Annotated in this window: 88 protein-coding genes and 2 tRNA genes (2 of these 90 cut by a window edge); 41 read left to right on the top strand and 49 right to left on the bottom strand. The window is 40.2% G+C overall.

The genetic code is table 11. The annotated features are described in order from the left end of the window. A protein-coding gene (locus DVR12_RS00190; RefSeq protein WP_116973438.1) for a trypsin-like peptidase domain-containing protein crosses the window boundary here: on the bottom strand, positions 1-840 show its 5' portion. Its footprint begins 735 nt before the window's first position; only the first 840 of its 1575 coding nucleotides appear in the window; its start codon is at positions 838-840; its stop codon lies beyond the left edge, outside the window. A gap of 413 nt (positions 841-1253) precedes the next feature. Beyond that, on the bottom strand, positions 1254-2252 hold the full coding sequence (locus DVR12_RS00195) for an acyl-CoA reductase (protein ID WP_116973439.1): 999 nt from the start codon (positions 2250-2252) through the stop codon (positions 1254-1256). 95 nt (positions 2253-2347) lie between these two features. On the opposite strand from DVR12_RS00195, the gene DVR12_RS00200 reads away from it, so the two are divergent. The 4 genes from DVR12_RS00200 to DVR12_RS00215 all read left to right on the top strand — a co-directional run bounded on the left by DVR12_RS00200 (position 2348) and on the right by DVR12_RS00215 (position 5133). Beyond that, positions 2348-2695, top strand: a complete 348-nt coding sequence (locus DVR12_RS00200; RefSeq protein WP_116973440.1) for a 4Fe-4S dicluster domain-containing protein — start codon at positions 2348-2350, stop codon at positions 2693-2695. A 226-nt stretch (positions 2696-2921) separates the two neighbouring features. After that, positions 2922-3908: a D-alanine--D-alanine ligase gene (locus tag DVR12_RS00205; protein ID WP_116973441.1), complete on the top strand. Its 987-nt coding sequence runs from the start codon at positions 2922-2924 to the stop codon at positions 3906-3908. Between the two features lie 72 nt (positions 3909-3980). Beyond that, positions 3981-4799 (top strand): PASTA domain-containing protein, encoded by an 819-nt coding sequence (locus DVR12_RS00210; protein ID WP_116973442.1) that lies wholly within the window; start codon positions 3981-3983, stop codon positions 4797-4799. A gap of 28 nt (positions 4800-4827) precedes the next feature. Further along, positions 4828-5133 (top strand): rhodanese-like domain-containing protein, encoded by a 306-nt coding sequence (locus DVR12_RS00215; RefSeq protein ID WP_116973443.1) that lies wholly within the window; start codon positions 4828-4830, stop codon positions 5131-5133. 31 nt (positions 5134-5164) lie between these two features. Here DVR12_RS00215 and DVR12_RS00220 read toward each other — a convergent pair whose 3' ends face one another. Beyond that, positions 5165-5551: a RidA family protein gene (locus DVR12_RS00220; RefSeq protein WP_116973444.1), complete on the bottom strand. Its 387-nt coding sequence runs from the start codon at positions 5549-5551 to the stop codon at positions 5165-5167. 212 nt (positions 5552-5763) lie between these two features. Here DVR12_RS00220 and DVR12_RS00225 point away from each other — a divergent pair, with 212 nt between their 5' ends. The 3 genes from DVR12_RS00225 (at position 5764) to DVR12_RS00235 (ending at position 9139) form a co-directional block, all read left to right on the top strand. Next, the gene (locus DVR12_RS00225) at positions 5764-6519 is read left to right on the top strand and encodes a hypothetical protein (RefSeq protein ID WP_116973445.1); all 756 of its coding nucleotides are present in this window, start codon (positions 5764-5766) and stop codon (positions 6517-6519) included. Between the two features lie 179 nt (positions 6520-6698). Next, on the top strand, positions 6699-7934 hold the full coding sequence (locus DVR12_RS00230) for an erythromycin esterase family protein (RefSeq protein WP_116973446.1): 1236 nt from the start codon (positions 6699-6701) through the stop codon (positions 7932-7934). Positions 7935-7936: 2 nt separating this feature from the next. Continuing rightward, positions 7937-9139, top strand: a complete 1203-nt coding sequence (locus DVR12_RS00235; protein ID WP_116973447.1) for a TraB/GumN family protein — start codon at positions 7937-7939, stop codon at positions 9137-9139. 40 nt (positions 9140-9179) lie between these two features. Here the strand turns inward: DVR12_RS00235 and DVR12_RS00240 are convergent, their stop codons facing one another. From DVR12_RS00240 to DVR12_RS00260, 5 genes are read right to left on the bottom strand one after another with little or no spacing between them, the layout of a single operon-like run. Then, positions 9180-10388, bottom strand: a complete 1209-nt coding sequence (locus tag DVR12_RS00240; protein WP_116973448.1) for a hypothetical protein — start codon at positions 10386-10388, stop codon at positions 9180-9182. A gap of 10 nt (positions 10389-10398) precedes the next feature. Then, positions 10399-11295, bottom strand: a complete 897-nt coding sequence (locus DVR12_RS00245; protein WP_116973449.1) for a type 1 glutamine amidotransferase — start codon at positions 11293-11295, stop codon at positions 10399-10401. A gap of 39 nt (positions 11296-11334) precedes the next feature. Beyond that, complete coding sequence (locus tag DVR12_RS00250; RefSeq protein ID WP_116973450.1) at positions 11335-12435, bottom strand: carboxylate-amine ligase; 1101 nt, start codon at positions 12433-12435, stop codon at positions 11335-11337. Between the two features lie 55 nt (positions 12436-12490). After that, positions 12491-13492, bottom strand: a complete 1002-nt coding sequence (locus tag DVR12_RS00255) for an ATP-grasp domain-containing protein (RefSeq protein ID WP_116973451.1) — start codon at positions 13490-13492, stop codon at positions 12491-12493. Positions 13493-13497: 5 nt separating this feature from the next. Beyond that, complete coding sequence (locus DVR12_RS00260; RefSeq protein WP_116973452.1) at positions 13498-14205, bottom strand: esterase family protein; 708 nt, start codon at positions 14203-14205, stop codon at positions 13498-13500. Between the two features lie 426 nt (positions 14206-14631). On the opposite strand from DVR12_RS00260, the gene DVR12_RS00265 reads away from it, so the two are divergent. Then, positions 14632-15153 carry a hypothetical protein gene (locus tag DVR12_RS00265; RefSeq protein WP_116973453.1) on the top strand — a complete coding sequence of 174 codons (522 nt, stop codon included), beginning with the start codon at positions 14632-14634 and terminating at the stop codon, positions 15151-15153. 425 nt (positions 15154-15578) lie between these two features. Here DVR12_RS00265 and DVR12_RS00270 read toward each other — a convergent pair whose 3' ends face one another. After that, positions 15579-18818: a TonB-dependent receptor gene (locus tag DVR12_RS00270; RefSeq protein WP_158563166.1), complete on the bottom strand. Its 3240-nt coding sequence runs from the start codon at positions 18816-18818 to the stop codon at positions 15579-15581. Positions 18819-19227: 409 nt separating this feature from the next. On the opposite strand from DVR12_RS00270, the gene DVR12_RS00275 reads away from it, so the two are divergent. Then, the gene (locus DVR12_RS00275; RefSeq protein ID WP_116973455.1) at positions 19228-20433 is read left to right on the top strand and encodes a bifunctional 3,4-dihydroxy-2-butanone-4-phosphate synthase/GTP cyclohydrolase II; all 1206 of its coding nucleotides are present in this window, start codon (positions 19228-19230) and stop codon (positions 20431-20433) included. Between the two features lie 59 nt (positions 20434-20492). Here DVR12_RS00275 and DVR12_RS00280 read toward each other — a convergent pair whose 3' ends face one another. Further along, complete coding sequence (locus tag DVR12_RS00280) at positions 20493-25217, bottom strand: translocation/assembly module TamB domain-containing protein (RefSeq protein ID WP_116973456.1); 4725 nt, start codon at positions 25215-25217, stop codon at positions 20493-20495. An 821-nt stretch (positions 25218-26038) separates the two neighbouring features. Here DVR12_RS00280 and DVR12_RS00285 point away from each other — a divergent pair. From DVR12_RS00285 to DVR12_RS00300, 4 genes are read left to right on the top strand one after another with little or no spacing between them, the layout of a single operon-like run. Continuing rightward, entirely contained in the window at positions 26039-29194 is a 3156-nt protein-coding gene (locus DVR12_RS00285) for a SusC/RagA family TonB-linked outer membrane protein (RefSeq protein ID WP_116973457.1), read from the top strand. 17 nt (positions 29195-29211) lie between these two features. Next, positions 29212-30768, top strand: coding sequence for a RagB/SusD family nutrient uptake outer membrane protein (locus DVR12_RS00290; RefSeq protein WP_116973458.1), 1557 nt, complete (start codon positions 29212-29214; stop codon positions 30766-30768). 27 nt (positions 30769-30795) lie between these two features. Beyond that, entirely contained in the window at positions 30796-31464 is a 669-nt protein-coding gene (locus DVR12_RS00295) for a fasciclin domain-containing protein (RefSeq protein ID WP_116973459.1), read from the top strand. Positions 31465-31483: 19 nt separating this feature from the next. After that, positions 31484-32473, top strand: a complete 990-nt coding sequence (locus DVR12_RS00300) for a DUF5007 domain-containing protein (protein WP_116973460.1) — start codon at positions 31484-31486, stop codon at positions 32471-32473. Between the two features lie 264 nt (positions 32474-32737). Here DVR12_RS00300 and DVR12_RS00305 read toward each other — a convergent pair whose 3' ends face one another. The 5 genes from DVR12_RS00305 to ggt are packed head-to-tail and all read right to left on the bottom strand — an operon-like array spanning position 32738 to position 36970. Then, positions 32738-33214 carry an SMI1/KNR4 family protein gene (locus DVR12_RS00305; protein WP_116973461.1) on the bottom strand — a complete coding sequence of 159 codons (477 nt, stop codon included), beginning with the start codon at positions 33212-33214 and terminating at the stop codon, positions 32738-32740. 20 nt (positions 33215-33234) lie between these two features. Further along, positions 33235-34275, bottom strand: coding sequence for an aminotransferase class I/II-fold pyridoxal phosphate-dependent enzyme (locus tag DVR12_RS00310; protein WP_116973462.1), 1041 nt, complete (start codon positions 34273-34275; stop codon positions 33235-33237). 7 nt (positions 34276-34282) lie between these two features. Beyond that, positions 34283-34705 carry a hypothetical protein gene (locus DVR12_RS00315; RefSeq protein WP_116973463.1) on the bottom strand — a complete coding sequence of 141 codons (423 nt, stop codon included), beginning with the start codon at positions 34703-34705 and terminating at the stop codon, positions 34283-34285. 3 nt (positions 34706-34708) lie between these two features. Continuing rightward, complete coding sequence (locus DVR12_RS00320) at positions 34709-35239, bottom strand: DUF1572 family protein (RefSeq protein ID WP_116973464.1); 531 nt, start codon at positions 35237-35239, stop codon at positions 34709-34711. Positions 35240-35260: 21 nt separating this feature from the next. Continuing rightward, on the bottom strand, positions 35261-36970 hold the full coding sequence (gene ggt / locus DVR12_RS00325) for a gamma-glutamyltransferase (RefSeq protein WP_116973465.1): 1710 nt from the start codon (positions 36968-36970) through the stop codon (positions 35261-35263). 96 nt (positions 36971-37066) lie between these two features. On the opposite strand from ggt, the gene DVR12_RS00330 reads away from it, so the two are divergent. Then, positions 37067-39598 (top strand): M14 family metallopeptidase, encoded by a 2532-nt coding sequence (locus DVR12_RS00330; RefSeq protein WP_116973466.1) that lies wholly within the window; start codon positions 37067-37069, stop codon positions 39596-39598. A gap of 205 nt (positions 39599-39803) precedes the next feature. Here the strand turns inward: DVR12_RS00330 and DVR12_RS00335 are convergent, their stop codons facing one another. From DVR12_RS00335 to DVR12_RS00385, 11 genes are all read right to left on the bottom strand, one after another. After that, on the bottom strand, positions 39804-40409 hold the full coding sequence (locus tag DVR12_RS00335; RefSeq protein ID WP_116973467.1) for a redoxin domain-containing protein: 606 nt from the start codon (positions 40407-40409) through the stop codon (positions 39804-39806). A 185-nt stretch (positions 40410-40594) separates the two neighbouring features. Next, entirely contained in the window at positions 40595-41530 is a 936-nt protein-coding gene (locus DVR12_RS00340; RefSeq protein WP_158563167.1) for a YihY/virulence factor BrkB family protein, read from the bottom strand. A 20-nt stretch (positions 41531-41550) separates the two neighbouring features. After that, entirely contained in the window at positions 41551-42606 is a 1056-nt protein-coding gene (gene mltG / locus DVR12_RS00345) for an endolytic transglycosylase MltG (protein WP_116973469.1), read from the bottom strand. A gap of 111 nt (positions 42607-42717) precedes the next feature. Further along, complete coding sequence (gene secG / locus DVR12_RS00350; RefSeq protein WP_116973470.1) at positions 42718-43074, bottom strand: preprotein translocase subunit SecG; 357 nt, start codon at positions 43072-43074, stop codon at positions 42718-42720. Positions 43075-43080: 6 nt separating this feature from the next. Beyond that, the gene (locus tag DVR12_RS00355; protein ID WP_116973471.1) at positions 43081-44877 is read right to left on the bottom strand and encodes a hypothetical protein; all 1797 of its coding nucleotides are present in this window, start codon (positions 44875-44877) and stop codon (positions 43081-43083) included. 30 nt (positions 44878-44907) lie between these two features. Next, entirely contained in the window at positions 44908-45429 is a 522-nt protein-coding gene (gene lptE / locus DVR12_RS00360; RefSeq protein ID WP_116973472.1) for an LPS assembly lipoprotein LptE, read from the bottom strand. 12 nt (positions 45430-45441) lie between these two features. Beyond that, positions 45442-46680 (bottom strand): sigma-54 interaction domain-containing protein, encoded by a 1239-nt coding sequence (locus DVR12_RS00365; protein ID WP_116973473.1) that lies wholly within the window; start codon positions 46678-46680, stop codon positions 45442-45444. Positions 46681-46698: 18 nt separating this feature from the next. Further along, positions 46699-48111 (bottom strand): tRNA (N6-isopentenyl adenosine(37)-C2)-methylthiotransferase MiaB, encoded by a 1413-nt coding sequence (gene miaB / locus DVR12_RS00370; protein WP_116973474.1) that lies wholly within the window; start codon positions 48109-48111, stop codon positions 46699-46701. A gap of 73 nt (positions 48112-48184) precedes the next feature. Further along, a complete protein-coding gene (locus tag DVR12_RS00375; protein WP_116973475.1) occupies positions 48185-48688 on the bottom strand; it encodes a hypothetical protein in 504 nt (167 codons plus the stop codon). A gap of 60 nt (positions 48689-48748) precedes the next feature. Beyond that, complete coding sequence (locus DVR12_RS00380; protein WP_116973476.1) at positions 48749-49525, bottom strand: (Fe-S)-binding protein; 777 nt, start codon at positions 49523-49525, stop codon at positions 48749-48751. A 41-nt stretch (positions 49526-49566) separates the two neighbouring features. Next, complete coding sequence (locus DVR12_RS00385; RefSeq protein WP_116973477.1) at positions 49567-50883, bottom strand: (Fe-S)-binding protein; 1317 nt, start codon at positions 50881-50883, stop codon at positions 49567-49569. Positions 50884-51009: 126 nt separating this feature from the next. Between DVR12_RS00385 and DVR12_RS00390 the strand changes: the two genes are divergently transcribed. Further along, positions 51010-51507 (top strand): phosphoribosyltransferase family protein, encoded by a 498-nt coding sequence (locus tag DVR12_RS00390; RefSeq protein WP_116973478.1) that lies wholly within the window; start codon positions 51010-51012, stop codon positions 51505-51507. 2 nt (positions 51508-51509) lie between these two features. Here DVR12_RS00390 and DVR12_RS00395 read toward each other — a convergent pair whose 3' ends face one another. Beyond that, positions 51510-52448 (bottom strand): DUF2279 domain-containing protein, encoded by a 939-nt coding sequence (locus tag DVR12_RS00395; protein WP_116973479.1) that lies wholly within the window; start codon positions 52446-52448, stop codon positions 51510-51512. Positions 52449-52877: 429 nt separating this feature from the next. Next, positions 52878-54602, bottom strand: a complete 1725-nt coding sequence (locus DVR12_RS00405) for a phospho-sugar mutase (RefSeq protein WP_116973481.1) — start codon at positions 54600-54602, stop codon at positions 52878-52880. Between the two features lie 125 nt (positions 54603-54727). Between DVR12_RS00405 and DVR12_RS00410 the strand changes: the two genes are divergently transcribed. Next, positions 54728-55381: a protein-L-isoaspartate(D-aspartate) O-methyltransferase gene (locus tag DVR12_RS00410; protein WP_116973482.1), complete on the top strand. Its 654-nt coding sequence runs from the start codon at positions 54728-54730 to the stop codon at positions 55379-55381. Positions 55382-55580: 199 nt separating this feature from the next. Here the strand turns inward: DVR12_RS00410 and DVR12_RS00415 are convergent, their stop codons facing one another. The 5 genes from DVR12_RS00415 to DVR12_RS00435 all read right to left on the bottom strand — a co-directional run bounded on the left by DVR12_RS00415 (position 55581) and on the right by DVR12_RS00435 (position 62366). Continuing rightward, the gene (locus DVR12_RS00415; RefSeq protein ID WP_116973483.1) at positions 55581-58070 is read right to left on the bottom strand and encodes a TonB-dependent receptor; all 2490 of its coding nucleotides are present in this window, start codon (positions 58068-58070) and stop codon (positions 55581-55583) included. A gap of 172 nt (positions 58071-58242) precedes the next feature. Next, entirely contained in the window at positions 58243-60822 is a 2580-nt protein-coding gene (locus tag DVR12_RS00420) for an outer membrane beta-barrel family protein (protein WP_158563168.1), read from the bottom strand. Between the two features lie 170 nt (positions 60823-60992). Then, on the bottom strand, positions 60993-61547 hold the full coding sequence (locus tag DVR12_RS00425) for a DUF445 domain-containing protein (RefSeq protein WP_147323388.1): 555 nt from the start codon (positions 61545-61547) through the stop codon (positions 60993-60995). A gap of 58 nt (positions 61548-61605) precedes the next feature. Beyond that, positions 61606-62184, bottom strand: coding sequence for a ribonuclease H1 domain-containing protein (locus DVR12_RS00430; RefSeq protein WP_116973486.1), 579 nt, complete (start codon positions 62182-62184; stop codon positions 61606-61608). A 108-nt stretch (positions 62185-62292) separates the two neighbouring features. Continuing rightward, a tRNA-His gene (locus DVR12_RS00435) sits at positions 62293-62366 on the bottom strand. A gap of 648 nt (positions 62367-63014) precedes the next feature. Between DVR12_RS00435 and DVR12_RS00440 the strand changes: the two genes are divergently transcribed. From DVR12_RS00440 to DVR12_RS00460, 5 genes are all read left to right on the top strand, one after another. Beyond that, positions 63015-63605 (top strand): RNA polymerase sigma factor, encoded by a 591-nt coding sequence (locus DVR12_RS00440; RefSeq protein WP_116973487.1) that lies wholly within the window; start codon positions 63015-63017, stop codon positions 63603-63605. Positions 63606-63683: 78 nt separating this feature from the next. Next, entirely contained in the window at positions 63684-64820 is a 1137-nt protein-coding gene (locus DVR12_RS00445; protein ID WP_116973488.1) for a FecR family protein, read from the top strand. A 234-nt stretch (positions 64821-65054) separates the two neighbouring features. Beyond that, positions 65055-68654 carry a SusC/RagA family TonB-linked outer membrane protein gene (locus DVR12_RS00450; protein WP_158563169.1) on the top strand — a complete coding sequence of 1200 codons (3600 nt, stop codon included), beginning with the start codon at positions 65055-65057 and terminating at the stop codon, positions 68652-68654. An 18-nt stretch (positions 68655-68672) separates the two neighbouring features. Next, entirely contained in the window at positions 68673-70127 is a 1455-nt protein-coding gene (locus DVR12_RS00455) for a RagB/SusD family nutrient uptake outer membrane protein (protein ID WP_158563170.1), read from the top strand. Positions 70128-70146: 19 nt separating this feature from the next. Next, the gene (locus DVR12_RS00460; protein ID WP_116973491.1) at positions 70147-71664 is read left to right on the top strand and encodes a redoxin domain-containing protein; all 1518 of its coding nucleotides are present in this window, start codon (positions 70147-70149) and stop codon (positions 71662-71664) included. A 163-nt stretch (positions 71665-71827) separates the two neighbouring features. Here DVR12_RS00460 and DVR12_RS00465 read toward each other — a convergent pair. After that, positions 71828-71901, bottom strand: a tRNA-His gene (locus DVR12_RS00465). A 436-nt stretch (positions 71902-72337) separates the two neighbouring features. Here DVR12_RS00465 and DVR12_RS00470 point away from each other — a divergent pair. The 4 genes from DVR12_RS00470 to DVR12_RS00490 all read left to right on the top strand — a co-directional run bounded on the left by DVR12_RS00470 (position 72338) and on the right by DVR12_RS00490 (position 75337). Further along, positions 72338-73543, top strand: coding sequence for a hypothetical protein (locus DVR12_RS00470; protein WP_116973492.1), 1206 nt, complete (start codon positions 72338-72340; stop codon positions 73541-73543). Positions 73544-73955: 412 nt separating this feature from the next. After that, positions 73956-74381, top strand: a complete 426-nt coding sequence (locus tag DVR12_RS00480; protein ID WP_116973494.1) for a VOC family protein — start codon at positions 73956-73958, stop codon at positions 74379-74381. Between the two features lie 2 nt (positions 74382-74383). Then, positions 74384-74755 carry a YdeI/OmpD-associated family protein gene (locus DVR12_RS00485; RefSeq protein ID WP_116973495.1) on the top strand — a complete coding sequence of 124 codons (372 nt, stop codon included), beginning with the start codon at positions 74384-74386 and terminating at the stop codon, positions 74753-74755. Positions 74756-74794: 39 nt separating this feature from the next. Then, complete coding sequence (locus DVR12_RS00490) at positions 74795-75337, top strand: hypothetical protein (protein WP_116973496.1); 543 nt, start codon at positions 74795-74797, stop codon at positions 75335-75337. Here the strand turns inward: DVR12_RS00490 and DVR12_RS00495 are convergent. Then, the gene (locus DVR12_RS00495) at positions 75334-76404 is read right to left on the bottom strand and encodes a lipase family protein (protein ID WP_158563171.1); all 1071 of its coding nucleotides are present in this window, start codon (positions 76402-76404) and stop codon (positions 75334-75336) included. The two genes, DVR12_RS00490 and DVR12_RS00495, sit on opposite strands and share 4 nt — an antisense overlap. 134 nt (positions 76405-76538) lie before the next feature. Here DVR12_RS00495 and aspA point away from each other — a divergent pair, with 134 nt between their 5' ends. The 3 genes from aspA (at position 76539) to DVR12_RS00510 (ending at position 80634) form a co-directional block, all read left to right on the top strand. Next, positions 76539-77942, top strand: a complete 1404-nt coding sequence (gene aspA / locus DVR12_RS00500) for an aspartate ammonia-lyase (protein WP_116973498.1) — start codon at positions 76539-76541, stop codon at positions 77940-77942. Positions 77943-78070: 128 nt separating this feature from the next. After that, complete coding sequence (locus DVR12_RS00505; protein ID WP_116973499.1) at positions 78071-79414, top strand: anaerobic C4-dicarboxylate transporter family protein; 1344 nt, start codon at positions 78071-78073, stop codon at positions 79412-79414. A 47-nt stretch (positions 79415-79461) separates the two neighbouring features. Beyond that, positions 79462-80634, top strand: a complete 1173-nt coding sequence (locus DVR12_RS00510) for a porin (protein ID WP_116973500.1) — start codon at positions 79462-79464, stop codon at positions 80632-80634. A gap of 42 nt (positions 80635-80676) precedes the next feature. Here the strand turns inward: DVR12_RS00510 and DVR12_RS00515 are convergent, their stop codons facing one another. Continuing rightward, complete coding sequence (locus DVR12_RS00515; protein ID WP_116973501.1) at positions 80677-81270, bottom strand: RNA polymerase sigma-70 factor; 594 nt, start codon at positions 81268-81270, stop codon at positions 80677-80679. Positions 81271-81384: 114 nt separating this feature from the next. Here DVR12_RS00515 and DVR12_RS00520 point away from each other — a divergent pair, with 114 nt between their 5' ends. The 4 genes from DVR12_RS00520 to DVR12_RS00535 all read left to right on the top strand — a co-directional run bounded on the left by DVR12_RS00520 (position 81385) and on the right by DVR12_RS00535 (position 88741). Continuing rightward, the gene (locus DVR12_RS00520) at positions 81385-82524 is read left to right on the top strand and encodes a FecR family protein (protein WP_116973502.1); all 1140 of its coding nucleotides are present in this window, start codon (positions 81385-81387) and stop codon (positions 82522-82524) included. 76 nt (positions 82525-82600) lie between these two features. Further along, complete coding sequence (locus DVR12_RS00525) at positions 82601-85957, top strand: TonB-dependent receptor (protein WP_147323389.1); 3357 nt, start codon at positions 82601-82603, stop codon at positions 85955-85957. Positions 85958-85972: 15 nt separating this feature from the next. Beyond that, positions 85973-87760: a RagB/SusD family nutrient uptake outer membrane protein gene (locus DVR12_RS00530; RefSeq protein WP_116973504.1), complete on the top strand. Its 1788-nt coding sequence runs from the start codon at positions 85973-85975 to the stop codon at positions 87758-87760. 33 nt (positions 87761-87793) lie between these two features. After that, on the top strand, positions 87794-88741 hold the full coding sequence (locus DVR12_RS00535) for a discoidin domain-containing protein (protein ID WP_116973505.1): 948 nt from the start codon (positions 87794-87796) through the stop codon (positions 88739-88741). 73 nt (positions 88742-88814) lie between these two features. On the opposite strand, the gene DVR12_RS00540 is transcribed toward DVR12_RS00535, so the two are convergent. Then, positions 88815-91265: an MG2 domain-containing protein gene (locus tag DVR12_RS00540; protein WP_116973506.1), complete on the bottom strand. Its 2451-nt coding sequence runs from the start codon at positions 91263-91265 to the stop codon at positions 88815-88817. A gap of 121 nt (positions 91266-91386) precedes the next feature. Between DVR12_RS00540 and DVR12_RS00545 the strand changes: the two genes are divergently transcribed. Then, positions 91387-92625: a BaiN/RdsA family NAD(P)/FAD-dependent oxidoreductase gene (locus DVR12_RS00545; RefSeq protein ID WP_116973507.1), complete on the top strand. Its 1239-nt coding sequence runs from the start codon at positions 91387-91389 to the stop codon at positions 92623-92625. A 202-nt stretch (positions 92626-92827) separates the two neighbouring features. On the opposite strand, the gene DVR12_RS00550 is transcribed toward DVR12_RS00545, so the two are convergent. Both DVR12_RS00550 and folK read right to left on the bottom strand, forming a co-directional pair. Continuing rightward, positions 92828-93457, bottom strand: a complete 630-nt coding sequence (locus DVR12_RS00550) for a deoxynucleoside kinase (protein WP_116973508.1) — start codon at positions 93455-93457, stop codon at positions 92828-92830. A 57-nt stretch (positions 93458-93514) separates the two neighbouring features. After that, entirely contained in the window at positions 93515-94000 is a 486-nt protein-coding gene (gene folK, locus DVR12_RS00555; protein WP_116973509.1) for a 2-amino-4-hydroxy-6-hydroxymethyldihydropteridine diphosphokinase, read from the bottom strand. A gap of 86 nt (positions 94001-94086) precedes the next feature. Here folK and sppA point away from each other — a divergent pair, with 86 nt between their 5' ends. The 5 genes from sppA (at position 94087) to DVR12_RS00580 (ending at position 98900) form a co-directional block, all read left to right on the top strand. Further along, entirely contained in the window at positions 94087-95850 is a 1764-nt protein-coding gene (sppA, locus tag DVR12_RS00560) for a signal peptide peptidase SppA (RefSeq protein ID WP_116973510.1), read from the top strand. A 204-nt stretch (positions 95851-96054) separates the two neighbouring features. Continuing rightward, entirely contained in the window at positions 96055-97161 is a 1107-nt protein-coding gene (locus tag DVR12_RS00565) for an ABC transporter permease (protein WP_116973511.1), read from the top strand. A gap of 40 nt (positions 97162-97201) precedes the next feature. Next, a complete protein-coding gene (locus DVR12_RS00570; RefSeq protein WP_116973512.1) occupies positions 97202-97744 on the top strand; it encodes an SRPBCC family protein in 543 nt (180 codons plus the stop codon). Positions 97745-97763: 19 nt separating this feature from the next. Further along, positions 97764-98297, top strand: coding sequence for an SRPBCC family protein (locus DVR12_RS00575; protein ID WP_116973513.1), 534 nt, complete (start codon positions 97764-97766; stop codon positions 98295-98297). Between the two features lie 108 nt (positions 98298-98405). After that, positions 98406-98900 carry a DUF2911 domain-containing protein gene (locus tag DVR12_RS00580; RefSeq protein ID WP_116973514.1) on the top strand — a complete coding sequence of 165 codons (495 nt, stop codon included), beginning with the start codon at positions 98406-98408 and terminating at the stop codon, positions 98898-98900. Between the two features lie 167 nt (positions 98901-99067). On the opposite strand, the gene bioA is transcribed toward DVR12_RS00580, so the two are convergent. The 4 genes from bioA to DVR12_RS00600 all read right to left on the bottom strand — a co-directional run bounded on the left by bioA (position 99068) and on the right by DVR12_RS00600 (position 104417). Then, a complete protein-coding gene (bioA, locus tag DVR12_RS00585) occupies positions 99068-100348 on the bottom strand; it encodes an adenosylmethionine--8-amino-7-oxononanoate transaminase (protein ID WP_116973515.1) in 1281 nt (426 codons plus the stop codon). 42 nt (positions 100349-100390) lie between these two features. After that, positions 100391-102868, bottom strand: coding sequence for a hybrid sensor histidine kinase/response regulator (locus DVR12_RS00590; RefSeq protein WP_116973516.1), 2478 nt, complete (start codon positions 102866-102868; stop codon positions 100391-100393). Positions 102869-103169: 301 nt separating this feature from the next. Beyond that, complete coding sequence (locus DVR12_RS00595; protein WP_116973517.1) at positions 103170-103631, bottom strand: ester cyclase; 462 nt, start codon at positions 103629-103631, stop codon at positions 103170-103172. A 330-nt stretch (positions 103632-103961) separates the two neighbouring features. Beyond that, a complete protein-coding gene (locus DVR12_RS00600; RefSeq protein ID WP_199417006.1) occupies positions 103962-104417 on the bottom strand; it encodes a nuclear transport factor 2 family protein in 456 nt (151 codons plus the stop codon). A gap of 212 nt (positions 104418-104629) precedes the next feature. Between DVR12_RS00600 and DVR12_RS00605 the strand changes: the two genes are divergently transcribed. Next, positions 104630-105379 carry a M17 family peptidase N-terminal domain-containing protein gene (locus DVR12_RS00605; RefSeq protein ID WP_199417007.1) on the top strand — a complete coding sequence of 250 codons (750 nt, stop codon included), beginning with the start codon at positions 104630-104632 and terminating at the stop codon, positions 105377-105379. A gap of 90 nt (positions 105380-105469) precedes the next feature. Beyond that, the gene (locus DVR12_RS00610; RefSeq protein ID WP_199417008.1) at positions 105470-106021 is read left to right on the top strand and encodes a hypothetical protein; all 552 of its coding nucleotides are present in this window, start codon (positions 105470-105472) and stop codon (positions 106019-106021) included. 172 nt (positions 106022-106193) lie between these two features. Here DVR12_RS00610 and DVR12_RS00615 read toward each other — a convergent pair whose 3' ends face one another. The 4 genes from DVR12_RS00615 to DVR12_RS00630 are packed head-to-tail and all read right to left on the bottom strand — an operon-like array spanning position 106194 to position 112170. After that, positions 106194-108143 (bottom strand): LTA synthase family protein, encoded by a 1950-nt coding sequence (locus DVR12_RS00615; protein ID WP_116973518.1) that lies wholly within the window; start codon positions 108141-108143, stop codon positions 106194-106196. A gap of 32 nt (positions 108144-108175) precedes the next feature. Continuing rightward, positions 108176-110155, bottom strand: a complete 1980-nt coding sequence (locus tag DVR12_RS00620) for a TonB-dependent receptor plug domain-containing protein (RefSeq protein ID WP_116973519.1) — start codon at positions 110153-110155, stop codon at positions 108176-108178. Between the two features lie 56 nt (positions 110156-110211). After that, a complete protein-coding gene (locus tag DVR12_RS00625) occupies positions 110212-111480 on the bottom strand; it encodes a sensor histidine kinase (RefSeq protein WP_116973520.1) in 1269 nt (422 codons plus the stop codon). 18 nt (positions 111481-111498) lie between these two features. Then, entirely contained in the window at positions 111499-112170 is a 672-nt protein-coding gene (locus DVR12_RS00630) for a response regulator transcription factor (RefSeq protein ID WP_116973521.1), read from the bottom strand. Positions 112171-112359: 189 nt separating this feature from the next. On the opposite strand from DVR12_RS00630, the gene DVR12_RS00635 reads away from it, so the two are divergent. Further along, on the top strand, positions 112360-112752 hold the full coding sequence (locus DVR12_RS00635) for a hypothetical protein (protein WP_116973522.1): 393 nt from the start codon (positions 112360-112362) through the stop codon (positions 112750-112752). Positions 112753-112814: 62 nt separating this feature from the next. Here DVR12_RS00635 and DVR12_RS00640 read toward each other — a convergent pair whose 3' ends face one another. Both DVR12_RS00640 and DVR12_RS00645 read right to left on the bottom strand, forming a co-directional pair. Further along, positions 112815-114080: a glycoside hydrolase family 71/99-like protein gene (locus DVR12_RS00640; protein ID WP_116973523.1), complete on the bottom strand. Its 1266-nt coding sequence runs from the start codon at positions 114078-114080 to the stop codon at positions 112815-112817. 252 nt (positions 114081-114332) lie between these two features. Next, positions 114333-115343, bottom strand: the end of a protein-coding gene (locus tag DVR12_RS00645) for a ligand-binding sensor domain-containing protein (protein ID WP_116973524.1). 1875 nt of this gene lie beyond the right edge of the window; the window shows 1011 of its 2886 coding nt (coding positions 1876-2886); its start codon lies beyond the right edge, outside the window; the stop codon is at positions 114333-114335.

A 115343-nucleotide genomic window follows, 5' to 3' on the forward strand; every position in this document is an offset into this window, starting at 1 on the left:
AGGAGACGCAATTGCAGAGTTAATACCTACCAGCTCACCGGCAGTATTTACCAGCGCTCCACCACTATTTCCCTGGTTTACCGCCGCATCTGTTTGGATAAATGACTCAATCGCCGTATTTACCCGCCCATTGGATGCTTTGTTGATACCAATTGAACGTGACTTGGCACTAACAATACCTGCGGTAACTGTAGCGTCCAGATTTAAAGGATACCCAACAGCCAGTACCCATTGGCCTATATCCACATTGTCTGAATTACCATAAAGGAGGTATGGCATACCGGAAGCTTCAATCTTAATCACCGCCAGATCAGTACTTGGATCAGCACCAACCAGCTTTGCCTTGTAAACTTTATTTCCATTGCTTAGCCCTACACTGATTTCATCAGCATCTGCAACAACGTGATTATTGGTAACTATATAACCGTCGGAAGAAATCAATACACCCGAACCGGAAGCCATCTGGCCTGGTATATAATACCTGCGGCCATCACCACCTCCATTGAATTCATCTCCAAAAAAATCATCTCCAAATAAGTCCTGTAATATGCTACGTCTCTTTTGCATATTACCGCTATTTATCTGGCGGGGGTTGATCTTGGTTTTGATATGTACAACACCAGGAACTGCTGTCTTGGCTGCGGTAGTAAAATCCGATGGAGCCGCATTTACATTTCCTTCCGTGCCAGGCATATAACGGGCATAGTTTGCCGGAACACCCGATTCATTCTGTACAAAAATTGGTCGCCTTTGCTCGAAATACTTGCCATACACAAATATGGAGGCAGCGGCAGTTACAACGCTTATGGCTACGGTCGTAACAATTTGCTTGAATTTCATATTATAGTGTGTTTGCTTGTGACAATAAATTTATAGATAATTACGTCAGCATATCATCAATTTACATGCCTTCAATACAAATTTAACTGTGCCTGGTATCCAAAGGCAATAGGTTCTATTCACTTTAACACATTTTTAAATCAATCGTTAAATACAACTTAATGCTAATGTCAAATACTGGCAGTCTTTATGTCAATATAACAAGATAGTAGGACAATTTGTTAGTAGACGGGTATTGCTCGCAAAGGCGCAAAGACTAATATTAAGGTGCAAAAGGATTTTTTAAAGATTTTTAAGAATTGAGGCGAATATTTTTAAGGAGAATTATGATTTTCCCTTAAAAACATTCGCCTCAATCCTTATTTTCTTACTATTAAACTTTGCAACTCTGCGTGAAACAGCGAGCCTGCGAGCTATAGCTCCAGCAGAAAATGCATTGTATCTACCCCATCCGGGTAATCCAGTAATGAAGGTTGCTGTGCATAACCAAAGGGGGTAAACGATTTTCCAACCAGGCATTGTAAAGACTGGTCTCCGCTTAATTCCTGCTGTAAATGGGCCATATCTGCATAATAGCTGTAGTTTAGCACGCTTAATGGCGAAAACAAAGAAGTGGCTTCCTGTAACAGAATCAGACCATTACTGATATAATGAGCATTGTTTAATAATAACAATGCCAGGTTATAATCGTAATTGTTCTTGTATTTATGGTGATCCAGCAGGTAATTATATTTTTCCAGTGCAGTTAATAATGGCTGGAAATCATAATTGGCTGGTACATATACCTTAGTAACATTTCTGCACCCTAATCCAAAGTACAGCATTATGTCATCGGCCAGGGCCGACAACTCCTCCGGAGTCTCCTCTCCTGTAAGAATGGCCGCTGAAGTTCTGTTATGACGGATGATATGAGGATATTTTGCAAAATAATAGTGAAAATACCTGGCCGAATTGTTACTTCCGGTAGCTATATAGGCGTCACAACCCTTTAATGTCTCCATAATTTCGGTCTGACCGGCTACTTCAGGGTACCATTCAGTCATCTTTTCAATAATATGCCTCAGCAATATATCGTCCTTACTAGATAGCTTCATATTGATTTGGTGACCACTCACAAATCCACAAAGCCAATCCTGAAACCCTACCAATGGAATATTCCCCGCTGCTACAATGCCTACTTTCTTAGGCGTAACGGGGTGTTGCAATTTCGGATAGGTATCAATCCATTCCCTTAATGCTTTAGGGTCCAGAAAATAGCGGGAGATATTTTCCAGCGCCTGATCAATAAAAGACGGGATAAACCAGCCGTTTGCGCGGAAAGCTCTCTCTTTTACTGCTGCCAATTCAGGGCTGTTTTCCGTTAAATACTGGCCTAAACGTACCAGGGCGAGTTCTTTTTCTGCTAGATTCATGAAACTATTTAAATAATTGACCTAATTAAACCGGGAAAATTTTATTTTTGTTCCACAAAATTAATGGCTTACTACTTAATCAAAAAGTTTACTCTATGGCAATTAAGATAACAGACGAATGTATTAATTGTGGCGCCTGCGAACCAGAGTGCCCCAACAATGCGATATATGAGGGAGGTGTTGAATGGGCGATTGCCGATGGCACTTCGGTTAAAGGTGCTTACAGCCTGATGGATGGCAGTGTAATGGATGCCGACCAGCGTAATGCTCCTATTAGTGTTGAATCTTATTACATCGTTCCTAATAAATGTACTGAGTGCCAGGGTTTCCACGAAGAACCTCAATGCGCTGCCGTTTGCCCGGTAGATTGCTGCGTACCAGACGAAATGTACGAGGAAACCGTTGACGAACTGCTTGCTAAGAAAGCAAAACTGCACGTTTAATTTTTCTCGCAAAGAATTTTTCTCGCAGAGAAGCATAAGAAGCAAAGAAGCATAAGTTTTTTTTAATTTTTAAAGGAAAATCAATTTCTTTTATTATTAAAATTTCTTATGCTTCTTTGCTTCTTATGCGTCTCCGCCAGAAAAATATAAAAATCGTATGCTCCTCTGCTTTCTTTGCTCCTTTGCGAGAAACCGTTAACTTTAACCGCTTATTGTAAAAAATCTTATGAAGAAGAATATAGCTTTAGTAGCCGGCGGCTATTCCGGAGAATATGTGATCTCTGTTCAAAGCGCTGTTACCATAGAAAAGAATCTCGATAGTAATAAATACAACGTATATAAGATAGTAATCACTAAAGATAGCTGGAGCCATACTGGCAATGATGGCCAGGTAACCGAAGTTGATAAAAATGATTTTTCACTCACTTTAAATGGGCAAAAAGTAAAATTTGATGCCGTTTTTATCGGTATTCATGGTACCCCCGGCGAAGATGGCCGCCTGCAAGGCTACTTCGAAATGCTGGATATCCCTTATACCAGCTGTGGAATGGTTACTTCAGCCCTTACTTTCAATAAAGGTTATTGCAATAAAGTAGTAGCTACTCTGGATGTGGTAAACGTTTCTAAGTCTGTTCACATCTTCCGCGATCAGCCTTTCAATTCAACCGATATTTTTAATAAATTGAAACTGCCGGTTTTTGTTAAACCTGCCGAAGGTGGTAGCAGCATTGGCATGTCTAAAGTTAGTGCGGCTGAAGAACTGGAACCTGCTATTCAGAAAGCTTTTAAAGAAGATAGCCAGGTGCTGATCGAAGAGTTTATTAAAGGTAGGGAACTGACCATTGGAATCTTCAAAGCCGACGGTAAGGTAAATGTATTGCCAATTACTGAAATCGTTACCAGCAAGGAATTCTTCGATTATGAAGCCAAATATACCCCTGGTATCACCAACGAAATAACTCCTGCTCCTGTTTCAGATGCTATTACCAGCCAGGTACAGCAGGCTGCTACTGCAATCTATAACCAACTTAATTTTAAGGGAATAGCTCGTATCGACTTCATTTACGAAGAAGCAACCGGAAAATTATTTTTTCTTGAAGCTAATACGATGCCCGGACAATCAGAAAACAGTATCTTGCCTCAGCAGGTAAGGGCTTCTGGCAGAACCCTGCAAGAATTTTACGGCATTTTGCTCGATGAATGTATGAAATAGTTATTTTATGGACAGTTTCGGATAAATGGTCCGAAGATTGCCATAAAATATATCACACTTAATAATATTACTGTGTTCGACTTTATTACCAAACGCTCCTTTGGATTCAACTTACTGGTAGTGATTGTGCTTTTCTTTGCACTGGCACTATTATTTTTCTCTATGCTTGGAGTAATTACCAAACACGGGCAACAACTTACCGTTCCTAATGTAAAAGGCAAAAATGTGGTAGAAGCCATTGATCTGTTGGAAAAAGCCGGCTTCGAAGCCGATGTGCGTGATTCCATCTTTATCGATTCACTTCCTCCTTTAGCCGTTTATGCGCAAACTCCTGATAATGGAGCACAGGTGAAAGTTGGCAGAACTATTTACCTGACAGTAAATAAAACTGTAGCCCCAATGGTAAAAATGCCAGACCTGGAAGGATTTACCTTCCGTAGTGCTGAAATGATGCTCAAGAGCCTTAGATTGAATGTAGGAGATACCATCTATAAACCGGATTTTGCGGCTAATACGGTATTGCAACAACTCTTTAATGGTAAGAGAATCAAACCCGGCACCGAAATCCCTGAAGGTAGTAATATCACACTTATTATAAGTAGCGGAACCGGAAGCGTGGAAAACCCGGTACCTAACTTTATTGGACTTACCTATGCCGAAGCCAGAGAAGTACTGAGTGCCAGCAACCTCAATCCAGGTACCATCATCATCGATCCAAATGTAAAGGATACTGCTAACGCATATATTATTAAACAAGTACCTACCCGCAAAAATGAGATAGGTGACTATAATATGGTAAGAGCCGGCGAAACTGTCGACTTCTGGTTATCTGCAACCAAACCTGAAGTAGATAGTTCTAAACAGGCTTCACCAGATCAACAGGAAGAATAAATTTCACCAACAAATAATTCTAATCATCATGCAAAATATTACAGCAGAAGAGTTAAAGAAAAGAATTGACAGTGGGGAAGAGCTTTACATCCTTGATGTTAGAGAGCCTCATGAAAGAGCCGAATTTAACATCGGTGGTAAACATATTCCATTAGGGTTCATTCAACAAATGGAAGTGGATGAACTGGAAGAATGGAAAGAAAAAGAATTGATCGTATACTGCCGCAGCGGTAACCGTAGCGGGCAAGCTTGTATGTTGCTCGACTCAATGGGCTTTACCAATACCAAAAACCTGGTTGGCGGTATGCTGAAATGGACAGAATTATACAAATAAATGAAAAGGGCTGAATCACTTCGGCCCTTTTTTATTTATTTACAACTGCTGTTGCTTCAATTTCAACCAGATATCGCGGATCAATTAACTTGCTTACCTCAACCATAGTGGTAGCGGGCTTAATGGCTTTAAAAAATTCTCCATGTGCCCTGCCATATTCCTCCCATCTGCTAATATCTGTAACAAACATTCTTGTACGTACCACATCATGCAATGTAGCCCCTGCATTAATTAACGCAGCTTCAATTTTGGCAAGAATATATTTAGTTTGTTCATAGGCGTCTCCTTCTGCTACAACTTTATCATCTTCTGTTGCAACAGTGCCGGAGACTTCGATAATATCACCAATCCGCACAGCCCTGCTATAGCCCACTTTGCCTTCCCAAAGCGCGCCGGAGGAATAATTAGTACGTTTCATAAAGTTTTATTTTCTTATTAAGAGAGAGATCATAAAAATACAATATTATGTTACTATTTAAAACAACAATTCTCCTTGATATATATCACAAAAAATAATATTATTGTAATGGAATGCAATCTTCGTATGGCGTTCTTCGTTATGTTATTATTCGGTATTCCAAAAAGAATAAGCGAATCTGACATTTAGTTTATGCCGACTATTTTTTTGATATGAAAGTGAAGTATTTATCATTGTGTGTTTTGGTAGCAGCATCGTTCAATGCAACTGCGCAGATCAACTACAGAGAAACCGAGAAAAAGCCAACTTTAGTGCCTTACGACAGCAGTATCGCTTTTCAGCAATTAGGCCCTAATCTGGCCGAGCTAACGTTAATAGGTCAGCAAATTACCTTTCTGAAACTTAACCCGCTCAGAGCCGTTAAGAATAAGGAAGATACACTGATGGATAATCTGAAGGTAAAGGCTGTTATGGAAGTACCCTACAAAGGTGTGCTGAAAGGAGGACATCTTTATACTCCATATAAAGCTGTGGAGAATAAAACTTTTAAGATTGTTGATTATGAAAGAAAAACTGTGGCTGGTGGCCCGGTTGAACTTACTTTTACCTTGCTGGGTGATGATCGTAAAACATTGATCTACCAGATTACAGACGATCAGTTAATCAACACTCCGGTTATCATTAATGCAAACTATGAATGGTTAAAACGCCAGTATATCGGGCGTAAGCTGCAATTGAAAAACGGAGCTTTAATCACTGCCAATATCCTTGATGAAAATAAGGAAGTAGCATTGAAAGAAGATGATGTTATTACCTGCACAGATGTTGCAGTCATTTTAGCCGGTAAACAGAAATATGGGCAACCATTTCTGATCGTGAAAAGAAATGATCTCGAATTTGCAATAGGAATCGGATCTAAACAGGAATATCCTATTGGACCGAGACTTGTAGATTTTGAAGTACAATAAGATTTTAGATAAAACAGGAAGCCCGGAGTAAGTAATTACTTCGGGCTTTTTTTATTGTCTGAAATTTCCAAGTTGATTTTAGTTGTTTAATGCTACGATCCTTTTTCTTAACTTAAGAAACTTTGGTATGTGTAGCTGGCTTTAACCCTATGAGAATGCTCTTTATCAACTAACATTCTATGCGTCATAACTGCCCATACTCTATTAGCAAAATAACAGTAGCCATTGTTGTATCCTTCCTCATTTGTAGTTATTCCTTTGCACAGAGTAAAATAACTTATTCCGAAATAGGCACGCTTTCACTGGATTCTGGTACCACCTGGCTTCAGGGGATTTTTAATAATGCAATAAGTAACGATGTACAAATAGTGGGGCTGGGTGAGGTTAGCCATGGTGGTTATGAGCCTATAGCACTAAAAGCTAAGATGATACAATATCTTGTTCAGGAGAGGGGATACAGAAATATACTTTTCGAATTCTCTGATATGGAATCTATCCGACTGGTTCGTCGATATTTGTTCGATAACCATTTAAAGGAACTCGCAATCGCAGATTCGTTAGCAGGAAAAGTAGCTGGCATTAAGAACGCCGAGAGGGTTTTAGCGCAATTATTTCGTTGGTTGAAACAGTATAATCTGGATCATCCCAGTGACATGGTAAAGGTAACTGGAATGGATTTTAGTTATGATGCCGGATATCGGAATTTTTTTCTTTATAATTATATTATTCCATTTGACCCTATTAATGCTCAAAGATTGTTGTATCACTGGGGAAATGGAGAAATTCCTGATACATTCAGAATGGCCTCTATTAATGCCTGGTTCATTGATAATAAAAGTAAGCTTGAAAAATTGCTGAATATCGATGAATTAAAAGAATTACAATTTTATCTGCAAACTCAAATACATTCTATTGATTATGCAAAAATGAAGGCAGAAATAGAGGATTTAAATGTAATGAAATATCGGGATAGCATTTTAGCTAATAATGTAACTAAACTTTCTGATGATCAAAAGACCATAATATGGGCGCATAATGCTCATATTTCCACTACTGAGGGATTAATGGGGAGTTGTCTGAAGGAATTGTATAAATCCAGGTATTTTATTTTGCTTACAGATTTTTCAAGTGAAGCAGATGTTTTTGTTAATGAAAACGTGAAACCGGATGCAAAGATTATTCAACAACACTTTGTCGCAGGACGTACTACAATAGCCAATAATTTGTTGAAAAATTATGGCATTCCAGGTGGTATTTTCCTTAATCAAAATTTCCCCAGCCGGATGTTATTTGATGCGGTAAATGTAATTGATGCAAATGGTAAACATATGCTACTGGTTGAGGACCAACTTTTTGATGCTCTTGTGATATTTAAAAATATTAATCTCTTCCCTAAAGCGGCAAATGGCAGATAAGTATGAAACAAATTTTTTTAATAACCTTACTATTCACTTCGTTTCTAAATATAAATGCTCAGAACACAGAAAAAGTTACTGATGTACCACAGCGAGAGGATCTTAGTAATCTGGTAAGCAAGCTTGATAAGAAAATTCCGGAACAGGTAAAACTAGTAGGTATTGGCAACGTTTCTGTGATGGCGAAAGAATCTTCAGATTTAAGTATGGAAATTGCAAAATATCTGATTAGTGAGAAAAAGTTCAGAAATCTTGTTTTACTTGAAGAAGACTGGTTGCTGCGGCCACTTAATGAATACTTAACCAATAAAAATGCTTTTGATTCAACAACTGTAGATTCTCTTGTGAAAATTTCACTGGTAAACAGTACATCTTTTACTGAATCATTCAGCTCCTTTGCTATGTGGTTGAAAAAGTATAATCTCAAACATCCGGATGCCTTGGTTCAACTGTCTGGTGTCGTGCCTGATAACCTTATTCCACCTGCTTACTTTTTAGCTACTTATGTTATTCCGCTAGATAGAGAATATGGAGTTTCCCTCTCAAAAAAATGGGGAGTTTATACTTCGCATGATAATGAATTGGCATTTAATGAAATCAGTATCTGGTATCAGCAAATAAGTAATAATACAAGCAAGTTCAAAAAGTATAAACAACTACTGTTACAATGTGCTGAAGATATTGATCATAATAATATCATACGCAAAGGGGATACATTAAAAACGGCGATTGATAATAAAGCTGGTTCAATGGTAGAATTGCTCCTGAAAAAAGCAGAGAAACGTACAATTCTTTATGGTGAAAATGAGAATATAACAACAAGTCAATATGTTTTTAAAGGAGATACTATATCGTCGCTGGGCCGCCGTCTGTATGCGCAATTAAAAAACAAATACTTCACCTGCCTTACAGATTTTGCAGATTCTGCTAAGGTCAATATATTCGATAACCAGGCAGGTGAACTTAAATTGATAACAATTCCCGGAACGGTACAAACCAGTAAATTGTACAAAGAGAAGCCTGTTTTATTTTGGGAGGGTGACAGCATGGCAATGAAACACTACCAGCCATCTTCCATATTTCCAATAATGGATATTGAAAGAAGAATTATTCCTGATAATAAAATCCCTGTTGTTGATGCATTGTTTATAATTAACCACCTGACTCCCATCAGTTTTTTGAAAAGGCTTCGGAACTTATATTGACATCTGGAATTAGTATACCTTAAGGATTCAGTAGTATCTGTTAATAACCAGATTGTACTTCTTCAAAAAAACAACAACTACCACCTACCCAGGTATCTTTACTATTAAATCCTACCCCAATCATTTTACTTTTACTAATACGGGCCAGATTATGTACCAGCATTGGTCTTGCAGCCCCATCCTCCCAAACATAAATCATCCTTATTTCACATATAGCCGGCCCCGTTGGGGTTATTATCGCCGGTGCATATTGTACTTTTCGTTGCAGGATCCAGTTTTCGGGATTAGAAATCTGATCTATGTCGGCCTGGGTCACATCTATTAATACCCCTTGTCCGGCAAATGAGAAAAGAGGTTTTAGTACATAATTCTCCAGATCTGTTGGTAAAACAGGTATTTCGTGCAGGAACCAGCTTTTGGGCACATAATCGCTATGGATAAATGGCATCATATATTTACTGATCCTGTAAAACCAGTTTGGATGGGTAATCCATTCAACTTCTAATTCCTGAAACAGATCAACATGCTCGCCCAGCGTATCCGCCTGTTTTTGCAGATCATCAAAAATGATCCTGTTAAAAATGCGTTGTATAGGGGTTTTGACACCATTTCTGAGATAATATAATTTCTTTCCTTCAAGAATCAGTTCTGTAATACAAACAGTAGCTATGCCAAGCATTTTCTCAGTACGGTAAAAGTCGATTCTGGTTTTTTGCTCTTCCGGCTTTACTTCCAGCAGAATTACTTCTTCGGGAGGAAATTCTCCGATAATCACTTCTTTCAACAACTTGTAATAAGTGTAATCATCGAGCTCATTGAAATAGTTGCTGAAATTGGAAGGAATATCAAAATGTAATTTAAACTGCCGGGCCATTACTTCCTGGAATGCAAACATGGTAGGGAATCCCTGTAGTTCTATCAGCTGGGGAGCCAGAGTTCCATCTTCTTCCCGGGTTACTGCAAAATCGATTACAATAAAATGAGGATGATCGTTTTCGTTAGGAACTTTTAAGGAAGGCGGAATAGCATCTTGAGTTAAGGTCTTGAAATCAGGCCTCAACAACACATCTATGATCTCTTCACAGGCGGTCACTAATTTATTAGTCAGCGCTTTGGGAACAAATACCGGAGTTTCAGCAATCCTGAAAGCAGGGGCAATACCTGCGTCGTCGGCAACCCCTTCCAGGAAGGCTTTGTATTTCTCGGTTGTAAACTGTTGGTTATATGTGTTTCTGATAGCAGGGATCATACAAATGAAATTAAAAGAACGAGTGTTCTTCGTCGTTATGTGCTGTAACTTGTACTGAACGTTCGATGGCTGCCAAACGCTCTGATAAACTGCCATAGATGGCATAATCGAGGAAGGCGGTCAACAGTCGGTCGTGTGTCAGCATGATTTTATCGGGATCGGTAAGTTGACTAATCATGCTTTCATACTTTTCTAAGCTATGGCTATTGACTACCTGTTGTTTTTTCTCTTCCTGCAGTAGGTACATATGCATACCTGCAGCATCGGCTTCCGGGTGAAACTGAGTTCCTATAAAGTGCTCATTGAAGCGTATAGCCATTGTAGCTCTTTCCAGTGGCACATGCGGTCTCTCTTTTTCAATTGCCAGTACATCGCCACCCATAGCTTCAATTCTTTCGTGATTTAATTCAATCACCTGCCAGTTGCGACTATCAACAATATAAAAAGGATCGGGTAGGGCACTAAATACTTTTTCCTGCATGCCATCAAGAGTTTTGTGTACAGGAAATACACCAAAAGCAGGGGATTTTCTCTTACAAACATTCCCCAATTCAAAATATCTGCACATAATCTGGTAGGAGTGGCAAATAAAGAAAGCCGGTTTTTTATCGGGCTGTTGTTTATTCCATTCTATCAGGTTATTGATTAGTGTGAAGTAAGCATTTTCCCACTCGCTACCAGCACTGTCAACAGGGCTGCCAGGGCCACCGGTAGAGATATAGATATCATAGGAGAGATCCGGGATCTGGATTTGATTACGTACCTCAAATTCATCGAACTGTAAGTCCAGAGCGTGCATACTGGCGTATTTCGACAGTATTTCTCGTATGCAGCGCATCCCTTCATTGGGAACACCTTCGTACATATCTAGCACTGCTACTTTCCAGCGTGGTTTTATTGGATGCATAGTGCAAAATTACGAATTTCAGAATTGATGATCAGGAGTTTATATGCCTGCCAGGAATTGTTCGTTGATAAAGTCTGTTACCGCTACCAGATCATTGGTGTTGGCAAAGACTTCTAATTGCCTGTCGGCCCCTGTTCCACGCTCCAGCAGGGAGTGGGTCGACTCAATAACTTCACGGCTTCCGAGATCATCAACTACATCATCAATAAAATCGAGTAATTCCTGGATTAGAGCGCGGGTATTCACTTCCTTTTCCTTACCAAAATCGATGAGGTGGCCATCAATTCCGTAGCGGGAAGCTCTCCATTTGTTTTCATTGATCAGCGCTCTGTTGTAAATAATGAAATTCAGATTTTGCATGCGTAGTTTATAGATTTTTGCGCATACAGCCTGAAATAGTCCGGCTAGTACTATGGTATCATCTATTGTTAGCGGAACATCACAGATTCTGAATTCAACCGTATTGAAGAAAGGGTGTACTCTCAGATCCCACCAGACTTTCTTGGCGTTATCTATACAGTTTGTTTTGATTAGTAGTTTGATATAGTTATCGTATTCTTCAATGCTATTGAAGAAATCGGGGATACCCGTGCGGGGAAATTTATCAAAAACCTTAGTGCGGAACGATTTAAACCCGGTATTTCGTCCTTCCCAGAACGGGCTATTTGTACTTAATGCGAAAATGTGTGGCAGAAAATATCTAACGGAGTTGGCTATATGAATGGCCATTTCCCTGCTTTCCATGCCCACATGAACGTGAAGGCCAAAGATCAGGTTAGATCTGGCGGCATCCTGCATTTCATTAACGATTTCGAAATATCTGGGATTGTCGGTAATCAGCTGCATTTCCCAATGGCTGAAAGGGTGGGTTCCGGAAGCACCTATTACATAACCCAGGTCGCCGGCAATTTGGGCGATGGTATTTCGTAAAAATGCGACATCTTTACGGGCTTCATGAATATCGGCACAGATTTGAGTACCTACTTCTACTACAGCCTGATGGAATTCAGCTTTAACCTGATCGTTGATCACTTTGTGCGCTTGCTCCACAATTTTTTGCTCATGTGATTTCAGTTCCCGGGTTACTGGGTCCATCACCATGTACTCTTCTTCTATACCAAGCGTAAACGCCTTAAACATGTGAATAGGTTTTAGGAATTACGCTTTCGTAATTCGCTTTACAAATGTAACTTATTCATTTCGCTTTTTTAGGAGCTGATTTAGGCTTGCTTTTTTCTTTTTGGTCGGAGGAAATTGCTTTTTTGATTTTGGGTTTGATGAATTGCCCCCAGGTAAGATTGTCTTTCCCTTGTTTTTGGGCGATAGCCCGTTGAATGGCATATTGGGCACTGGTTTCAATAACCCATTCGAAATTGGCTTCTCCAATTTCAGGATCTGCGTGCGGGGCCGGATTATAACAGTCAATTACGTAAGGTGTACCGTCTCCCCGTACAGCAACTTCAACGGTATTAAAGTCATAACCCAGGTATTGTTGCAACGTTGTAGCTTGCTGTGTAATTGCTTTGAGTAGAGCCGGCTTAGGCTTGTAAGTGGCAGTATAATGTTGTCCGTGAGGCAAATTAGGGTTATATGGCAGTACCCTTACTTCCTTTTGCCCGATGCAAAAGCAGCGGTAATATTCCACAAAATCAATTTCCTCCTGCAGCATCATTACCTGTTTACCTGTGGTAGCGTGTAATTTGAAGAAATCTTCCTTATCAGGTACCTTATATACATCTTTTCCTCCGCCTCCATTGTAGGGCTTCATAAAGGCAGGGAATCCGATGTATTCAAAAATGGTGTTCCAGTCGAACGGATAAACCAGGTTGCGAAAGGATTGGTTGGTTGTATTTTCCGGTTCCTGGAAGGAAGGGAGCAGAGCCGTTCTTGGAACAGTAATATTAAGTTTATCGGCCAGGCTATAGTTGAAAAATTTATCGTCGGCACTCCACCAGAAGGGGTTATTTATAACGGCTGTGCCGGTGGCGGCTGCATTCTTCAGATACGACCTGTAAAATGGAACATCGTGAGAAATTCGATCTATAATTACAGCATAACCTGCATCTTCTCCTTGCAGTACTTTATCTATGGATACCGCTTCAGCAAAAATACCGGGAGGGTTAATTTTATTGACCCTGTCTATAAATGCCTGCGGAAATATGTTTTCCTGCCCAAACAGAATACCGATCTTTTTCATAAATCTTACTTGATAAGTGATAGATAGTGGGGGAGCATTTCCCTCCATATTGGCCAGTCATGACTGGCTTGCGGACGAATATCGAGCCAGTGAGCCATGTTTTTTCGGGTGAGTACCTGTGATAATTGTTCATTGGCCGATCTGCAAACATCACTATCTGCTACTCCCAGTACAATACCCATTCTCCATAGATCATTATGCTTGTTTTCCGGCATATAGTCAATTGGATTATGGAAGTAAATATTATCGTCGTAATGCCCGTCCAGGCGCCCTTTGATATCGAAAATTCCGCTTAAGCTAAGCAGGTAGGAAACCTTATCAGGATATCTGAAAGCAAAATTTGCAGCATGATACCCACCAAAGCTACATCCGGCGGCTACAATTCTGTCGTAGCCTGTTTCAGACTCCATTTTGGGCAATATTTCCTCCCTCAATAGTTTATCATAACAGGAATGGTTATAAGCACGTTGGGCTGGGTTTATATTCGTACAGTACCAGCTTTCAGCATCAATACTATCCGGGCAGTAAACTTTTATCCTGCCTTCTTCAATAAACCAGCGAATAGCTTCTATCAGGCCAAAATCCTTGCTTTCGTAGTAACGACCCATGGATGTAGGAAATAGTAACATTGGGAACCCCGAATCTCCATATACTAACATCTCAAATTCTTTTCCCAAATTTGGCGAATGCCATTTCAGATAGTTTTCGGTCATGGGATAGCGTTTGGATAAATTTAAAAAAAATATTTCAGGTAAATGATTAGAATGGAGACTCATTTTCCTTTCGTGCATTTATTGAAGGGGTTCTAATTACCGAATTCCCCGGTTCTGAATTATAGAAATTGTAGTTTTCATACTTCTGAATGAATGGCTGAAGAGGGTATGTTGGACGTAAAATTGTCCTTATTCTTATCATGAAATTAAAGTGCCATTATTTACTAAATTAGCTACCGTGTTTAATTCTAAAGATTCTGATGCTGATATAAGGGCTATTATAGCAGTATGGTTTTATCAAATGGGTATTTAGGACAACAGTTATTACGAATTCAATTTTGATTAACGTAATTGACTTTGTAAGTAATGAATTCCTATTAAAATATAAGAGATGGTTAAAGAATAATAATTCATTAAACATTCTAAATGAATAAAACAGGAACTAGTCTGCCACTCATAACCAATAGAAATTTTCGTTTGCTGACAATATTTAAATTGTGTGCGCTGCTATTGCTATGTATTTCATTCTATATGGCTTATAGAGGGCCAAGAATCGGCTTTTTAATATTGTTGCCTATCGTTTTTCTATTATGGAATGTTAACTACGTAATAAAGGAATATAGCATTATTGGTAATATTTATCTCCTACCAGATGAAATTGTGATAAGTCATACATCTGGCATAGAAACGAAGTATGTATTTAAGGACTTGAAGAATTTACAAGTATTTATTGGAGGAGTTAAAGGTGAATTGTATGGAGAAAAAGCTATTACAACGAAAACGGGAGTAGATAACTCCCTTATGTTTCAATATTTAGGTGAAAATAAAGAGATAAGATTTTTGCTGGAAGATCAACAGTTGTTTCAATTATCCCAGATTCTTCAATTATGGCAACAAAATGGGATTAAATTAAAGATTCACAATCAATCAAGGGAAATGTTGATTTAAAGCCATTATTAGAACAAAGGTTATTATTCATTGGGGTTGATGATTTCCTACAGAGGTAATTTTGCAAAAAAATCTGCATGCACTTACAAATTCCAATCTGGGTAAAATGTCTAGAGCCAATACTGGACTGCTTGTTTTTTATTTAGGTAAGAACAGTTATTTAGTATATGTATACGATAAAAATAAGATTCCAAATGAGTATAGAAAGGAAACACTAAAGACACACAAGAGCGTTAAACCCGGTTGGTATTATGGAGAAGATATATAGTCAAAGTAATCTGTTTATTATTATAGAGAACGAGGAAATATCATTTTCGATAGTCTGTTAAGAGTAGAGAAAATAATTTTTAAATGATTCGTCAAAATTAAAAAAGCTGCTCAAAATCACTTTTGAGCAGCTTTTTAGTTTTATAAGACTTCAGGAATTAGAAGCTATAGCGCAAGCCAAGCTGTCCTCTCCATCTTGAAGTGAAGTTATTGATATAGTAAGGTTTTTCATCGCCGAAACCATTGATCTCTCTTCTTCTGTCGTATTGGAACACAGGCTCACCATTATTAAATTTTCTAAAGGTAAGTGGAGTAGAGGCATTGTTGGAGATGAAATATGTTTGACCCCAGTCTTTGTTAAGCAGATTACCAACGTTCAGGATATCGAAGGTCAGTTCTACTTTGTGTTGTTTAAAGATAGGCAATACCTGAGCAACTTTGAAGTCGAAGATATTTTCGAATGGAGTACGGCTGGCATTTTTCTTAGCGTTTTCGCCACGATGTTTGCTCAGGTAGCTATCATTACCGATTAATCTTTCCAGGTCTTCGCGTTGCTGTGCTTCTGTACGGGAGTAGGTAACATTACCTGCTTTATCCTTTTGTACGATAGCTTCGAAAGACATATTGCTTAATTCTTTAGAAGTTGGAATATAAATCAGGTCGTTGTTTCCGTTGGTTGCGAAATCGTCACCAGTTGGATCAACAGAGTTGAAGTATACCCAAGAGTAAGGAACGCCAGACTGACCGTTGTAGAATAAGGATACAGTAGTGCGGAACTTATCGTCTTTACCGTATTTGAAAGTTTTGGAAGCTACTGCCAGTACGCGGCTACCCATTGAGTAGTTAGAACGGCCCATTTCCAGGTTATTCAATCCATTCACATTCGGACCAAAGCGCCAGTTGGAAGCAGCAGTTGATGAAGTACCATCGTTCAGAGAGTATGCATCACCGTAAGAGTAACCTACTTTGAAGAAGAAACCATTGTTGGTTACTTTAGTCAATTCTCCGGAGATGTTGTATGCATAACCTTGATTGGTATTTTTCAGCAACAGGATCTGATCACCCCAGTTTTTGTTTAGCTTGGTGAAGGTTGGTCTTTTCAATCCGCCACCTAAAGAAACGCTGTCACCGGTCGCAACAACATTCAGGTTTTCCCATACTGTATTGTTGAGGGTTTTGGTAAAGTTACCTTCAACAATGGCAGTCATACCCCAAGGCAATTTTCTTTCTACTGCCAGGTTGGTTTTGAACATCTGAGGGAACTTGAAGTTTTTGTCGGTCAGGTTAATGTTGGCCGGACGACCAGCAATGTTAGCACCAATTTCAGTCAGGTTACCAGCGCTCCATTGACCGTAGAAAGGATCATTCGGATCATATCTGAAGTTCAGACCATTAGGTACTGCAGTACCGTTAAGGCTGATATTGGTATAAACGTTACCGGTATTGCTATACTGGTTGGAAATCCATACGAAAGGTACGCGGCCGGTGAAGATACCAGCACCACCACGGATTTTGGTCATACCATCGTTGGTAACATCCCAGTTGAAACCAATACGAGGAGAAAACAGTAATCTTGATTTAGGCAAGGTAGCAGTAGAATAACCTGCGAATGCCGGATCTTTCGAGAATGCTACGTTGTCCGGAGGTGCAGTAGGGAATACTGGTAAGTCTACTCTTACGCCATAAGTCAGGGTAAAGTTTCTTCTTACGTTCCATTCGTCCTGAGCATATAATCCGATCTGAGCTGCTTTAAATCCAACGCCATCTCTCAGGCTTGAATCTGCAGTCATGTAGTTGATCTGATATTGTTTTGGACGCAGGTTTTGTAAAAATCCATTGATTGAATCATAAGTATATGATCCGAATGCTCCCTGGATGAAGGTATTTTTAATGTCGTAAAGTTCAGCGTTCGCACCAACTGTGATGGTGTGCTTACCTTTATACATGGTCAGATTATCAGTGAATGTCCAGATTTTCTGACTCAGAGAGTTGGCAGTAGAAGAGAAGTCACTTCCCAGGTTAATGGTACGACCGTTGTCGTTGATGGTAACCGTAGGGAAAGGCTGACCGAGGTAGCTTCTTCTGTCCTGAACATTATTATAACCGATTCTTAATTCGTTACTCAAAGCATTAGAGAAGTTAGAGTTCAACTCAATAACGCTGGAGTTACTTTTAGATGGGAAAGAATAATAGTTGTTGTAGAATGAAGCAGAAGTATTGGATCTGCTATAAATGATATCACTCGCATTCAGGTAATTGTGGCGAATGGTCAGCTTGTGAATGTTGTTGATATTCCAGTCGATACGTCCGAAGAGGGTAGTAGATGGTTTATCACGTTGCTGATCTGTATAGCTACCCAGATCTACATTATAAGTATTTTTAACGTGATCGTAGATCGATTTCAGTTCATCTACCGTTACGTTGGATGCACCTGTAGCCGGGTTGAAATCAATCGGGTTGTTTCTTTTAGATCTTTCTGCGTTTACGAAGAAGAACAATTTGTTCTTAATAATAGGACCGCCTAAAGAAGCTCCGAAGATTTTGTTGCTGAAAGAACCGTATTTGGAACGGGTGCTATCAGGAGCTTTACCAACTAATGCCTGGTCCTGGTAGTAGAGGTATGCCGATCCATGAAGTTCGTTAGTTCCGCTTTTAGTGATAGCGTTGATACCACCGCCGGTGAAACCACTTTGTTTTACATCATAAGGATTCAGCACAATTTGTAACTGATCAATAGTTTCGATTGAGATAGGATTAGCACCTGCCTGGCCACCATTGGTACCAGAAGCAGAAAGACCAAATACATCATTGGTCACAGCCCCATCCACGGCAAATTGGTTGTACTTGTTGCTCTGTCCACCAAAAGAAATACCTAATGGAGAACCGTCTTTTCCACTGGTAGAAACAGAGGCTTGCGGGCTCAGACGCACAAAATCCTGTACGCTTCTGTTTACAGATGGAAGGTTGTTCAACTGAGTACGGGAAATGTTTAAGGCCGTACCACCATTACCTTTTGTAGAGGCTTTGGTTCCGGTTACGCTGATCTCTTTCAGACTGGTAGAGCCTTCTGTTAACTTTACATTTAATTTTAACGGTTCACCCAAACGCAGGTAAATATCGTTAAATGCCTCAGTGCCAAAGCTGATAAAGGAAACTTCAACTTTGTAAGGTCCCCCTACGCGAACGTTAGGGATTGTAAATTCACCACCATTACGTGTTGTGGTTCCATAAATGGTTCCGGTTGGCGTGTGAGTGGCTTTTACAGTAGCCCCGATTAATGCTTGTCCCTTGGCATCGGTAACAACTCCGGTGATACTACTGGTGGTAACTTGCGCATAGGTCGTTACCATCACTGTTATTAACAATGATAATGTGATGAGTAATTTTTTCAGACTCATGGTTCCCGTTGTGATTTGATTTGACGCGGCAAAGGTCATTAAATTTTCTTGTTAAAAATTTAACGCTGAATTAACAAATTGTTAAGCAGACTGATTTCCCTCAAACTGCCTTTAAAATTTGCAAGCATTTTAGTGAAAATGTTTTTCTTGATAGGTTCATTCAGAATATTGGGAAATAATTAGGATTTCTCAAATCGCCAAATTATCTAATGAGTAGCCCTGAAAGTTAAATCAGCATTAGTCATTATCTTATTTATAAATGAAGAAATATATATGTTAAAATTTATTGCTATAATCATGGCAAATCCAATTCTGAGGCACTCTATATTCGTTTGTTGACTTTCTAATTTTTCCTGCTGGATATATCGTAACTTTGCGGCATTCAATATTACTGACCCGGAGGTATAATATGATTCTAGATAAAATTGAAGCCGCAATAGAAGATATAAGAAATGGTAAGCTCGTAATCGTAGTAGATGACGAAGACCGTGAAAATGAAGGCGATTTTGTAACCGCAGCCCGAAACGTAACACCTGAAATCATTAACTTCATGAGCACCCACGGCAGAGGATTAATCTGTGCCCCGCTCGTTGAAGAACGATGTGAAGAGTTAGGCCTCGAACTGATGGTTCGCGATAATACAGCCTTACACCAAACACCTTTTACCATCTCTGTAGATTTACTTGGCCACGGTTGCACAACCGGTATTTCTGCTCACGATAGAGCCAAAACAATTCAGGCCTTAATAGATCCTAATACCAAACCCGAGCATCTCGGAAAACCAGGACATATTTTCCCGCTCAAAGCAAAAACAGGCGGCGTACTGCGCCGTTCAGGTCATACCGAAGCAACAATCGACCTGGCCAGATTAGCCGGATTCGAACCTGCTGGTGTACTAGTGGAAATTATGAACGAAGATGGTTCCATGGCCAGATTACCTCAATTACGAGAAATCGCCGATAAATTCGACCTGAAACTCATCTCAATCAAAGACCTTATCGAATATTTACTGAGCACCGAAACACTCATCGAAGAAGGTGTGAAAGTTCAAATGCCTACCAAATACGGAAACTTCGAACTGATTGCATTTAAACAACTCAATTCAGGAGAAATCCACATGGCATTAAAAAAAGGTAACTGGGAAAAAGATGAACCTGTTCTGGTAAGAGTACACTCTTCCTGTGTAACCGGTGATATCCTCCATTCCCTGCGTTGCGATTGTGGCGAACAACTTCACGCTGCCATGCAAATGGTAGAAAAGGAAGGGAAAGGCCTTATCTTATACATGAACCAGGAAGGCAGAGGTATTGGTTTGATGAATAAGTTAAAAGCATATAAATTACAGGAAGAAGGATTGGATACCGTTGAAGCAAACCTGGAATTAGGCTTTAAAATGGACGAGAGAGATTATGGTGTAGGCGCTCAGATTTTACGCCACCTCAATATCTCCAAACTTCGCCTTATTACCAATAATCCTCGCAAACGAGCCGGATTAAACGGATACGGCCTCGAAATTGTAGAAAATGTGCCTATCGAAATTCATCCTAATCCACATAACGAAAACTATCTCAAAACTAAAAGAGATAAGTTAGGACACGAAATTCTGAAAGGATAATATAATTAATCTATTAAACCGTGAATGTAGAGATTGCAGGCTTGTCTTGCAATCTCTTTTTAATTAGACTGAGTTGTCTCAACTACCTGCTTATTGTCGGAAGAATCTTGTCTGGGCGCTACTTTTGGAACGGTATCGAGCACAGGAACTCTTCTTCTCCTTGCCCCAAATAATTCATTGAATTTATTGTATTCCCGTATATACGAAATACCTATACCCGATTTAGTACGGTTTGCCAGGTTATAAACATCATAGTCCGTTTTGCTGAATGCATTAATACGGAACCTGCCATCCGGAGTTAGTAGATACTCAATTCTGAAGTCACCCGCAAAACGATTGGCATTAGCTGAAGTAGCAGATTTGCCCCAATCATAATCTCCCCCCGCGTACAATCTGAAACGATTATTAAATAAGTTACTGGTAATACCAGCACTCACCTGGTTACGGTCGTATGATGAGTTTTCCAGCGTACCTCCAACGTTATAGGCTCTGTAGTTTACATTCACCCCAATTCCGCTTCCTTTCAATAATACACCTGTGATATTATTTAAGATAGCCTGTGCCTGAGCCGATAATGCCTGCCCCACACTATTTTTACCTGTAATACCCACGTTGGCCGCTGCCGACGCAGTGGCATCATCAGGTAAAAACTGATTAGAGAACAACAATCCCCAAACCTGGAATAATGCCTTATTCTGATCTGTATTTATCTCCTTCAGGTGAGCTGCAACTCCACTTTCGTAAGCCAGACTCCCAACATCAGGAAGTTCAATAGAATAGGTAATATCCGGCTTCATCAAAGCCCCACGCAGATTTATCAATACATCTACTCTTTCGGTTCTTGTAGCGAGTTTGTCTTTATCTGTACCTGCAGTTCCCTGCACCGCCAGGTTATATAAACTTACTTTAGGGAGTGAATACTTGGCCATAATATTCACCCTGGCTTCTGAAGGATCGCCGTTCCAGGTGATCGAACTGTTTTTCTCTATGTCAAACTTCCAGCTGGTAAGTCGCTGGAAGGTGAAGTTATACGACCCATTATTGATTTCGTAGTTACCAAACATAGTGAAATCGCCTTCCGTATTAACAGTAATCTGGAGGTTTCCAGTTCCATTGGCACTGATTATATCGCCGGTGGTTGCATCCAGAATTACATCTATCTGCGCATCCGGATTGGCAGCAATGTCGAGCTTCACGGTTAGTTTGGTATTGTCTTTTTTCTTCTTCTTCTCAACGATTTCAGTTCCGTAGGTTTTGAAATTGATGTAGTCATATTTCCCGATATCCTTACTGTCCGACATCGGCAGATAGAAATGTGTGCCTTTAATAGGCTTGGCAATAATATGCATCTGCATATCATTGATTGGACCGCTGAAATATACTTTACCGTCTGCCAGCACATCTCCATAGAAGAGATCGTTATCATTTGCTGTTGTATTCAAAAACAGGAACCCACGACCCGTAACATCAAAGTCGAAATTCATATCGTTGAAATGGTCATGACTGATATAACCGTTGGCGTTTCCTTTGGTATTGTATTTATCTATGAGTACAAAGTTTCCAAATTCAATCAGGTTATCATCTATATTGATGTTCAGTTTGGGTATTCTATAGTGAGTGCCCAGATAATCTACCGTAACACCAACTGTATCCAGGGTAAGGTTACCTCTTACGGATGGCTGAATGGTGGTGCCTCCAACTTTCACATTACCGGTAACGCTACCACTAAGATTAGATACATAACCAGCCAGGTATTTATTCAGTAAACTGATGGAAGTATTATTTAGTTTGATGGTACCATTGATCTCGTTGTTATGTGATGATAATCCAACGGTTCCCTGAGCCAGAAAGCTTTTACCCTGATTATCGGATTGTACGTTAATTGCTGCTTCTCCGGTAACATGGTTATAGCGGCCATCTACATTTACTATTCCGATAGAGTCGTTATCTATCCTCAATTCCCGGGTCCGCAGGGCTGCATTAATATCCAGGTTACTGGTCGGATCGGTGATATTGATGGTTCCATCAGTGATCCCTTCAATTCGGGTGGTGATTAACTGAGCGGGAATAACATCAGACAGGTTGATATTTTTTAGTGTAACCAGGAATTTAGATTCATCGGGATTAAACTCGTTGGTTTCAACGGTTATTTGCTGATCATTTCTGGTTACCCTGAAATTCTTAACAGTCAGAAAATGTTTGCTCCAATAAATCTCATTGCCGGGAGTTACGTTCCACTGACGTTCATTCACTGTAAAGGCACTATTCAGGAAGTTGATTTTTACTCCTTCCGGTACAGTTATTACACGGGCAAAAAATCCATCCAGCGAGGAAGTATCTTCTGATGAGAAATCTACCTTTACAAAAGAAGTATCATGGCTGGAACTGGCAATAATGATTGGATTTTCAAACAGCATATTTTTGCCTGAAAGAACCTTGCCAACGCTGGTACTGATATTTACCTTGTTGAAATTTCCATCACCTCTAACCTGCAGATCCTGTACCCTATAGCCTTCATAGCCGGCATCTGGAATATTGATATTGAGCAGCAGATTACCATTTCCAATAGTATTTAATGCCCCGCTGATCGTTGATTCGTTGAAGCCGGTGAACTGGTGAGTAATGCCCTTCAAAACCTTATTTACATCTCCAAAATGAAAAGCATAAGTAAAGTTTTGATTGATGACTTTATTATCTGGTGCTTTGAAGTAGCTTGGGTAATACTTATTAAGTAATAACTGGAATGCATCCGGTAATTGGAGGAAGCTATATTCTCCTTTCACGGCACCTGAAATTTCACTACCGGCCAGTTGTAATATTTTCTGATTATCTACGAAATGAGAAGCTACATTGAGGGAATCAAATTCCAGGCGGCGATTATCCTTAAATATGGAAACTTCGTACATTCTGGCTGTTCCGTCGAAGTTATCGATGTTGCTACCGGCAAAGTTCAGGTCCAGTTTCGCCTGAAAGGTTACCGAATCCTGTGTCAGGTGTAAGGCACGAAGGTCGCTTTTATCGATGGTCGATTTAAAATCAAATAGTGGGAGTTCCTGATTAAAGTCGATTGTTCCGGCAAAGTTCATAACCAGGTTCGGGTCATCGGCGGTCAGAGAGCCATTAAAAAGCTTTCTGGCCATGGTTGCATTCGTTTTGATATGCTGATAGTTATACCCGAATAAGGCGATTTCCTGAATATCTGCGTCTACATTCGCTTTCAGCGTTTTAAAGTTGAACCCTGCACCATCTACTTTTGCCGACATGGTAATGGTAGACAGATTCTCATTGTCGAAAAGTGTTCCTATGTTGAAGTTATTGGTGGTTAAACTTCCCGAATACACAGGTACATCTTTATTGGTTTTAAAGTTAAGATCGGAAGTGAGATTGCCGAGGTTGGTCTGAAATTGTCCGTATGCTACAAAGTCATTGATGAACCCGGTATAGCTTCCTTTAAAGCGAATGTTCGACAATTTGTCTATTCTCACGGTGCTTACTATCTCTTTCACTACCGGCATGATTTGCATTACATCCTGTCCGGTGGTTACCAGTTCATCGGCGTGGAAATCGATATAGGTTTCCTCAATTTCCGGTAGTCCGCGCATTTCAAGGCTTCCTTTGAGTTTGGTCGTATTTCCGGCTTCCAGGGAAATATCGGCAGCTTTAAGGTTGCTTACCGGGCCTCTGGCATGGCCAGAAACTGTGATTTCCTTTTTCCAGGAAGAGAGTGGTGGCGCAAAGTAGGCAATGTCGTCAGACGATACCTTGGTATTTTTGAAATGTGCCCGCATGATAACATCATCGATATAGTTATTCATATCGCTGATGTCGTTGTATTCCATGGTATAATAATCACCGATCCTGCTTCTGTTGGTTTGGAGATCGAGTTGGGAAAACTCCATTTCCACCGGCGACATTTTAAAACGGCTTGTAAGTTTCTTCACTTCAAAGCCACTACGTTCTTTGGTGCTTAGTGTAAGATCTCCAATGATACTATCCTTTATCAGGCTGGTATTGGTAAGAGACAGATTGATTTCATTAAAGCGGATATGATGCGGTGCAAAATAGCCAGGTTCGATGGGTGAAGTATCGTCTGGATTATCGACTCCGAAAATACCATCTTTAATATTGATCTCTTTTACAAGCAGGCGCCAGTTATCGTTGTTCCATCGAAGGGTGGAATCGTTATAGGTATAGCTTTTCTCCTTGGGCCTGCGGTGGCGCAAAGGAGAGGAGGCATAATCGGAGATGATAAATTTTGGTCCGGTTACGGTTAACTCCTGTATATCGATATTATGTTTTTTAAGATCCAGGTTTTTGGCATCCAGGAAGAGCTTTTTGGTATAAACACGCATGTCTTCTCCGACCCAGGCATCTACCTGATTGAACTGAACATTGTTGAAGTTCAACTTTTTCAGGTCTAACGACAATCCCTGCGAAGAAGAAGAGGATTTTGGTTTCGTAACAGTATCGGGAGCTGAACTAAAAGCATCTATCAGGAAATCGTAATTCCAGGTAGAATCTTTACTGGTACGGGTTAGGTTGATTTGGGCATCATCCAGTCCTACGTATTTTATGATAGGTTTGTCCTGAAAAAAGAACCAGTCAGTTATTCGTACCTGTAAGTTTCCGGCATAGAGAAGGGTATCTCCTTTCAGATCTTTTACAAGAGTACCTTTTAGCTGCATGCTATTGAAAAGCCGAATATTTACATGGTCGATTGAAACTTCTGTTTTGAGTTGGGCAGACAAACGGCTGGTAACCTCGCGTACGAGGAAATTTTGCACCGCAGGAATGTTTACCAGTATTCCGAGAAGAATGACAAGGCCCAACAAGCACAGTACCAGAATAGTCAGTATTTTTCGTACTTTTTTCAGGCCCTATGAATTTATGGGGCAAAAATAATTAATAGTTATCACCTTCTGGCGAGTATGCCGATAAATATGGGATTTTTCTCGTTGAGATACGGAAATCCAACGTTTTTGTTTCGTACGTGTTTATACGTGAGAAACTGAATTTGTGTTTCTCATAATAGTGTCTGGTCTACGCTTTATACTGATGTTATTTTAAAATAATTTAATAGTATTTTGACTTATTATTAATTATTATTTTGTTATTTTGATTTAATGAGTTAATTTTCAATCCATTAACAAAGATCAACCAAAATAAAACCTTGTCATATAATTGTCAGATGTTGTAAATGAGGTTATTAAGAAAACCTTAACATTTATAATTTTCGCTTTAGAACAATGAAGTAATATTTAGTGAATAGCAAAATTCGAAGTCACTTGTCACTTGTGTCGACCTTCAAATTTTATTAACTATTAAATCGAGTTTTTTATCAGTGAACAAATTGCAACCTGTATTCCCATAGGTACGAATAATCGGATTGGGAGAAAGGTTCGAATCAATCAACATTTTCAATCTATTTCAGACTACTTATCAGTGAACAATTCACAGAAGTCGGTTTCTGTAAGGTGATCGTTTAACCTGAAGGGTTAATTAATCAACCAAATATTTAATCTATGCTAAAAATCAGTGAACAATTTCAGGCCAGCGCCTGAAGATCCAATTTTTAATATTCCCATATATTTTTAAACCAGAATCTATGCACAAAAAGTTGCTACTATTAGTGCTAATGGGATTTCTATGCCTACAGGTATGGGCCCAGGAGCGAAAGATCTCAGGAGTGATCACCGACGACAAGGGAGTGGAGCTTCCCGGAGTTTCGGTAAAGGAAGTAGGAACCAGTAATGGAACCATTTCAACCCCGGAGGGTAAATTTACACTTACTCTTAAAGGAACCTCAGAAAAGCTATCTGTATCTTTCATCGGATTTGAGACACAAACCATTTCACTTACCACTGGCAATACATATAAAATTGTAATGAAGCCAGATCAGAAAAGCCTGAAAGACGTAGTAATCATCGGTTATCAGGAAGTGAAACGTAAAACGGTGACCGCAGCGGTTTCCAGCGTAAAAGGAAAAGAAATCGAAAACCTCCCGTCTCCAAGCTTCGACCAGTTATTACAAGGCCGGGCAGCCGGATTGGCCGTTCAGAACTTCACCGGAGAACCGGGTGTTCGCGGATCATTTGTAGTAAGAGGTAATACAAGTTTAAGCCGTACTTCCAGCAATATCCGCACTCTTAGCTCTCCATTATTCGTAATCGATGATATTCCGATTTCATCAGATGATGCCGCAGCTTTCGATAATACTGGTACCAACTATATTGCCGGATTAAACCCTAACGATATTGAATCTGTAGACATCCTGAAAGACGCTTCTGCTGCGGCTATCTACGGCTCAAGAGGTGCAAACGGGGTGGTGATCGTAAAAACCAAACGCGGTAAAACCGGTAAACCACAAATCAATTTCTCTACATACGCCGGACTGGTAGAAAAACCAAAGTTCGAAACAGTTTATGGTGGTGCCGAAGAAAGACGTTTTAAAATGGACTACCTCCAGAAAAAACTGACTTTCGACCAACTGGAAACTAAAATTCCTATCCTCCTTACAGATAGCCTGAACCCTGCATTGAACGGGAATATGGACTGGCAAGACCTCTTCTTCAGAAATGGTATGCTGCAGAACTATGATCTTTCGGTATCAGGAGCTAATGAGTCTATTAACTATCGCATTAGTGGTAACTATTATGATGAAGATGGAACCGTCAGAGGTACTGGTTACAAGCGTTATACCGCCTCCGCTGCAGTCGGAATGAAAATGTCGGAGAAAGTTAATGTTAATTCATTGTTCCGTTTAAGCCGTGGCGACAGAAGCCGCGGTCGTGGTGTTTTCCCTGGTGAAGATATTATTCCGCTGAAAAATGGCCAATATCTTTCATCTTTATTCAACCTGCGCGACATTGAACTGGCAAACATGGTGGGTAACTATCCTGGCAGCAGAGATAAAAACCTGAACGATGATATCACTGCCAGTATTACTTTAAACTATGATCTCACCCCAAAAATCCGTTTTTCATCAACCGGGTCAATTCAGTCGTCTGTTAATAGCCGCGATATCTTCAGACCGGGAGCCTTAGATCCTTTAGGTGTGGCCTATATGCAAAGCAGCAGATCGAGGTACGAAAATCTGAACCTGGATAATACCCTGACTTACAATACAAGTGTTGCAAATAAAGATCATCACATCAATGTACTGTTAGGGAATACCATTAATAATGTAAAGAATGAGTATACCGGTATTGGTAGCGGTTCTTTGGGTAACGATAATCTCAAGGTTGTGCAAGGTTACGATACCCGTTTCTTACTGTACAAAGATAAATATGGTAACCTGGTTTCAGGGTCCGACTATCAGTCGGCCGGCATGTTATCATTCTTTTCCCGTGTAAACTACGACTATAAAGAAAAGTATCTGTTATCATTTGCTTACAGAGCGGATGCTTCTTCCCGTTTTGGTCGTGATAGCAGATGGGGTTATTTCCCATCGGCATCAGCCGGTTGGAATATTTCCGATGAGCCGTTCATGGAGCCATTGAAAAAATGGGTAGATATGCTGAAGATCCGTGGTAGCTTTGGTATTACAGGTAGCTTACCATCAGGATATTATCTGCCTTATAATACCTACAATACTAACCAGGGTACTTATGGTGGTTCTAACGGTGTAACCTATAATGGCGTTAATCCGATCACTCCAAACTTCAGCGATGGTGTGGCACAAAATGGCCTGACCTGGGAACAAGCCAAACAATCTAATATTGGTATCGATGCAACTTTCCTCAATGGAAGAGTAAGTGTAATATTCGATGCATTTAACAGAGGAACATCCAGAAAATTATTTGATATCCTTCTACCGGCTACTACTGGTTATGATAAAGTAAATACCAATGCGATTGATATCCGTAATACCGGCCTCGAATTTAATATTCAGGGTAGAGTATTTTCCCCTCAAAGCAAATTCCAGTGGAACCCTGGTTTAATCCTGTCTTTTGTTAAGAACCAGATAGTATCATTACCTGATGGTGGTCGCGATATCATCGTGAATGATGAAAATCTTGGCATGTCCTATATTCTTAGCAAAGGCCGCTCTATCAACGAGTTCTATATGATGAAGAGCCTCGGAGTATACTCAACTTCAAAAGATATTCCATTCAACCCATACACTGGCGAGAAGTTGACTTACTGGAATGGTAACCACACTGTTCAGGCAGGTGATTTTATTTGGGTAGATCAGAATGGTGACTATGATGTTTGGGATTGGAATGATAAAATAAGTGCAGGTAACCCTAATCCTTTCTGTACCGGAAGTTTGAGCAACAACTTTACTTATGGCAGATGGAGCTTACAGGTGTATATGACCTTTACCTTAGGTCGTGATATCTATAACAAGTATATGTCTGACAGGTTAGTTGGTTTGGCTACCAACTATGCAAATATTGCGGCAATAGATCCAAAGAGTATTAATACCTGGGAAAAAGAAGGAGATCAGGCTAAATATTCCGAGTTGATCCCTTATGGTAAAGGATACTATTATCAATTCCTTCCTTTCTCTTCTGCCTTTATCGAAAATGGTTCATGGGCAAGAATCAAATACCTGAATCTTGCTTACTCAATGGGTCCTAAATTCCTGGAGCGCACCAAATTAAACAAAGTTCAATTCTACGGAGTAATAGATAACCTGGCAATGTTCCAGCGTTCATCAGTACCGGATGCAGAAGCCGTAGATGAAAGAGGCACATTTAACGGTGCTGGCTATCCGCTGCCTAAGAAATTTACATTGGGAGTAAACATTGGGTTTTAATTTTTAAAGAAGTAATTATGACTTTGTCTAAGAATATATTAATAGCAGGACTGGCATTATTATTATTCGTGCCATTTACTGCCTGTAAGAAATTGCTGGATCAGACACCGATCAATTCACCATATGCAGAAGTATTCTGGAAAAATCAACAGGATGCCGAGCAGGGTGCGGCCGGAGCATACGCTTTAGTAAGAAAAGCGTTGACCTCCAATACTGAGTATAATCAATATATGTCGCACTTTGCCTATGGCTCATTAGCGGCTTTTGAATTCCAGGACTATGATCAGTATGATGTAGCCTCTCTGGTAAAAGGTGGCGATGGCTTTAACTCTGCTGATTTTATTGGTTCCTACCTTCAGCCGTATCACGATTGGAGCCCTTACTATAAAATTGTAGCTCAGACTAATATCATGCTGGAATTCATTCCTAAGATTCCGGATGGTCAGTTTACTACCAATGCTTCCACCACCCGTAACAGATATCTTGGCGAAGCACGGTTTCTGCGGGCCTTCGCCTATTTTTATATGCTTCGCTTATGGGGTGATGTGCCTTTGGTATTGAGCTATGATCCAGATCCTGCACATGCTACCAATCTGCCAAGAACAAATGAAAAAGTAGTATTGGATAGTGTAATCACTGATTTGCAAAAAGCTGTTACATTATTGCCATGGGATCTTGGTAGTGCTAATGACAAAGCTGTAAGGGCTACTAAGGGAGCGGCTTACGGATTATTGGCCCATGCTTATATGTGGAGGAATTTCCTGAATAAAGGTGCAAACAGAGCTGATCTTACCAATGCCATTGCTGCAATTGATGCTGTAGAACAAAGTGGTAAATATATGTTGCTGGCGGCATCAGAATATCATAAAGTATTTCATGGTAAATCTGCTGAAGGGGTATTCGAAATCAATATGCAGGCACAGTACGGCGAACATCAGGTAGCGAAGGGTTTTTATTATAATATCCTGAAACGCCCATTCCTGGAGAAAGACAAGAAGCTAGACGCTCCGAATCTGGATTTAATCTCTACTATTTATGATGATGAGGATGATCTTAGATTGAAGTATTTCTTCTATAATCTCGATGCAAGCGAACAGTTTGATGTAACCATTTGCAAATTTGCAGGTTCCAATGGCGAAAATGTATATCACGGACAGGAAAATATCATGGGTTCTGTTGATGCTAATATCATCATTATGCGTTATGCCGATCTATTACTGTTGCGTGCTGAAGCCTATGCCGATCTGGGTAATACTGGTGCAGCAATAAAAGATATGAACACTGTAAGAGCGCGTTCCAATGCCTATGCACTTGAGGAAGCAGACTATGGAGATCAATATGATCTGCAGGCAGAAGTACTGTTAGAGCGTAGTCGAGAACTTTATGCTGAAGGACAAAGATGGTATGACCTGGTTCGTACCGGTTTCCTGACAGAGGATTGGGCTAATGGATGGCTCACTTTCCCTCAGTCGAGATACGAGGAAGAAGGATGGAAATGGCCAGTGGCCCGTTCTTTATTCCAGACTAATAATGTGCTTACACAAAACAAGTTCTGGTTAGGGAAAGTAAGATAATATCTAGGAACGCTTAAAATTATTGTTATGCATCAACTTAAGAAAATTTTCATACAAACAGGATGGATAGGGTTATTGGCAGTTGTGCTTTTTACCTCATGCAGAAAAGATAATCACTTTATTGGCGGCAGTATTTCCGATCCACATACCGATCTGACAACTTACGATTATCTCAAGGCAAACCCTTTGTTCGATACATTAATCATCCTGATTGATAAAGCTGGATTGAAGGAAACGTTAAACAGCAACATCACATTTGTAGCACCAACCGACTACAGTATTGCACGTTTCCTGAAACTCCGTACTACTGCATTGCAAAAGCAGAAGAACGACGAGAATATTAAGTATACGATCGATAGCCTGAAAGTACCTGAGTTAAGAGATAGCCTGATGGCATATATGTTTGATACCAAAATTGAGCGTGCAAATCTTTCTCTCGAACCAATGGTGTTTAAGAACAAAGTGAAGGAAGAATTTGGATTTAAATTGGTATGGTTAGTAGATGATGATCTGAAAATCTCCTATGCAGTAACGAATATGTCTAAAATCATTAATGGTGTAGATCCTGTGCCTTTGCCAACCGACTATCCGGATGCAGACAGAGATAAGGACTATCTGCTGCAAACAACAGGTATTCTTACTAAAACCGGTGTTTTACACGTACTAAGTAATTCACATACCTTTTATTGGAAGTAACAATCAAAATTAATCAAGTATGTCATCAACATATAACTGGAAAAAAATTTTAGGTATAACTGCTCTGGCAGGAGTGATCTTAGGAGGATGTAAAAAACTGGATGAAGGTTTTTTAAGTGAAGGATTGTATGTACCGGATGCTCCGCTCACGGTTCAACGTGGTTTGGCATTTCAGAAAACTGAAGCCATTCTGCTCGATGGTTCTACCAGACCTATCACTTTTGAATTGCTCGATATTCGCAGAGCCGATAATAAAAAACATGCAGATGAGTTCTTTAAGGAATATCCTGTGTATGTATACACGGCTGCAATTGATCCTGCTATCGATACTACCATCGAACAGGTAAATAAGAAAAGAGCACTTCAGAAGCTAAAACCATTCACATTTCTGTCTAGCGGCCAATGGGTGTTTAATGCTGCCACAGATAGTTTGCCTCTTGATGTTACCTATGAGTATGATATCAAAGTAACAAATGTTGCAGGCACGAAGATCTATAAGAACATCGCTACACTTACAACTGTAGATCCACCATTGGTAACAGAACAAACCACTGGTTGTAACTTCTTCCCTGATGATGGTTCTGCTACTGTGGGTATGGGTTCTATGTCTATGAGTGTTACCAGGATTAAGGAAAGTGGTGCCACTGTAATTCTGAAAATCACAGATAAAGATGGTAAGCCTTTCAATCCTAAAACCGGTGAAATCATCAAACGGGGCGACCGGCCAACTTTCGAAAGTTACGCTCGTTTCCATCCTGTAGAATATACTGATACAACGATGGTATGTAATTTCGAAATTGCACCATTCCCAATTGCAAAGTATTCTGCTGGAGGTACAAACTTCAATTACCTGATCTATTATCGTATTCCTTCAGATTTCGCAACTGTAGACAAATCACTTACTACAAAAATCGGAAGTGTAAATCCTTTGTTTGCTTTCAGATTAATGAAAGCAGGAACCTACCTGGTTGAGATTAGGTTGCCGAAAACCACGAGAGTGATAAAATAGACTGAATAATGTGTTGTAAAGAGAGGATGTATCGAAAGTAATTCTCAGATTACTTTTGATATATCCTCTTCTTTATTTAAATACGTTTTATTGAAAGATTAAGATGAATCGAAATTAAAAAATGCCGCTATTTCATAACTTTCAAAGAAGTAAGTGAATGCCAAAATTAATACCTAACCTGAGGTTTGGGAATAACAGTTGGAGTGAATTGTAATAAATCGGTGTTGGATTGCAATATTTGGGGTGTTTTTTATGTTATGCTCTTTATTGATAATTATACAGAATTGCTGAATCCTGCAAGTAATAATCTATAAACTCTGCCAATGAATCAGTAATGACCTTAAATTTTTCTTTATATGGGATAATTCCTATTTCATAGGTTCCATCAGAATCATTAAGCTTTACTCCATACCACCAACATTTTTGCATATAATCAGCAAAAATCAGAATCTTGCTAAATGAACTGCTGTGTTCTGTTAACATAAATTCATTCTCCGCAGAAATCCAATAATTTAATGGATAGAATAGAAAGCCTTCACTATCAGTATAATTTGGAAAATGAGACTCCATCCCATTAATCCTTAAGTAAAATTCTTTAAAATCATGTGGTAGTTGAATATCCCTGTATTTTTCAAAATCCAGAAGTCTCTGTGGATTTAATTGATTAATAGGAATATTCTGATTATTCCAATGCCTGATCATTTTTTCAATATTCTCTATCAAACTATTTGATGGCGTCATTTTTCATAGTTAAATATGCATTACAAACAGCTGCTAAGTCCTTTCATCAAAAAGGTAATATCTTCCTGTGTATGGATTGCTGAAACTACCACTCTGTTGACCGGCAAACTATCAGGAAACGGATAAGGAAAACTCGAAATAATAATATTCTTTTTCTGCAAAGATGCCGCTAGTCCACCTACCGGAGGTAGTATAAATATGGGTAGTGCAAATGGGTTATGAATCCCGTGATCATTTACCAGATGTAAGAGGTAAGCAATATTCTGTTGCAATATTCTGCGTTGTTCCGAAAACAGGTCTTTCGCTTGTAGCCATGCATATGCATTAGCAGGAGGTAGGGAAGTACTGCCCGAAAAAATAGGCAACTTCCTGATGGCAGTAATTGCTTTTTCTGAACCTGTTATCATGCCTCCTTCAGTACTATAGGCTTTAGCCAGCGAAGCAGTAATCAGATAGGTTACAACGTCTGACTGTGGAAGAAAATAAATGCTTCCTTGTCCTTCCGGCCCTATTATTCCAATGCCATGCGAATCATCAACCAATACAAGTACTTTCTTTTTCAGCTCCTGTAACCATTTGAAGCTATGTATAACTCCGGAGATCGGAGACACGGTATCCGCAACTATAGCAAATGTATTATCAGGGTGGGAATTGACTTGTTGTATTGTATCAGCGACCCATTCCTCTCTTGATACCGTGGGTAAAGCAGGGTTATTGACCCATAGTGAAGGATGGGTTTCCGGTGCGTAGATCAGTTGTCCGCATTTACTCGCATACAAAGCTGCTGCCTGGGAAGAAAGATAACCTGAAGAAAAAACAGCTGCAGCCTCCTGATTCAATAGTTTTGCAATAACGGTTTCAAGCTCCTCATATAAACTGAGTCGCAGATTCGCTACCCGGCTTGAGGGGAATACAGCGCCAAACTTCTCAATTCCCTCATAGAGCAGAGATTTATATGCTGGAAGCTGATGTAATCCCAAATAGGCAAATCCGGAGAAAAATAAGCAGGTTTTTTCTGCAATTTTTACTGTTCTTCCTGGTGTAAAATCGGTATACTGCATGCCACTCTTACTCTTTTTTAGTACATAAAATAAACTGAAAATCGGTGGACGTTACTTGCATATCAAAGTAATCGTCTGTCAGTTTCGTAATCGTCACCAGGTTTTCTACACGTCTGTCGCCATTTTTGGCTGTAACAGAAATCATAGCACCGTTGCTTAGAATAGAATACTTACCAGTATCTGATTTGCCGGCAATAGTAGCTATGAAAACATTATTATCCAGAAATTGATAATAGGCATCTTTATAATAGGTTCTTTTCAGGTCTTCTGCCTGAATATATTGAGTATTACTGATTGGTGACTCCGGTGGAATTTTTACGTCATACACTCTCCATTTCTTATTCATCAATAGCTCATTGGCCTGTTTTGTTTTACAGGCTATTAAAGAGCCTGCAAGTGTAATAACTGTTAAGACTAAACGTAATTGCATGAATTATTTATTACCCATTTTAGATTGATTAAATTTATCAGAGTCACCTTTCGGGATAGAAAGACTTTCCCATGCATCGCCCATCACCATTTTTCCGATATAAACGATTTGACCTACATGATAAGGTACATGCGCTAACTGCCGGTTAATTGCATCAACAACAGAATGCGGCTCATTACGGATGTAGACAGTCTTTTCGAGGTCCTCAGGTGTTAAACTACCAATAGCTTGCAGCATACATTCCCAACCTTCATTCCATAGCGTTAGCAACTCGTGAGCAGAGGCAGCATGTTCTATAAACTCCTGATCTCTGCTTCGGCCGGGCTTTTCACCATCGGAAGTAAGAAAGTCTGTCCACCTCGATAACATATTACCATGTAAATGCTGAATAATGATGGCAATACTATTGGGTGCACCTTCTGGTTGCCAATGGAGTTGTTCATCATTCAACCTTAAAAGGGTAGTAGTTCCCAATAAACGGTGAATTTCAAGCCGTTGTAAAACACTTTTCAGATAAGTTTGACCTAAAGACATATCAATCAGTTTTAAAAATCACTAATAACCGGCGGCGCTATCGTCGCCTCGTTTATCTCCTGCTGCTTCCAGGGTATTGGTAGATGGAATGCGTTTGATAATTTCCGTACGTCCGATATAACCCCGTTTGGTTACCTTATATCCCATTGCCTGTAATGCCTGTATAGTACTATCCGGAAAATCCTTTTCAACCATCACTTCATCAGGAAGCCATTGATGATGAAATTTAGGTTTATTAATAGCATCCTCCGGTGATAATCCAAACTCCAGGGTATTCATTAATGTTTGAAATACTGAAGTAATGATGGTAGAACCTCCCGGAGTTCCAAGAGAGTAAATCACCTGGTCTTTATTCAATACCAGAGTAGGAGTCATAGAGCTCAGCATACGCTTTTGCGGAGCAATCGCATTAGCCTCATTACCTACTAGTCCGTACATATTAGGAACTCCTGGTTTTACACTAAAATCGTCCATTTCATTATTCAATAAAAAGCCGGATCCACCTACCACCGTTCTGCTCCCGAAATGCCCGTTAAGTGTAGTAGTAACAGCAATGGCATTCCCGGCATCGTCAATAACGCTTAAATGTGTTGTTTCTTCACTTTCAGGCATCACACCAGCTTTTGTAAGTTCGCTTGTTCCGGCTTTGCCTGGAACAAAATCTTTCATTCGTTGAGCCAGATAAGCCTTATTGGTCAGCTTTTCGGCAGAAACCTTTACAAAGTCTGGATCTCCCAAAAAAGATGCCCTGTCGGCATACGCCCTTCTCTCTGCTTCAATCATTAGTTGCACAGCCTCCGGCGAATGGAACCCCCATTTGGCAATAGGATAATTTTCTACCATTCCCATTAGCTGTTGTAAACAGATTCCTCCGCTTGAAGGCAGAGGCATTGTTACAATGCTATATTGTTTATAGTTAAAGACTACAGCCTTTCTTTCTTTAGCCTTATAGTTTTTAAGATCTTCCAGGGTGATGATACCATTACCGCGTTTCATTTCGGCAACAATATTGGCGGCCGTTTTTCCCTGGTAAAATCCTGCTGCCCCTTTATCACGTATCAGCTCAAGGGTCCGGGCCAGTTCGGGTTGCACCAGGGTATCTCCGGCTTTCCATTTATCGGCTTTTACAAAGGCAGTAGGTTGGGTATTGAGTTGTATGAATTGTTCTCTGGCTTCGTTTAAGCCATTTGCTTCAGCTTCTGTAATAACGAAGCCCCTGGCAGCCAATTGAATAGCGGGTGCAATGAGCTTTTTAAACGGAAGTCTGGCATATTTCATGGAGGCAAAAAGTCCGGCTACGGTACCAGGAACTCCGGCAGCCAGCTGGCCATCCAGGCTCAATTTGGTAATAGCATTACCTGCCGAATCGAGGTACATATTCCTGCTAGCCTTTGCAGGCGCCTTTTCCCGGTAATCGATAGCTATATTTTTAGCACCTTTTTGATTGGAGAGATGTCCTACCAGAAAGCCTCCTCCTCCAAGATTACCAGCACCGGGATATACTACTGCAAGTGCCAATTGGGTGGCTATGGCTGCATCTACGGCATTCCCACCTTCCTGCAGTATAATTGCCCCTACTTCACTGGCTAAAGGATGAGCAGAAACAACGGCACCGTGAGGAACACGAATATTTTTTTCTATAGCATAATGATATGGGTCCAGCTGTCTTGGTTGGGCATAGGCTGAATACATAATGCACATTGCTATGCTTAGTATAGTCAGAAAACGCATGTGTGTTGTGTTTGGATCGAAATTAAATTAAAATCTTATCAATCCCCAATTAACAAAACAATTCCTATCTTACATTATATATAAGAAACGCTTTTTATGCGCAGATACATTACTTTGGTTATTGCTTTACTGAGCTCCCTTAACCTATTTGCTCAGGTGCCAACTCCGGATCAGTTTCTCGGATATCCTTTAGGAACACAATTTACCCCACATTACAGAGTGGTCGAATATTTTAAACTGGTAGCAGCCAATGCTAAAAACGTAAAGGTTGAACAATATGGAAGCACTTATGAAGGTCGGCCGCTAATCACGGCTACCGTAGCTTCAGCTGAAAATTTCGCCAGATTGGATGAGATACGCAAACACAGTGTGGATATGTCTAACGCCGGCGGCAATCCTGGCAGTACTCAGCCCGTTATCGTTTGGCTGAGCTATAATGTTCATGGCAATGAAGCTGTTTCTACTGAAGCAGCGATGAAAACATTATATGAGCTGGTAAATAACGGTAATGCGCAAACGCAACAGTGGCTTAAAAATACTGTTGTGGTGCTCGACCCATGTTTAAATCCCGACGGCCGCGAAAGGTATGTCAACTTCTACAACACTACCCGTAGCCTGAAGTCTAATGTTTATCGCTATTCCAGAGAACATAATGAACCCTGGCCTGGAGGAAGAGCCAATCACTATTACTTTGATCTCAACCGCGACTGGGCATGGCAAACACAAAAAGAATCTCAGCAACGGGTTGCAAAATATAACGAATGGATGCCACAGGTGCATGTCGATTTCCATGAACAGGAAATTGAAGCTCCTTATTACTTTGCACCGGCAGCAGAACCTTATCATGATGCTGTAACTCCATGGCAGCGCGAACTTCAGATCCTGATCGGAAAAAACAATGCAAAGTATTTCGATCAGCAAGGCTGGTTATACTTTACCAGAGAACGTTTCGATTTATTCTATCCCAGCTATGGAGATACCTACCCAATGTATAATGGGGCATTAGGTATGACCTTTGAACAGGGCGGCAGCGGCCGTGCCGGAGTGGCTGTGCTAAAAAAGGATGGCGATACTCTTACCCTGATCGATAGAATTGCTCACCATTATACCACTGGTATTTCAACTATTGAAGTTGCCTCCCAGCAAGCAGGTAAGATCATTAATGAATATGCCAGGTATTTCGAACTGGCTAAAAAAGAACCGCCAGGAGCTTACAAAGCTTATGTAGTAAAAGCTAATGGAAATACTGAGAAACTTGGAGCACTGGCCTCTTTGCTAAAAAAGAACCAGATTGCATTTGGCTATGGAGCTAATGTAGGTACTGCAAATGGGTTTAACTATTTCACCGGTAAAACCGAGAATTTCCAGATCGATAAGGAAGATATTGTAATCAATGCCTACCAGGCCCATTCCAATATGCTGAGGGTATTATTTGAACCCACAACCCGTTTAACCGATTCCGTTACCTACGATATCACTGCATGGGCTATGCCATATGTATACGGATTAACTTCCTATGCATTGAAGCAACCGATCACTCCGGCCGCTGATGCACCTGCTCTGCGTAACAATACACCACTGTCGGCCACTCAACCGTATGCTTATCTCGCAAAATGGAATAGTGTTAGAGACGTTAAGTTTTTGGCGGCTTTACTGCAACAGGATATTAAAGTACGCTTCACTGAAACTCCGTTTAGCACTGGCGGAAAGGATTTTCCTGCAGGAACACTGATCATTACACGTTCAGGCAATACCAAGAAGGGCGCAGGATTTGATCAGCTGATCACCGGATTAGGTAATCAGTTTAATATCACGTTAGATGCTGTACCAAGTGGGTTTGTAGATAAAGGAACTGATTTTGGTTCTGATAAAGTTCGTTTTATTAAGAAACCAAATATAGTACTGGTAGTTGGAGATAAAGCTTCCTCTCTGGGAATCGGAGAAATCTGGCATTTCTTCGAGCAGCAGCTGGATTATCCTATTTCTATGGTGAATGAGCGTAACCTGAATAATGTGAACTGGGATTTAACCGATGTAGTAATCCTGGCAGATGGAGATTATGATTTCCTGGAAGATAAAGCAAAAAATGAAAAGCTGAAAAATTGGGTGAAAGGTGGAGGAAAGCTGATTGCCATCGAAGATGCTGTATTACAACTGGCAGGAGAGGAGTGGGGTTTTAAAGAAAAGAAAGCAGCCGAAGCAGAGAAAGATGGTAAGGAGAAGAAAGACAGCAAACCATCTTATGATGCGATAAAACCATATAGCAACAGAGAGCGTGAAAGTGTTAAAGAGTATATTCCCGGAGCAATTTTTAAAGTGCAGATGGATAATACCCATCCATTAGCTTTTGGATATTCTGATACTTATTATACACTGAAACTAAACAGCCATCTATACGACTTCATTGAAAGCGATGGCTGGAACGTAGGTGTATTGAAGAGAGATAATTACCTGAGCGGATTTGTAGGATCAAATACACGTGAACAGTTGAAAGACGGAGTATTGTTTGGTGTTAAAGAAGTAGGAAGTGGAAACGTAGTGATCCTGGCAGATAATCCGCTGTTCCGTAGTTTCTGGGAGAATGGCAAATTGTTGTTCAGTAATGCCGTATTCCTGGTAGGACAATAGTAGCTCGCAGGCTCGCTTGTTGCTCGCAAAGAAGCAGAGATTAATATTAAGAGGCATAAGGATTAAAGCGACTTTTTTAAGAATTGCTGATAAGTTTCAATCATAAATAGAAACCTATCAGAAGCCTTTAATAGCATTCGCTTTAATCCTTATGCCTCTTAATATTAATCTCTGCTTCTTTGCGAGCAACAAGCGAGCCCGCGAGCTATAATCTTCTTCTGATATTACAACCTAAACTATTGGAAGAACTCACGGTAACAGGTTTACCAGCCAGCATTTCATTGATGGCATTCTGAAGTAAACGTACCTTTACTGTTTCAGCATTTCCCGGGCTATCATCAATTCCTCCTTTATAAGTTAGTTTCCCGTTTTTATCGAATAGAAAACATTCGGGCGTATGATTCGCATCAAAAGCATCGGCTAATGCTGCATTTTTATCCATCACATAGTAACAGCTGAATTGCATTTTTGCAGCTAATTCTTTCATTGCAGGCATCGATTCGCCTTCGCCTCTTGTTGCTTCATTTGAATTGATCATTACAACACCAATATTATTCTTTGATGCAGAAACGCATAATTGTTTAATTCGTTCCTGGTTACGAATCATATATGGACATTGATTTCCACCAAAAATAACAAGTAGCCCATTCTTGCCTTTAGCGGAGTTTAATGAGATTTCTTTTCCGGAGATATCTTGCCACGTAAGTTCAGCTTTAGGTATCTGAGCTCCAATTTCCAATGCTGCATCCGGATTAGGGAGATTAGCAGAAAGAAATAATGTACAGCAGGATAAATAAAAGGCCTTTATCATAACAGATAGTTTTCAGGTCCTGACTAAAATTAATTTATGCGACAGTAATATTTATTTTTTCGGGCCAGCAAATAATCTAGTAAGATATATACAAAAATAATAAAATAAAAATTTTTATAAAGTATTGTTTGTGTTTAAAGATAGTTGATTGATTTTGATGGAATAAGGAATTTAAGCTAAACAATTTAATCTTGTCTTGGATCTTTTAACGCTCTAATGCTGGCATTTATTTCGAATCCTACTAGTAATAAGAATGAATTAAAAAATATCCAAAGCATTAATACCAGAATCGTACCAATTGAGCCGTAGATTTTATTATAGTTCCCAAAATTGTTAACAAACCATGAAAAGCCGATGGTAACCAGGATCATTCCAATAGTAGCAATGGCAGCACCGGCAGTGATAAATTTCCATTTGCGGGTAGTAGCAGCGCCAATCCGGTATAAGAGGGCATTGGCAGAATAAAACATGATCACGATAAGTACCCAGCGTGCAACGTCTATGATGTTTCTAAGCCATTCGCTCCTGATGCCCACTATATTGAAGATCCAGCGTAAAGTGGCTCCCTGGGCAACAATCAGGGCAACAGTAACCAATAATAGCAATACAAGGATGGCGGTCAACTGCAAGGCGATTAATCGATTCTGCCACCATTTTCTTTTGCGAAAGCCAGCACCCTGAATTTTGGCGAAAGAGCGCAAAATTCCCATCACACCATTGGAGGAATAGAAATATCCCATTACAAAGGCAATCGACAATAATCCATTTCTATGTGTATACAGGAAATCGTGAATCATTCCACGCACAATCATGTAGGTGTTGTAATTGGGAGTAAGATCATGTGCCAGATCGTATAGGGTTGGCTCTATATTCTTTACAGGTACAAAAGGAACTAAAGTAAAGAGGAAGATAAAGAAAGGCGGAATCGCCAACAGGAAGTTAAAAGAAATAGCCCTTGCACGGTCGCCCAACCCCCGGTTTTTAACCTCCTGCCCGAAGTGCTTGAGAACATCATATAATGGCAAACCCTCAAATCCTGGCAGGAATAGGGATTTACTTCTTTCTACCAGTCTTCGGTAGGGTTTTGAGTTGAATATGATGTTCTCGGGTTTAAATGCCAAGGTGCTGTTATATATTTAAATTAGAATCCTCTTTTGTTTAATTCTGCCTGATATTTCCTCGCATTTTCGAGATGCTCTGCATAAGTAGCTGCAAAGGCATGATAACCAGAAAAATCGGCTCTGGCGCAAAAATACAGGTAATCTGTTTCCGGTGTATTCAAAACGGCATTTAAAGTTTTTTCGGAAGGAGTACAGATCGGTCCCGGCGGCAAACCTGAATAACGATAGGTATTATAAGGAGAATCAAATAGAGTATGACTTTCTCTGATTCTTTTTAGTCCGAAGTCCTGCAGTGCAAATTTAACGGTAGGATCGGCCTGTAAACGCATTCCTTTACGATAACGGTTTAGATATACACTGGCTATTAGTGGCTTCTCATCGTTTTTATTGGTTTCTTCTTCTACTATAGATGCCAGTATTGTTACATCGTTAATAGATAGTCCAAGATGCGCCGCCTGTTGTTTACGTTCGTCTGTCCAATAGGCATCCCTGGCTTTTTCTATTTTCTTGAAAGCCGCTTCAGCACCGGTATTCCAGTAAAACTCATAGGTATTAGGCAGCACAGCACACATTACGGTATTAGTATCCAGTCCAAATTGGCGCAGATAAACCGGGTCCTGCATCAGGGAGCGTAAAACGTTGGAATCTGCTTCCAGGTTGCTGCTTATTTTCTTTATAAAGTCCTCTTTTGTGCGAAGTTTGGTAATAACCAGATTAACAGGGGCCTGTTTACCCGCTCGGAGTAATTTAGCAAGCTCGAAACTGCTCATGCCGCTGTGAATTTTATATCTGCCGGCTTTTACATGAGTAGGATAATCCATCCGCTTGGCTACCCAATCGAAACTGGAGCGGCTGCGTATGATGCCCTGAGTTTCCAACCCTTCCAGTACATCTTTATAGGTGCTGTTTGTGCGGATATAGAAGTACTTATTATCTCCAAAAGCCTCGGTATTCGGTCCGAAGACGCGATAGGAAGTATAGACCAATATGCCTGCTAAAAGGCAGCAGACAATAACTATTGTTCTTTTAATCCAGGGATTGGAGGAACTAGCTTTTTTACTTTTTTTCTTTGCCATAGATCTATAGCGTAAAGTGGCATTTAATAAGGTTTTCCAATAAAACACTCTCCATTAAAAAAACCTCGCGTTTTCACGGCGAGGTTTTACTATAAATAAAAAAGATTTTTATTAATTCTTAGGAGTTTGCGGAGCAGGCTGGCCACCCGGAGCAGGCAGGTTTGCAGGAGGAGCTTGCGGAGCTTGTTGGCTACCAGCAGCTCTTTCAATTGCAGATGGAGCTAAAGTTTGAGTTTTACCACCTTTACCGATGAAAAACGGAGAAGTAAGGCTTAAAACAGCAATAATAGCAGCAAGTACCCAGGTACCTTTTTCCAATACGTCTGTAGTCTGACGCACCCCAATCACCTGATTACCAACACCACCGAGGTTACCGGATAAACCGCCACCTTTTGGGTTCTGAATCAGCACAAAGAAGCCTAACAACACACAGGCTAAAATGATCAGGATACCGAAAATTATTAACATAGATTACTATTTATTTTTGTCTGTTAGTGACTTTAATTCTAATATCTTTTGCGCAAAATAAGCGTTTTTGTCGGGATTAAGCAAACTTAATTTTTGATATATCTTAATGGCATTGTCATATTGCCGTTGTTTGACCCAAATTTCCGCAAGTGTTTCAGAAACAATATCGTTATTAAAGGTCAGGGAATTGACAGCCATTTTTTCTACGGTTTCAGAAATTTCTGGAACTTCATCTTCTTCGTAGATCTTATGTAACTGTTGCTGATACCAATCTTTGCTGCCTTTGGCTGCAAAATCCTCTTTCATCCGTCGCAGCCAGGAAGTGAAACTTCTCATTTCCGCAGCCCCCTGTGCATTCAGTTCATCTGCTTCTTCAGGATTTTTCAGGCGTTTATATGCAAAATAATCATCTGTATATAAAGGCTGGAAGGTAAGTTCTGTTTCTTCCGTTTCCGGCATAGCCAACGGGAAAATCTTAATACCACCCAAAGAAAATGGAGTTTCTTCATTTTTCGCAGCCTGATGTACTTCACTGTCCAGATCATTCAATGATTCTGTAACAGAACTGGTATCTTCCGGTGTTTCTTCTTTACCCACCCATGATGAAGCCAGAAAAACCGGTAATACTTCTGATGGCGGGGTAACTGTTATACTGATTTTTTCTTCCTGCTCACTTCTTGCTTCTTCTACATAGGCATCCAGTGCGTCATCAGAAACAGGAGAGAGCTTTTCAGCATCCTGAATAGTTTCTGTATGCAAAAGTGGTTCCGGATCAGCCATAGGTACAAATGCTTCTGGAAGTGCATCTACCGGAATCACGGCTTCTTCGAGACTTTGCTCGGTCACTAAAGGCTCCAGGTTGTCGGTAGTTGCTGATTCAGAAAGTATAGCTGAAGGAATTTCAGGTTCTGCAATGCTGGATTCCTCTGTGATTTTTGTATTTGCGATGGCTTCAGAAAAAAGAAACTCTTCAACGCTATGCGCTGCCGGTTCCTGTTTAGCAACTAAAAGTTCTTCTTCTATAACTGGCAGTTCATCGATAGTTGAGCTCACACTATGTTCGGAGATCAAATGCTCTTCATTGATTTCGGATGCAAGTTGTTCCGTATTGTTTGATGCGGGTACAGCTTCCAAATGATCAGCTACTGGTTCCTCTGTACTACTGGATTCGAAAACTGATTCCTCCACCTTGGTTTCAGCTACTGGTTCCTCTGTACTACTGGATTCAAAAACTGATTCCTGCACAAACTGCTCCGCCTTGGTTTCAGCTACTGGTTCCTCTGTAATATTGGATTCGAAAACTGACTCCTCCACAAACTGCTCTGCCTTGGTTTCAGCTACCGGTTCCTCTGTAATATTGGATTCAAAAACTGATTCCTCGGAGGCTGTATTAGAACCAAAGACATCTGGTTCCGGTAATGTATCAACCGGGATTGCAGTTCGCTCGGGCGATTGGGCTGCAATGGCGGGATCTAAAGGATATTCAGCAGATGCTTCAGTATTGTTATCAGTTGGCAAACTATCCTCCGGAATAATGGGAGCAACACGATCTTCTACTTGTTGCAGGATCTGTTCTTCCATAATCAGGTGATAAGCATAGTGAGGCTGATTGGTATATAATAGTGCTTGTTTGATGGCGCTGTGTTGCAGGTCGCCGGTTTGCTGATATACCTTTCTGGCCAGCAACAGCCGGGCTGCCGAAAAATAGGGGTATTCCTGGAGCAATTTTTCCATCTGGTTTTCATCAACTTGATGGAGGGAAGGTTGCAGGAATACGTGTGCGATAATCCGATTTGCCATCATAGATTGCTAATGTAGTAAAAAAAGGATTAATTACCAGTTAGCAAAAGCCCGGTTAAATATATCGTCGGTAATTCCCGGAATTAACGGATCATCTAATAATGTATTTTCTACGCTGTTAGGCATTCTGTTGGCGTTGAACTCGGCCGACCGGCTGAAAGATTGTGTCCAGCCTTTTTTATCACCAACCCGTTTAATGAAAACAACGTTTACGGTAACTGTCAACCTGGATTGTGTAGGCTTGTCAACGTCCGTTACGGCCGCATTACTGAATGAATATCCGGTAATCGTACCTCTGAACTCATAATCGGCTTTAGGCTCAGTTTCAGGAACCAAAACCAGCCTGGTTTGAGAGGTAACTTTATCTCTCAGTTTCTGCGTGATTTTCTGGCTCAGCGTTGGATTATTGATCGGTGCTTTGTTGATGATGAAGCGAACATTCACAGTTTTGGCATCGGGCTCAATACTTGCTCCGGTAGTGGAGTAGTGGACAGAACAGCCAGTCATTACAGCCATCAGGGCAAAAACGACAAATGTTTTTATATATTGAATCATTGATAAATTCGTTTATTCGGCAATGTTATATTCTTTCAGTTTGCGATAAAGGGTACGTTCGGAAATTCCCAAATCCAGCGCTGCATCTTTACGTTTCCCTTTATGTTTTTTCAGTGCTTTTACAATCAGTTCCTTTTCCTTGTCGGCAATCGACAATGTTTCCTCTACTTCTTCGTGATGATCTATTTTATTATCAGCTAAGATGATCGGTTGGGTAGAAGTTATAGCCGGGTTAGGTGTTACCATTTCCGGAGCTGTATTGTAGTTGTGCAGGATATGATTATCGGGATGAAAATCTGCTGAATGAGCGACATTCGGATTTTGCAAAATGTCGAAGAACATTTTTTTAACCTCTGTAACATCTTTCTTCATATCGAAGAACAGCTTATAGAGAATATCTCTTTCGCTGGCAAAGTCGCCCCCCTGTTGTTGAGCAGGGGCCGCTAACATTGGCAAACGGTTAACTTCCGGTTGTTCGGGTAAAAAGCGTCTCAGATCATTTGCCGTGATTAGCTTATCGGTTGCCAATACTGAAATTTGTTCGGCAATATTTTTAAGCTCACGGATATTTCCTCTCCATGGATAATTTACCAGGATATTTCTGGCTTCTTCATCGAGTTGGATGGAAGGAGTCTTATATTTTTCGGAAAAATCGACAGAGAATTTTCTGAACAGTAAAGGAATATCTTCCTTTCTGTCGCGCAGTGCCGGAACCCTGATTGGTACGGTATTCAGACGATAGTAGAGGTCTTCCCGGAATTTTCCCTGTTGGGTGCGTTCAAGGAGATCTCTGTTGGTTGCAGCAACCACTCTGACATCTGTTTTTTGTACTTTGGAAGAACCTACTCTGATATATTCACCGGTTTCTAAAACCCTTAACAGACGTGCCTGGGTTCCCATTGGCATTTCGCCGATTTCATCCAGGAAGATAGTACCTCCGTTTACGGTTTCGAAATAGCCTTTACGGCTATCAACTGCACCGGTAAAGGAACCTTTTTCATGCCCGAATAGTTCTGAATCGATCGTTCCTTCCGGAATAGCACCGCAGTTTACAGCTATAAAAGGATTATGCTTACGCGCACTTAACGCATGAATAATTTGTGAAAATACTTCTTTACCAACTCCACTTTCTCCATTGATCAACACAGTAAGATCTGTATTAGCCACTTGCACAGCCACTTGTAAAGCATAGTTCAGAGCAGGACTATTACCAATAATGCCAAACCTGTTTTTTATAGCCTGTATGTCCATAATCAAAATTTAAAAGTACTATTCAACTGCTTTTCCTAACAAGGTACCGGAAGTGCAGCTATCTACTTTTACCATTACATAATCTCCTTTCTTATAATGTTCTTTCGGAAAGATAATGGCTTTATTTTGATCGTTGCGGCCAAATAATTGATCAGCAGATCTTTTAGAAGGGCCTTCTACCAGTACTTTAAAGGTTTTGCCGACCTCTTTCTCCATACTTTCCTGAGAATGGCGGCGGTACAGTTCAACTATTTCAGCTAATCTTCTCTTCTTCACTTCCTCCGGAATATCATCCTGGTATCTTCTTGCTGCCAGGGTGCCGGGACGTTCGGAATAGAAATACATATAAGCAAGATCGTAATGTACATATTCCATCAAGCTAAGGGTATCCTGATGTTCTTCTTCAGTTTCGGTACAGAAGCCGGTTATAACATCAGTAGAAATACCACAGTCTGGCAGAATTTCACGAATACGATCCACTTTTTTAATATACCACTCACGGGTATATGTTCTGTTCATCAGTTGCAGTATACGAGTATTGCCACTTTGAACAGGTAAGTGAATATAATTACAGATGTTCTCATACTTTTTCATTACAAAAAGTACTTCATCTGTTATGTCTTTAGGATGGGAGGTACTGAAGCGTACTCTTAACATCGGATCAATCTGCGCTACCATTTCGAGCAACCTGGCAAAAGTGATTGTTTCACTGCCATTATCATTAACCCAGTGGTAGGAGTCAACATTCTGTCCGAGTAAGGTAACTTCCTTGTACCCGTTATTAAATAATTCTGCCGCTTCCCTGACAATAGAATGAGCATCTCTGCTTCTCTCACGGCCACGGGTAAACGGTACTACACAGAAGGTACACATATTATTACATCCCCGCATAATAGATACGAAGGAGGTAATACCGTTATTATCCAGTCTGACCGGACTAATATCCCCATATGTTTCCTCTCTGCTTAATAATACATTTACAGATTTCTGACCGGTTTCTGCTTCAGCAATAAGAGCTGGTAAACTTCTGTAAGCATCGGGGCCTACAACTATATCTACCAGTTTCTCTTCTTCCAGCAACTGGCCTTTCAATCTTTCTGCCATACAACCCAATACGCCAACCAGCATACCAGGTATATTCTTCTTATAGCGTTTGAATTCAGTAAGACGTTTACGCACGGTTTGTTCTGCCTTTTCGCGGATAGAACAGGTATTTACCAATATCAGGTTGGCTTCTTCCACATTGCGGGTTGGACCATAACCCTGCTCTCCCAGAATCGACGCTACTATTTCACTATCATTGAAATTCATAGCACAGCCATAACTTTCAATGTAAAATTTTCTATTATATGTTTGGGTGCTGGCCACCGCAGGAGCATAGGCTTCGCCCTGGCGACTTTCATCATGCACTTTAGTATCCAAATCTAGCATCCTGACAAAAATTTAGAAGGGCAAAAATAGGGAATAAAATTTTAAAAATGCCATATTGGCAGAAAGTTTAACCTTAAGCCCCAATGCCTAATTTGGTAGCAATCCAACTATCTTTCAACGGCTGCAACCATTTCGAATCCAACTCACCTTTTGTTAGCACAGTATTGTTAAGATACATCGTATTTTCATTGATATATCCCTTCTCTAATGCATAGGCAACCTGTGCCATAGGTAACAGCTGTACTTTATCGTTTACTATAAAGCCCAATAATAATCTGTCGAACAGGTTTACTTCATATTGTCGCTCCAGACTTTTAATAATCCTTACAGAACTATCTGTGCTACAGCCACTTACAGTAGTTTGAGATTCGTCGGCCAATAAAACAATTACCTGGTTCATCACCACAGCACCCCATCCTTTTACCGGATCTCCATGCGCATTCCATTGAGAGGTGAATTGCTCCAACTGTTCATTTATTTCTAAAACTTCACGTTCACTGAACGGTCTGTTACTCTGATATATCCAAACCCTTGACTCCGGAGAAAAACCGGCAGGGAATAAATTTTTAGTATCCATGGTACAAAGCTAAGCATTTATGAATGGTTATATAAGTTTACCATCCATAATGATTTTTGTTTATATATTTTGTGCGATCAACTCCGCAATATCCAACACCTTCACTTCATCTTCCTTCCCAACTTCTTTCACTCCATCTGTCAGCATAGTCATACAGAAAGGGCAATTCGAAGCAACGATCGAGGCCCCGGTTTCAACGGCTTCCTTACCACGTTCCACATTTATTCTGATATTGCCTTTTTCTTCTTCCTTAAACATCTGGGCACCACCGGCACCACAGCACAGTCCTTTACTACGGCAACGCTTCATTTCTACCAATTCTGCATCCAGTACTTCCAGTACTTTTCGTGGTGCTTCATAAATATTATTTGCTCTACCAAGATAACAGGAGTCGTGATACGTGATTTTCTTTCCTTTAAAGGCACCGCCTTCCTTCATTTTTATCTTTCCTTCATCTATTAACGATTGGAGGAAAGTAGTATGATGAATGACTTCATAATTACCACCAAGTGCCGGGTACTCATTTTTAAGAATATTAAAACAGTGAGGGCAGGCAGTAACAATTTTTTTGACACCATACATATTCAATAACTGAATATTATTTTGTGCCATCATTTGAAAAATAAACTCATTTCCCGCTCTTCTGGCCGGATCACCGGTGCAACTTTCTTCCTTTCCCAATATGGCAAACTGGATACCTACCTTTTCCAGAATGGTAGCAAATGCTCTGGTAATTTTTTGGGCACGCTGATCAAAGCTGCCAGAACAACCTACCCAGAACAATACTTCAGGTGTTTCTCCATTTGCGGCATATTCCGCCATTGTTTTAATCTGCATTCTCAAAATTTTAAATTATTTGCCATATATATTGCTTGCAATTAACTTTCTGTCCATTTATCACGATCGTCCATACTAAATTTCCAGGGTGCCATATTGTTCTCAATATTGCTGAACATATTGGTCCATTCGGCCGGGGCACTGGAAGCTTCCATCACCAGGTAACGACGTAACTGAAGAATGATATCCAATGGACTGATACTCACCGGGCATTCCTCAACACAGGCATTACAGGTGGTACAGGCTCGCAATTCTTCTTCTGTGATATAATCGTGCAATAACGATTTATTGTCATCCACAAACGTGCCCTTATTATCCTTGATGTTTTTACCCACTTCTGTAACACGGTCACGGGTATCCATCATAATCTTGCGGGGTGATAAGCGTTTACCCGTAATATTTGCAGGGCAGGCGGCACTACATCTGCCACATTCTGTACAGCTATAGGCATCCAGCAGATTTTTCCAGGTTAGATCGTTTACATCTTTCGCTCCGAATTTAGGCATGTTTTCGGCCGGTGGGGCTGCTGCTGCTAATTCTGGTTGTAGCATAAGCTGTACTTCATGCTGCACCGACGGCATGTTTTCCATCTCACCCTTAGGTAACAGACTTGCAAAGTAAGCATTTGGAAAAGCCAGAATAATATGCAGATGTTTTGAATAAGGCAGATAGTTAAGAAACGCCAGTATACCTGCAATATGTAACCACCAGCAGGTTCGCTCCAATCCCATTAAAGCTCCATCAGAAAAACCACTGAGCAATGGCGCAAACAATCCTGAAACCAGGAAATTACCGGTAGGCAGATAATGTGCTGCTCCCTTTGCCTGCAACGCCAGATCAGCAGTGTTCATGGTAAGAAAAAGCAACATTAAAGCTATCTCCGTAATCAGGATGTAATTGGCATCCGAACGTGGCCAACCATCCAGGTCCTTACTAATAAAACGCTTTAATTTCAGAATATTCCTTCTTATCAGGAAAATGGCACAACCCAGAATTACCAATGCTGCCAGCACCTCAAATGCACTGATAAACACTGCATATGAAACTCCCAGGAAAGGTAAAAACAGGCGATGGGTTCCTAAAACACCATCCAGAATTATTTCAAGGATTTCAAGATTGATAATCAGAAACCCGGCATAAACGAAAAAGTGTAATACTGCTACCAGTGGGTTCCGAAACATTTTCTTCTGTCCAAACGCCAGCAGCAACACATTTTTCCACCTTTCATTCGGATGATCGCTAATATCCTTATCTCTCCCCAATAAAATGTTCTTCCTGATTTGACGGGCGTTTAGTGTAAACAGATAGACTGCCACTCCAAACAGGATCACAAATAGTAATTCTTGTACAATATGCATTATCTCAGATTTGACACCCTAATTTATGCCTTTTTTAGCTTTCAGCCTTTAGCGACAAGCAGATAGGTACATTTTTTTTCTGTTATCTGAAATCGATCTAATACCTAAAGTCTTATTTTTGCAATTATGGAAAGCAGGAACATCATTTTAACCAAAGATATTATTCAGAAGAAACTGGAGCGGATCGCTTATGAGATTTATGAATTGAATAGCGATGGCACAGAAATTATTCTGGCCGGTATCTGGGATAGGGGAGTAATAATAGCACATAAAATTGCTGCTATCTTAGCTCAGATCTCTCCTTTAAAAACCCATATTATCGAATTGCGGTTAGATAAACAACATCCTAAAGAAGTTGTAGTATCCGAATCCATTGATTTCAATAATAAAGTAATAGTAGTGGTGGATGATGTGGCCAACTCGGGCCGCACCATGTTGTATGCTCTCAAACCTTTACTGGAATTCCTGCCAAAGAAAATTCAAACGGCCGTATTGGTCGACAGGCAACACAAGTCGTTTCCGCTGTCGGTCGATTTTGTTGGCTACTCCCTGGCAACAACCCTGCAGGATATGGTGCTGGTAGAAATGGATGGTGAGGAAATTATATCTGCCTATTTCGAATAATCTCAGAATGCAAGTGCATGTACTTTGACCTTCCCTTCTGAATTGAATTCCAATGCAGGAGCAGGTACCTTTACCATATTCAGCAGCTGAAATAATACTTTAACGCCTTTTTTCCGGGTTTTAATTTTGGTAAAATCGATGTCCGGCGATAGATAGAACTGTCTTACCCTTTTTATATGGGTATAATTTCTGGTGATGCCATGATCATCGGTCCAGATATTATTATCACCCCCGAGCATGCCTTTAGCTCCGTATCCGGCGGAAATATTCAGCCATTTGGGCCAGTTGCTTTGCGGGGCAAACGAGTGCAGGTTTACAGAAAGCCAGTAAGTTTGACCATTATAATCTTTTAGTGTTCTTTCCCAAAAAGAGGGGCCAAATAAGTTTTCTGCTTTTTCTTTTAACAAAGGATCGTCATACTTTTCGGGATGGGCCGAAAATTTTAATTGAATTCGCTGTTCATTCCAGATAAGTTCCTGGCTCACCATAAGAGCAGATCCGACAGCATTGGCACCCATATCGCCCCAGGAGAACCCCCATTCTGAGGAAAATCCATCAAGAATCTCAATAACCGACTGATATCCCAAGCCACTGAAGCCTCCAATCCAGATTTGCTGTTTACGCGATAATCCAGACCATTTCCATAATTCTCTGTTATACTTGCTTATTATATAGGCAGTAAAAATATGTCCGGCTTTATCCATTTGCAGCCATTCGTTCATATCATTAAAGAAGTGAAAGCTACTACGCGGATAACCTTTGTACCAGGCTGTATTAAGGGCGGCAAGACTGGTTCCATAAAGTGTAAGACTGGCACCACCCAGAATCCAGATATGGCCAGGTGAAACAGTATCAGGGATAGAAAAGAAAGGCTCTTTTTTCTGAGCTGTGCTTCTATAGCATAAAAGCGCCAGGGTTATTAGAAGCAGGTATTTTTTCATAGAAGATGGCGGTTGATATTGCTCGCCAGGGCGCAAAGGATAATATTAAGAAGCAAAGAGTTTTTTTAATTGAAGCAAATTTTAAGATGAATTTCAGAAAAAATTTTTCTAAAATGGAAATCTATCTGAAATCCTTATCACATTTGCTTCAATCCTTTTTTACTTAAAAATGGACATTGCCACTTAATATCAATCTTTGCGCCTCTGCGAGGAAAGCTATTTCAGCTGATATTGCTCGCCAGGGCGCAAAGGATAATATTAAGATGCAAAGAGTTTTTTTAATTGAAGCAAATTTTAAGATGAATTACAGAAAAATTTTTTCTAAAATGGAAATCTATCTGAAATCCTTATCACATTTGCTTCAATCCTTTTTTACTTAAAAATGGACATTGCAGCTTAATACCAATCTTTGCGCCTCTGCGAGAAAAGCTATTTCAGCTTCATATCTTCAATGATCCCGCTGATCTTTTTATCAAGTTCGGCGGTCACTTTATCGTAGTCATTAACACTTGCTAAAGGAGCATTAACGCTGAAATAAAATTTGATCTTAGGTTCTGTACCTGAAGGACGTGCAGATATTTTGCTGCCATCTTCCAACACAAATTGAAGCACATTGGATTTTGGAAGATCAAGTGCTTTAATATTACCGGTTTTCAGGTCTTTGATTTGTTGCAATTGATAATCGTAAATGGTAACCACTTGAGAACCATTGATGGTAGCGGGAGGATTTTCGCGATATCCGCGCATCATTTCTGCAATCTCTTCCGCACCTTTCATTCCTTTTTTAGTGATGGAAAGAAGGTCCTCTTTATAATAACCGTAACGAATGTAGATATCGATCAGTTGTTCGAACAGTGATCTGCCTTCATTTCTTGCAAATGCAGCCATTTCACAAATCATGGCAACTGCAGATACTGCGTCTTTATCCCTAACTTTATTACCAATCATATAGCCATATGATTCTTCACCCCCACAAATAAAGTTCTCTTGTGATTCCTTATTATGAATTAATTCAGCAATCCACTTAAAGCCTGTCAACACATTATAGCAGGTTGTATTGTTTTTGGCTGCAAATACATCAATCAGGTCGGAGGTTACTACTGTTTTAGCAATGAAATCGTTAGGTTTGGATAAGCCTTTGGCTTTCCGTTGCTCCACAACATAATTGAACAGCAATACACCCGTTTGATTTCCGTTGGGCAGGATCCAGTTTCCTTTCAGGTCTTTTATAGCAATTCCCACTCTGTCGGCATCCGGATCGGTACCTAATAGGATATCAGCATCCAGCTCTTTGGCTTTTTTCAGGCCAAGGCTCATGGCTTCAGACTCTTCCGGGTTTGGATAAACAACTGTAGGGAAGTTACCATCCGGAGTGGCTTGTTCTTCTACAATATTTACGTTCGTAAACCCAAACAACTGCAATACAGCAGGCACCTGGGTAATACCAGTACCATGAATAGGCGTGTATACAATCTTGAGATCGTGCTGTTTTTTATTGATTTCAGGATTTATAGATAAGTTAAAGACTTCCTTGCGGTAAGCTTCATCTATTTCCTGGCCTATAATCGTAATATTTGCTTCGCCGCCAGACCATTTCACATCATTAGGGGTAAGAATATTTTCTACCTCTCTGATCACATTGCTGTCATGAGGGGGAACTAACTGGGCTCCATCGTTCCAATATGCTTTATAACCGCTGTATTCCTTAGGATTATGGGAGGCTGTAAGTACAACACCACCATTGCATCCCAGGTATCTGATAGCAAAAGACAGCTCAGGTGTCGGACGCAGACTTTCAAATAAGAATACTTTTATTCCGTTGGCCGCAAATACGTTAGCTACTGTTTCGGCAAAGAAACGGGCATTGTTGCGGCTATCATGAGCTAGTGCTACTTTAATTTCTCCGGTGAAGGCTTTTTTGAGGTAATTGGCAAAACCCTGGGTAGCAATGCCTACAGTATACTTATTCATGCGATTGGTACCTACCCCCATTAATCCTCTAAGGCCACCGGTACCAAATTCGAGGTTACGGTAAAAGGCATCTGTCAGCTCATCGGGGTTAGTTTCCTGTAGCTTTTTTATCGCAGCAACGGTTTCAGCGTCGTAATTTCCGTTGAGCCATTGGTCTACTTTGTTCTGTATGTTTGTATCCATGGTTTAATTTTTGAGCATTAGAAATGCTGAAATGGAGTGTAAAGTAAAAATAAAAAAATGAATGAGTAAAATTGCACTCCTCAAAAATTCACTAAAAATCAGAGGTAATAGTTAATTTTGCGGCTATGAGGCGGTATGAAGATACTTATAAACAAAAAGGATTACGCAAACAGTTAGTAGATAGTATCCGGCAGAAAGGCATTACAGATGAAAATGTATTGGCAGCTATCGGTAATATTCCACGGCATTTCTTCCTGGATACGGCTTTTGAAAGTATTGCCTATGACGACCGGGCCTTCCCCATCGGTGAAGGACAAACGATTTCCCAGCCTTATACAGTGGCTTATCAAACCCAGCTGCTTGAAATAAAACCTTATGATAAGGTACTGGAAATTGGTACTGGCAGCGCTTATCAGGCATGCGTGCTGGCAGAGCTGAAGGCTAATGTGTTTACCATAGAAAGACAACGGAAGTTATTTGATCTGGTAAAAACTTTCCCCTTTAAATCACAATATCCGAATATTCGTTTCTTTTATGGAGATGGCTATGAAGGCCTGGCTACCTATGCTCCATTCGATAAAGTATTAGTTACTGCAGCTGCTCCGCAGATCCCTGAAAAATTGTTGCAGCAGTTAAAAGTAGGTGGTAAAATGGTCATCCCGGTTGGTGGTCAGGATGTTCAGCGGATGTTGAGAATCACTAAAGTCAGCGATACGGAAACAGAACAGGAGCTATTCGACAACTTCTCGTTCGTGCCTATGCTTGCCGGCAGGAAATAGCGAGCGTTGCTCGCTTTTGTTTCTCGCAAAGGGGCATAAGAAGCAAAGAAGCATAAGGATTGAAGCGAATGTTATTAAGAATTGCTGAAAAGTTTTTATTTAATAGAAACCTATCAGAAGTCCTTAAAAACATTCGCTTCAATCCTTATGCTTCTTTGCTTCTTATGCCCCTTTGCGAGAAACCAGCGAGCAACGCTCGCTACAATCTACCTTCCTTTGGCTTTTCTTTTTCCTTTTCATCTTCTTTATCCTTGTCTTTATCCTTATCTTCTTCTTCCTGAGGTTTCTTTTTCTTGAACATATTAGGGTCCATTTTCCCAAACCTGTATCGTACATTCAAACGTACAAATCTGGTAATCCTCTTTCTGTTATAATCCTGGATAAACGTCTCTGTTTCGTAGTGCGAGCTGAATTGCTGACTATTAAATAGATCTGCAACATTTACGGAAACAGATAAAGCCCTTTTCATAAACTCTTTACGAATTCCCATATCTACACCGTTCATTGCCTTAAAAGTTCCCTGCGGCTGAATACGTGGTGAACGTACATGCCCGCTTACCTCTATATTAAGATTAGCCGGTAACCTGAATTGAGTATTACCATTGATACCCCAACTTAAATTATCCCTGTTTACATAAATGCTTTTCAACTGGTTGTATTCCAGATTTAAATTGGCCCAGGCTTTCCACCATTTAAAGAAGTTTATACTATAGGATATATTTCCACCGGTGTTCATCTGGGAAGCAAGGTTGGCAGGCATGGTAGTAGTGATCCCCGATTTGGTATCCAACGTACTTAACCTGTCTATATTATCATTGGTGATGGAATAATAACTGCTTATGCTAAAATAATTCCGGCTCTTAGGATAATATTCTGAATAACTGATCTCAAATTTCTTCGAAAGGGCAGGCTGTAATTCGGGATTACCCATTCTAATGTTCTGTGGATCAGAATTATTGATGTATGGTAACAATTGATCAAAGTTTGGTCGGTCTATTCTCGTAGAGAAGTTGAATACCAGGCTTTGATTCTGATTTTTAGGTAAATTATATTTTAAAAACAGGCTGGGGAAAACATTAAAGAAACGATTATTTACAGAAGTATCGCTGGTAAATGAATATCCGTATAGATGCGACTGCTCTATTCTAACACCTACCTGATAGCCCAGGTTACCAATTGCATTGGCAAAATTGACATACCCCGACGATATCGCCTCTTTATAATTGTATTTATTGGATAATAAATTGCTGACTACATAATCCTGCATCCCCCAGTTATAAAGTTCTGCTATATAGTTATTATCAATTTTCCTGGAGGTTGTTTTTAGCCCTGCTTCCAATTTACCTTTTTTACCCATAGGGGAGGTATAATCAGATTGAATAATAAAGAACTTGTTACCATTATTCCCGGAATTTTGTTGCTTGTCGGCATTGGGAACAGTATCAATATTCATATACTTATTCTGTGTAAAATAGGAGCTCCCGTTACTATTATCGCTTATACTATAGGAAGAATAGGCGGTTAATTCGCGGTTGGGCTTTTTGAAAGTACGTTTGTAGTTTAAATTGGTATTGTAGTTCGACCATTTAAAGTTGCTACCATTCAATCTGTTTCCTTCTCTTATAGCATCTTTATCTGAATCTAAATATTCAAGATTGATATGGTCGTCATTTCCTCCGCTACCAAGGCCCATTCCCTGGGAGATAGTGAAAGTATTATGATCATCAAGATAATAATCAAAACCTAATCTCGCACCTTGATTTCTATTAATATTCTCGTTTTTACTGGATTGAGTGAAGTATTTAGTTTTGTTAGTATCACTAACCATATTTTCGCGATAACTAAGTCCGCTGCCTCTGGTTTGCTCATATCTTCCATTGTAGCCGCCGAAGAAATTATATCTGCGAATTCTGAGGCTGGCATTAATGCTTCCGCTACCTTCTCCTCTGGTGGCGCCACCTCCGTTTATCATCACATTATAGCCGATAGCTTTATCCTTTTTCAGTACGATGTTAATAATACCGCCACCTCCATTCGCATCAAATTTGGCAGACGGGTTATTGATGATTTCTACCTTGTCTATTGTTTCCGCAGGAAGCATTTGTAAAGCAGTTTTTACATCTCCAAACGGGGAAGGTTTCCCATCCACGAAGATGGTAACGCTCTTACCTCGTAGGGTAACGTTATCGTCTATATCCACATCTACACTTGGAATGTTTTTAAGGATATCGGTACCTGTTCCGCCTTCAGCGCTGAGTATGCTGGAAGCATCAAAAACCTGGCGATCTATTTGCATAGAGAAAGCAGGTTTTTCAGCTTTGATTTCAACGGTATTCAATACTTTGCCGGCAGCAACCATTCTTAGTATTCCTACATAAGTACTTTTACCTTCAGTGACACGAATGGCTTTTTGGAGCTTATCGTATCCCATAAAAGTAATACGGGTAACATATATACCCGGAGGTACTTTATCGAAAGAAAATGAGCCGGTGGGCGTAGTATATACACCTGTAACTACTGTGGAGTCTTCCTGTTTTAGCAATACAACTGAAGCGTATTCTATAGCTTTACCTGTAGCTTCGTCAACAACTTTTCCTGTTACCTTCAAAGGTGTGTTCGGGTGCGTTTGTGCATGAACGTTATACACAATAGCAAATAGCACAAACAGGAATGTGAGAGATTTTCGCATGCGTGGATCTTAGCAACTTTATTTTCGTGATACAACAACAGCGTAAAAGTAATAGCGTATGGTTTAAATATTAACTAATTATGATGAGTGGTAGGTAAAAAAACATGGCCGGCAGAGCATTTTAGCGCTTCTTGCCGGCCATTTGGTCTGCATTCACCTTCTTTATAAGAAATTAAAACCCTTGCATCTGATCTCCCATATTCATATCTGATCCCTGATCTTTTTTCTTTTTCTTGAACAGAGAAGCATCGAATTTTCCAAAGCGATAGCTAAAGTTCAACTTCACGATTCTTGACTCACGTTTACGAATATAGTCCTGCGAAAATGCGGTAGTGTATTGATTTAACTCGTACTGACGGGTATTGAAGATATCAGAAACACTCAGCGTAACCGATGCTGCTTTGTTTTTCAGGAAATCCTTACGCACTGCAACATCTACTGTACTGAATCCTTTAATAGTTCCCTGTGCTGAAGATGGTATCTGGTTGAAACCACCACCGCCGCCGCCTCGGCCACCACCACCATTACCGCCACTGGAAGGCAGTGCAATCGTTGGTGCCTGGTAAGTACCATTTACCTGGAAGGTAAAGTTAGCCGGGAGCTTCACTTCGGAATTGATTTTAGCAAACCAGCTGAATCCACTGTTGTTAATGTTCTGACCATTTGCATTTACCTTAAGGTCGGTCTGGTACAAGTTTACGTTGGAGGTAAGCGACCAGTTCTTAACAATTTGATTCTTTAAGGTAAACTCGGCTCCGTATGAGTTGCTCCTGTTGGCATTGATAAATTGCGTCAGCAAAGTATCTGCACCGATTGGAGTGCTGATCGTAGAGATCATGTTATTTGTATTCCTGAAATAAACACTACCCAGGAAATTGTTGGCGCCCCAGTTTTTTACATATGAGAGTTCAAAACTGTTGGTATATTCTGGCTTCAGATTAGGATTTCCTTCCCGCTGATTTTGTGGATCGCTATAATCGCGATAGGGTATTAACTGAAAGAAATTAGGTCTGTTTACTCTTCTCGAATAATTCAGTTGGAGTTCCTGATCATGTTTCAGCTTTTGAGACAGAAATAAGCTAGGGAAGAAGCCAGGAACGGCTTTAGTAGGTTTATATTTATTGCCTGCATTTTCACCGGCGTAAATATATTGTTCTACTCTTAATCCTCCCTGGTATCCGAAATTGCCGATGGAATTGGCAAAATTCGCATATCCGGCATATATTTCTTCATTATACTTATAATTATTGGACAGCACTGCATTGGGGATGAAGTTACCACTCAGGGTATCTTTATCCAGAACATCATAAATGCTGCTGTTTCTTCTGATAGTGGCTTTTGCACCCAGTTCAAGCTTCCCGTTTTTACCGATTGGATCAGTATAATCTGTTTGAACGGTTATAAAAGTGGTTTTACCATCAGTGGTGTTTTTTTGAAGCATAGATTGCCCAATCGGATCTCCGGCTGGCGATTGCAGTTGGGTGATATATTCACCGTTCCGGTTATTATTACTTCTGTTGTAGTTCAGATCAGCGCTCCATTCTTTATTTGGTTTAGCGTAGGTGTGTCTGAAATTCAATGCAGTTGTATAGTTGCGGAAACTCATCTTACTATTGTTGAGACGATCATTTTGCCCGGTGATCGATTTGTGGGAATCGTAAAATGTGCTTAGCAGATCTTCATTATTTCTGAAATCACCACCACCGATATTCTGCGTGAGTGATATAGTATTTCTATTGTCTAATGAATATTCGAATCCAATCCTGCCAAATTGAAATAGAGGTTTGCTATTTCCATCGCTTCGTTGGAAGAGATAATTTGTATCGGCTGCGGTACCACTATGGAAGTTGGTTCTATTGGTAGTGCCGTTAGACCAGTTTTGATTTGAATTGATATTATAGTTGGCGAAAACATTCCATTTTCCCTGGCGGATGGCGATATTACCACCACCATTGTATTTATTGTTGTTTCCAATACCTGCATTTACAGCACCATTGAACCCGGCTTTTTTATTTTTCTTCAGCACAATATTCAAAATACCGGACATTCCTTCGGCGTCGTATTTAGCACTTGGGTTAGTTACCAGCTCAATACTTTCAATAGCATCTGCCGGAATCTGGTCGAGGGTGAGGGTAGACGGTTTGCCATCTACAAAGATATTTGGAGAAGAGTTGCGCACAGTAACGTTTCCGTCGATGTCTACATTTACTGCCGGAACACTTTTAAGAACATCCTGTGCTGTTCCGCCAACACTGGTAAGGTTTCTGTCGACGTTAAACACTTTTTTATCAATTCCCATCGTAAAAGCACTTTTTTGGCCGGTTACTTCTACGCTTTGCAGTGTTTTGGTATTAGGTTGAAGTTTAATATTTCCCAAATCCTGTTCAAGAGCCTGGGGAGTGAGTGTAACTTTTTTGAAAACAGAAGTATAGCCCATAAAGTTAATTCTTACGAGCAATGGGCCGAAAGGAAGGTTCTCCAGACTGAAATCGCCATTTGGTTTGGTAAGCATACCTGTAACCACGGAAGAATCTCTTTGCTTTAGAATTGCAACAGATGCATATTCAATGGGTTTCCCGGTTTGAGCATCTAACAATTTACCAAATAAATGTCCTATTTGTGGCATGTTAGGACGGCCTTGTTGTCCTTGTGTTGCCTGCCGGTCCTGTTGGGGGCGGGGTGTCTGTGTTTGTGCATGAACATATGTTTGCAATAAGATCAAGCCTGCAAGCACTGCGTAGCGTTTTTTCATCCTCATAGTTTTTTACCCGGACTTTCTATTCCAATTATGACAAAGGTATCGGGGATGAGGTATGAATGGTTTGTGATTGTGATGAGTGGAATTATAGTCCGAATATTATTATAAATATGACCGGTAAGAGGTCTTAACAGTAGTTAACAATATGTTGTAATTAACAGTAATTAACAGTGTATCAGTGAGTATGCAACCAAATTGATGATACCAATGATTAATCCACCTACTGCTCCAAGCATTTCAAACTGCTTTAATTGGGGAGCCAGACTTTTTTGAAGTGAAGCTGATAATGTAGCAGGAGGGATGCTGTTGATTTTAGAAGTAATGATTTGCTGAATATTTAAATCCTGTTCTATATTATTCAGATATTGATTAATCAATACCGGAAATAATGTATCTAATTCGCTAACCAGATGTGATTTTATTTGAGAAACAATACTGTCGCCAATGAACATAGATAATACAGGCATGGCTTTAGGCAGTCTTTCTCTTAGAAAGCTATCGAGATGTTTATCTACCAGGGGGATCAGGTTTTGCATATTTTCCGGAGACGTAAGTTTAGACCTGATAGCGTCAAAGGAAATTTGTTTGCCTGCAAATTCACCGAGTTGGGAGGCAATAGCAGCCTGATTTTTTACAAGAGATTTCAGTGCAAATGAGACAGCCAGTTTATTAATCAGCCAGCCGATTAGGGCTGATACCAGGGGAAGAATGAAGATCATTGGATGAAAATTGCTTTTGCGCAAAAATAATGCATTGATAAACAAATCAGTACTAAAATTATTTTCTTCCAAAATCTGCAGGATTTTCTCCCCATTCCTGCGTGTTCCATTTCAAAATAGGATTCGTATAGGTGTGACTATTTAGAAGAGAAGTTGCCAGCTCCAATATTTTTAATAACTCTTCATTTTCTTTGGTAGGGGTTACATAAGAATTAGGCTGTTTGTCATTGACCCATTTCATTGCTGTTGTACTATCTGAATAGATTGGCAGGTTATTCAAGCCCTTTACTCTGCAATATTCCAGTGCCAGTACAATGGCAAGGAATTCTCCGATATTAACAGTTCCATCTTTAAATGGGCCCCGGTGAAAGATCTGAGATTTGTCGGCAGTCTTAACAGCTCTGAATTCCATGTCTTTGGTTTCGGTATTCCATGCTGCATCCACGCTGATGCTTTCAGCAATATACGGAATATGGGTTGGTGTATTTCCATTTACGAAAGCATCGTTAGCAGCAGCTAATGTGGGGTAAGCTTTGAATTTTCCATTTGGGAAGCCGGATATCTGAGCCTCGCATTCTTCCCAGGTATTAAATACTCCCGTTTTTCTTCCGTTCCATACTACATAGAATTTGGGCATGGCTTAAAGTTGAAGGGTTAATAATTACTGAATATAATAAAATTCAAGGAGTTCTGAGAAAGGTAGGGAAATAAAAAAGCCTGAAATTTTACATTCCAGGCTTAGTAGGGTGATTGAAGGGTTTCGAACCCTCGACCCTCAGAACCACAATCTGATGCTCTAACCAACTGAGCTACAACCACCGTTTATTCGTTTAAGGGAGTGCAAAGATAAGGGGAATCTTTTTGTTGTAAAAGTTTTTTTGAAGATTTTTTTTTTGAAAGCGGTTAGATTGATGATTGAGGTTTAACTTTTTAGTTAGTTTGATGGTTTCATTTATTACAGGGAGGGAAGGGAACCTCAGGCTATTAAGTTAAGAGGAATGGCTTCTGATTTTATTGTTTTTAAGTGAGATATGTATTTCCTTTACCGTAGGTTGGGCAGGGGTAAACCCTGCCCCTACAGGGTTTCAGCGAATTACAGTTATTCTATTGTAGAATTGTTTCTTTACAGAAATGAAATTATTGGATTGACGTTTAACATGAAATATATCTACCAGATGAAAATATAGTTTCGATGAAATCCTGTAGGGGCAGGGTTTACCCCTGCCCTGTCTACGGCAAATGAAACCAGTCCTTTAAATAGAATTCAATATTCAATCAACATTCTTCGTCTTAGCCTAATAGCATAGGGTTTCCTTCAGAAAATGAAGCATTCCAATCAGCTTACTCCAACCTAAAACAAATACTAATCCACAGCACGAATTATCCCCATCCTTTTTAAACACTCCTTTTTTTATTACTTTAGTCCTTCGACCAACCAACCATTTTTGAGTGTAGAGGCTGTTATGTATGGAACATTTAGTAAATGAAAAAGAATTACTTCGGCAATTGTCGGAGGGCCAGGAGTCTGCATTTCAGGAATTATTTTATCATTACTGGGATCAACTGCACCATGCTGCCGTAAGGTTAACCAAATCTACGGAGCTGGCCACTGATATTGCTCAGGAAACCTTTGCAAGGGTCTGGGCAAAGAGATCTCAAATGCAGCAGGTACAAAACTTTCCGGCTTTTTTATTTACTATTTCACGGAATCTTATTCATGATTCTCTCCGTAATAAGGTGTTTAGTGAAGATAATGCCAGTTACCTGGAGGATTATGCCGGCTACACGGAGGCTACTCCTCAATATCTCCTCGAGAATAAAGAACTGCAATATTTATTGGAAGAGGCAATTGAAAGCCTGCAACCTCAGCTGAAACAGGTTTTTACAATGGCCCGTTTACAAGGTATGCGTCATGAGGCTATAGCCCAGGCATTAAATATTACGCCTATGTCGTCTAAAGTTTATATGGTTCGTGCACTTGCTGCCCTGAGAAAATATATTCAGGAGCGTGGAGGACCTTTATTGTTCTGTCTTTCAGCTGCTTTTTTACGGGGATAAAAATTTTTTCAGATTTTATGTTCTCCTTTTTCCTGTTACTGCGTCATTGTATTGATAGAAGTTGAAATCTTAGCCACCATGAAGGAAAATGACTTCGAAGTTTTATTTCAGAAATACCTGGATGATAAGATCAGCCAACAGGAACTGCATGAATTGGAGGACCATCTGAAAAATAATTATCCTGCTGCTGAAATAGATAAGCTTTGGAGAAAAGCGCTAGAGGAACCTTATACTGGTATTCCCAGCAGCAACCAACAACTGGAGATAGCATATGCAAAGGTTAAACCTGCATTTAAGGTTGTCCGACACTCCAGGTATCAGCTGCTGAAATATGCAGCTGCTATTGCTGTATTAGCGGTTGCCGGCAGATATTTATATCAGTACAGGACCAACACCAGAGTGCCAACTCCGGTTGTTGCACAAAATGTTATTATGCCTGCGGCAGGTGCTGTTACGCTTACGCTGGCAGATGGATCTGTTGTAGAAGTAGATAGCCTGGGTAATCAAACTATCCTGCAAGGGGCTTCTGTTAATAAATCAGGGGATGAACTGGTATATAACTCAACATCCGGAGATGCCGGCAGTCTGAATATTTTGTCTACCCCCCGGGGCAGACAGTTTCAGGTAAAACTTGCTGATGGCACCCGGGTATGGCTGAATGCTGCGAGTTCTATCACTTATCCGACTGCTTTTACCGGAGCAACACGAAAGGTAAAAGTAATTGGAGAAGCTTATTTTGAAGTAGCTCAAAACCCGCAGCAACCGTTTGAAGTTACTGCCAACAGAGCTATCGTACAAGTATTGGGAACTAGTTTTAATATAAATGCTTATGACTCTGCTCAGATCAGCACCACCTTGCTGGAAGGAGCAATAAAAATTTCGGCAAATGACAAAAATATTAATCCGGTAATACTGAAACCCGGACAGGAATCCAGACTAACCACCAACATTACAGTCATCAATCAGGTAGATACTGATAGAACATTGGCCTGGAAAAAAGGGTATTTTAATTTCGAGGGTGCTTCATTGCACCAGGTTTTAGACGAGCTGCAACGATGGTATGATATTGAGGTTGTTTATGAAGAGAATGCAAAAAATATACGCTTTGGCGGAGCATTAAGCAGAAATAAAAGTCTGGACAACATCATTTCAGCATTAAAAGATTCTGAGGTACACTTCCGTCTGGAAGGCAGAAAGCTGATTGTATTGCCATAGGAGGCAACTAATTCATTTATTACTTACAGAACGCGATTCCGGCAGGTAGCCGGCAAAGATTTCTTTGCTCATAACTTACCTAAAACCAAAGGAGGATATCATGTTTAGTATTTAGCTTTTTATCAGATGTCGACTAAAAAAGGCCGTAGGTGTTTGCACCACCCCGGCCTATGAATGGTCGACTTTTTCTGACGCTTGAGATGTCAATTATTTATCAACCACACAATGCAATTTATGCAAAAATCTGCGATGTGGCGAGGGAAAGCTATGTCTGGCCGCTATGGGCTGGCACATAGAGTGAAATTCCGGAAGCCTTCAACCAAAACTTTGTTAGTCATGAAACTAACCGCTTCCTTTTTTCTGACCGCCGCTTTTATGAGTGCCCAGGCTATGGGTTACAGTCAGTCGATCAATTTTTCCGGCAACAATGTATCTATGAAAAGTATCTTTTCTGTAATTAAAAAACAGACTGGCTATGTCGTTTTTTATAATCAGGATTTACTGTCTGATACAAAACCAATTACTGTTTATGCCGAAAATCAACCTCTGAACGAATTTCTCAGTTCAGTGATGAAAGATCAACCTTTGAATTATCGTATTGATGGGAATGACATTATTTTCTCACGAAAAGTAACCATCCTTTTACCTGAAGCTATTGCGAGTACAGTTACCGGTAAAATTCTGGATGAACAGGGAAATCCGCTCCCCGGTGCTACTATCCGTGTTAAAGGTGGTGCTGGTTCAACTTCCACTAATGGAAATGGTGAATTTATCCTCCGCAATGCTCCTGCTGATGCAACCATCATTATCAGCTTTGTGGGATACAAACAACTGGAAGTAAAAACTGATGGCCGCCCGGTTTCTGTTCGCATGGAACCTATTGCCTCCTCTTTAGGTCAGGTAATGGTAACCGGTTACCAAACTATTTCCAGAGAAAGAGCTACCGGTGCATTTACTACTGTAAGCAATGATGTACTGAGCCGTCGTCCTACCTCTAATCTTTCCAGCGCCTTACAAGGATTAATTGCCGGAATGCAAACCAAGGAGAATGAAGATGGCAGCATGGATATGCTGATTCGTGGTAATACCTCCTTATATGGCGATCGCAGACCGCTGGTGGTGGTCGACGGTTTCCCAATTTCTTCCAGCAACTTTTCAGACATCAATCCAAACGATGTGGAATCTGTTACTGTACTGAAAGATGCTGCCGCCGCTTCTATCTGGGGCGCCAGATCTGCTAACGGGGTTATTGTAATCACTACCAAAAAGTCGAAAAGCGCAGGCAAATTACAGGTGGATGTCAATGCATTTACCCGTATCTCCAAAATGGCGGACCTGGATCAGCTGCTTATTACAGCCAATTCTGCCGATATGGTTGCCTATGAAAAACTGGCTTATAAAAACAATTGGGTATTCTATCCTTATGCCGGAGGTTTCGACGATGTAACTAATTCGCTTACCCTTGCACAGGAATTGTTATATGCAAATCGCGATGGACTGATCAGCGAAAAAGCGATGAACTCAGGGTTGGATAGCCTTAGCAAAATAAATAACCGCAAACAGATAAGAGATCTGTTGATGCAGCGTGGTATGCTCAATCAGTATAACGTTAGCATACGCGGAGGTGGTGAAAGGTCTAAGACTTATGCTTCCGTAATGTATGAAAACAATAAGGGCAACTTCATCAAAAATGGGTATGAAAGATATAATCTCAATCTCCAAAACGATTTTAAGCTAACTAAGTTTGCGGAGTTTACCCTGGGGGCTAATCTTCAATATAAAAAAACAGAAAGCAGCGGAGCTTCACTAAGTGAACTCTCCGATCTGTCGCCATATGAAACCCTGCTAAACCCTAATGGAACTTACAGCGTGAACCTGAATACTTACAACAGGGAACAGCTTAGTCTGATACCTTATGACAAGTTTCCATATAGCGATTGGTCCTATAACCTGCTTAGAGAAGTTCGTGGCAGAAAGCTGATGAATGAAAGTATGAACGCCAGAATACAGGCTGGACTGAAGCTTCGTTTGCTCAAAGGATTAACTTTCGATTCCCGTTTTCAATATGAGCGAAACAAATCCGACTATGCAGATTATTACGATGAATCTACCTTCTATGTACGTAGCCTGGTGAATTCAATGACCGAGTATAATACTACTACAGAAAAGGTTGGAAGATCGTTTATCCCTAAAGGTGGAATCCTGCGTCCAAGGACCATCAATAATAAACCGGTGAGCCGTAATGATCTGGAAAGCTTCCTGTTTCGTAATCAACTGAACTTCGATAAGACCATCAATCGCAAGCATGCAATCGCAGCAATCGCTGGTATGGAAATCTCGGAGTATACCACCAACATAGTTGGTAACCCATATGTTTATGGTTATTATTCAGATAAACTTCAGGCTACAGTGCCTCCTTATGGCTATGGCGGTTCTTTATCTCCATTAACAGATTTTACAGGATATCCTACTGTTATCTCTGGTGGTAATACCGTATTTCAATGGCAGAAAGATAAGTATGTGTCTTTCTATGGAAATGCTTCCTATACTTATAATTATAAATATTCTATTTCCGGAAGCGTTCGTAGTGATGCCTCCAACTTTATTACCGATAATCCAAAATTGCGTTGGTCTCCACTCTGGTCGGTAGGTGCTAAATGGAATGCGAAGGAAGAATCATTTTTATCAGATATAAAGAAGATAGATAGATTGGAACTTCGACTTACCTATGGTAAAAATGGTAATGTTGAAAGATCAACTTCTACTCAGGCATTACTATCTGTAGGTAACAGTATCAATGCCAGCACAGGAACCATCACAGCTACTGTTGCCAACAACGGTAATCCTAGCTTGCGCTGGGAAAAAACAACCACCACTAACCTGGGTATCGATTATGCCTTATTGGGAAATAAGCTTTTTGGATCTGTAGATGTCTATAATAAAGTAGGTGAAGGAATTATCGGTGAAATCGCCCTCCCCGCAGCTACCGGAACTAAAAGCCAGCGATTTAACAATGCTGGAATTGTAAACAGAGGTATTGAGGTTTCCTTCGGTACCAGTGTAGAAATACCTAATACGCCTATACGTTATACAACTACTATTAACTATGCTTATAACCGGAACCGGATTACCAGCCTGTATAATCCATTAAGCTATACCTATCAGATACTGAGTGGGGCATTTGTGGAAGGCCGGCCAGTGAATTCTATATACTCATTTACCTATATGGGAATGAAAGATGGTGTTCCACAGGTAGCAGGTCCGAAAGGAGTACCTTATTCTTTCAATGATGTTTCCCTTTACAATACATCACTGGGCTTGCCATATCTGAATTATGAAGGAACCAGCACACCACCTCATACGCTTGGTTGGGTAAATACAGTTCAGGTACAAAACTTTACCCTCACTGCTATTTTTGTTGGTAAAATGGGTGGTGTATACCGTAATCAGACCTTCGATTACGCGTCTACTATAGGATTTGGAAAAACTCTTGTAAACAGATGGGTAAAGGATGTATTGGATGGCGATCCAACGATTCCGGGATTTGCATTGCCTAATGAACCTAAGTTGTATCTGTGGGATAGATATTCTCCAAACTTAAGCTCACTGGTTGAAAGTTCTTCTTACATAGAATGTAAGGAACTGACACTGGAATATGCGCTTTCCCGCAAAATAGCTAAGTCGGCCCACCTGAATAACGCAAAAGCATTTATTCAAACCAGAGATCTGGGATTGATTTGGGCAGCCAATAAAAATGGCTATAACCCAGACTGGCTGCCAGGAACAAACAGACCAGTTCAATCATATACAATTGGTGTTAACCTTCAATTCTAAACTGAAATGATGATGAAGATGAAAAAAACAGTATGGATAATCGCCGGAGCGATGACACTGGTCAGTTGTAAAAAATACCTGGCAGAAGAGCCTAATAAAGAAGTAAGTATACAAACGGTATCTCAGCTGGAAGCTTTGGTAGATAATGCTCCGCTGTTTGCCTATGAGAATAACCAGACAGCTTGTTTTTCCAGTGATGATTATGAAATCACAAAGGAAGCATATAAGCTCAATCCGGGAGCATTTTCAGCAAATACACTTCAGTACTATGTTTTCAGTAAGGATGGAGTAGCTGATATGGCATCGGATGATTTCTGGACAGGTGAATATAAAAAGATCTTCACTGCAAATCTGATCCTGAAAAATATAGATAAGGTAAGTGGCGATGATGCTACCAGAGCAAGAGTAAAGGCAGATGCTTATTTTATCAGAGCTATGTCATATTGGGCAATGGCTAATTTTTATTGCGCTCCTTATTCGGCTAAAAACCTCAATGAATTAGGGTTACCGCTAAAGAAAACCATTGAGTATACCGAGTCGCTTAAACGCGCCACACTTAAAGAAACCTACGATTTTATCCTGTCCGACATTGCGGAGGCAGAAAAGGTTACTTATGAAGATGTAGATCCGAGAAGGGCATGGCGAGTTAGTAAAAAAGCTATAGCAGCATTCAAAAGCAGGTACTATCTGTTTATTGGCGATTACGCAAAGGCAGTTGAACAGGCCGACCTGGCGTTGGGCTCAAATAGTGTTAAGTTGGTAGATTTCAATACAATCAAAGCCGGGATAACAAGGAACTTCAGTAATCCGGCTGCTACTTTGCAATATTGTGAACTGTATACCTGGAATTCAACACTCTTTCTGTTTTGGCAGGAAATGTATTACAGCCGTTTTACCCAAAACAGATCCTGGTATGCGCCAAGTGCGGCTTTAATGAATAGCTACGATGCGGGTAATGATATGCGTTATAAATTGTTATTCATTCAGAATGGAGGACGCGAATTTTCTATTGTAACGCCAATGACTGCACGTTATATTCATTTCAATACCGGATATTACATTCCGGCAGGTTTTACCCGTGGTGAAGTGTTGCTTAATAAAGCGGAAGCATTGGCTCGTTTAGGTGATGTAGCCGGCGCTATGGAGGCTGCAAATCTTCTGCGTGTCAAGCGTATGAGTACTTATGTACCGCTTGCTGCTAATGGAAAGGATGAAGCTATACGCCAGGTACTGGCAGAAAGAAGACGTGAATTTCCTTTTTCTATGCGCTGGTACGACATCCGACGTCTAAGTGTGAATGACTATACAGGAGATGAGATCACAGTAACGAGAGACTTCTATAATGTTACAGCAACCGGTACAGATGTTAATACGCCAAAAACGTATACGCTCGACAGTAAGAGGATGCTTGTACCTATTAATACTGTTGAAATCAATTCAAGTAACGGACAAATTGCGCAAAACCCTTATTAACTAATTTCAATCCATTTTTATGAATAAAATCTTTTCAATAATAGTAGCCGGTAGCATTTTGCTTCCTGGCTATGTATTCAGTCAGAAAAAACACGATAAGCCACAGGTAAGCGCAGCAGAGCTGAAGAAGCTTGCAGCGGCAGTTCAGGCAAGTCCGGACAGTTTGAGCTTCCATGAAGAATATATTAAGGGAGGAGGCGCAGATAATCCGGCTGTAGTAGCACAATATCAGAAGTGGATGAAGATGTTCCCAAAGAACCCTCATGTACCTTTTGCTATCGCTAATGCCTATCTAGATGAGGAAAGCCCTAAAGCAAAGCCATATCTGGATAAAGTAGTAGCAATAGATCCTAAGTATGCGGAAGCCTGGGAAGGTTTATGGATAGATGCTCAACGCTGGGGACAGTTTACACAGGGAGTAGAATATCTGCGTCGTGCAACGGAAGCAGATCCTAAAAATGGCGGCTATGCTTTTTATTATGCAGAAAGTATGAGAGAGAGCGATCCGGCAAAACATGAAGCGATGATCCTGGATGTGGCAAAAAGATTCCCGGATAGTGAGCGTGGTGCGCAGGCTCTTTATTGGCTTGCAGCCAGAGGAAAAGGAAACGACTATAAAATTAAAATATTTGAATTACTGAAGAACAGCTACGATCCTGCTAAATTCAACTGGTCATCCAGTGGAATGAGCAGTTATTATCACCTGTTAATTAGTACTGATCCGGTTAAAGCAATGACACTGGCTGCTGACATGGCAACAAAAGGTTCCGATGATAATCAGAACTGGCTGAGAAATACAGCAAATGCCGCTTCATATGCACTGGCTAAAAGTCTGATTGCTGAAGGTAAAGGTGCGGCTGCGTTGGAGCAATTAAAAGGCGTAAATATGCCATGGTACACCAGTTCCAGAGAAGATGTTGTTTTATTAAAGACACAGGCATATGCGCTTACAAATAAAGCTGCGGCTTATGATAGCCTAAGGGTTCAATTCCAAAAAATTCCTGCTGTAAAATTATATGAAGGATTATTGGCTTACGGAAAAGAGCTAGGTAAAAGTGCAGACCAGGTAGCTAAGGATACCTGGCAGGTACTACAGGATTCTTCCAAACAGGCAACAGAATTTAGTCTGAGAAATTACTTCACAAACCAACCATCAGCAATAGCCGATTACAAAGGCAAAGTTGTTTTGTTGACCTACTGGTTCCCGGGTTGCGGGCCTTGCAGAGGTGAGTTCCCTCACTTCGAAAATGTAATCAGAAAGTTTAAAGGACAAGCTGTTGATTATGTAGGTATCAACATCGTTTCGGGGCAGAACGACTATGTGCTTCCTTTCCTGAAAGGAAGTGGTTATAGTTTTACTCCGCTCGAAGATGTGGAAGGCCGCAACAAGGGTAACCTCAATAACAGGGGAGCAGCGCCTGTAAATTTCCTGCTGGATCAGCAGGGCAGAATTATCTTTTCTAACTTCCGTATAGATGGAGGAAATGAAGATCTGCTTGAATTAATGATCAACCTGGTGCTGAAGCGTCAGGCATAGTAAGATGCTAACTTTCGCCAATCCTAAGCAAAATGGGGCTGTTCTCAATATTGAGCAGCCTCTTTTGCTTTTATAGAGTATAATTAATTATGAACAGTCGGCGCCGTGAAAAGGATGAATTCCGGGAATAAAAAAAGGACATCTCTCAAGAGATGTCCTTTAGGGTGATTGAAGGGTTTCGAACCCTCGACCCTCAGAACCACAATCTGATGCTCTAACCAACTGAGCTACAACCACCGTTTATTTGTTTAAGGGAGTGCAAAGATAAGGGAATCGGAATTTAAATTCCAAATACTTCTCAAAATTTTTTTTCAATAGGTTATACATTATGAATTTATTAGGATCGAAACGCCGGTAATTATTTTTAGAAATTCTTATATAATTATTGATTTTTATGCAATGAAATTTTTTAGATTGAATTACATGAGCGGTTGGAGCAGACCCAAAAAATAGTTATCTTTGCACACTTTCCCATTCCATTCCCAATTTACTAACTTATTGATTTTCAGACTGAATGTTGTGTAATAACATCGGTACAATGTTGGTATTTAAACATTGTGTGGGTGTTTAGACAGGAGATGTTAACCAGATTAGAAAAATTAACAAATTCCCTTTCGTTTTTATTTGATTGTTGATATATAGTGTTAAGAATTTTTTAATTGTATAATGTGTTATGGATCAGCTAAAACTGAAGTTACAGGAGTATTATCAGCGTTACCAACAAATGGATCAGCGGGTGAAGCCTGGAAAGGAGGAGCCTGGTTTTGAGGATGTGCTGGACATGGAGACTGATATTTTATCACAATTTGGGTTACCGACCTCAAGGCGTTTTGTACAGATCTTACATGATTTCGTGCATCATGCACACGTAAACGAACAGCTGCTGGATTACGTCAGTAAAAAACTGCGTACCGCTGCCCGTAAGTACTTGCTGTCACCGGTGATCTCTGACATCGATTTGTTGGAGAGTGCTAAGGAACAGAAAAGGAGCCCTTACGATGTGTTACCAGAGCTTGGATACCCCGTGCAGGACTATGCGCTTTTTCTCATTGGCGAATTATTCTATCGTCGCAATATGACAGCCAATGATGTGCTCGATGAGCTTAAGAAAATGCAGCACTTCGATAGCTGGAATGATCTGGCTTTACTGAGTAAAATGCATAACCACGCCACGCATGAACTCTACACCAAGTTGAAGAAACAGGAGTTACGGTTTGTGGATGATTTTATCCAGTACGTACATAAGCAAACAGCCTCCAGGCTTGTTAATAAACGTGCTACACCATTAGAAGAAGGATATACTCCCAACTATAAAACTATTACCAAGGTTCAGGTAGAAGATATCATCTTTGATGAAAATACTACCCCCAGCCTTTTTGGTAAAATTAAAAGTGGCAGAGGCTATGCCCGTATTACCATCAGCCTTGAGTTTTCTGAACTAAACCAGATCCTCATGAGCAGTGATGAGCTAGGTTTGGAAATCAGTAATCATATCAAGAAAAGATTGGCTACTCCAAATGTTGAAAAGCCAATGGTAATCGATATCCGCGCAGAATTCGGCGATGTACTTAAACTGGATAACTGTTATCTCGAAGTATATAAACCACAGCATAGAGAAGGTAAGAAATGGATAGAAGATAAAGACAACTTCTACTTCGTCGATAAAATCCTTTCCAAGAAAGAGTTCGAAAAAAGAACCAAAGATGCTGAAGTAAAACGTAAGATCCAGGAATGCCTGGAACTGATCGGTGGTTCATATGTATACTATCAAAGGTTACGTCGTTTAGGCATTACCGATGATGAAGCAAAACTTAGGGCCGGCTTACAGGATGAATTGCTCTTTAAACTTTCTTACTTCCTGAATAAAGTAAAAGAGTAAAACAATTCATCAAAATAATATTAAAGGGCCTGTCTCAAAAATCCTTGAGACAGGCCCTCTTTAATTAGGTGCTCCTGGTAAACCTATTCTTCCCCTCAAACCCTTTATTTACTTTTGATATATACCATTTCTATGGCAATTTTGCGTTTATGCCTTCTCAGGCTCTTCACAACTTTTGATAATCCACTTTTCCGGTGTAGCCATTCTTCGTTTATGCCTTCACAGACCTTTTGATGATCCTGTTGTCTTTCTTCGTTTATACCTCTCAATCCCCTGCCTCCAACCATCATACTATTAGCGCTTCGTATAGTCTTTCCAGCTACATCAAAATATTTATTAACCCTACTGACATAGGGTTGTCAAACCCCCGTTCTACATTTGTTTTATCATTAAACCTATATAAAACTATCCAATGGCACAAGCATCAGTATTACGGGGAATTGCAACTATTACATTTTATGCCGAAGATCACGCGGCCGCAAAGAAATGGTACTCCGAATTTCTAGGTATGGCTCCGTATTTCGACATGCCAGGCTATTTCGAATTCCGCCTGGGCGATTACCAGCACGAGTTGGGTATAATTGACAGCAAATACGCTCCCGCAGCCAGATCAACTGAACCAGGCGGTGCAGTCACTTACTGGCATGTAGATGACATCCAGGCAACTTTCGACAAACTGATAGCATTGGGTGCTAAGGAATTTGAACCTATTACTCAACGTGGCCAGGAAGGTAGCGGATTTGCTACCGCTGCTCTAACAGACCCTTTCAGCAATATCATAGGAATCATGACTAACCCACATTATCTGGAAATATTAAAACAAAAAGCAGCCTTATAGTTATGGAAACAATGGACGGAAGACAAGCTGTATACGCCACTTCAAGGGAAGAATGGCGGAAGTGGCTGGACGAAAACTCTCAAACGGAAGTTGGTGTATGGCTGATTCAATATCACAAAAAAAGTAAAGTACCCTGCATCTCCCTGATCGATGCCACTGAAGAAGCATTATGCTTCGGATGGATAGATAGTAAAGCCAAAAAAAGGAATGACGAAAGCTTCTATCTGACATTTACTCCACGTAAAGCCAAAAGCAAATGGAGCAAACCTAATATAGAAAGGGCAGAACGAATGATGGCAACAGGCCTGATGACAAAACATGGCCTGGAAAAGATTGAGCTGGCAAAACGTACAGGCATGTGGGTGGAGGAGTAAGTTTTTCACAAAAAATCTCCTTAAGTTTGAAGAAAAAAAATGGAAGAACTTTACTTAGGAGTTGGTTCACGTGTGCAACATGCACATTTCGGCCCCGGTGTTATTATCGCTGTTAAATATGCTCAATATCGTGTAACCTTTATGGATCATGGTATCAAAATGATTGATAAAACAGATCCTTTATTTGAAGTATTAGTAGCCGAAAATGTTACACCCGAAGTAGAAACCTCTTCTGAAATCGAAACTTCCATCCTCAAAATCTTACGCCTCTGGGGTGGTATCACAGAAGTCGTACCACTTGGCGACCGCTGGAAAAATGGCAATTTAGTACTTCAGCCGGGCGACAATACCCTAAAGGCTAAAGAACTACCGATTGAAACCTTCTTTCATAAAATCGTGATGTTGCGCGACCGGCTTAGGGTGCTGGAGCAAAACATCAATAGCCACAAAGGGCTGAGCGATGAAGATAAAATCAATCTGCAACAATATATTACCCGTATTTATGGCTCTCTGACCACCTTCAACGTGTTGTTTAAAGAGAAGGAACACTGGTTTATTGGTGAAAAAAGCAGCAACGACTAATTGGTGGATATTCCATAAATCTGCTCTAACTCCCAACGGTATGCCGTAAGGGAGTGATGAATGAAGATATTTTTCCCATCAAATGGGAACATCTTATTATAACCCTCTACAGGGTATAAAATAACTGGAACACCTGCCGGAGTATAACTATGGCTTTTTACAAAATCTGGTCTTTTATATTCCGGCAGTATCTTACGTACTCGCTTATAGGCAAGATTTCCCAATGTCCTTTGCATCCGCCTGGCAGCCCGTTTAGCAGGCCGGTCTAGTCTGCCATACATATAGCTTAATACACTTCGCACAGGAAGCTTCTGCTTTTTCAAAATCCCTTTTACATTTGAAAATGGGTTGATGGGTACAAAATCACTGGTGGTTTGTATTGAAAAAGGTGTTTCAGGAACCCAATCTGTTGAATTAACAACCCGCAGACCCCATCCACCCCTGGTAATAAAATCAAAATCATAGGCATATTGTAAATTTCCAGGTTTGGGAGCCGCACTCGCGTAAGTCTTAAAGGTGATATCTTTTGGTACCTGCTCATTGTAAGCCAGATAGGAACGCATCAGAAAACTGATGGCCCCTCCCTGGCTATGCCCAAAAATGATAAAATCGTGTATTCCTTGCTGGTAGTACTCATTTATTTTATTCACCATTCCTGGCCCCATTGCCGCTACGGCCAGCATCCATCCGGCATGCACAAATGCTGCACTATCTCTGGCTACCTGGTAGGGTACACGGGTACTATCATTTAACACTACCGTACCTTTTGCCGGAATCATCCCAGCATAGAAGTTCTCCAGCCAGGAAGTATTGGTTCCGTTGGTACCTCTGATAACTATTATGCCAGTATGCTGCTGATATACCCACAAATCCCAACGATTTAATAAGCCAACTTCGGGAGAGCGGTAAACTAACTGGTAATCGGGAGGGAGCTGGTTTTTTACCTTCGTCCACGGGGTATCTCCCATTCGTTCTGCCAGCTTTAACAGGGTACTATATTCATGCGGATCGAAATGGGGTTGCAGATGTTGTGCTGAAATAGTGCTGCTTCCTAATAACAAGAACAAGTAACAATGTACTAAAAACCTATACCTCATAGCCAGATGTAATTGCTTAATAATAAAAGTCTGAAATTAAAACAATTCAGTTCGTTTCATTGTTTTAAAAGCGTTTAACTTTCAAGCCTAAATTACTTTTAAATATGGCAAAGAGAATCGAGCATGATTTCCTGGGAGAAAAAGAAATACCACAGGACGTCTATTATGGTATTCAGACTTTACGTGCACTTGAAAACTTTCATATTACAGGTATACCTATGAGAGTGGAACCACTGTTCGTTCAGGGCTTGGGGTATGTGAAAAAAGGTGCTGCAATGGCTAACAGAGATTTGGGTGTTTTAGATAAAACCAAAGCTGAATATATCATTAAAGCATGTGACAGAGTAATTGCAGGTGAGTTTAATGATCAATTCCTGACAGATCTTATTCAGGGTGGTGCAGGAACTTCAATTAACATGAATGCCAATGAAGTGATTGCCAATGTAGCTCTTGAGATGATGGGAAAACAAAAAGGTCAGTACGAGTTTTGCCATCCCAATAACGATGTCAATTGCTCTCAATCTACTAATGATGCTTATCCTACAGCTTTCAGAATCTCTCTTATCAATAAGCTTACTATCTACTCTGATACCCTAAAAGATTTAGGAGAAGCTTTTGCAGCTAAAGGCAGAGAACTGAAGGATGTATTAAAAATGGGCCGTACTCAATTGCAGGATGCTGTACCAATGAGTATGGGAGATGAGTTTAATGCTTTTTATACCAATATACATGAAGAAATTGCCCGTGTTGAAGAAAGTAAAAAATTGATTTCCGAAATCAACATGGGTGCTACCGCTATTGGTACTGGTGTAAATGCTCCTGAAGGTTATGCCGAGTTAGTAACCAAATATCTCAAAGAAATTACAGGGCTTGATTTACTACTGGCAGGAGATCTAATTGAGGCAACTTATGATACCGGTGCTTATGTGCAGTTATCCGGTGTTCTGAAACGTACTGCTGTTAAGATTTCAAAAATATGTAATGATTTGAGATTACTATCGTCTGGCCCCCGTACAGGGTTAAACGAAATTAATCTGCCTCCAATGCAACCTGGATCTTCTATCATGCCAGGAAAGGTAAATCCGGTTATTCCTGAAGTGGTGAATCAAACTGCTTTCTACGTGATAGGAGCAGATTTAACAGTTACCATGGCTGCAGAAGCCGGACAGTTGCAACTAAACGTAATGGAGCCTGTAATTGCTTTTGCGCTCTTTACAGCAATTACATATATGAGCAATGCCTGCAAAACATTAAAGGATAAATGTGTGGTTGGAATTACTGCCAATGCAGATCGGACCAAAGACATGGTAATGCATAGCATTGGTATCGTTACTCAGCTGAATCCGATTATTGGGTATGAGAAGAGTGCAACTATTGCCAGGGAAGCATTGCAAACCGGAAAATCGGTTCACGATCTGGCTGTAAAAGAAAAGAAATGGGTTACCCAGGAAAAGTGGGATGAGGTATTTACGTTTGAAAATCTCATCAAACCTACATTCATTAAATAAATTCTTCAACGGGCAACCATTTGTGTTGCCCGTTTCTCCTGTTTATCGCCTACCAAAACAATCGCCTGTTATTAACAATCCCAAGTCACACAGGTTTTTATCAACGGTTTAAGTTATCCTCTTAATATATGATCTGGTTACAATTTGTAATTCTTTTAGGAGCTATCCTTGTTGGTGCTCAGATGAAAGGTATTGGGTTGGGAGTTATGGGTATGGTTGGTTTAGCAATCTATATCTTTTTATTTCGAATGCGGCCGGCAGAACCTCCTATCGATGTGATGCTGATTATTTTATCGGTAGTAACTACTGCGGCAGCATTACAGGCAGCCGGGGGGATGGACTATCTGGTACGACTGGCAGAAAAAATATTAAGGAGTAAGCCCAGTCTGATTGTTTTGCTGGGTCCGTTGGTGACATATATCTTTTCTTTATTTGCTGGTACTGCGCATATCACTTATTCTTTATTGCCAATTATTTCTGAAGTTTCCTTAAAGAAAAGGATCCGGCCGGAGAGAGCACTAAGTATTTCTGTGATTTCCTCTCATCTTGCCATTACTGCCAGCCCAATTTCAGCTGCAACGGCGGCATTGCTGACAATTGTGGGAGATAAGGGAATTTCATTGCTGGATATCCTTAAAGTTTGTATTCCTGCTACCGTAGTTGGTACATTGGCAGGTGTGCTGGTTTGTTGGAAGAAGGGAAAGGATTTGGATAAAGACCCGGTATTCCTCGAAAAAATGAAGGACCCGGAATTTGCTGCAAGTATTACAGCCGATGTAAAAGCCAGCGAAGAGCCTTTAAAACCCGGTGCTAAAACATCTGTAGTCTTCTTCGGGTTGGCGGTTTTATTGATTGTATTGGTTGGCGCCGTGCCAAGTATCTTACCCTCTTTTGGAGAAGGTTCCAGTAACTTGGCTGTAGATGCAGCAGGACGTATAAAAATGTCGGCAATTATTGAACTGGTAATGTTGGCTGCCGCTGCCGGTATTGTACTTTTTTGTAAAACCAGTACCACTGCCGTTGCTAAAGCCAGCTTATTTACGGCAGGTGCCCAGGCGGTAGTTTCTATTTTTGGAGTGGTGTGGATGAGCGCAACTTTCATGCAAACCAATACTGCTATAATTGAGCATTCATTGGGAGATATGGTACGTTCGGCACCATGGACATTTGCCATAGCATTATTCTTACTTAGCATTTTGTTATTTAGCCAGGCGGCAACAACAAAGGCATTAATGCCTTTAGGTGTCACATTAGGTATTATTCCTCCGCATTTAGTAGCAATGTTCCCTGCTTCCAATGGTGATTTTGTATTACCGGGCTATCCAACTTTGCTGGCGGCCATCAACTTCGACAGAACCGGTAGTACGCATATCGGAAAATTTCTGATTAACCACAGTTTTATGATTCCAGGTCTGGTAGGGGTAGGAGTATCTGTGGTGGTCGGGTTTCTATTGGCTGGCATCTTATTGTAAGCATATTATAGTATCAACCGAATATAAATATCCGAAATCTAACAGTTATGCGTATACGTAATTGGCTAATAGTCGTTTTAGTTCTGTTTAATTTATCAGCCGTAGCTCAACACAATCAATCTACTACCGATACCACACTATACACTCCATTAATTCCGGTTAATCGTCAGTCGTTACTGAATAATGTAGATGTCCTTGCCAATATGCGTGTAGGATTCAGGAATGAGTTTTTTGATGGTACCTACAAGGATTCCCGATTTGTTAATGAGCAGTTCAGGCTGGAAATAAAAGGTAAGGTTAGCGATAAACTTTATTTCAGATTCAGGGATAGGTACACCAGAAACCCCGAAACTCAATCGATCGATAACCTGAGCAGATCCACAGACCTGGCTTTTGTAAGATTCGATCCGAATGAACAGTGGAAAATCTATGTTGGTAAACTGTGCGCAGATTGGGGTGGATATGAGTTTGATGCAAATCCGATTGATATCTATGAGTATTCCGATATTATTGAGTACGCAGATAATTTCCTGACAGGTGCCGGAGTAGGTTATTTGCCAAACAAGAGCAATGAGTTCACTTTCCAGATTTTGAATAGTCGTACTAAAACATTTAGAGAGCTTTATGATACCATCCCTGGTATTACGGAGGCGAAATTTCCTTTTGCTGCCGTTTTAAGCTGGCGGGGTAATTTCTGGGAAGGTAAATTTCAGACAATCTGGTCATATAGCATTTTTAAAGATGCGACCCATCAGTATATGAACTACTTTGCTTTTGGTAATCAACTGCAATTGAAAAGGTTCAGGCTACAGTACGACTTTAAATTAAGCCTGGAGAACCTCGACAGAAAAATGCTGGTAACCAGCTGGATTCCGGGTCACGAAGCCGCGCAGGGTGTTGAGTATATGAGCCATTGGGTAAGTGCCGATCTTCAGATTAGCCGGATAGTGCACCTGGCATTTACAGGCATGGTGGATTTTGCCTACTGGAATGGGAATCCTGATCCCAGCCCTGATAAAACAAAAAAGCTAAGGACTGCCTGGGGGTATATTCCTGGAGTTGAAGTATATCCGCTTAAAAACGTAAACCTAAAGGTATTTGGAAATATGGTAGGTAGAGTTTACCGCTATTCCAAATATGCACAAACGGCTTTAGGGCAAGCAGATTATGATACTTACCGGTTTACTGTTGGTATTGTTACTCCGCTCTTAATACTATAAATTGAATTTTTATTTGGTTAGGAATGATTACAAGTGATTGTGTTACAAATGTGTTTCAGCATTTATTAATATTAAAAGTAAAATAACTACAGATCCGTTTTTGATATGTAATCTTAAATGCTTTAATGCCATGGTGAGCTGATTTTCTACAGTGCGTTTGGAAATGCCAAGCCTGATAGCAATTTCATCGTTGCTCATGTACTCAAACCGGCTAAGACGGAAGATTTCCTGACATCTTTTAGGTAATTGTAATAAGGTTGAATTTAGTTGCTGATACAATTCAGATTGTCTGATTTTTGTATCAGCTTCACTATAGCTCATGAACTCATTTCCTAATGTTTCATTAGCAACAGTAACGAAGGTTTGTTTGCTTTTTTGTCGGCTATAAATCTGATAACGTGTAGCTGTAAGCAAAAATGAGCGGAATGATGCTATCTCTAAAGTATGTCGTCGATTCCAGATGCTTAGAAAAATATCATGCACTATCTCCTGGCTTGCCTCCTTGTCTTTTAAATACTTGTATCCTGTTTTATATACACTCACCCAATATTTATCGAATAACCTGTTAAATGCATGCTGATCATCAGAACGGATAGCATTCCACAAATCTGTGTCAGTTAATTCAATGTGGAACATCTCAACTTAGTTTAATATCGCACGAAAAGATAAGCGTTAAAAACAAAAAAAAAAACTTCTGATTTTATGTGTGTGCCGGTCTTTTTTTTATACTTACTTAACAAAGATTGATTGATGACTAAAGAAGGGTTCCTGCAATTGTACAAAAAATACCTTGAGGGTCAATGTTCCCAGGAGGAAATGAAAGTGTTGTTTGAGTATCAGGATGAGATGCAGCTCGAAGATGAAGAGTGGAACGAGGTTCCTGGGGTTAAATGGTGGGTAAAGGAGAGGATCAGGAGGCGTCTGGACCTAGACCTTCAGTTTACCGGCGAGGCCAAATACAGGCACCTGTATTGGAAGAAATATGCCTGGCGGGCTGCCGCTGCTTGCGTTATAGTAATTATCAGTATTGGTACCCTGAATAAATATTATTCTAAACCGAAATCAATCGTCCATGCGTCTGCAAATACTCCTGTAAAGACAACCGGGGTGTCATTGACACTCGGTAATGGAAAAACAATTGCTTTATCGGCTGTGAACAACGAGGTAGTAACAAATACCTCAGGAGTTACAGCAAAGAAACTTTCAAATGCAGAGCTGGCTTACGCTCATGAAAAAGTAACCAGTCAGCAGCCCGCAGAAATCAATACACTCAAAACACCCACTGGGCTGCGATATTCAGTTACGCTGTCGGATGGTTCGAAGGTACATCTGAATGCCTCTTCTTCATTGCAATATCCGGTTTATTTTACTGGTAAGCAGCGAGAGGTGATACTAACAGGTGAAGCGTTTTTTGAAGTCAACGCATCCGCTGAATCGCCATTTATTGTTCATGTGAATAATCAAAAAATCCAGGCACTCGGTACCGGATTTAATATTAAAGCATATAATACCGAATCAAAAACAACGCTGATAAATGGTGCAGTAAATGTAGTAATTGCTAATACTTCCAGGTTACTAGCCATAGGAGAGCAGTTGCAATACAATAGCCAGACAAATAAGATCGCTTTACAGGAAGTAAACACGGAAACCGTACTGGCCTGGAAAAATGGCCTGTTTGCCTTTGATAGGGAACCTTTTGCCGATATAATGTTGGAAATAGGAAGATGGTATAATATGGAAGTCGTTTTTGCAGAAGGAGATAAATATAAAAAATTCACTGGTACCATTTTACGTTATGAAAAACTGGAAGATGTGCTTATCAGACTTGAAAAAACAGGAGCAATGAAATTTCAATTAGATAGTAAAAAAATAATTGTCAGCATTCCGTAAACATCAATCAAAATCTCTGAATTGATAATTGCCTGATCAGCAATTTGATATTTCATTTCACTTTAATTACGAAAAGATGAATAACTATCCACGTTCACGCGGGCGAAGGACAAGAATCCTCATGCCTGTAAGAGACCTATGCACTAAACTTTTGTTTATCGCTGTCTTTTTAGCCGTATCGTCAATCAGGCTGTATGCCCAAACCACGTTAATTACGCTAAATGTTAAAAATGAAAAGCTTGAAAGTGTATTATCTAAAATCAAATTACAAACAGGTTATAGCGCTATTTATGAAAATGAGTTGCTCGACCACACTGCTCCCATTACTTTACAAGTAACAAAGCAACCTCTGAAAGCGGTGCTGGACGAGTGTTTCAAAAATCAACCTTTACAATACAGCCTTATCGATAAATCTATTATAATCAGTAAAAAAGGTGCCTCTAAGTCTGGCCCCGACCCAATTATAATAAAAGGTAAGGTTATCGACAGTAAGGAACAGCCTTTGCCCGGTGTAACAATCAGAAGTAAAAAGAATAACGCCAATGTACTGTCGAAAGATGATGGTTCATTTTCGCTCTCTCTTAAAGAAGCAAATGATGTTATTATCTTCTCTTTTGTTGGGTTTATAACTCAGGAAATTACTGTCAATAATTCAACCACACTTAATATCGTGTTGGAAGACCAGGCCTCCAAGCTGGCAGATGTTGTTGTAGTTGCCTATGGGCAGCAGAAGAAAGTTACTACAATCGGTGCTCAGAGTAGCGTTAGAGCAGAAGATTTGAAACTTCCTGCTGCCAATTTAACTAATGCTATTGCCGGCAGGGTTGCCGGTATTATTGGGGTGCAAAGAAGTGGTGAACCTGGCTATGATAATGCTGAAATTTATATCAGGGGGATTTCTACTTTCACTAACAGCAGTCCTTTGGTGCTGGTAGATGGTATAGAAAGAGAATTTGCCAATGTAGACCCTGAAGATATCGCCAATTTCAGTGTATTGAAAGATGCTTCTGCCACTGCTGTATATGGCGTAAGAGGAGCAAATGGGGTGATCCTCATTCAAACTAAAACCGGTAAACCCGGTAAGCCAATGATCAATGCGCAATACGATCAGGGTTATACGCAGTTTACTAAAATACCCAAATTTGCAGACGGGGTAACCTATATGCAAATGGCTAATGAGGCATATAAAAATAGTAACCCCAACGACCCTCTGCCTAAGTATTCGGAAGATAGAATTAATAAAACGTCTACCGGCGAAGATCCGGATCTTTACCCAAATGTAGACTGGTTCGACGTACTGTTTAAAAAAGCTGGCCAGAATCGCAGAGCAAGAGTAAATGTGAATGGTGGTTCTGAAAATGCACAATACTATCTTTCTGTTGGATACTACGATGAGAAAGGAATGTATAAAACTGATGAACTGGCCAATTACAATAACCAGGTTAAATTTACCAGATATAACTTCACTTCCAATCTGGTATTGAAATTAACCAAGAGTACAAAAGTAGATTTTGGCGCTTCCGGATGGCTTAGCAATGGAAATTTTCCTGGTAATAGTGCTGGTTCTATCTGGGGCTCGGCATATGTGTTGCCTCCCATTCTTATTCCCCCGGTTTATTCAAATGGTCTGCACTCTCAGCTGAGAACAGGAGATATTTTTAATCCATATAACCTGCTTACTCAAAGTGGATTTTCAACAGAGTTCAGAAGTCAGCTATGGAGCAATATCCGCGTAACACAGGATTTAAGTTCTATCCTGAATGGACTCTCAATTACAGGAATGTTTTCATTTGATAACTACAATGAACATGATATCAGGAGGAATAAAACAGTTGATGGATATCTGGCTTCAGGCAGAGATAGTGATGGTAACCTGATTTTACAACAAACTTCAATTGGTAGCAATTATCTGGGTTATTCAAGGAATAATGGGGGCTCCAGGCAGTTCTACTCGGAAGCAGCTCTGAATTATAAACGCAGTTTCGGGAAACATGAGGTGTCGGGATTACTATTATATAACCAATCCGATCGCCAGGATGCTTTTGCCGGCGACTTTATTTCGTCTATTCCTTACCGTTATATGGGATTGGCAGGAAGAGCTACTTATGCTTACAATAACATTTATCTGGCTGAAGCAAATTTCGGATATAATGGTTCTGAAACGTTTGAACCTAAGAAGCGTTTTGGATTCTTCCCGTCTTTCGGTGTTGGTTATGTGCCATCAGAAGCCGCTTACTTCCAACCAATGCTGGATGCGATCCAGTTCCTGAAACTGAGATTTTCTTATGGCCTGGTTGGTAATGGAAATATTGGGGGAAGAAGATTTGCTTATATATCAACTGTTGGAGGAGGAAATGGTGGTTATAATTATGGTAGTAATGGGGTTGATAATAATATCGGAGGAACAGATATCGGTGATTATGCGGTTTCAGTAACCTGGGAAAAAGCCGCTAAATCCAATCTGGGAATTGAATTAAAAACATTTCACGACCAGGTTTCATTGGTCGTAGATTTCTTCAGGGAAATCCGCACAGGCATTTTCCGCCAGCGGGGCGATGTTCCTCAATATGAAGGTATAGGTAGCCTGCCATTTGCAAACCTTGGTGAAATTCATAATAAGGGAGTAGACGCTACACTGGAAATTAACAAACAGGTTGGAGAGGTTACTGTTGGTTTCAGAGGAAACTTTACCTGGAACAGGGCAATGATTATTAACGATGCCAATGCTCCATGGCCTTACCCATGGCAGCAGAGAATTGGACGGAAATTAGGGCAACGTTTCGGATACACGGCGCTGGGCCTGTATACTTCCAAAGAAGATGTGGCAAGCAGCCCTTATCAGACAGGTACCAACATGCCGGGAGATATTAAGTACAAAGATCTGAATGGGGATGGAAAGATAGATTCGTATGATCAGGGGCCAATCGGATACGGAAGCATCCCGGAAATCGTATACGGTTTCGGGCCAACATTCAACTGGAAAGGCTGGTCGCTGGCCGGTTGGTTCAAAGGTATCAGTAATGTAGACATTTCTTTGAACGGTGATGGATTACAACCATTTAGTCAGGGTGGTGAAAGAGGTAACCTGCTTTCTAAAATCACCGATCGCTGGACTCCCGATAACCCAAATCCTCATCCATTTTATCCAAGACTCACTTATGGCAACGACAATATGAACTATGCAAATAGTTCCTGGTGGGTGAAAAACGGAGCTTTTCTTCGCCTTCAGACTTTGCAGTTTGGATACACTTTCTCCAAACAGCCATGGTTAAAAAGAGCCGGCCTTTCAAATGTTTACCTCTATTTTATCGGCAATAACCTGGTTACAATTAGCGGATTTAAACTTTGGGATGTTGAATTGGGTGATGGACGTGGTTCCCAATATCCTCTTATCAAAACTTTTAACCTGGGTGCCAAGCTCTCTTTCAGATAGAATAAACCGTAAAAAATGAAAAGACAACTACTATATATAACACTACTGATTTGCTTCACAGGCTTGATTTCCAGTTGTAGCAAGTACCTTGATCAGGTGCCTAACGATCGTATTACTATCGAAGAAGTATTTAAAAAGAAAGCACCTTCGGAACAATATCTGGCTAATGTATACAGCTATGTAGACGATGAATCTGATCAGTGGAATAGCTTTCCATGGTTTGGAAATGCAGATGAAGGCGATGTAACATGGTCTAAATATGCTACCTATGATCTCAATATTGGCAATATGAGCGCAGGAAATGTGTTGTTCGACAAATGGGGATACTATTACAGGGGAATCCGCTCGGCAACCTATTTTATGGCGCATATTAATGAAAATGTAGAGATACGGAGCCTGAACGGACAACAACTAATAGATCAGTACCAGGCAGAAGCCAGATGTTTACGTGCTTATTATTATTTTCTCTTAATGCGACAATTCGGCCCGGTAGTATTGGTAGGAGATAAACCTACTGAACCTGATGCCCCGGCCAGTGCCATGCAATTGCCTCGCAGTTCTTTCGACGAATGTGTCAACTACGTGAGTAATGAGCTGGATGCTGTTGCTGCCGTTCTTCCCTTAGTTCCTGTTAGTAATGGTCAGCCAAGCGATCTGGAAGGTGGACGCATGACTAAAGGAATTGCACTGGCTATTAAAGCAAGGTTATTACTGTATGCAGCAAGTCCTCTTTATAATGGGAATACCGAGATGGCAGGCTTTAAAGACCTGGAAGGAAAGAACCTGATTTCACAAACCTTCGACAAGGAAAAGTGGAAACGTGCTGCAGATGCTGCGAAAGCAGTAATAGATATGAGACAATATACTTTATATAAAGACCCGGGAGGTGATGTGAAAAAATCATTACAGGGTATTTTCTCCCAAGGATGGAACAGTGAACAAATTTTTGTAAGAAAAAGCAATAACCTGCCAACCTGGGACGTGCATTGTATGCCCCGGCAGGCCGGAGGATGGTGTGGTCTGGCTCCCACCCAGGAGCAGGTAGATGCTTATTTCATGAAAGATGGTAAATCTATTCTTGAATCAGATTTATACTCTGAAAGTGGATTTACCACAGAGAACGGTGTGAAGGTTTTTAATATGTATCAGAACCGTGAACCACGTTTTTATACAGATATTACCTATAATAACTGTATGTATCAGGGCGGAAATATGCAATCGACAGTGCCGATTAACTTCTTTATTTCCGGCCCTAATGGAAAAAATGGTCATCCTACCGATTGGTCTAAAACCGGTTACCTGGTTCGCAAAAACGTATCTCCACAAACCAACGATGGTTCCGGGGGTAATGGTCGCAGGCAGAACAGACCCATTATTCTTTTCCGTTTAGGAGAAATTTATTTGGATTATGTAGAAGCCCTGAACGAGTATGAACCCGGAAATTCTGATATTCTTCTGTACCTGAATGCTATCCGCGAGCGCGCTGGTATTCCTATGTATGGTGCAGGTGCCAATGCTTTACCTATCCCGGTTTCTCAGATAGAAGTAAGAAAAAAAATCAGGGATGAACGTCGTGTAGAACTGGCTTTTGAATGTCACCGCTGGTTCGATATACGTCGCTGGAAAATTGCTGCTTCTGTAATGGGAAATGTACACGGAATGGATATTAACAAAGACAACGACGACTTTTATAAGAGAAGCATTGCAGCAATCCACTTATTTTCTTCTGCAAACTATTGGTTTCCTATCAGCCAGTATGAAATGGATAGAGGCAGAATAATCGTTCAGAATCCTGGCTGGTAATAGCCTTTTTTCAAGGTGTCAAAATTCAATATTATGTCAATCAACCAACTCTATATAATTTGTTTATTATTTACCTGTACAATCCTCAATGCCTGTAAGGATAAATATGAGCTGCCAGATCAGCCTTTATCTGCTTACAATAAGGTGTATATACCTCAGGGGGTGAATGGGATTAAGGCTTATACACTGAAAATAGCAGATACTGCCCAAACAATACTCTATTCCGCTAACTACGGAGGTGTAGAATATCCGGGTGCTGATATCCAGGTGAATTTTGCCGTCAATAATCAACTGGTAGATAGCATCAACAATATAAATAATACCAGCTATGCTGTAATGCCTGATGAAAGCTATGAGTTTGTTACATCTGCTGTTATTAAACAGGGTACACTGGGAACTGGAGCACTGGCCCTAAAAATAAAAACCAGCGGAGAAAATGCGCCTCAGATGCTTAAAGATTATCTGTTACCAATTGTGATCAGCAGTAGCTCCGGTGAAATAAACAAAGCATTGAGCGTTACTTTTTTTAAAATTACTATACAACCTGAAATGTACGATAGAACAAACTGGACGATTGCCGGATTTTCTTCTGAGGAAGCAAGTGGAGAAGGACCTAAGAATGGTAAGGCTATCTTTGTTCTCGACAATGATCCTTCTTCTTTCTGGCATACGCAATGGCTTGGTGCTAGTCCTGGCCCTCCACATTATTTGATTATTGATATGGGCGAAACTAAAACAATTCATGGATTGGCATTAACTCCTCGTCAATCCGATAACAGCGGTAAACCTGAAGAGTTGGCACTGGAAACGAGCATGGATAATGTTACATGGCAACAGGCCGGAGAATTTACCATGACCAACTCAAAAGATGAACAACTGAAAGTAATGAATTCGTATAACCAGGCCCGTTATTTCAAAGTGATAATTAAAAAAAGTTATAGTGCAACGTATACGCATCTGGCCGAATTAAAAGCCTTCTGATACAGTTTCTGAACAATGTAAAAAACAAAAAGGGTCTGGCAATCAGACCCTTCTGTTTTTGTATAAGTTACTATTAATACTCCTTCTCGAAACGACCTACATTTCCATTCTCTCCGATTCCTTCAACCACAACTCTGAATTTTTTAGTCATATCGTTATTGTAAAACTCTACTCTGGCAGTATGTGTAAGTGTATCTACCACTACATTCGGGTTCCAGTAAAGAGTTAAACGTTTATCAGGTAAAGAGTGTACTTCTTTTTTTACTGAATAGTCTGGTGAATAGAATTCTTTATAAATAGTATACCCGGCTTTTTTGTAGAGAGTAAAACCACGGATACTCGGATCATTTCTTACAACAGCATCATTACCGCGTTTGGTGTAGATAGCGATGGCTCCATTGGCTCCACCACCAAAACCACCCATAAACGGAGGACGGAAAACTTTTACAAAGGCTATATCCTGCATAGAAATAGTACTGATCATACTAACATCCGACTGCATCTCATTCAGATATAATGTTGGAGCCCCGCCTCTCCAGGAGAGAGATGGATTGTTATAGTCACCGGTAATTTGTAATCCGGCAACTTTAGATTGCAGATATTGGAATACGTTCAGCGCAGTTGGATTTTCACTTGTCAGATCAAAAGAATAACCATCGCCGGTGAACATACCGGTTGTATAGCGTTTTTCAGCGGTTTCCTGTGGTTTTGCCTTCTTTGCATTAACATTTACTTCCTGCAACATCACCGTTTTACTGTTGATTGCACGGTTTACCTTATTCAGGTCTGATGCTGTGGTCAGGAATTGTTTTAAAATGTTGTTATCAACAGGAGGTGGTAACTTTAATGGAGACGGGAGCTTAATCTGCGTTGGCCTTTCGAAGAAGTGATTTTCAATTTTTACATTGACATCTGTTTTTTTTCCGGTTTCATTTCCCTGATAATAAATAAGGGCAGTATCCATAAATATCATTTGTGGAATACTAAACTCACCTTTATCATCGAGTGGGGCCTGTGCAAATGAAGTAGTACTGTCTACCGGTATTTTAATCATGAAATCTATTCTTCCGTTCTGAAGCGGGCGGCCGTTGAGATAGGTAGCTTTACCTTTCAGCGACAAGCCTTGCTCAAATGGATATTTGATTTCAGGGAATTGGTTATTGGCGATTTTTTCCCAGCTAAACTTTCTCCAACCATTAGTCATCATCACTAAATCCAGCGCTTTTAATGTACTTGCAGAATCATTTCTGAAATACCAGGCCGGATTATATACGAATCCTTTGATGTCGGAAGTCAGTAACAGATTTGAAATAATATTATTGGCATTTTTCGTAACCGGTACAGCATCAGCATCTGTTACAGCGATGGAAATACTGGTTTGAATTGTATCAGGTAATCTGAATTCCAATGCATTTTTAGTTCTTGGTTCCTTATGTGTATCAGCATCCAGAACATCTATATCCAACAGATCATTTTTACGGATGAAAGCTAATCTTTCAGCAACCGGTAGACCGTTTTTAGCAAAAAGACTTACCTGTAAAATCCCTGATGGTAATACATCTGTTGGAATAAAGCCGCTGATTCTGCCTTCCCCTACGTTTAAAATGGCCTTGTAAACAAGTTGGTTTCCCATCTGTGCAATGATAGCCAGCTCATTAAAGGTAGAATCATCTGAATTTGCGGGAACTGCCTGGAAGAAAATACGGCTTCCTTTATTAAATACTTTCAAGGAAGCTCCTTTTGTAACAGGGGCAGGAAGCGCAAATGTTTGGGTTTGACCTTTGGCAGTTTTTACAGTTGCACGGAATATATCATCACTTCCATCCGGGGTGACATCGAAAGTTCCCATCCCATCGTGTAAAGTACTTATTACTGCATTGCTGTTTTTACCTTTTACGGTTCCTGATACTGCAATAGGGTATCCATTATTATCTATTGCCTTAAATGCAACAGTATTGGACTGACCGCTAATCAGGTTTCCACCTTCCGGAAAGAATTGTACTGCAAAGTCACTAACCACCAAACTATCTGAGGCTGCTTTCTTATTGGAGTCGAAAACTTCTATTGATCTGGTGAAAAAGAATTCAGGATCGAAATTCAGCATCCAGGAAGTGTAGGCTCTGATCTGATATTCTCCCGGCTTCTGCGTTTCTGGTAAATCAAAATATCCGGATGAAGTTCCGGCGCCTACTGCAAACAATTTTTTCTGAACGATGTTGTTGCTCTTATCCAGCAGTTCTACATATAAGTTGGTAGCCTGTAGGTCTGGAACTCCCTGAAGGGTAAGGTAGCCTTTGAACCAAATGGTTTCTCCGGCGGCATAGTAATCCTTATCCAGGTGGAGATAAACTTTTTCTGTTGGAAAACGGCTGTCGTACGTTTGTAATGCTTTGATCAATCTATCCGACCAGTCGGCTGGTTCAGGGAAAACAGCCAATGCGCTTGCTGCTCCAGTTAGCATAAGTACCGCAGGGATCATCCATTTTAACGAAAAATAACTTTTCTTCTTCCGGTTTGGTTGCATGCAATAGATTTTGTGCCAAAATAATGTGTGTAAATATATAAACTTCCCTAAAGTTTAATCGATAAGATTACGACAGGTTTGCTATTATTGCGTGGCCAAGATAAGTTTTAACAAGATTTTAATGAGCGTAGAACAAAAACAATTAGTAGTGGCGGGTGGGGGAGCAGCCGGATTTTTTTGTGCAGTAAATGCCGCCCGGATGGCTCCTGGCCTGAAAGTAATTCTACTGGAGAAAACAGGTAAACTGCTGTCTAAAGTCAAAGTCAGCGGAGGAGGAAGATGTAATGTAACCCACAATGCTCCGGATATAGCCTATATGTCAAAGCGTTATCCACGAGGACAACATTTCGTAAAAAAGGCTTTTTCCAGGTTTTTTGTTCCCGATACCTTGTCGTGGTACCGCGATCGGGGCGTGAAAATAAAGGCGGAAGAGGATGGGAGAATGTTTCCTGTTACCGATTCGTCTGAAACTATTATTCAATGTCTGCTTAAAGAAGCGGATGCTTACAATATAAGTATTCGTACTAATACCGAATTATTAGCTGTTACTCGCCAGACTTCGGGGAAATGGAAACTTAAGGTTTCGAACGGTGAGCTGGTGGCAGATTATTTATGTATCGCCGCCGGTGGTTATGCAATGAATGAGAAGTTCAACTGGCTGCGGGATACAGGGCATAATATTATTCCTCCGGCACCTTCCTTGTTTACATTTAATATGCCGGGTAACCCTATTACTCAGTTAATGGGGGTGGCAACAACTGCTCATATAAAGATAGCAGGTACCAAATTGCAGGAACAGGGTCCTCTGCTTATCACCCATTGGGGAATGAGCGGGCCGGCTATTCTGCGCCTTTCGGCATGGGGAGCCAGAGACCTTCAGGCAATTAACTATACTTTTAATGCTATTGTAAATTGGCTGCCAGAGTTCAATGAGAATACACTCAGAGAAACCTGGACTGAATACCGGCAGGAATTAGGCAAACAAAAAATATTTAATAAGAACCCCTTTGGGCTACCACAGCGATTATGGCAGTTTTTACTGCAGCAGGCAGGAATAAATGAAGAATTGAGATGGGCTGATTTAGCTGCAAAAGACCAGAATAAACTGATCAAATTACTGACAGTTATGGAGTTCCCGGTTAAGGGGAAAACGACCTTTAAAGAGGAATTTGTAACCTGTGGAGGGGTTTCACTCTCAGAAATTGACCCTGCTACCATGGAAAGTAAATTACAGAGTGATTTATACTTTGCAGGAGAGGTAATGGATGTGGATGGGATTACGGGAGGATTCAATTTCCAACACGCCTGGACCAGCGGATACGTGGCCGCTACAGCGATTGCCGGGAAGGCTAATTTATAGCTCGCAGGCTCGCTTTTTCTCGCAGAGGAGAAAAGATTAATATTAAGAAGGATAAGGATTATAGCGAATGTGTTTAAGGATTACTGGTAGGTTTCAAAAATGTTATAAACCACTCAGCAGCTCTTAAAAATATTCACTTTAATCCTTATCCTTCTTAATATTAATCTTTTCTCCTCTGCGAGAAACAAACGAGCAACGCTCGTTACAATTTCAAGTAATGAACACCTGGCGTATATTCTTCTTCCAATGCATTCAGGAGTTTCCGGAAATCGTCGGGGTTGTGCAGAAAATCAACACGGGTAGTATCTATAACCAACGTACGTACCGGGTGTTGTTTGATATATTGCATATAAGTATCATGTACGCTCAGTAAGTATTCATCCGGGATCTGTTGCTCGTATGAACGGTTGCGATGCTTAATATTTTCCTGGAGTTTGTTGATAGGCGCATTCAGATAAATCAATAATTCTGGTTGCACCAGTTGTGGATTAATTATATCGAAGAGTTTCTGATATAAGGCATATTCTTCGCTGGGAAGATTCACTTTCGCAAATAACAGGCTTTTGATGAAAAGATAATCAGAAATAATAACGTTACTAAACAGGTCGAGCGATTGAAGTACTTCCTTAAGTTGTTTATACCTTTCTGCCATGAAAAACAATTCCAGCGGAAAGGCATATTGTTGAGGGCGTTCGTAAAAGAGGGGTAAAAAAGGATTATCGGCAAATTCTTCCAGTATAAGCCTGGCCTGGAAATGCTCGGAAAGCATTGTGGCCAAAGTGGTTTTACCGGCGCCTATATTTCCTTCAACTGTTATAAATCTATATTTCATGAAAATCTTTTTAATTTTTTCGGGAGATGACCTTAGCGAATTAAGACCAGCTCCTTTCTATCCGTCGATTCGTTTAGCTGGTAAAGTATCTATGCATTCGGCAGCCAGTTCCCGGATCGGGAGCTTTATTACCGGGTGCACATAATCAGGAATGATTTCCAGCAATGGCACCAGTACGAAATTTCGTAAATGCATCCGGGGATGTGGAACCCTTAATTCGGGTAAGGAAATGATATCGTCATTAAAGAAGATAAGATCAATATCAATTACCCTGGCTCCCCATTTTTCCTGGCGAATACGACCGATTTCTCTTTCTATATCTAAAAGTGTATGCAGTAACGTTAGTGCGTCTAAAGACGTGTGTATCATAAGTGCCTGATTCAGGTAGTCTGGCTGATCTACCGATCCCCAGGGAGCAGTTTGATACAAGGCAGAAATTTTGAGCACCGGGCCTGCTTTTTGTGCTATTAGCTGCACTGCTTTTGAAAGGTTGGAAATCCGGTCTCCCAGATTGCCACCTATAAGTAATATTGCTGTATTCATGTAGATTTCAGGCCCCAAAAGTAGCCATATTCCTTATTTTTGAAAAAATGTATCTTTCCATTTCATTTTCATATTAACCAAACAGTATGCGTTTCTTTAAAATTTTCTTTGCTACCCTCCTTGCTTTGGTAACCTTTGTAGTACTGTTGATTATAGTACTATCCGTTATGGTAGGCAAAGCGTTATCCTCCGAAAAAGTTGTAATATCCCCTAATGGCGTGCTGGTATTGGAAACAGGCCAGGCCTATCGTGAACAACGACTCGTAAACCCCCTTGGCATACTGATGAAAGACGAACCTGGGGAAATTCCAGGGTTGTTTCAAACAGTAAGGCTTTTGGAAAATGCAGCAACAGACGATAATATTAAAGGGATTTACCTGAAAGTAAATGGCAACCCCAATGGCTTCGCAAGCACGGAAGAACTTCGTAAAGCCCTGCTGCGTTTCCGGGCCTCCGGCAAATTTGTGTATGCCTACGGAGAGGTAATGGATCAAAATGCCTATTACCTGGCTACCGCAGCTAATAAAGTGTATCTGAACCCTAAAGGGGGGATTGATTTTAATGGGTTTTCTTCTCAGCTGGTGTTTATAAAAGGAACACTTGATAAGCTGGAGATTAAACCTGAAATTTTCTACTGTGGAAAGTATAAAAGCGCAACAGAACCCCTAAGAGAAACGAAAATGACGGACGCTAACAGGGTTCAGACTACCGAATTCCTCGGTGAACTGTATGGAAACTACCTGCTGGGTATCAGCAAAACCAGGAATATTGATACGGCAACCCTGCATGGTTATGCGAATCAAAACCTGATTCAGGATGCTTCCGATGCCCTGAAGTATAAACTGGTAGATGCCCTGAAATATGATGATGAAATAACCGCTGAGCTTAAATCAAAAACCGGTACTAAAGACGGTTCAGATCTCAACCTGGTTACCATTGGTAAATACAATAATGCTACGGTCCTCGATAATGGGGATGCTACCAATAGCATAGCTATTATTTATGCACAGGGAGATATCGTAAGCGGCCGCGCTCCCGATAGAAATAAGGCTATCGCCAGTGAAGATTATATCAAGGAAATCCGTAAGGCCAGAGAAGATAAGAATGTAAAAGCTATTCTTTTCAGAGTAAACTCCGGTGGTGGTAGTGCCCTGGCTTCTGAAGTAATCTGGAGAGAATTAAGCCTGGCTAAAAAAGCAAAACCAGTAGTGGTTTCGATGGGCGATTATGCTGCCTCCGGTGGATATTATATCTCCTGCATGGCCGACAGCATCTTTGCAGAACCTAATACCTTAACCGGCTCTATTGGCGTATTCGGCATTATGTTTAATATGCAGGATTTCTTCAAAAATAAAGTAGGCGTAACATTCGACGGAGTTAAAACCGCTCAGTATGCCGATTTAGGATCTGTAGGCCGTCCATTAACAGATATTGAGAAGAGATTTGTGCAGAATGGAGTGGATAGCACCTATGCTACCTTTAAATCAAGAGTTGTAGCAGGAAGGAAGTTATCAGCAGAAATAGTTGATAGTATTGCACAAGGACGGGTTTGGAGCGGTATGGAAGCTAAAAGAATCGGATTGGTAGACAGAATCGGAGGAATTAATGATGCCCTGGAAAGTGCAGCGAAACTGGCCAAATTAACACAGTTTGGAATTAAAGAATACCCTGAAGTGAAAGAATCTCCGCTAACTTTGCTTGTCAAAAGCCTGAGTGGAGAAGAGGCTACTGAAAGGATGCTGAAAAAAGAACTGGGTACCAACTATGATTTATACAAGCAAATAAAAGAGGTTCAGGATATCCGAGGTGAAATTCAGGCCAGAATGCCGTTTAAATACAACATTCGATAGTTTTTCACTGTGAAACAGCCAGCATAAACAATTGGATGGCTGTGAGTTAAATACAACGATCATTAGTTTTTTATCTATAATCTAAGTAGCGGGATTTGTTAAAAGTTGCCTCAATGGGTCAACTTTTGGCAAATCCCGCTTTCGTAATTCGTAATTCGTCAATTTTTATAGTAGTTTTACCGCCGTTTTTAAATAGCAGATCAGATGAACGGAGCTAGATACAGTCAGCTTAGAGCAATGTTAGCCATTACAAAAGGCAGTTTAAGAGGGATTATGCGTAGCCCGTCTTCTATTGTATTCAGTTTGGGTTTTCCATTGGTTTTTATACTGGTTTTCGGGTTTATCGGAAATAGTAAGGTTTCCGTGAAGGTGGGAGTAGATAGAGCCACAGATATTAACAGCCCGCTTTATCAGGGCCTGGCCAAAACCGGGGCACTGAATCTGGTAACAGATGAACCTGCTAGTGAAATGGAAGACGATTTGAAAAAAGGCCGTCTGGTAGCCATTCTTCATATCCTGACACATAAAGATTCTGCCGACAGAATAGCTTACGACATCAACGTTCGCTCTTCCACTGCTTCTGATGCCAATAAAAAGTTAGTGCTTCAGTCAATTCTCAAGGAAGTGACCGAGTACCTCGATGATCAGTATTATCCACGCCCATCTGTAGCTACTATTAGCGAAACCGTTATTCCCGGGCGCTTATACAAGACTATCGACTTTATCCTGCCAGGCCAGCTGGGTTTTGCCCTGATGAGCTCGGCAGTATTCACCACGGCATTCCTCTTTTTTAATATGCGCCAGATGTTGGTGCTAAAACGTTTTTTTGCAACCCCAATCAGGAGAATATACATTGTATTGGGCGAAGCACTCGCCAGAATGCTCTTTCAATTACTTACTTCAGTTATAATCATAGCATTAGGTCATTTTGCCTTTGGTTTTACCCTGGTTCATGGTTTCTCCACTTTTGTAGAGATGCTGATCCTTTCGGTATTTGGACTACTGATCTTTATGGGTTTTGGCTTCATCGTAAGCAGCGTAGCCAAAAACGTAAGTATTATCCCTATGATTGCCAATATCTTCACATTACCACAGTTTCTGCTGGCCGGAACCCTTTGGCCGGTAGATTCGTTCCCAACCTGGTTACAACCGATATGTCGACTCATGCCCCTTACCTATCTGACAGATGCATTGAGAAAAGTAGCCTTTGAAGGATTGCATTTGTGGCAGGTTGGTTGGGAAGTTGCTGTATTAACTCTTTGGGGTATAGTAGTTTATACAGTTGCGGTTAAAGTATTCAAGTGGGAGTAGCGATGGATTTGTTAGCTTTGCAGTATGTAAATCCAATGAGATGCAAACCTTATTCATTATCCTGGGCGCATTAGTTGTATTAGTACTGGGGTTATTCATTTTCAGTATGTTCCTTTCCCCTTCAGTTAAGGTAGAAAGATCTGTTTTTGTTCCTGCGGAAGCATCCGTCATTTTTCCATTAATAAATATTGTTACCAACTGGGAGCTTTGGTCGCCCTGGCAGAAAATTGATCCTAATATCAAAATCACCTATGGCGAAAAAGAAAGCGGACCAGGAGCCAGCTATAGTTGGGAAAGCCAGAACAGGAATCTGGGCAATGGCCATATGACCATTGTGGAGTCGCGGCCCGATAATTTCATAGCTACACATACAGATTTCATGCGTTTTGGAGTAGCAAAAGGATTTTTCAGGCTGGAACCCATTACCGGAGGTACTGTACTTACCTGGGAAACGATTTGTGAAATGGGGTCAAATCCGGTTAGGAAACTTGCAGGGCTCATGATGGATAAATGGATAGGAGGGGATTTTGAAAAAGGGTTAGAAAACATAAAGAAACTGGCTGCCTCGAAATCCGAGAAGTAGCTCTATAAATCAGATTGTTATGCGTTTTTTGAAGCTGATACTATTCAGTATCCTTACTTTTGGAACTTTAATATTCCTTACTTCCTTATTATTTCCCTCTACCGCAGTGGTAGAGCGAACCGGAGTAATACATGCGCCTATTGATACAGTTTATGCGCATGTCAACGATCTGAAAGCCTGGGTACAATGGAATCCATGGGCCCGACCAGATACTACAGCTACTTTGGAATACTCTGATCCTGCTTATGGTGCCGGCGCATATTATACCTGGAAAGGAAAACAAAGTACCGGAAAAGTGACTATACTGGATAGTGAACCAGATAAGGGTGTTCATTACCTTATGGATATTGAAGGCTTAAAACCTGTGCATGGAGGAATTGAGCTGAAACATACTGCCGATGGTAAAGCCACTGCAATATTCTGGCATATGGAAATTAAACTGGGCTTGTTGCCATGGTGGAAGCTAAGAGGATTTGTGGCCGACAGAATTTATGGTCCGACCATGGACCAGGCCTTAAATCAACTTAGTGCCATCTGTGAAAACCGTCACTAATAATTATTTTACCATTGGTCAGATATTTAAAGTTTTTACCAGATTAATGGTTTAAATTGGTTTCACTCAAAACTTATATTTTTACTCATCCTGGAAAAAACAGATAAAATGAAACATTTCTTTTTGGCAACCTTCTTCTTAGCCTTCACCAGCTTTGTATTTGCTCAGGAAAAAGCTCCGAAAAGCCCACACCTCACCGTAGAGAATAATGGCGTTAAAATCGTATACGGCCAGCCTTCTAAAAGAGGTCGCGTAATTTATGGCGAATTAGTTCCCTATGGCCAGGTTTGGCGTACAGGAGCCGATCAGGCAACTGAAATCACCTTTAGCAAAGATGTTACATTTGGTGGTCAGAAAGTAAAAGCAGGAACCTATACTTTGTTTACTATTCCTGATCCTCAAACCTGGACAGTTATCCTGAATAGCAAATTAGGTCAATGGGGTGCTTATGACTACGAAAAAAATAAATCACAGGATGTATTGTCTGTTAAAATCAAAAGAGAAGCACTTTCTAAACCAGTTGAAAAGCTGACCTTCACTTTACCAGGTAATGCAGTTGTTTTTGAATGGGATGATACTAAACTTACCATTCCGGTAAAATAAATTATTGGGCTTTAGTAAGTTGTATGGGCAAGGGCTTTTCCTTGCCCATACGTTTTTAGGCTCGCAGGCTCGCATTGTTATCTCGCCAGGGCGCAAAGATTAATATTAAGAAACCAGGTCTATATTGGAATAATAGCTCTCAACTTCATCAGGTGCAATAATCAGGATTACGACACCAGTGTTAAGAACTCCTTGATCCCACCATAAATAGTAGCCAGCTGTTCGTTGGTAATGCAGTACGGAGGTAAAATATATAGTGTATTGCCTAACGGTCGGAGCATAATCCGTTTTTTCCTGAAAAAGGTATGTACCTGATCGGCCAACGAATTCGTATACCCATCTGCATTAGCGGTCACAATTTCAAAAGCAACGATAGTTCCCAATATTCTTGGTTTTTTTACTATTGGGAAATTCCGCAACTCTTCAATGAAGTTACTGTGCAGCGTATGAATACGTTTGCGGTTCTCTTCACATGCCGGGTCCAGAAACAGGTCGAGACTAGCCAGGGCTGCTGTACACGCAATTGGATTTGCAGTAAATGAATGCCCATGAAACAATGTCTTAAGCTTATCGTTGGAAAGAAAAGCATTGTAGATCTCATTCGTGGTAGTAGTAACACCCAAAGCCATAGTACCACCTGTAAGGCCTTTCGATAAACAGATCATATCTGGCGGAACTCCGATACTTTCCATTGCGAAATTGGTACCGGTTCTTCCAAAACCTGTCATTACCTCATCGGCAATCAGCAGAATTTCACGGGAAGTACACCACTTAAGTAACTGTGCAAACGTTTGGGCATCATACATAATCATCCCCCCGGAACCTTGCAGCAAGGGTTCGAAAATGAAGGCTGCAATACTTTCAGCCCCGATATCTTCTATTGATTGGATAAGAGAGGGTAAATTATCTGCGGTAGGTACATCCAAAAAGTGAACATCAAACAATAAATCATCAAAAACACGGGTAAAAACACTTCTGCCACTAACACTCATCGCTCCGAAGGTATCGCCATGATAGGCATTTTTAAAAGCCAGAATATTACGTTTAGCCTGCCCTTTATTATCCCAGTATTGCAGCGCCATTTTGAGGGCCACTTCCACTGCCGTAGATCCATTGTCTGAATAAAATACCTTACCCTGTTTACCTCCGATTAATTTTAAGAGTCGTTCTGCCAGAGAAACAGCAGGAGGGTGGGTATAACCTGCAAAAATGCAATGTTCCAGTTGCATAGCCTGCGCGGCTATCTGCTGAGCAATATAGGGATGTGCATGACCATGAATATTAACCCACCAGCTGGATGTTGCATCAATATATTCCTGATCCTGTTCGTCAAATAATAGTGCTCCTGCTCCTCTCACAATACCTATGGGTGCCGGTGCAGTCTGCATCTGTGTGTAAGGATGCCAAATTACTTCCAGGTCGCGCTTTGACAAATCATTGTTGTGCATTCTCGTTGGCATTTAGTGAATGCGCAATATACAGCAATTGTGTTATTCGACATTGCATTGTAACATGCGTAATAAATCTTCCGGGGCATATGGCTTTGGCAACATATTTTTTACGCCAAGCCCATTGAGTCGTTTCCTGACATCTGGCATGATATCGGCCGTTAATACAATAATAAAAGCAGTTGGTTGCCATTCCTTAATATGCGGAATGGTTTCATATCCGTTCATTTCAGGCATATGAAGGTCCAGAATAATGCCATCATACAGGTCTTCCTTCATTTTTTGCAAAGCTACTTTTCCATTGCAGGCAGAACTAATGATAGCTCCGGTAGCTTGTAACTGTAGCTCAAGAATGCGAATATTTATCGGATTGTCTTCAATGATCAGAATTTTTTTGTCCTGTAAACAGCCATTGTCGGATTGTTCATCATTTGAATGAATGATGCTGTTTTTCTTTGGAATTAAGAAACTAATATCAAATCTGAAAGTGGTGCCTTCATCTTTCTTACTTTCCAGTATAATATTGCTATTGTAAAGGTTGATCAGCTTTTTAGTGATGGCCAAACCAAGTCCTGTACCTCCGTGCAGCCTTGAGATGGCAGAATTTTCCTGTACAAAGGAATCAAATATCTTTTCCTGCATATCTTCAGAGATACCAATACCTGTATCTTTTACTTCAAAACTTAAAGCACAGTAATCGGGGTTAGTACAGGCTTCCTGTTGTACTTCAATGGAAACGTACCCTTTTTGTGTAAACTTAATTGCATTATTCAGCAAATTATTGATGATCTGTCCAAGGCGTACAGGATCACCGATTATATTTTCAGGTATTGTATCATCAAAAGAAGTATAAAGTTTAATTCCTTTAGATTTTGCCAACGGTTGATGATTACGTGTAATACCTTGCAACAGGGCTGTTGGATTGAAGGGAATATGTTCGAGTTCTATTTTACCAGCTTCCATTTTCGTAAAGTCAAGAATGTCATTAATTAAACCTAGCAGATGACGGGCACTGAATTGTAAGGTTTGAATTATTTCGCCCTGGGCATCGGAGGTGCCACCATTCAGAATGCCTGCAATACCAATGATGGCATTTAATGGAGTTCTGATCTCATGGCTCATTACAGAAAGAAACTCACTTCTGGATTGAGCAGCTTTTTGAGCATTATCTCTGGCGTTTACCAATTGGAGTTCAGCATCTTTCTTATCGGTAATATCCATTATGATTCCTCTGAAATGGGTAGCCATTCCTCGCTGATTGAGAATAGGTACTCCAATTGTACGTACCCAGGTTTGTTTTCCTTTTGCAGAAATATGTCTGAGTTCCAGATCGTAAGGCTCGTAATTGTAGAAGAGGTTCTCTCGTGCTGCTTCATAGACCGGACGATCTTCCGGGTGATAGAACCCAATTGCACTTTGAAGAGAGATAGAATAGTTCTGAGGTATTTCCCTCATTTTATAAATCTCTGCCGTCCAGAATAATTGCCCGGTGTTTACATTGAATTCCCATCCTCCCATTTTAGACATCTGCTGACAGATACTAAGTAGTTGATTACTTCTTTTAAGTTCGGTTTGGGTATGCTCATAATTTAGCTTTTGGCTTTCCTGAGTGGTAACATCCCGTATTAGCAAGAGCAGACGTTTGGAACTTGATTCGGTGTTTTCAAAAAGGCTCATTTTTATTCTGTACCACTTTTCAACTTCCTGACGGATATCCTTATATACATATTCCTGTCTGACTCCTGTTTTGAGTACCTCATCTGCCATCTGATCAAAGTAACTGGCATGTTCACCAAGGGTTTCATTTATTGTTTTTCCAATGAATTCTTCCCGTGGTTTGAATAACAAATGATCCTGCCGGCACCATACATGGGTGAAAATCTTTTGATCATTGATTTCCATTACAATATCGTCAAGTGTCAGCATCAATGAATTCCAATCTTCCTGCCATTTGGTATTCTGACTGATCAGTTGCGTTTGTTTTGATTGCTGGATTTGTTGAAAGTGTAATCTTCCGAGGAGCTTAAGTAATGGCTGAAGTAAATCGATAGTTCCCTGATTGTAGCCAGATATTCTGCCTGCCAGCCCAACTACTATCAAAACTTCATTTTGAAACAGAACTGGTATTCCTATATATGGGTATAAGGAGCTATCAATGCGCTCAATAACTTCACTTATTTGTGGTTGTTTGGTTTGAAGGGCAGTTTCCAGACAGGCATAAAATTCCTTATCGTTTTCTACTGAAATGTTGATATGCGATTGACGGGAGATTCTGTTATGATAATTGTTTACAGTGCCAATAAATCCATATCTGCTTTTGGTGAGCTTCATCAGGTTATTCAAAAGCTCATCAAAGCTATCTCGGTTGTTATCTTCCCAAAAATCTTCTGCCTGTATCAGATTAATGATACGTAATAATTCCTGTTGTTGCCATATTTGTTCCTGTGATTGGAGATTAATCTCTAACTCCTCTGTAAAAGTGCCACTTTTAGAGGAACTGGTTAAACGGGATGCCAGCATACTGATAATGGTTTTACTGGTTCGTAAATAAATAGCTGTTATAACTGTCTACAGGCAGACAGTAATTTTTTGATCTTTGTTATGTCTTGGCTAAAGAGGCAGGTTACGCAGGACGGGGGAATAAATTTAGGGATTTCTTGTAAAGCAAAAAATTTTTTTTGTGGGGCTGGCAATTTAATTATTCAATTACCATTGGTAACCGAATAATTACAGTCAAAAATAAAAACGGTTGCAGTTATTTTAAATGAGAAGTAGAATAAAAGGCCGGAATTTTTCCGACCTTTTATTAGTTGAGTTTTTCCTAGGCAGTTTTAATTAAGCCTAATTGAGTTAACGCTGTAACACCATCATCGAGGCCTATTTCTTCAACAATTTTACCATCCACAACTTTCAGTACAGTTGTTCCGGTAAAGTGCATTTTTCTTCCGGTTGATTCAGGAAGAGAACCTGCAAGGAAATCGCTAAAAGCAATGCCAGTGTGTGTACCGCCACCTTCCCATTGACCAACAACATAATCACCTTCGGCAATCAGGTCTGCTGTTCCCCAAAAATTTAGATTAGGAAATGCTGCACGGAAATCTGTCATGAATGCTTTGATATCGTCACGACCATTACGAGGCTCATGCAGTGAATATTTCAGGAGCATATCAGGTGCAGCAATTTCGTCTACAATTGAAAGGTCAACTGTTTCTCCCCAGAAGTGTGTAAACCAACGTACAACTACTTCTTTGTTCAGTTCTTCTTTTGTTTTTTGATTTTCCATTTTTTAAAATTTTAAACTTGTTTGATAATTCGAAATTAGCTAACCCCTATTTCATATGAAATCCGATTCTTGCGGTTTTGAATTAACTTATTTAAAAAAAATTATAGCAAGTTTCGGGTTGGTTATTTTTAAGTGGAGTTATTGTTTGATATAATGGAAAATAAAAAGGAAGAATTTGTTAGTAAAACGAAATGCTTGTGGACTTTGAATTGTGAGCTTAATGACTATACGTACTGTGGTTAGAAAGATTGATAGATTTATAAAATCCTGTAATTCTTTTTTTAGTTATTTAATTAATGAGAGTGTGTGCAAAATAACAACCATTTTATCTTAATCATTGGATGTGGCTAGTATAACGGCCAATGAATCCATGTAATCTTTCCAGTAGATTATCTTACGGTCTTTAATAGTTATGATGGAACAAAAACGGTTGTCGTAATTTTTGCCGGTAAATGGTACCAGACCGTGAACCTGGTATTCGAGTATGATGGTTTTTTCAGGATTTGCAGCTTTATAAATCTGTAAATGATCTGCCGAATGAAGCACATTACTATATCCACCAAACCAGTCCATATACGCCTTACGGCCTTCAATTTTATTGGTGAAGCCAGGAATGTTGTACATAAACTCAAATACTGCATTTTCTGCTACAGCATCCCAAAAATGTTCACCATCTACTTCTCCTTTTAAACCTTCCATTATTATATTGTAAAACGGTTCTGCATTTTTATTAAAAGCAGGATGATTTCTGTTAATTCCTTGTTGGGTATTCTTATTATTTTCCATATTGAAACATTTTCATAGTGATTGAAATTTATTAAGATGTGATATAACAACAAAAATACTTCATTTAGAAAAGTGACTACTTTAATTATTAATTGTATTCAAATAATAATTAAATTTATAATAGCTCAGATACCCCTTTTATGTGGAGTATTGACAGTTCGTTTTTGTATGATATGAGGATGAAAATATTATAAGCTATAATAGACTTTTATATGCATCACAAACCACATCTTCAGCAGATATTTGCTTCGCTTCTTTCTATGTTTTTATTATTGAGTATAAACTCCAGTATCAATGCTCAGCAAACCACAAAAGACAACACATCAAAATCTACACCTGAAGGTACAGCTCAATTGTGGGGAGTAATAGACGGACTATCTATTGAAGGATTGGTAGAAGGCCCCGCCACGGCAACAGTTCCCCTGCAAATAGCTTGTGTATTTGAATATACAGAAGGAGATATTTTTAATCCACCGGCATTACCAGCTGCAATAAACGGAATGGTGCATTTGGATAAAGCGCTAAACGGACAAATTACTGAACTACGGAAAAGTGGAAAATTTGCAGGACATTTTCTGGAAACTTTATTAATAGAACCACCGAAAGGAGCAATAAAAGCCCGACAGCTATTATTGATTGGATTGGGCGACAGAAATAAATTCAACGCTGATCTGATGATTTCGGTAGGGAGAGTCGCTTTCCGTGAAGCAGCCAGGCTTTCCGTGAAAAGTTTTGCTATCGCCAGCGATCTTAAAGATGCGGGCATTGATTCTCCAACAGCTCTGGTAGCGGCCAACATTACGAAGGGTATTATTGATGCACTACACACACAGCTTTACCTAAAAGATAAAAAACTGTACTCCGGAAGCCCTGTTGTTAAAGCAGTTCTTCTTGCGGGTCCGTCATTTTTTATTACTGCGGGAGTAGGCATTAAAGCAGCTATTGATTCATTTAAAAACTAACTGTAGATTTTAGTGATTAGATTAATATTCAAATGCTGATGGCTTTTGTTTAAAATTAGTAGGATTATATTAATTATTAATTTCAGTTTTATGGAAAAAGATGGAGCCACGGTAGTCATTTCACATCATATCAATGAAGGCAAACACCAGGAGTATGAAAATTGGTTGAATGAGATAGGTCCAACCGCCAGAAATTCGGTAGGGTATATCGACTGGCAAATCATTCGTCCGATTCCTGGTTTAAGCTATCTGTATACTGTCATCATACGATTTGATACAATAGATAATCTGAAACGCTGGATGAATTCGGCTGAGAGAAAACGCCTGATCGAGAAAGTTCGCCCTATCTTGAAAAAGGATGATAACTACTACATTAAAACCGGTCTGGATTTTTTGTTTAGCCCTGAAAATGATAAGGTAAAGGTTCCTGCACGTTGGAAGCAATTTCTTGCAACCTGGTCGGCAATCTATCCTTTGTCTACCATTGTACCTTTAATTGTAATACCGTTATTGAGAACTCTAAAAATACCTGCAATAAGATTTATTGATTCATTATTCATTTCCTGTGTTATCGTAGCACTAATGGTATACCTTGTTATGCCATACTATACCAGATGGATTAAAAAATGGCTCTATAAGTAGCTTCTTTCCAGGAATCAGGTAATAAAAAAAAGCGAATATCGTTAAGAATCATTTTTAGTTTCTTCTCATAAATCAAACTAAATATTGGTTCTTAAGAATATTCGCTTTTCCTTAAAAATCTTTAAAAAAATCCTTTGCGCCCTAATATTAATCTTTGCGCCTTTGCGAGAAACTATTGTTTCATGCCATCGTTCTTGTAGAGCGTATAGGCAGTTTGATAATTTGCAACACTGATTTTTAACAGAGAGCTATCCATTGGGGCAGGATGTTGTTCATTCTTCTGCGCATCCCAGGTATAACATTCTGCTTTTTGTTGTGGACTAAGGATAATAAATTTACCAGGAACCAGGTAACCTAATTTTTGATAGGTGCTTACCATTGCCCTTGGCTGATAATCGGCTGCCAGAACATTTTTACCAAATAACTTACTATCATAGCTCCAATGCAGCAGGTTTAGTAAGGTAGGATATAAATCTATCTGCGAGCACATCTTATCTACTTCCTGTGGTGCAGTGGAAGGCAAGTTGTATATCATACAAGGAATATGATATTTGCTGATTTCAATTTCATTTTTTCCTGCGCTACTGGCACAGTGATCAGCAACAAAAATAATGACTGTATTCTTAAACCAGGGTTTGGTTGCAGCCTTCTTTATGAATTCTCCAATAGCATAATCTGTATATTTTACAGCCCCTTCACGGCTACTACCGGAAGGAATATCAATTTTCTTTTCCGGATAAGTAAACGGACGGTGATTGGAGGTAGTCATCACAAAATCATAAAATGGTTTTCCATCAGCATATTTCTGATCGGCACTTTTTATGACTGCTTCATAGATATCTTCATCACAGATTCCCCAGGCATTTTCGAACTGTACCGCTTCGTCAGGAATATTTTTTCTTACAGTGGTTATGTGATCATCTACCAGGTTATGCCTTAAACGATCCATAATATCATAACCATTGTTGCCAAAATACTTATTCATATTATCGAAATAGCCATCGCCTCCATAGAAGAAAGTTGGCTCATAGCCAGCTCTTTTGAAAATATATCCGACTGTAAAAAGTGATTCATTTTTCTTTCTGCGAACAATACTTTGCCCTGGTGTAGGAGGTACTGCCAGGCTTAATGCCTCCATGCCCCTTACGGTGCGGGTGCCGGTAGCATACATATTGGTGAAGAAAACACTTTGTTTGGCTATACTGTCTAAAACCGGAGTAATGCGCTGGGTATTTCCGAAACGCTCCATAAAATCGGCACTGAAACTCTCAATTGTAACCATGATTACATTAGGAGCAATACGTGTAGCCGTGTCAGTTATTTGTCGGAGAAGACTGTTGTTATTTTGAGAAAAGGTACTATTAGCTTCGGTCAACTCACTACGCATCAGGCTAAAGGCAGCCTGCTCATTTTCCTGTAAATAGTATTTATCGTATGCCAGTTCATTATTCAGATATGCAGAAACAAAAGAGTAAACACCTGCTTTTGAAAGCTCCTGTGCATATCTGTTACTGCTTTTTTCGGCCCACATATTATTGATATAGAAAATATGCAGTACTGCAATGCCCAGCAAACAAACGGTTATCAATAACCTTGTACCGAAAGGAGTTTTGGATTGAAAGCTACTTCTGAAAAAGCCCAGGCGATTTAATCCCCAAACAAGTAAAGCTGTTACTATTATTACTCCGCCTATTAAGAGAGGTAGGGGATATGACTGGTTGATATTGGAAATTACCTCATAGGTATAAATCAAATAATCTACAGCTATAAAATCGAACCTGGCTGAGTATTCGCCCCAAAAGGTAAATTCCGCAAAGAACGAAAATACAAGAATCATGGTAGCCAGAAATACGGCAGTGTAAGTAAATACCTTGTTAAATACGGAATTGTTTAATCTTGCCGGTAGTATCAGGAGGTAAATAGAGTAGCCCAGTGTGAAAAACAGTGCTACTCCAATATCGTACACCAACCCTTTTAAATAGATTCCCGGAATATCTGAAATTGTTAATCCCGATTGTGGGTATGCCCATATCAACAGCGTAGTTCTAACGAGGAACGACAGAATCAGGAGCAAGGCACCGAACCCAAACAAAAGGGCATACCGGTTTTTTTTGGTTATCATCTAAATAAGTAAATTAGGTTGGCGAAGTTACGCTATAAATTAAACTTCACCGACAGATTAATAGTTCGTCCGTCAATTGGCCCCCAAAGTGGTACAAATTGAGGATTGGTAACAGTACCGGTATAAAGTGGGGTATGCTTACCCTGTCTTGCGTCAAACAGATTTTCCCCATTTAATACTACTGTTACATGCTCTCCGAATTTCCTGGAAATCATAGCTGCCCAAAACCAATAGGATGGAGTATGCTGGTTCTGATAATCATATTGATTTCCTACCCAGCTATTTTCTATCCCAAATCTCCATTTTTCTCCTATTTCATATGCTAATGTACCGGCAAACTTGTCCTGTGGTGCAAATGGAATATTGGTTTTGGCTTTATCCTGATAACGCGAAACAGTATGATTATAACCCAGATATAGCTCAATATGTTCATATCCTAATCGAATATAGGTATCGGTTCCAATACTATTCATTGCATATGGCATGTTGGAAAGCATAACTTTCTCAATATCAGTTGCTGATGGTACAGGCAATATTGGGTCTTTAATATGCGTATAGTATAATGCCTGGTTAAGGGTTACGGATACTTTGCCAAGAGAGGTACTATAGTTACCATCGAAATTGATGCCTGCACTTCTTTCTGATTTTACATCGGCACTTAGCGGAAGCAAATTTCTATAGCCGATAGTTTGAGTTTGTGTAGTGAAGATTGCGGGAGTTTTATAACCGGTACCACCGCTCAGGCGTAAAGAAAGATCATCGATCGGTTTATACATCAATGCCAGACGAGGTAATACATACCAGCCAAATACATTGTGGTAATCGGCTCTCAGTCCACCTTCTACCATTAATTGTGAATTGATGTGAAACCCATCCTGAACAAAAGCTCCAGTGGTATTATAGGTATAATTGTTCAGCATGGTACTGTCGCCGGTTGCACGACGGTATACTTCTCCTGTATTATTTAATCCTACCACCCAATCGTGGTTCCCGCTTTTTTTATTGTAACTGGCTTCTGCATAGGTGTTTTTCTGATTTCCTACCAATGCAAAGGTGCCCTGATCATTCTGTAAGTGAAAGAAGCTACCATTTCCTTTCAGGGTAAGGGTTCCATTTGCCAATTGTTTCCTGATAAACTGAAGTTCAATACTATGGCGTTCACTATTATTAACTTCTGTGTATTGATGTGTTTTATCGGAATGTCCGTCCAGTACTTCCATATCGCCCCCGGCTCTTTTTTCAATAGTACCTGAATAGCCGGCAATTAAAGTGGTTAATGGATTAAGATACCAGAAGAAGCGTGGATGGAGGAGGTATTGTCTAAGTATGGGTACATCACTAAAGCCGTCTTTATTAACATCAACAGGATTTTGGGTGGTCACTCCTGCAAAGAGTGTTAGTCCTGTTTTCCCATATTTCTGTGAATAAAAGGTATTGAAATTGGTTTCTTTTAAGGAACTTCTGTTTACTAAAATATCCAGGGCAGGCTTGTTACCAGGAGTTTTAGCAACAAAGTTTATTATTCCGGCTATCGCTCCTCCGCCATATAAGGTAGAAACAGAGCCTTTAATGATTTCAATTTGTTTAAGGTCGAGTGGGGGAATTGATAACACTCCAAAATTGCCGCTTAATCCTTCGTAAACAGCCATGCCATCTCTTAATAACTGCGTGTATTTTCCGTCTAGCCCCTGCATGCGAATGGCATTATTTCCATTTACTGCACTGGTGTTTTGTATATGGATGACCGATAGATCGCCCAGGAGGCTTATTACATTACCGGGCTTAATACCACTTTCTTCCTGCAACTCTTCAGTTCCCAATACTTCTACTTTCATAGGCAGGTCTTCTATCCGGCTATTATTACGTGTAGCAGAAACTACTACTTCGTGTAGTTCTTCGGTTTTTTGGGTGGTATCAGCTTTGATGGTGGTTGAATCTTTGACTGTTGGCTTGTTTTGACCGAATGCGATCCCTACGTTTGCCAGGCATACTAATATAAAAATACCTTTCATTTTGCATGAGTTGTTTTCAGATGCAAAGGAAAGCCCGGAATCTGGAGCAAATCTGTTTATACGGCAACGACTACCCGAAAATGATGTTTACCATCTTCGTACTTATAGTCAAGTTGTAAGTGGTAGGCATCTGCCATTTTTTTTACGATGGCGAGGCCTAAACCATTTGAGTTGGAGTAGGTATGTTGTTGCTTTTTAAAGCGTTGGAATAATTGATCTGAAGGGATTGCACCTAATTGACTTGTATTAACAATCTGCAGGGTCGTTGAAGTAAGTGTAATCTCAATTGTACCTTCTGGGTAATTATATTTAATAGCATTCCCCAGCAGGTTACTGATCAGAAGGTCGGCCAGTGCCGGATGCAGAGGCCAATGACTTTCGGGATCGAGCCAACTGTTAATCTGTAGCTCTTTTTCCTTGATGAGTTCTTCAAAGAGTAACAGGTATTTTTCAATAACTGGTTTTAGGGCCAGATGCTGTGCTACCGGATATTGCCTGTTTTCAATTTTAGCGAGGAGCAGCAGATTATGATTAAGTCTCGATAATCGCTGAAGCTCATCATAACTCAATAAGATGCTGTTTTGTTGTTCGGCGGTTAATGACTCGTCTTGCAACAAAAGTTCCAGCTTTCCTTGTGCAATTGCAAGAGGTGTTTGCATTTCATGTGCAGCATCTTCCGTCAGTTCTTTCATATTCAGATAATCCTGATGAATTCTGGAGGTCATACTGCTTAATGTGGCATTAAGTTGATTGAATTCATAGGTATTTGTTTGTTCAAAATTGACTTTTGTTAGTTTATTAAGTTGAAGTTGCTGGATGTTGGTTAAAGATTTATAGAAAGGTTTCCAGATTCTTTTGCTGATAAACCAATTGGAAATCAATACAAAAATTAATAGCCCACCAAATGCGAACAGCATTACATGAATAATATTATCCACCAGGTCGGCTTTTTCGATCTTTGATTTCCGTAAGACCAGTTCGTAATTTTGATTATTAATTCTGATTACCTGTGTCAGTTGTCTGAAAGGTGCATAATCATCTTCCGGCTCCTGATATATTTTGACATTTTTAAATTTAGGTTTCGATTGAACGGGGGCTGAGGTAGGGTGGATGTTGAATTCTGGTGTACTGATGCTGAATACAGGGTTATTTACGTAGGTAGTATCCAGGTAGCGAACCCATTGCATCTGATCGTTTAGCAGCTCTTCATCTGTTTCGTGGGCTATTTCCTTATTGAAACGATTATATAAATAGAATGCTCCTGCTCCAAAAACCGGAAGCATGATGAGTAGAAAGTATAAGGTTGTTTTTGTGAGTAGTTTCATCCCGATCAATAGAAAAGGTTAGCCAAAGCGGTATCCGGTACCATACACAGTATTGATATAATCTTCTCCACCTGCTTCCAGCATTTTTTTCCTGAGATTTTTTATATGTGTGTAAATAAAGTCGTACGATCCGGCTGTATCATATTCGTCGCCCCATAAATGGCTGGCTAAAGCCGATTTTGTTACAACCCGATGTTGATTTGCAATGAAATATAAAAGTAACTGATATTCTTTTCCTGTTAAGGTAAGACTTCTGTTATTGATTAATACAGTTTTAGAAGCTGGTTTGATGGTAATTTCATTGAAGTTGATAACAGGGTTACCATCAAAGTTCTTTCGTCTTAATATTGCATTAATCCTTGCATTCAGCTCGGATAAATGAAAAGGCTTGGTGAGATAGTCGTCAGCTCCCAGTTCCAGCCCTGTCAGCTTGTCTTCCAGGGCGTCTTTGGCGGAAATAATAATGATTCCGGCTTTGGATTCCTGGGATTTTAACTCTTTTACGATATCTAACCCGCTTCCTAATGGTAATCCAATATCAGCGACAATACAATCATAATCAAACTCGGAGACCTTTTCTATTGCCTGCCTGAAGTCTGCAGCATATTCGCAGATATAGCCCTGCCTTTGTAAATATTCCTGCATATTGGCTCTTAGAATTGGTTCATCTTCAATTATCAAGACTTTCATGCGCTAAAAATAATGATAATTTCTAAAGGAAATCTGTAGGACAGAAATATGGATTTCATTGTTAGGTATCCATATTATTGAATGGATATTTATGAAATGAAGAGCATTTATGTTGATTTTTTTATTCTCATCTTAAAACTGAGAAATTAAAAAAATCGTAAGTAGAATACAGACCTAATCAATCAATCTATGAACCTTTACTTCAAACTGGTAGCAGATGGGTTGTTTCTTAATAAGTTATCCCGCCAAACCGCGTCAATTTATGCGACAGATGAGGAAACGAAAGAGCTAATTGCTCTGATGGATAATATTCCAAATGCCAGGTCAGTTGCTTCTATGTGCAGGAAAATGAATAGAACAGGTGAACTGGAGAAACGATATAAAACGCAGGATCCCGCGGTGCGATGGTTAGAAATGGAACAATATATTCTAAACAGGGAAATCAGAAGGAGAGACAATCAACAGAAATTTATTTTTATGACAGTGCTGTTCCTCATTTTAGGATTCTTTTCCTACTATTATGGACTTCAGCTGCTTACAGCCAATAACAGGCATGTCATAAACACTTCTATTAAGCGTTAATTATACGCTTAAAATCCTGGCCTAATTTTCATCAGGCCAGGAGGTATTATTATTCTAGGTTATTATTTTCTTTCAGGCATCTTTATGCTAACTGGTTTCTCACTCCGCAACATTTTCGCAGCCTCACCGGTAAGCCATAAGTAATGATCAGAAGGTTTTCCATCGAGATTAATAAATGGTGTAGTACTGCTCACCGGAGGTGTATCCGTGGTTTTGAAAATAGCAGTAGCCTCATTTACTTCATCAAACATGGCTACATATAACATATTGGCACCTGCAGTTAAGAGTGTTGATATTTGTTGCCAGTAGAATCTACCTCCTTGTCTGGGGATCGATCCGGATGGTTTCACATCATCAGGGAACTCATATTTGCTCAGGTTATGCCAGCTAAAACCAGGAGTTACACACGGCACGTAATCTATGTTATGCTCCCTGCACCATTTTACATCATCGAGGTACATATCTCTGAATCTATCCATGTCATTGTGCAACAATGGTGAGTAACGTTGTACGGTCCATGGTAATACAATATCAGACTGAGTAATCAGGGTATGTAAATAAGGATCAGGTAAGCAATCGGCATTAAGTGTTCTCCAGGAAGTAGGTACTCCGATCATAATGGCGCAGTTACCGTAAACAGGATCATTTTTCAGGAAGTTGATCAGTTTTTCGAGCCCGATGTTTCTTATGTTATAGGGGCGGTCAGGAAATCCAACTCCCCAGATAGCTACTATTGGCTTGCCATTGTGGTGCAGATAGGTTTTTGCGCCTGCCTGATTAGTTACTTTCAATTGATCTACCAGGTATTTCCAATCTTCAATGATAGCAGAGCAATCTTCGTTCTTGCCTGCCAGTCCTGAAAGGTCATACATTACTGCAATGGCTCTTTTATACTTGGAAGCAGCAGCGAAGGCATTTTTCAGGATAATAGTAGAACTGCTGTCTCTACGCTTGGCCGCTCCGAAGAAACGTTGCATAAAAACGCCATCTACCCCATATTCCTGCATCCATTTAAAGTGGATGTCTACCGTACTTTTATCAAGAGAGCTAAAGAAACGGGCATTCTCGCCGTTTGCGTTCTTAAATGGAGTGGGATAAGTTTTCTCATATTCACTTACATCAGGCCACATATCAATCCCACTGCGGGTTTCATCGCCATAGGCAAATCTTCTGGCACCGGAACCATCTCCTTCTGCACGGAACCATCCCTGATAGCCAGCCATTACCAGGCCATGATACGATGGGTATTGGGTTTCTTTACTGTGCTTCAGCTGTGCCAGGGCAGGAACAGTCAACAGTATCAGGAAAGCAGATAAAATACGTCTCATATTATAACTCGTTGTTTGACAAAATCGCATAGGGTGTTGGCAAACCTTTTTCATAAACGGGAATTTTTTTTGAAAAAAGAGAATCCGGAGAACCGGATCCTCCATTTGGTTGCATTCACCTAGTTGTGTTTTCTTCTGGATTGTAGCTCCAGAATTTGCATGCAATTACGAGTCAATGCGCTAACAAGTGCGTTAACAAAGCATTAATGCGGGTAATTAATTGGATATTAATTAGTTTTTTCAGGTTTTTTCCTAAGATTCTACCACCTGGATAAGAAAATCATAGAGATTTACTGCTGTAGCCAATTGAAGTTTTTTACGCAAACGATACCGGCTGATCTCAACTCCTTTTACAGAAATATTCATTAATTGTGCTATTTCCTTGGAGCTAAGATTAAGTTTTAGGTATGCACAAAGTTTGAGGTCGGTAGTACTGAGAACTGGAAATTTCTTTTTCAGTGTACTAAGGAAATTGTGATGTACTTCATCGAAATGGGCTGCAAATTGTTCCCAATCAGTTCCTTTTTCTGCATCTTCGAGCAATCTGAATATAGGTTTAAAGTCAGTAGCCGTTTCTGACAACTCCTTTTTCTTCAATAAATAACTTAGTTCTTCTTTAATCCTTGAGATTAATTGGCCCCTGCTTACCATATGCATTGTAACGGTAGCCAATTCTTTATTTTTTAGATTGATCTCTGTAGCCAGTTTATCATTTTGTAAGGCAATTATTTCCTTTTCATTCCTGAATAGTTCCAGCTGGTGCTGATAATGCATTTGCTTCCTGGCTGTTTCATGCTGCTGCTCCAGGTTCTGAAGTCGTTTGCGATGCCAGTGTAACAGCTGGAAGATTCCCGTAGCTACGGCTGCTATATATAATAGGTAAGCCCAAACAGTTTTATACCAGGGTGGTAATATTATAAAGGTATAACTGATGGCTTCTGAAATATTTCCGGAAGTATTTTTCGCCCTAACTAAAAAATTATAGGTGCCGGAAGGGAGATTGGTAAAGTCTTTCTCCGTACGATCCGACCAATCAGACCATTCTTTATCCCAACCGGTCAACCGGCAGCTAAACAAAATGCTGTTGGGTTGCTGGTATGCACTGGCGGTAAATTCGAAGCGTAATGAGTTACAATCGGCCGGCAGGGTAGGTGCTACCGCCTGAGCTACCGGAATATAACCTCCAAATAAAACACTATCCCGAGGTGATAGTGCTGTAACTGCATTCAACATCACTCCCATTTGAGTGTTGGTTCTTACATA

Origin of the sequence: Chitinophaga silvatica (assembly GCF_003419895.1) — a bacterium.
Classification (GTDB): Bacteria; Bacteroidota; Bacteroidia; order Chitinophagales; family Chitinophagaceae; genus Chitinophaga; species Chitinophaga silvatica.

Coding starts and splice junctions, on each gene's coding strand:
- DVR12_RS00195 (WP_116973439.1), bottom strand. CDS start 2,252: ATGAATCTAGCAGAAAAAGAACTCGCCCTGGTACGTTTAGGCCAGTAT.
- DVR12_RS00200 (WP_116973440.1), top strand. CDS start 2,348: ATGGCAATTAAGATAACAGACGAATGTATTAATTGTGGCGCCTGCGAA.
- DVR12_RS00205 (WP_116973441.1), top strand. CDS start 2,922: ATGAAGAAGAATATAGCTTTAGTAGCCGGCGGCTATTCCGGAGAATAT.
- DVR12_RS00215 (WP_116973443.1), top strand. CDS start 4,828: ATGCAAAATATTACAGCAGAAGAGTTAAAGAAAAGAATTGACAGTGGG.
- DVR12_RS00220 (WP_116973444.1), bottom strand. CDS start 5,551: ATGAAACGTACTAATTATTCCTCCGGCGCGCTTTGGGAAGGCAAAGTG.
- DVR12_RS00225 (WP_116973445.1), top strand. CDS start 5,764: ATGAAAGTGAAGTATTTATCATTGTGTGTTTTGGTAGCAGCATCGTTC.
- DVR12_RS00230 (WP_116973446.1), top strand. CDS start 6,699: ATGCGTCATAACTGCCCATACTCTATTAGCAAAATAACAGTAGCCATT.
- DVR12_RS00235 (WP_116973447.1), top strand. CDS start 7,937: ATGAAACAAATTTTTTTAATAACCTTACTATTCACTTCGTTTCTAAAT.
- DVR12_RS00240 (WP_116973448.1), bottom strand. CDS start 10,388: ATGATCCCTGCTATCAGAAACACATATAACCAACAGTTTACAACCGAG.
- DVR12_RS00245 (WP_116973449.1), bottom strand. CDS start 11,295: ATGCATCCAATAAAACCACGCTGGAAAGTAGCAGTGCTAGATATGTAC.
- DVR12_RS00250 (WP_116973450.1), bottom strand. CDS start 12,435: ATGTTTAAGGCGTTTACGCTTGGTATAGAAGAAGAGTACATGGTGATG.
- DVR12_RS00255 (WP_116973451.1), bottom strand. CDS start 13,492: ATGAAAAAGATCGGTATTCTGTTTGGGCAGGAAAACATATTTCCGCAG.
- DVR12_RS00260 (WP_116973452.1), bottom strand. CDS start 14,205: ATGACCGAAAACTATCTGAAATGGCATTCGCCAAATTTGGGAAAAGAA.
- DVR12_RS00265 (WP_116973453.1), top strand. CDS start 14,632: ATGAATAAAACAGGAACTAGTCTGCCACTCATAACCAATAGAAATTTT.
- DVR12_RS00270 (WP_158563166.1), bottom strand. CDS start 18,818: ATGAGTCTGAAAAAATTACTCATCACATTATCATTGTTAATAACAGTG.
- DVR12_RS00275 (WP_116973455.1), top strand. CDS start 19,228: ATGATTCTAGATAAAATTGAAGCCGCAATAGAAGATATAAGAAATGGT.
- DVR12_RS00285 (WP_116973457.1), top strand. CDS start 26,039: ATGCACAAAAAGTTGCTACTATTAGTGCTAATGGGATTTCTATGCCTA.
- DVR12_RS00290 (WP_116973458.1), top strand. CDS start 29,212: ATGACTTTGTCTAAGAATATATTAATAGCAGGACTGGCATTATTATTA.
- DVR12_RS00295 (WP_116973459.1), top strand. CDS start 30,796: ATGCATCAACTTAAGAAAATTTTCATACAAACAGGATGGATAGGGTTA.
- DVR12_RS00300 (WP_116973460.1), top strand. CDS start 31,484: ATGTCATCAACATATAACTGGAAAAAAATTTTAGGTATAACTGCTCTG.
- DVR12_RS00305 (WP_116973461.1), bottom strand. CDS start 33,214: ATGACGCCATCAAATAGTTTGATAGAGAATATTGAAAAAATGATCAGG.
- DVR12_RS00310 (WP_116973462.1), bottom strand. CDS start 34,275: ATGCAGTATACCGATTTTACACCAGGAAGAACAGTAAAAATTGCAGAA.
- DVR12_RS00315 (WP_116973463.1), bottom strand. CDS start 34,705: ATGCAATTACGTTTAGTCTTAACAGTTATTACACTTGCAGGCTCTTTA.
- DVR12_RS00320 (WP_116973464.1), bottom strand. CDS start 35,239: ATGTCTTTAGGTCAAACTTATCTGAAAAGTGTTTTACAACGGCTTGAA.
- ggt (WP_116973465.1), bottom strand. CDS start 36,970: ATGCGTTTTCTGACTATACTAAGCATAGCAATGTGCATTATGTATTCA.
- DVR12_RS00330 (WP_116973466.1), top strand. CDS start 37,067: ATGCGCAGATACATTACTTTGGTTATTGCTTTACTGAGCTCCCTTAAC.
- DVR12_RS00335 (WP_116973467.1), bottom strand. CDS start 40,409: ATGATAAAGGCCTTTTATTTATCCTGCTGTACATTATTTCTTTCTGCT.
- mltG (WP_116973469.1), bottom strand. CDS start 42,606: ATGGCAAAGAAAAAAAGTAAAAAAGCTAGTTCCTCCAATCCCTGGATT.
- secG (WP_116973470.1), bottom strand. CDS start 43,074: ATGTTAATAATTTTCGGTATCCTGATCATTTTAGCCTGTGTGTTGTTA.
- DVR12_RS00355 (WP_116973471.1), bottom strand. CDS start 44,877: ATGATGGCAAATCGGATTATCGCACACGTATTCCTGCAACCTTCCCTC.
- lptE (WP_116973472.1), bottom strand. CDS start 45,429: ATGATTCAATATATAAAAACATTTGTCGTTTTTGCCCTGATGGCTGTA.
- DVR12_RS00365 (WP_116973473.1), bottom strand. CDS start 46,680: ATGGACATACAGGCTATAAAAAACAGGTTTGGCATTATTGGTAATAGT.
- miaB (WP_116973474.1), bottom strand. CDS start 48,111: ATGCTAGATTTGGATACTAAAGTGCATGATGAAAGTCGCCAGGGCGAA.
- DVR12_RS00375 (WP_116973475.1), bottom strand. CDS start 48,688: ATGGATACTAAAAATTTATTCCCTGCCGGTTTTTCTCCGGAGTCAAGG.
- DVR12_RS00380 (WP_116973476.1), bottom strand. CDS start 49,525: ATGCAGATTAAAACAATGGCGGAATATGCCGCAAATGGAGAAACACCT.
- DVR12_RS00385 (WP_116973477.1), bottom strand. CDS start 50,883: ATGCATATTGTACAAGAATTACTATTTGTGATCCTGTTTGGAGTGGCA.
- DVR12_RS00390 (WP_116973478.1), top strand. CDS start 51,010: ATGGAAAGCAGGAACATCATTTTAACCAAAGATATTATTCAGAAGAAA.
- DVR12_RS00395 (WP_116973479.1), bottom strand. CDS start 52,448: ATGAAAAAATACCTGCTTCTAATAACCCTGGCGCTTTTATGCTATAGA.
- DVR12_RS00405 (WP_116973481.1), bottom strand. CDS start 54,602: ATGGATACAAACATACAGAACAAAGTAGACCAATGGCTCAACGGAAAT.
- DVR12_RS00410 (WP_116973482.1), top strand. CDS start 54,728: ATGAGGCGGTATGAAGATACTTATAAACAAAAAGGATTACGCAAACAG.
- DVR12_RS00415 (WP_116973483.1), bottom strand. CDS start 58,070: ATGCGAAAATCTCTCACATTCCTGTTTGTGCTATTTGCTATTGTGTAT.
- DVR12_RS00420 (WP_158563168.1), bottom strand. CDS start 60,822: ATGAAAAAACGCTACGCAGTGCTTGCAGGCTTGATCTTATTGCAAACA.
- DVR12_RS00425 (WP_147323388.1), bottom strand. CDS start 61,547: ATGATCTTCATTCTTCCCCTGGTATCAGCCCTAATCGGCTGGCTGATT.
- DVR12_RS00430 (WP_116973486.1), bottom strand. CDS start 62,184: ATGCCCAAATTCTATGTAGTATGGAACGGAAGAAAAACGGGAGTATTT.
- DVR12_RS00440 (WP_116973487.1), top strand. CDS start 63,015: ATGGAACATTTAGTAAATGAAAAAGAATTACTTCGGCAATTGTCGGAG.
- DVR12_RS00445 (WP_116973488.1), top strand. CDS start 63,684: ATGAAGGAAAATGACTTCGAAGTTTTATTTCAGAAATACCTGGATGAT.
- DVR12_RS00450 (WP_158563169.1), top strand. CDS start 65,055: ATGCAAAAATCTGCGATGTGGCGAGGGAAAGCTATGTCTGGCCGCTAT.
- DVR12_RS00455 (WP_158563170.1), top strand. CDS start 68,673: ATGAAAAAAACAGTATGGATAATCGCCGGAGCGATGACACTGGTCAGT.
- DVR12_RS00460 (WP_116973491.1), top strand. CDS start 70,147: ATGAATAAAATCTTTTCAATAATAGTAGCCGGTAGCATTTTGCTTCCT.
- DVR12_RS00470 (WP_116973492.1), top strand. CDS start 72,338: ATGGATCAGCTAAAACTGAAGTTACAGGAGTATTATCAGCGTTACCAA.
- DVR12_RS00480 (WP_116973494.1), top strand. CDS start 73,956: ATGGCACAAGCATCAGTATTACGGGGAATTGCAACTATTACATTTTAT.
- DVR12_RS00485 (WP_116973495.1), top strand. CDS start 74,384: ATGGAAACAATGGACGGAAGACAAGCTGTATACGCCACTTCAAGGGAA.
- DVR12_RS00490 (WP_116973496.1), top strand. CDS start 74,795: ATGGAAGAACTTTACTTAGGAGTTGGTTCACGTGTGCAACATGCACAT.
- aspA (WP_116973498.1), top strand. CDS start 76,539: ATGGCAAAGAGAATCGAGCATGATTTCCTGGGAGAAAAAGAAATACCA.
- DVR12_RS00505 (WP_116973499.1), top strand. CDS start 78,071: ATGATCTGGTTACAATTTGTAATTCTTTTAGGAGCTATCCTTGTTGGT.
- DVR12_RS00510 (WP_116973500.1), top strand. CDS start 79,462: ATGCGTATACGTAATTGGCTAATAGTCGTTTTAGTTCTGTTTAATTTA.
- DVR12_RS00515 (WP_116973501.1), bottom strand. CDS start 81,270: ATGTTCCACATTGAATTAACTGACACAGATTTGTGGAATGCTATCCGT.
- DVR12_RS00520 (WP_116973502.1), top strand. CDS start 81,385: ATGACTAAAGAAGGGTTCCTGCAATTGTACAAAAAATACCTTGAGGGT.
- DVR12_RS00525 (WP_147323389.1), top strand. CDS start 82,601: ATGAATAACTATCCACGTTCACGCGGGCGAAGGACAAGAATCCTCATG.
- DVR12_RS00530 (WP_116973504.1), top strand. CDS start 85,973: ATGAAAAGACAACTACTATATATAACACTACTGATTTGCTTCACAGGC.
- DVR12_RS00535 (WP_116973505.1), top strand. CDS start 87,794: ATGTCAATCAACCAACTCTATATAATTTGTTTATTATTTACCTGTACA.
- DVR12_RS00540 (WP_116973506.1), bottom strand. CDS start 91,265: ATGCAACCAAACCGGAAGAAGAAAAGTTATTTTTCGTTAAAATGGATG.
- DVR12_RS00545 (WP_116973507.1), top strand. CDS start 91,387: ATGAGCGTAGAACAAAAACAATTAGTAGTGGCGGGTGGGGGAGCAGCC.
- DVR12_RS00550 (WP_116973508.1), bottom strand. CDS start 93,457: ATGAAATATAGATTTATAACAGTTGAAGGAAATATAGGCGCCGGTAAA.
- folK (WP_116973509.1), bottom strand. CDS start 94,000: ATGAATACAGCAATATTACTTATAGGTGGCAATCTGGGAGACCGGATT.
- sppA (WP_116973510.1), top strand. CDS start 94,087: ATGCGTTTCTTTAAAATTTTCTTTGCTACCCTCCTTGCTTTGGTAACC.
- DVR12_RS00565 (WP_116973511.1), top strand. CDS start 96,055: ATGAACGGAGCTAGATACAGTCAGCTTAGAGCAATGTTAGCCATTACA.
- DVR12_RS00570 (WP_116973512.1), top strand. CDS start 97,202: ATGCAAACCTTATTCATTATCCTGGGCGCATTAGTTGTATTAGTACTG.
- DVR12_RS00575 (WP_116973513.1), top strand. CDS start 97,764: ATGCGTTTTTTGAAGCTGATACTATTCAGTATCCTTACTTTTGGAACT.
- DVR12_RS00580 (WP_116973514.1), top strand. CDS start 98,406: ATGAAACATTTCTTTTTGGCAACCTTCTTCTTAGCCTTCACCAGCTTT.
- bioA (WP_116973515.1), bottom strand. CDS start 100,348: ATGCACAACAATGATTTGTCAAAGCGCGACCTGGAAGTAATTTGGCAT.
- DVR12_RS00590 (WP_116973516.1), bottom strand. CDS start 102,868: ATGCTGGCATCCCGTTTAACCAGTTCCTCTAAAAGTGGCACTTTTACA.
- DVR12_RS00595 (WP_116973517.1), bottom strand. CDS start 103,631: ATGGAAAATCAAAAAACAAAAGAAGAACTGAACAAAGAAGTAGTTGTA.
- DVR12_RS00600 (WP_199417006.1), bottom strand. CDS start 104,417: ATGGAAAATAATAAGAATACCCAACAAGGAATTAACAGAAATCATCCT.
- DVR12_RS00605 (WP_199417007.1), top strand. CDS start 104,630: ATGCATCACAAACCACATCTTCAGCAGATATTTGCTTCGCTTCTTTCT.
- DVR12_RS00610 (WP_199417008.1), top strand. CDS start 105,470: ATGGAAAAAGATGGAGCCACGGTAGTCATTTCACATCATATCAATGAA.
- DVR12_RS00615 (WP_116973518.1), bottom strand. CDS start 108,143: ATGATAACCAAAAAAAACCGGTATGCCCTTTTGTTTGGGTTCGGTGCC.
- DVR12_RS00620 (WP_116973519.1), bottom strand. CDS start 110,155: ATGAAAGGTATTTTTATATTAGTATGCCTGGCAAACGTAGGGATCGCA.
- DVR12_RS00625 (WP_116973520.1), bottom strand. CDS start 111,480: ATGAAACTACTCACAAAAACAACCTTATACTTTCTACTCATCATGCTT.
- DVR12_RS00630 (WP_116973521.1), bottom strand. CDS start 112,170: ATGAAAGTCTTGATAATTGAAGATGAACCAATTCTAAGAGCCAATATG.
- DVR12_RS00635 (WP_116973522.1), top strand. CDS start 112,360: ATGAACCTTTACTTCAAACTGGTAGCAGATGGGTTGTTTCTTAATAAG.
- DVR12_RS00640 (WP_116973523.1), bottom strand. CDS start 114,080: ATGAGACGTATTTTATCTGCTTTCCTGATACTGTTGACTGTTCCTGCC.